This is a genomic window from Segniliparus sp. (assembly GCF_051660745.1).
Lineage (GTDB): Bacteria > Actinomycetota > Actinomycetes > Mycobacteriales > Mycobacteriaceae > Segniliparus.
Window position 1 is genome coordinate 55,713 of sequence record NZ_JBOFQF010000042.1, and the last position, 112,977, is coordinate 168,689.

Annotated in this window: 101 protein-coding genes, 2 tRNA genes, 3 rRNA genes, 1 other RNA gene and 1 pseudogene (2 of these 108 running past the window's edge); 35 read left to right on the top strand and 73 right to left on the bottom strand. The window is 68.3% G+C overall.

The annotated features are described in order from the left end of the window. Window positions 1-1,073, bottom strand: partial view of a helicase HerA-like domain-containing protein gene (locus ACRC20_RS14545; protein WP_438687105.1) — the 5' portion only. Its footprint begins 502 nt before the window's first position; 1,073 of the gene's 1,575 nt are visible here — the first part of the coding sequence; it begins with the start codon at window positions 1,071-1,073; the stop codon falls past the left edge of the window. A 50-nt stretch (window positions 1,074-1,123) separates the two neighbouring features. Between ACRC20_RS14545 and ACRC20_RS14550 the strand changes: the two genes are divergently transcribed. After that, the gene (locus tag ACRC20_RS14550; protein ID WP_438687106.1) at window positions 1,124-1,585 is read left to right on the top strand and encodes a very short patch repair endonuclease; all 462 of its coding nucleotides are present in this window, start codon (window positions 1,124-1,126) and stop codon (window positions 1,583-1,585) included. A 10-nt stretch (window positions 1,586-1,595) separates the two neighbouring features. On the opposite strand, the gene ACRC20_RS14555 is transcribed toward ACRC20_RS14550, so the two are convergent. Further along, window positions 1,596-2,465 carry an SDR family oxidoreductase gene (locus ACRC20_RS14555; RefSeq protein WP_438687107.1) on the bottom strand — a complete coding sequence of 290 codons (870 nt, stop codon included), beginning with the start codon at window positions 2,463-2,465 and terminating at the stop codon, window positions 1,596-1,598. A 165-nt stretch (window positions 2,466-2,630) separates the two neighbouring features. On the opposite strand from ACRC20_RS14555, the gene ACRC20_RS14560 reads away from it, so the two are divergent. Further along, window positions 2,631-4,034: an FAD-binding oxidoreductase gene (locus ACRC20_RS14560; RefSeq protein ID WP_438687108.1), complete on the top strand. Its 1,404-nt coding sequence runs from the start codon at window positions 2,631-2,633 to the stop codon at window positions 4,032-4,034. Here the strand turns inward: ACRC20_RS14560 and ACRC20_RS14565 are convergent. Further along, on the bottom strand, window positions 4,031-4,981 hold the full coding sequence (locus tag ACRC20_RS14565) for an alpha/beta fold hydrolase (RefSeq protein ID WP_438687109.1): 951 nt from the start codon (window positions 4,979-4,981) through the stop codon (window positions 4,031-4,033). The genes ACRC20_RS14560 and ACRC20_RS14565 overlap by 4 nt on opposite strands. Window positions 4,982-5,059: 78 nt before the next feature. Between ACRC20_RS14565 and ACRC20_RS14570 the strand changes: the two genes are divergently transcribed. Further along, the gene (locus tag ACRC20_RS14570; RefSeq protein ID WP_438687110.1) at window positions 5,060-6,427 is read left to right on the top strand and encodes an FAD-binding oxidoreductase; all 1,368 of its coding nucleotides are present in this window, start codon (window positions 5,060-5,062) and stop codon (window positions 6,425-6,427) included. Window positions 6,428-6,622: 195 nt separating this feature from the next. After that, on the top strand, window positions 6,623-10,300 hold the full coding sequence (locus ACRC20_RS14575; protein ID WP_438687426.1) for a multifunctional oxoglutarate decarboxylase/oxoglutarate dehydrogenase thiamine pyrophosphate-binding subunit/dihydrolipoyllysine-residue succinyltransferase subunit: 3,678 nt from the start codon (window positions 6,623-6,625) through the stop codon (window positions 10,298-10,300). A gap of 237 nt (window positions 10,301-10,537) precedes the next feature. Here the strand turns inward: ACRC20_RS14575 and ACRC20_RS14580 are convergent, their stop codons facing one another. Together ACRC20_RS14580 and ACRC20_RS14585 are read right to left on the bottom strand one after the other, a co-directional pair. Continuing rightward, window positions 10,538-11,194: a DJ-1/PfpI family protein gene (locus ACRC20_RS14580; protein ID WP_438687111.1), complete on the bottom strand. Its 657-nt coding sequence runs from the start codon at window positions 11,192-11,194 to the stop codon at window positions 10,538-10,540. A 521-nt stretch (window positions 11,195-11,715) separates the two neighbouring features. Further along, the gene (locus ACRC20_RS14585) at window positions 11,716-12,366 is read right to left on the bottom strand and encodes a hypothetical protein (protein WP_438687112.1); all 651 of its coding nucleotides are present in this window, start codon (window positions 12,364-12,366) and stop codon (window positions 11,716-11,718) included. Between the two features lie 79 nt (window positions 12,367-12,445). On the opposite strand from ACRC20_RS14585, the gene ACRC20_RS14590 reads away from it, so the two are divergent. Beyond that, complete coding sequence (locus tag ACRC20_RS14590; protein ID WP_438687113.1) at window positions 12,446-13,216, top strand: maleylpyruvate isomerase N-terminal domain-containing protein; 771 nt, start codon at window positions 12,446-12,448, stop codon at window positions 13,214-13,216. 21 nt (window positions 13,217-13,237) lie between these two features. After that, window positions 13,238-14,416, top strand: a complete 1,179-nt coding sequence (gene corA / locus ACRC20_RS14595; protein ID WP_438687114.1) for a magnesium/cobalt transporter CorA — start codon at window positions 13,238-13,240, stop codon at window positions 14,414-14,416. A gap of 7 nt (window positions 14,417-14,423) precedes the next feature. Here corA and nadC read toward each other — a convergent pair whose 3' ends face one another. Both nadC and nadA read right to left on the bottom strand, forming a co-directional pair. Further along, window positions 14,424-15,293 carry a carboxylating nicotinate-nucleotide diphosphorylase gene (nadC, locus tag ACRC20_RS14600; protein ID WP_438687115.1) on the bottom strand — a complete coding sequence of 290 codons (870 nt, stop codon included), beginning with the start codon at window positions 15,291-15,293 and terminating at the stop codon, window positions 14,424-14,426. Further along, a complete protein-coding gene (nadA, locus tag ACRC20_RS14605) occupies window positions 15,290-16,333 on the bottom strand; it encodes a quinolinate synthase NadA (protein ID WP_438687427.1) in 1,044 nt (347 codons plus the stop codon). Before nadA ends, nadC begins: the two co-directional genes overlap by 4 nt. Before the next feature lie 105 nt (window positions 16,334-16,438). Here nadA and ACRC20_RS14610 point away from each other — a divergent pair, with 105 nt between their 5' ends. Further along, entirely contained in the window at window positions 16,439-17,137 is a 699-nt protein-coding gene (locus tag ACRC20_RS14610; protein WP_438687116.1) for an NUDIX hydrolase, read from the top strand. Between the two features lie 488 nt (window positions 17,138-17,625). Here the strand turns inward: ACRC20_RS14610 and bsaP are convergent, their stop codons facing one another. From bsaP to ACRC20_RS14630, 4 genes are read right to left on the bottom strand one after another with little or no spacing between them, the layout of a single operon-like run. After that, entirely contained in the window at window positions 17,626-17,919 is a 294-nt protein-coding gene (bsaP, locus tag ACRC20_RS14615; RefSeq protein ID WP_438687117.1) for a biotin synthase auxiliary protein BsaP, read from the bottom strand. After that, window positions 17,916-18,980, bottom strand: a complete 1,065-nt coding sequence (gene bioB / locus ACRC20_RS14620) for a biotin synthase BioB (RefSeq protein WP_438687118.1) — start codon at window positions 18,978-18,980, stop codon at window positions 17,916-17,918. The genes bsaP and bioB overlap by 4 nt, the downstream gene beginning before the upstream one ends. A 37-nt stretch (window positions 18,981-19,017) precedes the next feature. After that, on the bottom strand, window positions 19,018-19,761 hold the full coding sequence (gene bioD, locus ACRC20_RS14625; protein ID WP_438687119.1) for a dethiobiotin synthase: 744 nt from the start codon (window positions 19,759-19,761) through the stop codon (window positions 19,018-19,020). After that, the gene (locus ACRC20_RS14630) at window positions 19,749-20,900 is read right to left on the bottom strand and encodes an 8-amino-7-oxononanoate synthase (RefSeq protein WP_438687120.1); all 1,152 of its coding nucleotides are present in this window, start codon (window positions 20,898-20,900) and stop codon (window positions 19,749-19,751) included. The genes bioD and ACRC20_RS14630 overlap by 13 nt, the downstream gene beginning before the upstream one ends. Before the next feature lie 67 nt (window positions 20,901-20,967). On the opposite strand from ACRC20_RS14630, the gene ACRC20_RS14635 reads away from it, so the two are divergent. Further along, window positions 20,968-21,525, top strand: a complete 558-nt coding sequence (locus ACRC20_RS14635; protein ID WP_438687121.1) for a pyridoxamine 5'-phosphate oxidase family protein — start codon at window positions 20,968-20,970, stop codon at window positions 21,523-21,525. Between the two features lie 87 nt (window positions 21,526-21,612). On the opposite strand, the gene rrf is transcribed toward ACRC20_RS14635, so the two are convergent. The 25 genes from rrf to lysA form a co-directional block, all read right to left on the bottom strand. Continuing rightward, window positions 21,613-21,729: ribosomal RNA gene (rrf, locus tag ACRC20_RS14640) — 5S ribosomal RNA — on the bottom strand. A 95-nt stretch (window positions 21,730-21,824) separates the two neighbouring features. Continuing rightward, window positions 21,825-24,899, bottom strand: a 23S ribosomal RNA gene (locus ACRC20_RS14645). A 355-nt stretch (window positions 24,900-25,254) separates the two neighbouring features. Beyond that, window positions 25,255-26,770, bottom strand: a 16S ribosomal RNA gene (locus ACRC20_RS14650). The 16S, 23S and 5S rRNA genes sit together here, the layout of an rRNA operon. A 529-nt stretch (window positions 26,771-27,299) precedes the next feature. Continuing rightward, entirely contained in the window at window positions 27,300-28,571 is a 1,272-nt protein-coding gene (murA, locus tag ACRC20_RS14655) for a UDP-N-acetylglucosamine 1-carboxyvinyltransferase (RefSeq protein ID WP_438687122.1), read from the bottom strand. 33 nt (window positions 28,572-28,604) lie between these two features. Next, window positions 28,605-29,000 (bottom strand): F0F1 ATP synthase subunit epsilon, encoded by a 396-nt coding sequence (locus ACRC20_RS14660; RefSeq protein WP_438687123.1) that lies wholly within the window; start codon window positions 28,998-29,000, stop codon window positions 28,605-28,607. 6 nt (window positions 29,001-29,006) lie between these two features. Beyond that, window positions 29,007-30,455: a F0F1 ATP synthase subunit beta gene (gene atpD / locus ACRC20_RS14665; protein WP_438687124.1), complete on the bottom strand. Its 1,449-nt coding sequence runs from the start codon at window positions 30,453-30,455 to the stop codon at window positions 29,007-29,009. A 5-nt stretch (window positions 30,456-30,460) separates the two neighbouring features. After that, complete coding sequence (locus ACRC20_RS14670) at window positions 30,461-31,432, bottom strand: F0F1 ATP synthase subunit gamma (RefSeq protein WP_438687125.1); 972 nt, start codon at window positions 31,430-31,432, stop codon at window positions 30,461-30,463. Between the two features lie 3 nt (window positions 31,433-31,435). Beyond that, on the bottom strand, window positions 31,436-33,067 hold the full coding sequence (atpA, locus tag ACRC20_RS14675; RefSeq protein WP_438687126.1) for a F0F1 ATP synthase subunit alpha: 1,632 nt from the start codon (window positions 33,065-33,067) through the stop codon (window positions 31,436-31,438). Between the two features lie 51 nt (window positions 33,068-33,118). Beyond that, window positions 33,119-33,967: a F0F1 ATP synthase subunit delta gene (locus tag ACRC20_RS14680; protein WP_438687127.1), complete on the bottom strand. Its 849-nt coding sequence runs from the start codon at window positions 33,965-33,967 to the stop codon at window positions 33,119-33,121. After that, on the bottom strand, window positions 33,964-34,506 hold the full coding sequence (locus ACRC20_RS14685) for a F0F1 ATP synthase subunit B family protein (protein ID WP_438687128.1): 543 nt from the start codon (window positions 34,504-34,506) through the stop codon (window positions 33,964-33,966). The genes ACRC20_RS14680 and ACRC20_RS14685 overlap by 4 nt, the downstream gene beginning before the upstream one ends. A 3-nt stretch (window positions 34,507-34,509) precedes the next feature. Continuing rightward, window positions 34,510-35,034 (bottom strand): F0F1 ATP synthase subunit B, encoded by a 525-nt coding sequence (locus tag ACRC20_RS14690; RefSeq protein WP_438687129.1) that lies wholly within the window; start codon window positions 35,032-35,034, stop codon window positions 34,510-34,512. Window positions 35,035-35,059: 25 nt separating this feature from the next. Beyond that, window positions 35,060-35,335, bottom strand: coding sequence for a F0F1 ATP synthase subunit C (locus tag ACRC20_RS14695; protein WP_438687130.1), 276 nt, complete (start codon window positions 35,333-35,335; stop codon window positions 35,060-35,062). Between the two features lie 132 nt (window positions 35,336-35,467). Next, the gene (atpB, locus tag ACRC20_RS14700; RefSeq protein ID WP_438687131.1) at window positions 35,468-36,229 is read right to left on the bottom strand and encodes a F0F1 ATP synthase subunit A; all 762 of its coding nucleotides are present in this window, start codon (window positions 36,227-36,229) and stop codon (window positions 35,468-35,470) included. Next, on the bottom strand, window positions 36,226-36,672 hold the full coding sequence (locus tag ACRC20_RS14705) for an ATP synthase subunit I (RefSeq protein WP_438687132.1): 447 nt from the start codon (window positions 36,670-36,672) through the stop codon (window positions 36,226-36,228). The genes atpB and ACRC20_RS14705 overlap by 4 nt, the downstream gene beginning before the upstream one ends. Then, the gene (locus tag ACRC20_RS14710; protein ID WP_438687133.1) at window positions 36,669-36,935 is read right to left on the bottom strand and encodes an AtpZ/AtpI family protein; all 267 of its coding nucleotides are present in this window, start codon (window positions 36,933-36,935) and stop codon (window positions 36,669-36,671) included. The genes ACRC20_RS14705 and ACRC20_RS14710 overlap by 4 nt, the downstream gene beginning before the upstream one ends. Before the next feature lie 206 nt (window positions 36,936-37,141). Beyond that, window positions 37,142-38,275: an MraY family glycosyltransferase gene (locus ACRC20_RS14715; protein WP_438687134.1), complete on the bottom strand. Its 1,134-nt coding sequence runs from the start codon at window positions 38,273-38,275 to the stop codon at window positions 37,142-37,144. 50 nt (window positions 38,276-38,325) lie between these two features. Beyond that, on the bottom strand, window positions 38,326-38,970 hold the full coding sequence (locus ACRC20_RS14720) for an L-threonylcarbamoyladenylate synthase (protein WP_438687135.1): 645 nt from the start codon (window positions 38,968-38,970) through the stop codon (window positions 38,326-38,328). A 37-nt stretch (window positions 38,971-39,007) separates the two neighbouring features. Then, entirely contained in the window at window positions 39,008-39,901 is an 894-nt protein-coding gene (gene prmC, locus ACRC20_RS14725) for a peptide chain release factor N(5)-glutamine methyltransferase (RefSeq protein ID WP_438687136.1), read from the bottom strand. Between the two features lie 11 nt (window positions 39,902-39,912). Beyond that, entirely contained in the window at window positions 39,913-40,977 is a 1,065-nt protein-coding gene (gene prfA / locus ACRC20_RS14730; RefSeq protein WP_438687137.1) for a peptide chain release factor 1, read from the bottom strand. Between the two features lie 84 nt (window positions 40,978-41,061). Then, window positions 41,062-41,274: a 50S ribosomal protein L31 gene (rpmE, locus tag ACRC20_RS14735; RefSeq protein WP_438687138.1), complete on the bottom strand. Its 213-nt coding sequence runs from the start codon at window positions 41,272-41,274 to the stop codon at window positions 41,062-41,064. A 133-nt stretch (window positions 41,275-41,407) separates the two neighbouring features. Continuing rightward, window positions 41,408-43,225 carry a transcription termination factor Rho gene (rho, locus tag ACRC20_RS14740; RefSeq protein WP_438687139.1) on the bottom strand — a complete coding sequence of 606 codons (1,818 nt, stop codon included), beginning with the start codon at window positions 43,223-43,225 and terminating at the stop codon, window positions 41,408-41,410. 355 nt (window positions 43,226-43,580) lie between these two features. Further along, window positions 43,581-44,516: a homoserine kinase gene (gene thrB, locus ACRC20_RS14745; RefSeq protein WP_438687140.1), complete on the bottom strand. Its 936-nt coding sequence runs from the start codon at window positions 44,514-44,516 to the stop codon at window positions 43,581-43,583. Further along, window positions 44,509-45,597, bottom strand: a complete 1,089-nt coding sequence (thrC, locus tag ACRC20_RS14750) for a threonine synthase (protein ID WP_438687141.1) — start codon at window positions 45,595-45,597, stop codon at window positions 44,509-44,511. Before thrC ends, thrB begins: the two co-directional genes overlap by 8 nt. Window positions 45,598-45,712: 115 nt before the next feature. Then, a complete protein-coding gene (locus ACRC20_RS14755) occupies window positions 45,713-47,068 on the bottom strand; it encodes a homoserine dehydrogenase (RefSeq protein WP_438687142.1) in 1,356 nt (451 codons plus the stop codon). Then, window positions 47,058-48,413 (bottom strand): diaminopimelate decarboxylase, encoded by a 1,356-nt coding sequence (gene lysA, locus ACRC20_RS14760; RefSeq protein ID WP_438687143.1) that lies wholly within the window; start codon window positions 48,411-48,413, stop codon window positions 47,058-47,060. The genes ACRC20_RS14755 and lysA overlap by 11 nt, the downstream gene beginning before the upstream one ends. Window positions 48,414-48,552: 139 nt before the next feature. Between lysA and ACRC20_RS14765 the strand changes: the two genes are divergently transcribed. Continuing rightward, window positions 48,553-48,628 (top strand) — tRNA-Arg (locus ACRC20_RS14765). 33 nt (window positions 48,629-48,661) lie between these two features. Here ACRC20_RS14765 and ACRC20_RS14770 read toward each other — a convergent pair. Both ACRC20_RS14770 and ACRC20_RS14775 read right to left on the bottom strand, forming a co-directional pair. Further along, on the bottom strand, window positions 48,662-48,922 hold the full coding sequence (locus ACRC20_RS14770; protein ID WP_438687144.1) for a hypothetical protein: 261 nt from the start codon (window positions 48,920-48,922) through the stop codon (window positions 48,662-48,664). A 73-nt stretch (window positions 48,923-48,995) separates the two neighbouring features. Further along, window positions 48,996-49,367 carry a DUF4345 domain-containing protein gene (locus ACRC20_RS14775; protein ID WP_438687145.1) on the bottom strand — a complete coding sequence of 124 codons (372 nt, stop codon included), beginning with the start codon at window positions 49,365-49,367 and terminating at the stop codon, window positions 48,996-48,998. 88 nt (window positions 49,368-49,455) lie between these two features. Between ACRC20_RS14775 and ACRC20_RS14780 the strand changes: the two genes are divergently transcribed. The 5 genes from ACRC20_RS14780 (at window position 49,456) to ACRC20_RS14800 (ending at window position 55,369) form a co-directional block, all read left to right on the top strand. Further along, window positions 49,456-50,259, top strand: a complete 804-nt coding sequence (locus tag ACRC20_RS14780) for an HD domain-containing protein (RefSeq protein WP_438687146.1) — start codon at window positions 49,456-49,458, stop codon at window positions 50,257-50,259. Window positions 50,260-50,413: 154 nt separating this feature from the next. Further along, window positions 50,414-50,761: a hypothetical protein gene (locus tag ACRC20_RS14785; protein WP_438687147.1), complete on the top strand. Its 348-nt coding sequence runs from the start codon at window positions 50,414-50,416 to the stop codon at window positions 50,759-50,761. Window positions 50,762-50,847: 86 nt separating this feature from the next. Continuing rightward, window positions 50,848-51,675 carry a hypothetical protein gene (locus ACRC20_RS14790; RefSeq protein WP_438687148.1) on the top strand — a complete coding sequence of 276 codons (828 nt, stop codon included), beginning with the start codon at window positions 50,848-50,850 and terminating at the stop codon, window positions 51,673-51,675. Continuing rightward, window positions 51,675-54,884, top strand: coding sequence for a hypothetical protein (locus ACRC20_RS14795; protein WP_438687149.1), 3,210 nt, complete (start codon window positions 51,675-51,677; stop codon window positions 54,882-54,884). The genes ACRC20_RS14790 and ACRC20_RS14795 overlap by 1 nt, the downstream gene beginning before the upstream one ends. Before the next feature lie 17 nt (window positions 54,885-54,901). Next, window positions 54,902-55,369 (top strand): hypothetical protein, encoded by a 468-nt coding sequence (locus ACRC20_RS14800; RefSeq protein ID WP_438687150.1) that lies wholly within the window; start codon window positions 54,902-54,904, stop codon window positions 55,367-55,369. 117 nt (window positions 55,370-55,486) lie between these two features. On the opposite strand, the gene ACRC20_RS14805 is transcribed toward ACRC20_RS14800, so the two are convergent. Both ACRC20_RS14805 and ACRC20_RS14810 read right to left on the bottom strand, forming a co-directional pair. Next, the gene (locus tag ACRC20_RS14805; protein ID WP_438687151.1) at window positions 55,487-57,895 is read right to left on the bottom strand and encodes an AAA family ATPase; all 2,409 of its coding nucleotides are present in this window, start codon (window positions 57,893-57,895) and stop codon (window positions 55,487-55,489) included. Between the two features lie 11 nt (window positions 57,896-57,906). Beyond that, window positions 57,907-59,034, bottom strand: a complete 1,128-nt coding sequence (locus tag ACRC20_RS14810; RefSeq protein ID WP_438687152.1) for a metallophosphoesterase family protein — start codon at window positions 59,032-59,034, stop codon at window positions 57,907-57,909. A 65-nt stretch (window positions 59,035-59,099) separates the two neighbouring features. On the opposite strand from ACRC20_RS14810, the gene ACRC20_RS14815 reads away from it, so the two are divergent. Genes ACRC20_RS14815 through ACRC20_RS14825 form a run of 3 tightly spaced genes read left to right on the top strand, consistent with a single transcriptional unit; the run spans window position 59,100 to window position 62,628 of the window. Continuing rightward, window positions 59,100-60,608 carry a CoA-acylating methylmalonate-semialdehyde dehydrogenase gene (locus tag ACRC20_RS14815; protein ID WP_438687153.1) on the top strand — a complete coding sequence of 503 codons (1,509 nt, stop codon included), beginning with the start codon at window positions 59,100-59,102 and terminating at the stop codon, window positions 60,606-60,608. Between the two features lie 32 nt (window positions 60,609-60,640). Further along, window positions 60,641-61,561, top strand: coding sequence for a 3-hydroxyisobutyrate dehydrogenase (gene mmsB / locus ACRC20_RS14820; RefSeq protein ID WP_438687154.1), 921 nt, complete (start codon window positions 60,641-60,643; stop codon window positions 61,559-61,561). Then, window positions 61,558-62,628 carry a CaiB/BaiF CoA transferase family protein gene (locus ACRC20_RS14825; RefSeq protein ID WP_438687155.1) on the top strand — a complete coding sequence of 357 codons (1,071 nt, stop codon included), beginning with the start codon at window positions 61,558-61,560 and terminating at the stop codon, window positions 62,626-62,628. Before mmsB ends, ACRC20_RS14825 begins: the two co-directional genes overlap by 4 nt. On the opposite strand, the gene ACRC20_RS14830 is transcribed toward ACRC20_RS14825, so the two are convergent. Next, window positions 62,612-63,229: a maleylpyruvate isomerase family mycothiol-dependent enzyme gene (locus ACRC20_RS14830; protein ID WP_438687156.1), complete on the bottom strand. Its 618-nt coding sequence runs from the start codon at window positions 63,227-63,229 to the stop codon at window positions 62,612-62,614. The genes ACRC20_RS14825 and ACRC20_RS14830 overlap by 17 nt on opposite strands. Before the next feature lie 172 nt (window positions 63,230-63,401). Here ACRC20_RS14830 and ACRC20_RS14835 point away from each other — a divergent pair, with 172 nt between their 5' ends. After that, complete coding sequence (locus tag ACRC20_RS14835) at window positions 63,402-64,001, top strand: hypothetical protein (RefSeq protein ID WP_438687157.1); 600 nt, start codon at window positions 63,402-63,404, stop codon at window positions 63,999-64,001. Window positions 64,002-64,017: 16 nt separating this feature from the next. Here the strand turns inward: ACRC20_RS14835 and uvrB are convergent, their stop codons facing one another. Both uvrB and ACRC20_RS14845 read right to left on the bottom strand, forming a co-directional pair. Then, window positions 64,018-66,147, bottom strand: a complete 2,130-nt coding sequence (gene uvrB / locus ACRC20_RS14840; RefSeq protein ID WP_438687158.1) for an excinuclease ABC subunit UvrB — start codon at window positions 66,145-66,147, stop codon at window positions 64,018-64,020. A 49-nt stretch (window positions 66,148-66,196) separates the two neighbouring features. After that, window positions 66,197-67,009: a nitrilase-related carbon-nitrogen hydrolase gene (locus tag ACRC20_RS14845; protein ID WP_438687159.1), complete on the bottom strand. Its 813-nt coding sequence runs from the start codon at window positions 67,007-67,009 to the stop codon at window positions 66,197-66,199. A gap of 91 nt (window positions 67,010-67,100) precedes the next feature. On the opposite strand from ACRC20_RS14845, the gene ACRC20_RS14850 reads away from it, so the two are divergent. The 4 genes from ACRC20_RS14850 to ACRC20_RS14865 all read left to right on the top strand — a co-directional run bounded on the left by ACRC20_RS14850 (window position 67,101) and on the right by ACRC20_RS14865 (window position 71,502). Further along, the gene (locus ACRC20_RS14850) at window positions 67,101-67,961 is read left to right on the top strand and encodes an SAM-dependent methyltransferase (protein WP_438687160.1); all 861 of its coding nucleotides are present in this window, start codon (window positions 67,101-67,103) and stop codon (window positions 67,959-67,961) included. A 150-nt stretch (window positions 67,962-68,111) separates the two neighbouring features. After that, window positions 68,112-69,368: an MFS transporter gene (locus ACRC20_RS14855; RefSeq protein ID WP_438687161.1), complete on the top strand. Its 1,257-nt coding sequence runs from the start codon at window positions 68,112-68,114 to the stop codon at window positions 69,366-69,368. A 507-nt stretch (window positions 69,369-69,875) separates the two neighbouring features. After that, on the top strand, window positions 69,876-70,427 hold the full coding sequence (locus tag ACRC20_RS14860; RefSeq protein WP_438687428.1) for a LysM peptidoglycan-binding domain-containing protein: 552 nt from the start codon (window positions 69,876-69,878) through the stop codon (window positions 70,425-70,427). A 763-nt stretch (window positions 70,428-71,190) separates the two neighbouring features. Then, window positions 71,191-71,502: a hypothetical protein gene (locus ACRC20_RS14865; protein ID WP_438687162.1), complete on the top strand. Its 312-nt coding sequence runs from the start codon at window positions 71,191-71,193 to the stop codon at window positions 71,500-71,502. Here ACRC20_RS14865 and ACRC20_RS14870 read toward each other — a convergent pair. From ACRC20_RS14870 to ACRC20_RS14890, 5 genes are all read right to left on the bottom strand, one after another. Beyond that, entirely contained in the window at window positions 71,499-72,197 is a 699-nt protein-coding gene (locus ACRC20_RS14870; RefSeq protein WP_438687163.1) for a pentapeptide repeat-containing protein, read from the bottom strand. The genes ACRC20_RS14865 and ACRC20_RS14870 overlap by 4 nt on opposite strands. Continuing rightward, a complete protein-coding gene (coaE, locus tag ACRC20_RS14875; RefSeq protein WP_438687164.1) occupies window positions 72,194-73,462 on the bottom strand; it encodes a dephospho-CoA kinase in 1,269 nt (422 codons plus the stop codon). Before coaE ends, ACRC20_RS14870 begins: the two co-directional genes overlap by 4 nt. 146 nt (window positions 73,463-73,608) lie before the next feature. After that, window positions 73,609-75,057 carry a 30S ribosomal protein S1 gene (rpsA, locus tag ACRC20_RS14880; RefSeq protein ID WP_438687165.1) on the bottom strand — a complete coding sequence of 483 codons (1,449 nt, stop codon included), beginning with the start codon at window positions 75,055-75,057 and terminating at the stop codon, window positions 73,609-73,611. 262 nt (window positions 75,058-75,319) lie between these two features. Further along, window positions 75,320-75,853: a tat pathway signal sequence gene (locus ACRC20_RS14885; RefSeq protein ID WP_438687166.1), complete on the bottom strand. Its 534-nt coding sequence runs from the start codon at window positions 75,851-75,853 to the stop codon at window positions 75,320-75,322. Window positions 75,854-75,923: 70 nt separating this feature from the next. Next, window positions 75,924-76,946, bottom strand: a complete 1,023-nt coding sequence (locus tag ACRC20_RS14890) for a hypothetical protein (RefSeq protein WP_438687167.1) — start codon at window positions 76,944-76,946, stop codon at window positions 75,924-75,926. A gap of 126 nt (window positions 76,947-77,072) precedes the next feature. On the opposite strand from ACRC20_RS14890, the gene ACRC20_RS14895 reads away from it, so the two are divergent. Further along, complete coding sequence (locus ACRC20_RS14895; RefSeq protein ID WP_438687168.1) at window positions 77,073-77,873, top strand: alpha/beta fold hydrolase; 801 nt, start codon at window positions 77,073-77,075, stop codon at window positions 77,871-77,873. Here the strand turns inward: ACRC20_RS14895 and ACRC20_RS14900 are convergent. After that, window positions 77,847-78,617 (bottom strand): hypothetical protein, encoded by a 771-nt coding sequence (locus tag ACRC20_RS14900; protein WP_438687169.1) that lies wholly within the window; start codon window positions 78,615-78,617, stop codon window positions 77,847-77,849. The genes ACRC20_RS14895 and ACRC20_RS14900 overlap by 27 nt on opposite strands. Before the next feature lie 25 nt (window positions 78,618-78,642). Between ACRC20_RS14900 and ACRC20_RS14905 the strand changes: the two genes are divergently transcribed. Further along, the gene (locus ACRC20_RS14905; protein WP_438687170.1) at window positions 78,643-79,317 is read left to right on the top strand and encodes a hypothetical protein; all 675 of its coding nucleotides are present in this window, start codon (window positions 78,643-78,645) and stop codon (window positions 79,315-79,317) included. 232 nt (window positions 79,318-79,549) lie between these two features. Continuing rightward, window positions 79,550-80,515 carry an acyl-ACP desaturase gene (locus ACRC20_RS14910; RefSeq protein WP_438687171.1) on the top strand — a complete coding sequence of 322 codons (966 nt, stop codon included), beginning with the start codon at window positions 79,550-79,552 and terminating at the stop codon, window positions 80,513-80,515. Here ACRC20_RS14910 and ACRC20_RS14915 read toward each other — a convergent pair. Together ACRC20_RS14915 and ACRC20_RS14920 are read right to left on the bottom strand one after the other, a co-directional pair. Then, the gene (locus ACRC20_RS14915; protein ID WP_438687172.1) at window positions 80,512-80,991 is read right to left on the bottom strand and encodes a DUF4383 domain-containing protein; all 480 of its coding nucleotides are present in this window, start codon (window positions 80,989-80,991) and stop codon (window positions 80,512-80,514) included. The genes ACRC20_RS14910 and ACRC20_RS14915 overlap by 4 nt on opposite strands. A 27-nt stretch (window positions 80,992-81,018) precedes the next feature. Next, window positions 81,019-82,143: a zinc-dependent alcohol dehydrogenase gene (locus ACRC20_RS14920; protein WP_438687173.1), complete on the bottom strand. Its 1,125-nt coding sequence runs from the start codon at window positions 82,141-82,143 to the stop codon at window positions 81,019-81,021. Between the two features lie 112 nt (window positions 82,144-82,255). On the opposite strand from ACRC20_RS14920, the gene ACRC20_RS14925 reads away from it, so the two are divergent. Beyond that, window positions 82,256-82,816 carry a TetR/AcrR family transcriptional regulator gene (locus ACRC20_RS14925; RefSeq protein ID WP_438687174.1) on the top strand — a complete coding sequence of 187 codons (561 nt, stop codon included), beginning with the start codon at window positions 82,256-82,258 and terminating at the stop codon, window positions 82,814-82,816. Between the two features lie 17 nt (window positions 82,817-82,833). Here the strand turns inward: ACRC20_RS14925 and ACRC20_RS14930 are convergent. The 3 genes from ACRC20_RS14930 to ACRC20_RS14940 all read right to left on the bottom strand — a co-directional run bounded on the left by ACRC20_RS14930 (window position 82,834) and on the right by ACRC20_RS14940 (window position 84,755). Next, window positions 82,834-82,907 (bottom strand) — tRNA-Val (locus ACRC20_RS14930). Between the two features lie 132 nt (window positions 82,908-83,039). Continuing rightward, window positions 83,040-83,381: a hypothetical protein gene (locus ACRC20_RS14935; protein ID WP_438687175.1), complete on the bottom strand. Its 342-nt coding sequence runs from the start codon at window positions 83,379-83,381 to the stop codon at window positions 83,040-83,042. Window positions 83,382-83,522: 141 nt separating this feature from the next. After that, window positions 83,523-84,755 carry a serine hydrolase domain-containing protein gene (locus tag ACRC20_RS14940; RefSeq protein ID WP_438687176.1) on the bottom strand — a complete coding sequence of 411 codons (1,233 nt, stop codon included), beginning with the start codon at window positions 84,753-84,755 and terminating at the stop codon, window positions 83,523-83,525. Window positions 84,756-84,888: 133 nt separating this feature from the next. Here ACRC20_RS14940 and ACRC20_RS14945 point away from each other — a divergent pair, with 133 nt between their 5' ends. Then, window positions 84,889-85,902, top strand: a complete 1,014-nt coding sequence (locus ACRC20_RS14945) for an alpha/beta fold hydrolase (RefSeq protein WP_438687429.1) — start codon at window positions 84,889-84,891, stop codon at window positions 85,900-85,902. Here ACRC20_RS14945 and ACRC20_RS14950 read toward each other — a convergent pair. From ACRC20_RS14950 to nucS, 3 genes are read right to left on the bottom strand one after another with little or no spacing between them, the layout of a single operon-like run. Beyond that, the gene (locus ACRC20_RS14950) at window positions 85,883-86,545 is read right to left on the bottom strand and encodes an O-methyltransferase (protein ID WP_438687177.1); all 663 of its coding nucleotides are present in this window, start codon (window positions 86,543-86,545) and stop codon (window positions 85,883-85,885) included. The two genes, ACRC20_RS14945 and ACRC20_RS14950, sit on opposite strands and share 20 nt — an antisense overlap. Before the next feature lie 40 nt (window positions 86,546-86,585). After that, window positions 86,586-89,369: a glycosyl hydrolase family 65 protein gene (locus ACRC20_RS14955; RefSeq protein ID WP_438687178.1), complete on the bottom strand. Its 2,784-nt coding sequence runs from the start codon at window positions 89,367-89,369 to the stop codon at window positions 86,586-86,588. A 56-nt stretch (window positions 89,370-89,425) separates the two neighbouring features. Next, window positions 89,426-90,085: an endonuclease NucS gene (gene nucS, locus ACRC20_RS14960; RefSeq protein ID WP_438687179.1), complete on the bottom strand. Its 660-nt coding sequence runs from the start codon at window positions 90,083-90,085 to the stop codon at window positions 89,426-89,428. A 46-nt stretch (window positions 90,086-90,131) separates the two neighbouring features. Here nucS and ACRC20_RS14965 point away from each other — a divergent pair, with 46 nt between their 5' ends. The 4 genes from ACRC20_RS14965 to ACRC20_RS14980 all read left to right on the top strand — a co-directional run bounded on the left by ACRC20_RS14965 (window position 90,132) and on the right by ACRC20_RS14980 (window position 94,501). Continuing rightward, on the top strand, window positions 90,132-91,706 hold the full coding sequence (locus tag ACRC20_RS14965; protein WP_438687180.1) for an adenylate/guanylate cyclase domain-containing protein: 1,575 nt from the start codon (window positions 90,132-90,134) through the stop codon (window positions 91,704-91,706). A gap of 11 nt (window positions 91,707-91,717) precedes the next feature. Next, window positions 91,718-92,434, top strand: a complete 717-nt coding sequence (locus ACRC20_RS14970) for a sensor domain-containing protein (RefSeq protein WP_438687181.1) — start codon at window positions 91,718-91,720, stop codon at window positions 92,432-92,434. A gap of 31 nt (window positions 92,435-92,465) precedes the next feature. After that, complete coding sequence (locus tag ACRC20_RS14975) at window positions 92,466-93,131, top strand: sensor domain-containing protein (protein ID WP_438687182.1); 666 nt, start codon at window positions 92,466-92,468, stop codon at window positions 93,129-93,131. A 335-nt stretch (window positions 93,132-93,466) separates the two neighbouring features. After that, window positions 93,467-94,501, top strand: a complete 1,035-nt coding sequence (locus tag ACRC20_RS14980; RefSeq protein WP_438687183.1) for a DUF222 domain-containing protein — start codon at window positions 93,467-93,469, stop codon at window positions 94,499-94,501. A gap of 4 nt (window positions 94,502-94,505) precedes the next feature. Here the strand turns inward: ACRC20_RS14980 and speG are convergent, their stop codons facing one another. The 6 genes from speG to ACRC20_RS15010 form a co-directional block, all read right to left on the bottom strand. Next, on the bottom strand, window positions 94,506-95,027 hold the full coding sequence (gene speG / locus ACRC20_RS14985; protein WP_438687184.1) for a spermidine N1-acetyltransferase: 522 nt from the start codon (window positions 95,025-95,027) through the stop codon (window positions 94,506-94,508). A 9-nt stretch (window positions 95,028-95,036) separates the two neighbouring features. Then, on the bottom strand, window positions 95,037-95,951 hold the full coding sequence (locus tag ACRC20_RS14990) for a cation diffusion facilitator family transporter (RefSeq protein WP_438687185.1): 915 nt from the start codon (window positions 95,949-95,951) through the stop codon (window positions 95,037-95,039). Further along, the gene (gene manA / locus ACRC20_RS14995) at window positions 95,941-97,131 is read right to left on the bottom strand and encodes a mannose-6-phosphate isomerase, class I (RefSeq protein WP_438687186.1); all 1,191 of its coding nucleotides are present in this window, start codon (window positions 97,129-97,131) and stop codon (window positions 95,941-95,943) included. The genes ACRC20_RS14990 and manA overlap by 11 nt, the downstream gene beginning before the upstream one ends. After that, window positions 97,131-98,213: a tobH protein gene (locus ACRC20_RS15000; RefSeq protein WP_438687187.1), complete on the bottom strand. Its 1,083-nt coding sequence runs from the start codon at window positions 98,211-98,213 to the stop codon at window positions 97,131-97,133. Before ACRC20_RS15000 ends, manA begins: the two co-directional genes overlap by 1 nt. 88 nt (window positions 98,214-98,301) lie before the next feature. Further along, the gene (locus tag ACRC20_RS15005; RefSeq protein WP_438687188.1) at window positions 98,302-99,696 is read right to left on the bottom strand and encodes a phosphomannomutase/phosphoglucomutase; all 1,395 of its coding nucleotides are present in this window, start codon (window positions 99,694-99,696) and stop codon (window positions 98,302-98,304) included. Further along, window positions 99,693-100,070: a DUF3499 domain-containing protein gene (locus tag ACRC20_RS15010; protein ID WP_438687189.1), complete on the bottom strand. Its 378-nt coding sequence runs from the start codon at window positions 100,068-100,070 to the stop codon at window positions 99,693-99,695. The genes ACRC20_RS15005 and ACRC20_RS15010 overlap by 4 nt, the downstream gene beginning before the upstream one ends. Window positions 100,071-100,182: 112 nt before the next feature. Between ACRC20_RS15010 and ACRC20_RS15015 the strand changes: the two genes are divergently transcribed. Continuing rightward, window positions 100,183-100,755: a metallopeptidase family protein gene (locus tag ACRC20_RS15015; RefSeq protein ID WP_438687190.1), complete on the top strand. Its 573-nt coding sequence runs from the start codon at window positions 100,183-100,185 to the stop codon at window positions 100,753-100,755. Between the two features lie 46 nt (window positions 100,756-100,801). Here the strand turns inward: ACRC20_RS15015 and ACRC20_RS15020 are convergent, their stop codons facing one another. Next, window positions 100,802-101,080 (bottom strand): WhiB family transcriptional regulator, encoded by a 279-nt coding sequence (locus ACRC20_RS15020; protein WP_007467164.1) that lies wholly within the window; start codon window positions 101,078-101,080, stop codon window positions 100,802-100,804. A gap of 347 nt (window positions 101,081-101,427) precedes the next feature. Between ACRC20_RS15020 and ACRC20_RS15025 the strand changes: the two genes are divergently transcribed. Together ACRC20_RS15025 and ACRC20_RS15030 are read left to right on the top strand one after the other, a co-directional pair. Continuing rightward, a complete protein-coding gene (locus ACRC20_RS15025) occupies window positions 101,428-102,183 on the top strand; it encodes a S1 family peptidase (protein ID WP_438687191.1) in 756 nt (251 codons plus the stop codon). A 2-nt stretch (window positions 102,184-102,185) separates the two neighbouring features. After that, window positions 102,186-102,833 carry a class I SAM-dependent DNA methyltransferase gene (locus ACRC20_RS15030; protein ID WP_438687192.1) on the top strand — a complete coding sequence of 216 codons (648 nt, stop codon included), beginning with the start codon at window positions 102,186-102,188 and terminating at the stop codon, window positions 102,831-102,833. On the opposite strand, the gene ACRC20_RS15035 is transcribed toward ACRC20_RS15030, so the two are convergent. The 8 genes and pseudogenes from ACRC20_RS15035 to secG all read right to left on the bottom strand — a co-directional run. Continuing rightward, a complete protein-coding gene (locus ACRC20_RS15035; protein ID WP_438687193.1) occupies window positions 102,830-104,521 on the bottom strand; it encodes a GMC oxidoreductase in 1,692 nt (563 codons plus the stop codon). The genes ACRC20_RS15030 and ACRC20_RS15035 overlap by 4 nt on opposite strands. A gap of 80 nt (window positions 104,522-104,601) precedes the next feature. Beyond that, window positions 104,602-105,007: RNase P RNA component class A (gene rnpB / locus ACRC20_RS15040), an RNA gene on the bottom strand. A 46-nt stretch (window positions 105,008-105,053) separates the two neighbouring features. After that, entirely contained in the window at window positions 105,054-106,202 is a 1,149-nt protein-coding gene (locus ACRC20_RS15045) for a bifunctional RNase H/acid phosphatase (RefSeq protein ID WP_438687194.1), read from the bottom strand. Then, window positions 106,202-106,942: a zinc ribbon domain-containing protein gene (locus tag ACRC20_RS15050; RefSeq protein WP_438687195.1), complete on the bottom strand. Its 741-nt coding sequence runs from the start codon at window positions 106,940-106,942 to the stop codon at window positions 106,202-106,204. The genes ACRC20_RS15045 and ACRC20_RS15050 overlap by 1 nt, the downstream gene beginning before the upstream one ends. Before the next feature lie 30 nt (window positions 106,943-106,972). Beyond that, complete coding sequence (locus ACRC20_RS15055) at window positions 106,973-107,266, bottom strand: type VII secretion target (protein WP_438687196.1); 294 nt, start codon at window positions 107,264-107,266, stop codon at window positions 106,973-106,975. A gap of 96 nt (window positions 107,267-107,362) precedes the next feature. Then, entirely contained in the window at window positions 107,363-107,842 is a 480-nt protein-coding gene (locus ACRC20_RS15060) for a YbaB/EbfC family nucleoid-associated protein (protein WP_438687197.1), read from the bottom strand. 99 nt (window positions 107,843-107,941) lie between these two features. Beyond that, on the bottom strand, window positions 107,942-110,767 hold the full coding sequence (ppc, locus tag ACRC20_RS15065; protein ID WP_438687198.1) for a phosphoenolpyruvate carboxylase: 2,826 nt from the start codon (window positions 110,765-110,767) through the stop codon (window positions 107,942-107,944). A gap of 258 nt (window positions 110,768-111,025) precedes the next feature. Further along, a pseudogene (gene secG, locus ACRC20_RS15070) lies at window positions 111,026-111,250 on the bottom strand (preprotein translocase subunit SecG); the annotation flags it as partial. Window positions 111,251-111,369: 119 nt separating this feature from the next. Between secG and ACRC20_RS15075 the strand changes: the two are divergent. Beyond that, complete coding sequence (locus ACRC20_RS15075) at window positions 111,370-112,176, top strand: tyrosine-protein phosphatase (RefSeq protein ID WP_438687199.1); 807 nt, start codon at window positions 111,370-111,372, stop codon at window positions 112,174-112,176. A gap of 13 nt (window positions 112,177-112,189) precedes the next feature. On the opposite strand, the gene tpiA is transcribed toward ACRC20_RS15075, so the two are convergent. Further along, window positions 112,190-112,977, bottom strand: the 3' portion of a protein-coding gene (gene tpiA, locus ACRC20_RS15080) for a triose-phosphate isomerase (protein WP_438687200.1). 10 nt of this gene lie beyond the right edge of the window; 788 of the gene's 798 nt are visible here — the last part of the coding sequence; its start codon lies off the right edge, out of view — the gene reads right to left on this strand; the stop codon is at window positions 112,190-112,192.

Below are 112,977 nucleotides of genomic sequence, written 5' to 3' on the forward strand. Positions count from 1 at the left end.
CGCAGCGCGTGCTGGACTCGCGCGCCGAGCTGGGAGAGGATCTCGTTGGGGATGTCCGTCGGCAGCTGGGTGCAGAGGATCACCGAGACGCCCTTCGAGCGGATGAGCTTCACCGTCTGCTCGATCTGCGCGACGAACGCCTTCGAGGCGTCCTTGAAGAGCAGGTGCGCCTCGTCCAGGATGAACACGAGCTTCGGCTTGTCGATGTCCCCGATCTCCGGCAAGGTCTGGAAGAGCCGGGAGAGCACCCACATCAAGAAGGTGGAGAAGAGCACCGGGCGGGTCGACTGGTCCCCGAGCTCGAAGAGCGTGACCACGCCTCGCCCGTCCGGGGTGATCCGGAGCAGGTCGTTCACGTCGACCTCCGGCTCTCCGAAGAACACGTCGCCGCCGTCGCCCTCAAGGTTCGCCACGGCGCGCAGGATGACGCCCGCGCTCGCCGGGGACACCCCGCCGAGCGCCTTCAGCTCGGGCTTGCCCTCGTCGCTGGTGAGGTGGCCGATCACCGCTTTGAGGTCTTTGAGGTCGATGAGGTCGAGGCCTTTGTCTTTCGCCCACCGGAAGATGAGCCCGAGCGTGGACTCCTGGGTGTCGTTGAGCCCGAGGATCTTCGAGAGCAGGATCGGGCCGAAGCTCGCGATCGTGCCCCGGATCGGCACGCCGATCCCCTCCGTGCCGAGCGAGACGAATTCTGTCGGGTAGGCGGTCGGCGCCCAGTCGTCCTGCAGCTGCTGCGACCGCTCGGCGATCTTCTCGCCCGGCTGGCCGGGCACTGCGAGGCCGGAAAGGTCGCCCTTCACATCGGCCATCACGACCGGCACCCCGTTCGCCGAGAGCTGCTCCGCGATGAGCTGCAGCGTCTTCGTCTTGCCCGAGCCGGTGGCCCCGGCGACGAGCCCGTGCCGGTTGAGCGTGGCGAGCGGCAGGTTCACGGCGGCCGTGGAGTCCGCTTTCCCATCGACGAGGACGACGCCGAGCTGCAAGGAGAGGCCCTCCGTCTTGTAGCCCTCGGCAATCTCTTGGGCAGCGGGGACCTGCGCGGCTGGGATCTGCTCAGTTCCGGCTTCGCTCATCGGAGAGTCCTTTCGTTCTAAGGCGTGCGGACAACATTATGCTGTATTTCATGGCGCGCCGTGGTACGTCCGACGAAACGGTGCCCGAGAACAGCTGGGCCACCAGCGCCGCGACGCGCAAATCCATGCTGGGCAACCGGAGCCGCGACACCTCTCCGGAGCTCAAACTCCGCAAGCTGCTGTGGGCGCAGGGGCTTCGCTACCGGGTGGCGGCGAAACCGCTGGCCGACCGCAGGCGCACCGTCGACATCGTCTTCGGGCCCGCGAAGGTCGCCGTCGAGATCCATGGCTGCTTCTGGCATGGCTGCCCGGAGCATTACCGGCCGCCCGGCAGCAACGTCGAGTACTGGTCCGCGAAGGTCGCCCGCAACCGGGCCAGGGACGCGGCCAAGCTCGCCGCGCTCGAAGCCGACGGATGGGAAGTGGTCGTCGCGTGGGAGCACGAGCAGGCCGAGGACGTGGCGCTCAGAGTCGCCGAGGCCGTCGCCCGCCGCAGGCCGAAACGGAGTTAGAGGACGGACGCTACTTGGCTTGGCCGGTCGTGCGCTCGATGTACTTTTTGCGGGCGTTCGGGTCGACGCCGCCGCCGGTCATCACGCTGCTCAAACCCAGCAGCTTCGTGACGAACACGGTGAGCCTCGGAGACCAGCGCGCCAGGGCGAGGAGCGGGTCGAACACCGTGACAAAGCCCGGCACCCAGCGGTTGCGGCCCCGCCCGGCGGCGGAGACCACGATGGCCTCGGCGACCTTCTCCGGCGGCTGCGGCCGGACGATCTTGAGGATCAGCGCCTCCTCCACGTTGATGCCGTCGATGAGCCCCGTCTTGATGAACGAGGGCATGATCGTGGTCACCTCGACGTTGTGCTGCGCGAGCTCGAAGCGCAACGCCTCGGAGAAGCCGACGACGCCGAACTTCGCCGCGTTGTAGCTGGAGAGGCCCGCGACGCCGATCTTCCCGGCGATCGAGGCGATGTTGACGATGTGGCCGGTGCGCCGGGGGATCATCCGTTTCGCGGCTTCCCGGCTGCCGAAGATCACCGAGTTCAGGTCGATCGACAGCTGCTTGTCCGTGACGCGCTGGGGCTCGTCGACGATGTCGCCGACGATCATCACGCCCGCGTTGTTGACCAGCACGTCGATCGGCCCGAGCGCCTTCTCGGCCTCGTCGATGAAGGCCGAGAACTGGTCGTAGTCGGTCACATCGAGGGGAAGGGCGATGATGTCCCCGCCGATCTCGTCGGCGGCTTTCTTCGCGAGGTCGACGTCGAGGTCGCCGATCGCCACCTTCGCGCCCTGGGCGATGAACGCCTCAGCGGTCTTGCGACCGATGCCTTGGGCTCCGCCGGTGATCAAAACCACCTTGCCCCGCAATGTGCTCAGGTTGCGACCCATGCTGCTCGTCCTTCCTTCTTCGCGGCCGCGAGACCGCGTCATATGACCTCCGCGCCAACGACTATAACAATGTTCCGTGCCGTTCGTCACAGGCAGGTCGCGCAATGGCGGCGCGGGCAGGGCCGCCGGGCACGACGCGGAGGGAAAAGGTGTAGGAAAAGACGTATGGCATCCTCCCCCGATTCCGCCAGCCACGAGCACGAAGCCGAACTCGCCTTCGCCGAGCTCGCCGCACAGCTCCCCGAGGGGGTCCTGGTCGACGACCCCGACATTGTGGAAGGCTACCGGCGCGACCGCGCCGAGGACCCGGCGGCGGGGCGGCCGCGCGCCGTGGCCCGGCCCTCCTCCACCGACGAGGTGAGCCGCATCCTGCGGTGGGCGAACACGAACGGCGTCGCGATCGTGCCGAGAGGCGCGGGCTCCAGCCTGTCCGGCGGCTCCACTGCCGTCGACGGCTGCCTCGTCCTGTCCACCGAGCGGATGCGCGACATCGCGGTCGACCCGGTCAGCCGCGTGGCCGTCGTCGGGCCCGGCCTGATGAACGCCGAAGTCAAAGCGGCGGCGGCGGCGCACGGCCTGTGGTACCCGCCCGACCCCTCCTCGTTCGAGTTCTGCAGCATCGGGGGGAACATCGCCACGAACGCGGGCGGGCTGTGCTGCGTGAAGTACGGCGTGACCACCGATTACGTCCTCGGGCTCGAAGTGGTGCTCGCGGACGGGGAGGTCATGCGGCTCGGCGGGCCGAGGATCAAAGACACCGCAGGGCTGTCGCTGCTCAAACTCTTCGTCGGCAGCGAGGGGACCTTGGGAGTCTTCACCGAGGCGACGCTGCGCCTGTTGCCCGCCCCGCCCAAGCCCAGCACTTTGGTCGCCACCTTCGGCGAGGTCCGCAAGGCGAGCGAGGCGGTCATCGCGATCTGCGGCAAACTGCGCCCCGCCATGCTCGAATTCATGGACGGCCCCACGATCAACGCGGTCGAGGACATGCTCCGGATGGGCCTGGACCGCACGGCCGCCGCCATGCTCGTGGTCCAGTCCGACGCCCCTGGCGAAGCCGCCGGGGCCGAGACAGGCCTCATCGCCGACATCGTCCGCGCGGCGGGGGCGGCCGAGGTCTTCGTCACCACCGACCCGCAGGAGGGCGAGGCGTTCGTCGTCGCCCGCCGCGCCGCGATCCCCGCTGTGGAGCGGCTCGGCCACCTCTTGCTCGAAGACGTCGGGGTGCCGATCCCGAAGCTGCCCGACCTGATCGACGGAGTCCGCGCCATCGGGGAGGCGAACCAGGTCGCCATCGCCGTCATCGCGCACGCCGGGGACGGGAACACCCATCCGCTCATCGTCCACGACCCTGCGGACGAGGACGAGACCATGCGCGCCGAGCGGGCCTTCGGCGAGATCATGGACCTCGCCATCCGCCTCGACGGCACCATCACCGGGGAGCACGGAGTCGGACGGCTCAAAAAAGCCTGGCTGCCCGCCCAGATCGGGCCTCGGGCGATGGACGTGGCCAGCCGGATCAAAACCGCGCTCGACCCGAAGGGCGTCTTGAATCCCGGCGCGGTCTTCTAGGGCTCCGCCGCCGCCCAGAACGCTCCTGCCAGGCTCGCGATCCGCTCGGGGAACTCCCCGTTGATCGCGTGGGAGGCTTCCGGCCAAAGCTCGACCTGCCCGTTCGGGAGCGCCGAACGGGCTCGGGCCGCCGCCCGGCACGGATCGTGGACGATGCTTCGGCCTGCCAACAGCACGAGCGTCGGGACGGCCAGCTGTCCCAAGCGCTCCTCCGAGAAGGGCTTCGGCGCCGGAAGGCGCATCTGGAAGTCTCGCATCCCCGAGGCGACCAGCGCCGCCTCCGGCAAGGACTCGTCCACCTCTGCCCCGCCGGAGACCCATCGCAGCAGGCGCATCCGAACCCGCTGCGGCATGGGCGCCACAGAGCCGAGGGAGACGACGAGCATTTTCCACGTCACCGGCGCGAACGTCATCGCCGGATCGAGCAGGACGAGCGAGGCGACACGCGCTGGGAAGCGCAGCGCGTGGTTCACCGCCGCCCAACCGCCGATCGACACGCCTAAAACGTGCGCCTTGGCGAATCCCGGGCCGTATGGAGCCGCATCCGCCGCGCCGAGCCCCGCGAGCGCCTGCTCCAGCCACAACGCCTGATCGTGGTCCGAGCGCACTGGGGCCTCCTGTGCCGACAGCCCCGCCTCGCCGAGCAGGTCCAGCGCGTACACGCGCCGCCCCAGGGCGCGCAGCGGAGCCAGGTTCGCCCGCCACAGCGGCGTGGAGGCGTTCCGGCCGGGGATCAGCACCACCGGCACGCCGCTGTCGTCCCCGAAGCGGTAGACCCGCACCGAGCCGTATGCCGTGGAAAGGTCGAACGTCCGCGCCGGGGCTTCCATCGCCGCCAGGCCTCTCCGGTACGCGGCGACGAACCGCTCGAACCCGGCCAGGCTGGCGAACCGGCCGACCTCCAACGAGGCCTCGCCGATCCGGATATTGGCTGGAATATCCACCATTCGACCACATTAGTCCCACCTTTCCCAGACGTAAAGTTGCCCTTTTCTCCCCATGCGCCAGCGCGTACTATCTGCGAGATGTCCACGCTGGAGTCCAAACTCGAAGCCATCGTCGGCGCAGCGCATGTCCTGACCGATCCGGATGTGCTCGTCGGCTGGTCGACCGACTGGACCGGCCGGGACCGGGGCTCGGCCCGCGCCGTGGTGCGCCCGGGGGACGCCGAGCAAGTCGCCGAGGTGCTGAACGTGTGCCGCGCGTCCGGCGTTCCCGTCACCATCCACGGCGGCGGCACCTCGCTGGTGTCCGGCGCCGTGCCCCGCAACGCCGACGTGCTCCTGTCCACCAGCAGGCTCGTCGAGGTCGGCGAGGTCGACCGCACGCACAAATGCGTCCGGGTCGGGGCGGGGACCAAGCTCCAGACGTTGCGGGCGCTGGCGGCCGAGCACGGGCTGCTCTTCGGCGTGGACCTCTCGGCGCGCGACAGCGCGACCATCGGCGGGATGGTCGCGACGAACGCGGGCGGCCTGCACACCGTCCGCTACGGACGGACCAGCGCCCAGGTGCGCGGGCTTGAGGCGGTGCTCCCGGACGGCTCGATCATCAAGCGGTTCCCCAAAGTCCCCGACGACCGCAGCGGCCTCGACCTCGTCTCCTTGTTCGCGGGCAGCGAAGGCGTGCTCGGCGTCGTCACCGCCGTCGAGGTGGTGCTGCGGCCCCGCCCCCGGCACCGGGTCACCGCGCTCGCGGGATTCTCGACCCTCGAAGAGCTCGTGGCGGCGGCGATCAGCCTGCGCGGGGCCGAAGGGGTGGACGCGCTCGAACTGCTCGACGGCGTGGGCGTGAGCCTCGCGGTGGAGCGCCTTGGCCTCTCCTGCCCGGTGAAGGCCGAATGGCTCCTCCTCGTCGAGCTCGCGAGCGACCGGGAACAGCTGGTCGAGCTCGCCGAATTGCTCGCCTCCGCCGACGTGGCCGAGGAGCCCGCGATCAGCCAGGACTCCGTCGGGCGGGGCAAGCTCTGGCAAGTCCGCGAGTCCTTCGCCGAGGTGACGCGCCTGTTCGGCCCTCCGGCCAAATTCGACCTCTCGCTGAACTTCGAATCCGTCGCGCCGTTCGCGGAGGACGCCGTGGCGTTGCTCGCGGCGGAGGCTCCGGACGCGATCCCCGTTCTCTTCGGGCATATCGGCGACGGCAACCTGCATCTGAACGTGCTGCGCTGCCCGGACACGAGCCGCGTCTTCGCGCCGATGCTCGCCCTGATCGCCAAGCACGGTGGCAACATCAGCTCCGAGCACGGCCTCGGCAGCCTCAAACGCGACTACCTCTCCCTCGCGCGCAGCCCCGAGGAAATCGCCGCGATGCGCTCGATCAAACGGGCCTTCGACCCCGAGGGGTACTTGAACTCGGCAGTGCTCTTCCCCACAGTCGCCGAGCGATCCGCGCCATAGCGCACAGCAGTCTTACCGACTTCTCAGAAAGGCGAGTATTCTGAATGGCGCCTCGGCCAAAAGCCGAGGATAAGGACCAGGCGAAGCAGCCACGGTCACGTACACCGCGAAAGTGGGCAAGAGGGAAAGTGGGCGAGAGCTCCTGTGAGTGACACCACCGTCGATTTCGGACAGAACTCGTGGCTTGTGGAAGAGATGTACCACCGGTTCAAGGAGAACCCGAACTCGGTGGACCCGAGTTGGCACGAATTCCTGACGGACTACCACTCCACGCTGGAGTCGATCGCGGGCTCCGGCGACAACGGCAGCCGCGCCAGGGCCGCCGCCGAGACCGCTCCTCCCCCGCCTGTGCAGGCCGAGCCGCCCGCGAACGGCAATGGCGCGCAGGCGCCCGCCCCGCAGCAGAGCGCGCCCGCCCCTGCCCCCGCCGCCCCCAAGCTTCCTGTTCCTCCGGCGCCGCAGGCGTCCGCCCCGGCGGCTCAGGCCGCCGCGCCGTCCGCTCCCGCGAGCGACGAGTCCGTCCCCCTCAAGGGCATCGCAGCGGCGGTCGCGAAGAACATGACCGCCTCGCTCGGCGTGCCCACCGCCACCAGCGTGCGGGCCATCCCGGCCAAGGCGATGATCGACAACCGCATCGTCATCAACAACCACATGAACCGCACCCGGGGCGGCAAGATCTCCTTCACCCACCTCATCGGCTACGCCGTGGTGCAGGCGGTGAAGAAGTTCCCTGGGATGAACCGGCACTTCGCCGAGGCGGACGGCAAACCGCAGCTGGTCACCCCCGCGCACATCAACCTCGGCATCGCCATCGACACCGTCGGCAAAGACGGCAAGCGGACCCTGGTGGTCCCGGCGATCAAGCACTGCGAGGAGTTCGGCTTCGGCCAGTTCATCGCCGCGTACGAGGACGTGGTGCGCCGAGGCCGCGAGGGCAAGCTCGGCACCGAGGACTACGCGGGCGTCACCATCTCGCTGACCAACCCCGGCACCATCGGCACCGTCCACTCCGTGCCCCGGCTCATGGCGGGCCAAGGCGCCATCATCGGCGTCGGGGCCATGGAGTACCCGGCCGAGTTCCAGGGCGCGAGCGAGGAGCGCATCTCCGACCTCGGAGTCGGCAAGCTCATCACCCTCACCTCGACCTACGACCACCGGATCATCCAGGGCGCCGAGTCCGGCGACTTCCTGCGCACGGTCCACCAGCTGCTCATCTCGGACGAGTTCTACGACGAGCTGTACGCCGCGCTGCGCATCCCCTACGAGCCGATCCGTTGGCGCTCGGACATCGTCGAGCACGGCGTGGACAAGTCCACCAGGGTCCTCGAGATCATCTCCGCGTACCGCTCGCGCGGGCACCTCATGGCCGACACCGACCCGCTGCTCTTCAACCAGCAGCGCCGCACCGGCCACCCCGACCTCGACGTCCTCAACCACAACCTGACCCTGTGGGACCTCGACCGCGTCTTCAACGTCGGCGGCTTCCAGGGCAAGGAGCGGATGAAGCTGCGCGACGTGCTCGCGGTGCTCCGCGACTCGTACTGCCGCCACGTCGGCGTGGAGTACTCCCACATCCTCGAGCCCGAGCAGCGCGAATGGCTCCAGGAGCAGGTGGAGGTCCGCCACCAGAAGCCGAGCGTCAACCTGCAGAAGTACATCCTCTCCAAGCTCAACGCGGCTGAGTCCTTCGAAAACTTCCTGCACACCAAGTACATCGGGCAGAAGCGCTTCTCGCTCGAAGGCGCCGAGACGGTGATCCCGATGATGGACGCCATCATCGACCGCGCCGCCGAGCACGCCCTCGACGAAGTGGTCATCGGCATGCCCCACCGGGGCAGGCTCAACGTGCTGGCCAACATCGTCGGCAAGCCGTACAAGCTGATCTTCAACGAGTTCGAGGGCAACCTCGACCCGAGCCTGTACCACGGCTCCGGCGACGTGAAGTACCACCTCGGGGCCGAGGGCACCTATTTCCAGATGTTCGGCGAGAACGAGATCAAGGTCTCCCTCACCGCCAACCCCAGCCACCTCGAAGCCGTGGACCCGGTGCTCGCGGGCATCGTCCGGGGCAAGCAGGAGCAGGTCGAGGGCGGCGGCGAGCGGTTCCCCATCATGGCCCTCGCCCTGCACGGCGACGGCGCGTTCGCCGGCCAGGGCGTGGTCGCCGAGACCCTCAACATGTCCGCGCTCACCGGCTACAACATCGGCGGCACCGTCCACATCGTGGTGAACAACCAGATCGCCTTCACCACCTCGCCGGACGAGGGCCGCTCCAGCGTGTACTGCACCGACGTCGCCAAGACGATCGGCGCGCCGGTCTTCCACGTGAACGGGGACGACCCCGAGGCCGCCGCCTGGGTCGCCCAGCTCGCCGTGGACTACCGCGAGCGGTTCCACCGGGACGTCGTGATCGACCTCGTCTGCTACCGCCAACGCGGCCACAACGAGGGCGACGACCCCTCGATGACGCAGCCGACGATGTACGACGTGATCGAGAACAAGCGCTCGGTCCGCAAGAGCTACACCGAAGCCCTGATCGGCCGAGGCGACATCACCATCAAAGAGGCCGACGACGCCCTGCGCGACTACCAGGGCCAGCTGGAGCGGGTGTTCAACGAGGTCAAAGAGCTCGAACGGATCCCGCCAGCCCCGAGCCACTCGGTGGAGGCCGACCAGCAGCTGCCGCTCTCCCTGGTCACCGCCGTGTCGAAGACGGTGCTCGAACAGGTCGGCGACGCGTTCGTGGACGTCCCCGAGGGCTTCACCCCGCACCCGAAGGTGTTCCCGGTCAACCAGCGCAGGCACGACATGTCCCGCGCCGGGAACGTCGACTGGGCGACCGCCGAGCTCTTCGCCTTCGGCTCGCTCCTCCTCGAAGGGCACGGCGTGCGCCTGTCCGGCCAGGACTGCCGCCGGGGCACGTTCAGCCAGCGCCACGCGCTGCTCATCGACCGGCACAACGGCGACGTGTTCAGCCCGCTCGCCCAGCTCGCCGCGAAAGCCGGGAGCGCGGCCCAGTTCGAGGTGTTCGACTCGCCGCTGTCCGAGTACGCGGTCATGGGCTTCGAGTACGGCTACTCGCTCGCCAACCCGACCACGCTCACGCTGTGGGAGGCCCAGTTCGGCGACTTCGCCAACGGAGCCCAGTCCATCATCGACGAGTACATCTCCTCCGGCGAGGCGAAATGGGGGCAGCGCTCCGACGTGGTGCTCCTGCTCCCCCACGGCCAGGAGGGCCAAGGCCCCGACCACAGCTCGGGCCGGATCGAGCGCTACCTGTCGCTGTGCGCGGAGAGCTCGATGACCGTGGCGCACCCGTCCACCCCGGCGAGCTACTTCCACCTGCTCCGGCGGCACGCCCTCGACGGCATCCACCGGCCGCTCATCGTCTTCACGCCGAAGTCGATGCTGCGCAACAAGCACGCCGTGAGCAGCGTCGAGGACTTCACCGAGGGCAAGTTCCTCTCCGTGCTCGACGACCCGACGACCGCGACGGAAGCGGCGGCGGAGAAGGTGCGCACGGTGATCCTCACCAGCGGCAAGCTCTACTGGCAGCTGGCCGAGCGCAAGGCCGCGGATCACCGCGAGGACATCGCGATCGTCCGGATCGAGCAGCTCTACCCGGAGCCGTTCAAGCGTCTGCGGGCGGCCTTGGAGCGCTACCCGAACGCCAAGGACTTCCGCTGGGCGCAGGAAGAGCCCGCGAACCAGGGCCCGTGGCCGCATCTCGGCCTCGCGCTGCCGGAGCTCTTGCCGGACCTGCTGCCGAAGCTCACCCGTGTCTCGCGGCGCGCGATGAGCGCCCCGTCCTCGGGCTCGGCGAAGGTGCACGAGGTGGAGCAGCAGGAGCTGCTCCGCCAGGCCTTCGCCTGACCAGCTCCCCTCAAACTCGACACGGTTGGCTCCGCCAGCCGTGTCGGGGGGCGGGCGCCTGCCCGTCAGCCTCCCTGCTCATCGCGGGCCTGATCGTTTGCGGCTGCGATTCTGGCGGCCGCGTCCTCTGCTGACTGATCCGTCCCGAGGCTGGTTTCTTAAATTGTTTTGCGAGGGCAGAGGAGCCGGGTTGCTCGTGGTCTTGTGGTGCGCTGGCCGATAGCCCCTGTTCGGCGTTTATCTCCGCGTGTCGAACGCAGCGGCAACATCCGCGACGAATTCGGCGCTGGCCGCGCGTGTTCGAGCCGTGATCGATGGCGGCGCGCTCTCCGGAGTCCCCGCGTTGAACGGCGGATTCGGCGCGTACTCTATGACCAATTGCGTCTGCTCGGCATGCGTCCGGTCGCGCATGACCGAGACGAGGGCCAGCGCGAAATCCAGCCCCGACGTCACGCCGCCCCCGGTGGCGCGGTTGCCGTCGATCACCACGCGCGAGTTCACCGGAATCGCCCCGGCTTTCGCTAGCAAGTGCCGAACGGACCAGTGGCTGGTGGCCGAGTATCCCTCCAGCAGGCCCGCCATGCCGAGAACCATGGAGCCTGTGCACACACTCGTCACCCAAGAGGCGCGAGAACCAAGATCGGCCACGAAGCCGACCAAATGCTCGTCGCGCATCGCCGCAACGACGGGGTCCCTCGCGCCGGGGATGAACAGGACGTCCACATCGCGGGGACAGTCCTCCATGGTTGTGGTCGGCGTGATGACCAGTCCCGTGTCGCTGACGACCGGCTCTGCCGTGGCCGCGACATGATGCACCTGCGCGCCCTCCAAATACGAGAAGACGAGCTGCGGAGCGACAAAATCCAACGCGGTGAACCCCGGGTACATCAGCATCGCGATCACCTCGCCCTCGCTTTTGGGACTCGGCTGTGGAATTTTCGGCGCCGCTCCCGCGACAGGGCCGCGCGAAAACGCCGCCGCGCCAACAGTCGCCGCAGTCGCGGCCAAAAACTCTCGACGACCACTCAATGCTTTGCTCCTCGCTAAACTCTGCCCAGATCAGCACGCCTGAAGTATCTGAAGTGTACGGGTGGCCCGGACTGAATACGCCGACTCGAACCAGATCATGAGCAGCCCGTCCCCGTAGAACAGCTAGGCAGCGCGTCTCTGAGACAACCCCAAACCAGTACAAGAATGCCGTGCGGCGAGCGCAACCGAGCTCAAGGCGTTGAAAGCGCGGTCGTGGTGGTTGCAGCACATAGTTGGGAACTCGAGGATACAAGTGATCGTGGAGACGGCCAGCTCACAAAAGTTTCGAGGCAAGAGTCCATGCTGCTGCCCCGCTACAGCTGGTCTTCCAGCTTCTCCCGGTCGGTCTTGTTCCTGTGCTCGTCCGACTCCAACAAGACACCCCGCTAGAGCTGGTCTTCCAACTTCTCCCGGTCGGTCTTGTTGAAGTTGTGCGCCACCAGCCAGCGGGCCGTAATCGCGTCGATGTCCCCGCCGCGCCGCACGGCCTGGACGAGCGCGGCGAGCTCGGCGGCGTTGAGCTGGTCCGCCAGAACGCCCAACCCCTTGCTGTGCTTGTAGGTGAGCGAGCCGATCCGGTAGACCGCGATGCTCCCGTTCGGGGTGATATCGCTGATGTCGAGCCCTTCGGGCAGTTGGCCCGCGAGCTGCCCGGAGAGGCCGAAAACGTTCTTCTCCGGGCGCAGGCGCGGGTTGAGCGCGCCGAGCAAGCCCGGCGCGTCTTCCGCTGTCACCGCCCAGTCCCCCGCGTCGACGGCGGCGAGGCGCTCCTGCCAAGTGGCTTTGCCCGAGGCTGCGAGGACTGCGGGCACCGCTGCCGAGTTGAGCGTGCCCACATAGAGCCTGGCGAGGATCTGCGACGCGATTTCCGTCCCGCCGCCGACCACCACGCGCGGCGCGGGCTGGCGCACATCGATCCACAGGATCGCCGCGCCAACGAGCGAGCAGGCCACGAGCACCCGCTGGGGCCAATGCAGCGCGGCCCGCGCGGACAGCGCGGCGGCCCGCAGCCGCGCCGCGATCACGGTCGTGTTCATATTCGAACAGCATAACCCCAGTCCTGACCGTTCAGTGCTAGTTTGGACGGTGGCCATGACATATCGTAAGGAGCTCGCTATGACTTCAACAGCGCCTCTGATCAGCGCAGAGCAGTCGCTTCGCCTCCTTGCCGAACAAGGGGGGCTGCTCGCGGCGACGCCTGAGTCCGCGCTGGGCGAGCCGGTTCCCGCCGTGCCTGGCTGGACGGCCGAGGACGTGGTGCGCCACACCGCCAAAGTGCACCGGTGGGCCGCGTTGGTGCTGCGGTCGGGGCCGCAGGCGGATCTCGGCGGGCTCGTGCAGGCGGTCGCCTCCTCGCCGAAAGGCCCAGCTGCGATCGCCGACTACCGCACGAGCCTCGACCAGCTGCTCGCGGAGTTCGGCCGCCACGATTTCGCCGAAGCCGCCGCCACATTCGTCGGCCCGGGCGACGTGGGCTGGTGGGCCCGCCGTCAAGCCCATGAGGTGCTCGTCCATCGCCACGACGCACAATCCGCGTCCGTGCCGAATCCGGACCTGGTGGAGCCGCTCGTCGCCGCCGACGGCGTCGACGAATGGGCAGTGGTCTTCGTCCCCCGCGTCGCGATCCGGGATAAAAAACCCGTCCCCGACCTGCTCTCCGGCAAACGGGTCGCCATCGAGGCGACCGACGTGCCAGGGGCGCGCTGGGTCGTCCGCACGGACGGCAACCTCGTCGGAGAGCGCTCCGACGGGCCTGCGGACGCGGCGGTGGCCCTGCCCGCATGGGAGCTGCTGCTGACCGTGTGGCGGCGAAAACCCCTCGAAGCGGCCGCTGTGACCGGCGACAGCCTGGTCGCCCGAGGCCTCTACGATCACATCCGAATCTAGAACAGACATTCAGGAGGGGCTATGCCCGCATTACCGCCAAAGGGAGCCTCTCGCTTGCGCGGCACACCGGAGTCCCAGCCCTCTGCGCTCGCGACCCCGCTTTCCGTCCTGGGGTTCTCCTCTGCCGCGCAGACCGCTGCGGCGAAAAAACCCGCGCCGAGGGTCGCCAAGCCCGTCGTGGACTGCGCCGTGTATGTCGACGGAGTACGCCAGCCCGGCAGGCCCTCGCCCGCCGAGGCGATCACGCAGGTCCGCGAGGCGCAGCCGCAGAGCTGCGACGAGAGGCCCCTGTCGCGGTTCGTCTGGGTCGGCCTCTTCGAGCCGGACGAGGAGCAGATGCGGGCGGTCGGCGCCGTCTTCGGCCTGCACGAGCTCATGATGGAGGACGCGGTCCACGCCCATCAACGCCCGAAGCTGGAGCAGTACGACGACATGTTCGAGCTCGTGCTCAAGACGGTGAAATACGTCGCGCACGAGTCCATCTCACAGGCGAAAGAGATCGTGGAGTCCGGCGAGATCATCCTCTTCGTCGGCCGCGACTTCATCGTGACCGTCCGCCACGGCGGGCATGGCGAGCTCGCGGGCGTGCGCAAGCATTTGGAGGAGCAGTCCGCGAAACTCGCCATCGGCCCGCTCGTGGTCATGCACAGCATCGCCGACCACATCGTGGACGGGTACATGCAAGTCACCGAAGCCGTCGAGCTCGACATCGACGCCATGGAAGAGTCGATCTTCACCCCAGGCGCAGGGACCGAGATCGAGCTCATCTACCTGCTCAAGCGCGAGGTCATGGAGATGAAACGGGCGGTGAACCCGCTCTCCTTGGCGCTCAGCCGCCTGGCCCATCCCGATCCGACGCTCACCATCGCGGTCCCGAAAGAAGTCCGCCGCTACTTCCGCGACGTCCTCGACCACCACACGGTCGTCGCGGAGCAGGTGTCGAGCTTCGACGAGGTGCTCAGCTCGCTCGTCCAGGCCGCCCTCGGCAAGATCAGCGTCCAGCAGAACACCGACATGCGCCAGATCACCGCGTGGGCGGCGATTTTCGCCGTCTCGACGCTAGTCGCGGGCATCTACGGGATGAACTTCGACAACATGCCGGAGCTGCACTGGCACTACGGGTATTTCATCGCCCTCGGGGTCATGGCGGGGATCAGCTTGAGCCTCTTCATCGGATTCCGCCGCAGCAAGTGGCTCTGACCAGCCGTTACGCCAGGTCGAGGCCCAGGTCCAGCGCCTGCGTCGAATGGGTGAGCGCGCCGACGGCGAGGTAGTCCACCCCGGTCTCGGCGTAGGCCCGCGCGGTGGCGAGCGTGAGCCCGCCGGAGGATTCGAGCAGCGTGCTCGGGGAGCGCTCGTCGCGCAGCGCCACCGCCTTCGCCGTGGTCTCGACGTCGAAATTGTCGAGGAGGACGAGTTCTGCGCCCTCGGCCAGGATCTCCTCGAGCTGGGCGAGCGTGTCGACTTCGACCTCCACCGCGAGCTGCGGGGCGAAGGCCCGCACCCGGCGCAGCGCCTCGGCCGCCGAGCCCGCCGCCGCGACATGGTTGTCTTTGATCAACGCCGCGTCGCCGAGGCCCATGCGGTGGTTCGCCCCGCCGCCGCAGACCACGGCGTGCTTCTGCAACAGGCGCAGGCCCGGCAACGTCTTGCGGGTGTCGCGCACTGTCGCCCTCGTGCCCGCGAGCTGGTCGGCCCAGCGCGCTGTGGCGGTGGCGATCCCCGACAAGTGGCACAGCAGGTTCAAGAGCGTCCGCTCCGCCGTGAGCAGTCCGCGCAGCGGCGCGGTCACCGAGAGCGCCACGCCCCCTGGGACGACCCGGTCGCCGTCCGCCTTCGCCGCGCGCAGGGTGTATCCGCCCGCGCCGAGCACCTCGTCCAAGACGAGGACGGCCGCCTGGACCCCGGCGAGCACGCCGGGCTCGCGCGCGACCACCTCGGCCGTGCCGACCTGCGCCGCGTCCACGGTCGCGAGCGTCGTCGCGTCCGGGCCGTAGGCGAGGTCTTCGGCGAGCGCGGTCCGCACCACAGCGAGGGCGGACTCCCGCTGCGCCGCGGTGAACGACAGGCCCGTCATTCGCCCGAACCGGGGTTGCCGATCTCGATCATCCGCCTGACGCTCGCCCGAGCCCTCGTTGCGATGTCGGGGTCCACGAGCACTTCGTCAAGGCCGTCGGCAAGGCAGCGGATGAGCGCCGCCGGGGTGATCCGTTTCATGTACTGGCAGCTGGCCCGCTCGTTCACCGGCTGGAAGTCCACACCGGGGGCGGCATTGCGCAGCTGGTGGAGCATCCCGATCTCCGTCGCCACCAGCACCGAGCGGGCTTTGGTGGCCCGCGCCGCGTCGAGCATGCCGCCGGTGGAGAGGATCTTGACCCGCTCCTTCGGCACCGCGCCTTCTCCGGCGAGATAGAGCGCGGAGGTCGCGCAGCCGCACTCGGGGTGGACGAAGAGCTCGGCCTCCGGGCTCCGCTGGGCCTGCGCGGCGAGCTCGTCGCCATTGATGCCCGCGTGCACGTGGCACTCCCCCGCCCACACGTGGAGGTTCGCGCGGCCCGTCTCACGGCGCACATGCGCGCCGAGGAACTGGTCCGGCAGGAACAGGACGGTCCGGTCCTCGGGGATGGAGGCCACGACTTCGACCGCGTTCGACGACGTGCAGCAGATATCGGTCAGCGCCTTGACCTCTGCGGTGGTGTTCACGTACGAGACGACGACCGCGTCCGGGTGCTCCTCCCGCCAGGCCCGCAGGTCGTCGGCGGTGATCGAGTCGGCGAGCGAGCAGCCCGCGCGCTCGTCCGGGATGAGGACGGTTTTCTCCGGGCTCAAGATCTTCGCCGTCTCGGCCATGAAGTGCACGCCGCCGAACACAATGACGCCCTCGGGCGCGGAAGCCGCGATCCGCGAGAGCGCGAGCGAGTCCCCGACGTGGTCGGCGATGTCCTGGATCTCCGGAAGCTGGTAGTTGTGCGCGAGGAGGACCGCGCCCCGCAGGGCGAGGAGCCTGCGCACCTCTTCGGCCCAATGCGCGTCGGGCGCGACGCCCGTGTAGCCGCCAGGGCTGTCGACGACCGCGGCCCTGAGCGGGGAGTCGATCTGTTCGAGCCGGGGGCTCAGCGTAGTGGTCACACATGCTCCTTCATACTTCGCGTCCACGTCCTGCTTCTTCGGAAGATCGCGGCGCCGTTGTCAGGCTCCGACTTTTCGACCTACAATCGAAAAGTGCGGAGATTCCATCATAGCACTCGACACGAGGCGCTGGTCACAGTCTTGCAATATCGGCACGGCGAAATGCATGTGCTGCTGTGGGAACGGGCCATCGAACCCGAGCAAGGCACCTGGTCCCTGCCCGGCGGAACGCTCGGCGACCAGGAGGACGTCGAGGCCAGCGCGCGCCGCCATCTCGCGGAGAAAGTCGACGTGCGCGAAGTCGCGCATATCGAGCAGCTCGGCGTGTTCTCCGCCCCAGGCCGAGTCCCTGGCGAACGGGTCGTCGCGACCGCGTTCCTCGGCCTCATCCCCACCACGGCCGATCCCGCCCTCCCCGAGGACACCGCCTGGTTCCGGGCCCGCGATCTCCCCGAGCTCAGCTTCGACCACGCGGACGTCGTTGCCGCCGCGCGCTCCAGGCTCGCCGCGAAGCTCTCCTACACGAACATCGCGTTCGCGCTCGCTCCCCCGGCGTTCGCCCTCTCGGCGCTGCGCCAGATCTACAGCGCGGCGCTAGACCGTCCGGTGGACGCCACCAACCTCGCCCGCGTACTCGGGCGCCGGGGCGTGCTCGTCCCCACCGGCCGCAGCGTCAAATCGGGCGGACGCCCTGCCGCCGAGCACTGTTTCGCCGACCGCGAGCTTCGGGTCACCGACGAGTTCGCGGTCCTCAAGCCGCAGGCCCCTCGTCCGCCCAGAGCCGAGAGCTGAGCCGAACGTCGGGGTGGCGGAGGCTGCGAGGAAAAGCGCGACGGCAGCGCCGAGCGCGCACGCCACCGCGACCGTGTGGGCCTCCGCGTCGGAAAGCCGGGCAGCGGCCTCGCCGACCGCGCCGGGCCCTTGTCCTGGTCCGGGGTACATCAACGACCGGACCGCGCCGCCGACTTCGACCGAGAGGAAGCCCCCGACGAACGAGCCCGCGAACACCGCCCCGATCAGCCACACGCCCCGGACCGGCCTGCTCATGGCCCAGACGACGAGCGCCGCGACCGCCCCTGCGACCAGCTCCACCCCCACCAGCAGGGCGAACGCCTCGAATAAATGCCGCACCTCGCCGGGCCCGGCGGGCACGACGTCGCCGCCGCGCACTCGTCTCGCCCCGACCGTCGGCGCGTACACCGCCCAGAGCAACCCCGCCACGACAACGACAACGATCTGGACGCCGAAACCCCGCCCCAAGAGCCACAGCGTCTTCGCGCTCATCCGGCGCTCTCTCCCAGCCTCTGCCGCAGCACAATCCGCTCCCACGCCTCGGAGTCGATCGTCCCGTGGCGGGAACACGTCGCGTCCCAACCGCGCGGATGCACCTGGACCACCATGCGCCTGCCGCACTGCCCGCAGAACCTCGGCGGCTCTCCGCCCGCTCGGGCGTTCGGGGAGAGCGCCGGAGCCTCGGCTTCGGACAACAGCGCCCCGGTGTAGACGCAATACTGCCTCGGCTCGGCGAGCGGGCCGAGGCCCGTTGCTTCCGTCGGGGTCACAGACGAGCTCATAGTGTCTGGTTGAGCGCTTTGATCGGCATCTTCAAGTTCTCAAGCATGTCGAGGTCGTCGTCCACCGGCCTGCCGAGGTTCGTCAGGTAGTTCCCGACGATGATCGCGTTGATCCCGCCCAGCATGCCCTGCTCGGCCCCGAGGTCGCCCAGCGTGAGCTCCCGGCCGCCCGCGAAGCGCAGGATCGTCCTCGGCAGCGCCAGCCGGAACGCGGCGACCGCTTTGAGGGCCTCCTCCGCAGGCACGACGGGCAGGTCGGCGAACGGCGTGCCCGGCTGCGGGATCAAGAAGTTCAACGGCACCTCGTCCGGCTCCAGCTCGGCGAGCTGGGCGGCGAACTCGGCGCGCTGCGCGAGGGTCTCCCCCATGCCGAGCAGGCCGCCGCAGCAGACCTCCATGCCAGCCTCGCGCACCATGCTGAGCGTCTCCCAACGCTCCTCCCAGGTGTGCGTGGTGACAACCTTGTCGAAGAAGGAGCGCGACGTCTCGAGGTTGTGGTTGTAACGGTGCACGCCCATCTCCGCGAGCTCGTCCACCTGCTCTTGGGTGAGCATGCCGAGCGAACACGCGACATTGATCTCCACCTCGGAGCGGATGGCCTCGATCCCGGCCTTGACCTGGGACATAAGCCGCTTGTCTGGTCCGCGCACCGCAGCGACGATGCAGAACTCGGTCGCACCGGACTTCGCGGTGGCTTTCGCCGCCTCGACGAGGGAGGGGATGTTCAGCCACGCGGAGCGCACCGGGGAGGCGAACAAGCCCGACTGCGAGCAGAAATGGCAGTCTTCCGGGCAACCGCCGGTCTTGAGGCTGATGATGCTCTCGACCTCGACCTCGGGCCCGCACCAGCGCATCCGCACTTCGTGCGCGAGCTGCAGCAGGTCCCCAAGCCGCTCGTCGGGGAGCTGCAACGCATCGAGCACCTGCCCCTCGGACAGCCCGACGCCGCGTTCGAGCACTTGCTCGCGCCATTCGGCGAGAAGGGAGTCCGGACTCCGCTCCGCAGAGGACGTCGGCACAGTCCCATCCGAGTCCGTCGACCGTGTTGGTGCCTGCGTCATAGTGTGCGCTCCTTCAGCCCCCGGCGGGTATCTGTCTTCAGTAGAACGAGTTCTGTTCTTCAGCAGCCCTATTTTGCCATAGTTTTTGCCAGAGGTCGGCGAGCTCGCCCTTGTCGAACCACCCGAGGGCTTGGGATTGGAACTCTTCGGGGCGCAGCCCGCCCGCTCCCTCCGGGATTTTTCCCAGCACTCGCGCCCCGGTGTGCTCGTAGAAAGCTTCGAGATTCGTGCGGTGCGCGAGCTGCGGACGCGCGGGCCAGCTGCCGACGACCAGCCCAGCGACCTCGACTCCAGCGGCACGGATAGCGTTCACGGTGAGCTCGGCGTGGTTGAGCGCCCCGAGCTCCGCGCCCGTCACCACGAGCATCGGCGCGCGCAAACGCGCGGCGAGGTCGACCAGGGTCGCCTTCTGCGCGGCGAGGCGCACCAGCACGCCGCCCGCTCCCTCGACGAGGACCAGCCTGTTCCGGGCCGATCCGTCGTCGGCGAGCCGCTCGATCTCGTCCGCGAGCTCGCCGGTGGACCAGAGCCTTGCGCCGCTTCGCCGAGCCGCGATCAGCGGGGAGAGCGGCTCGGGGTAGCGGACGACCTCCACCGCCCGCGCGCCGGAGAGCCGGGCGGCCTCGTCCGCGTCGCCGGGCTCGCCCTCGCGCAGTCCCGTTTGCACCGGTTTGCAGATCCAGGGGTCCAGACCGGCTCGCGCCGCCGACGCGGCGAGCGCGGCCGTGACGACGGTCTTCCCCACGTCTGTCGAGGTCCCGGTGATCGCTACAGCAGGCACGCGCGTCTCGACTCGTGCAATGTCTCGGCGGCCCGGCGCACATCGGCGGACGTGTGGGTCGCCTTGACCGCGAAGCGCACCCGGCTCGTGCCCTCGGGCACCGAAGGCGGGCGGAAACAGCCGACCAGCACGCCGTGCTCCTTGCACGCCGCCGCGACCGCGACCGCGAGATTCGGGTCGCCGACGACCACCGAGAGGACGCTCGACAGCGGACGGTCCCGGAGCCCGAGCGCCTCGGCGAGCTCGCCCGCCCGGTCGAGCACTGTCCGCGCCAGAGCAGGCTCTGCGGCCAACACCGCCAGAGCGGCCGAGGCCGCTCCCATGCTCGCGGGGGCAGGCGCGGTGTCGAAAATAAAACTGCGCGCCGTGTTCAGCAGGTGCTCGCGCACCGCTCCGCTGGCGAGGACTGCCCCGCCCTGGCTGCCGAGCGACTTCGACAACGTCGCCGTCAGCACCACGTCGGGCTCGCCCGCCAGGCCGCAGTCATAGGCATGCCCCCGCCCGCCCGGGCCGACAACGCCGAGCGCGTGCGCCTCGTCCGCGACGAGCACGGCCCCGAACGCCCGGCACACCCCGTGCAGCTCCGCAAGCGGCGCGAGGCTCCCGTCGACGCTCGACACCGAGTCCACGACCACCAACGCCCGCGGCTCCGCGCGATCGGCCAGCGCCGCGCGCACCGCCTCCACAGAGTTCGACGGCGTGACCACCACCCGAGAGCGCGAGAGCCTGCAAGCGTCGATGAGGGAGGCGTGCACGCCCGCGTCCGAGACGACAAGCGCGTCAGGCCCGCCGAGCGCGGAGACCGCCGCGAGATTCGCGAGGTACCCGCTGGAGAAGACGAGCGCGGCCGCTGTGCCGACGAACGCCGCGAGCTGGCGCTCGAGCGCTTCGTGCAGCTCTGTGGTGCCGGTGACGAGGCGCGAGCCCGTCGAGCCCGCGCCGAACTCTCTCAGCGCCAGCACGGCGCCTTCGAGGACGCGAGGATCTTGGGCGAGGCCGAGATAGTCGTTGGACGCGAAGTCGAGAAGGTCCGGACGCGTCGGTTTGGGAGCCGGAGTTCGGCGCAGCCCCAGCTCCGCACGGCGCAGCGCGGCCGATTCGAGCCATGCCTCGAACGAGGCGCGCACAGCTTCAGGCATTGATCCAGTCTATTCCACAAGGCGAAATCGGTTGAACGCCAGATACCCGGCGAGGCACTATGGAGTCATGGGCAAGGTGTATGAGCAGATCGACGGCAAACTCGCGGCATGGCTCCTCGCGCAGCCAGTGTTCTTCGTCGGCACCGCACCGCTCGCCTCTAGCGGGATGGTGAACGTGTCGCCGAAAGGCATGCTCGGTTGTTTTGCCGTGCTCGACGAGCACCGTGTGGCATATCTGGATTACACCGGATCCGGCGCGGAGACCATCGCCCATCTGCGAGAGAACGGGCGCATCGTCATCATGTTCTGCGCCTTCGACGGCAAACCGGCCATTGTGCGGTTGCACGGCACAGGGCGGCACATCACAGTGGACGACGCGGAGTTCCAGACACTGCGCCCATGCTTCCCGAAACCGGAGACGGACGGGCAGCGCGCGATTATCGTCGTGGACGTGGCAAGGGTCTCGGACTCTTGCGGATGGTCGATCCCGCTCATGGACTATCGCGCCGATCGCGACATTCTCGACAAAGCCTTCGCCCGCAAGGAAGAAGAGGGCACGACCCGCGAATACTGGACGAATCGGAACGCCCACAGCATCGACGGCCTCCCCGCGTTGGAGCTGTGACGACCCAGAAAGCACACTGGGCCGATAAAACACACCGAGCCCAGAAAACACAAAAAGACCCGCCGAAGCGGGTCTTTTTGTGTATTTGTACGGCGATGTCCTACTCTCCCACACACTCCCGCATGCAGTACCATCGGCGCTGAAGAGCTTAGCTTCCGGGTTCGGAATGGGACCGGGCGTTTCCTCTTCGCTATTGTCACCGTAACTCTATGAGGTTATCTGGCCGAGCCTCCCAAGTCAAGGGAGTCTCAGGCGTGCTGCCTCAGAACCGCACAGTGGACGCATAATATCTTGTTAGATGTAGTAAGCCCTCGGCCTATTAGTACCGGTCACCTGCACGTATTACTACGCTTCCAGTTCCGGCCTATCAACCCGATGATCTGTCGGGGGCCTTACCCACTCTAGGTGGTGAGAAACCTCATCTTGAAACGAGCTTCCCGCTTAGATGCTTTCAGCGGTTATCCCTTCCGAACGTAGCTAATCAGCGGTGCTCTTGGCAGAACAACTGACACACCAGAGGTTCGTCCGTCCCGGTCCTCTCGTACTAGGGACAGCCTTTCTCAAGTTTCTAACGCGCGCGGCGGATAGAGACCGAACTGTCTCACGACGTTCTAAACCCAGCTCGCGTGCCGCTTTAATGGGCGAACAGCCCAACCCTTGGGAACTACTACGACCCCAGGATGCGACGAGCCGACATCGAGGTGCCAAACCATCCCGTCGATATGGACTCTTGGGGAAGATCAGCCTGTTATCCCCGGGGTACCTTTTATCCGTTGAGCGACACCGCTTCCACTTGCCGGTGCCGGATCACTAGTCCCGACTTTCGTCCCTGCTCGAGCTGTCACTCTCACAGTCAAGCTCCCTTGTGCACTTACACTCAACACCTGATTGCCAACCAGGCTGAGGGAACCTTTGGGCGCCTCCGTTACATTTTAGGAGGCAACCGCCCCAGTTAAACTACCCACCAGGCACTGTTCCTGAACCGGATTCACGGTCCGAGGTTAGATGTTCAATACGATCAGAGTGGTATTTCAACGTTGACTCCACAAGAACTGGCGTCCCTGCTTCAAAGTCTCCCACCTATCCTACACAAATCGAACCAAACACCAATACCAAGCTATAGTGAAGGTCCCGGGGTCTATTCGTCCTGCCGCGCGTAACGAGCATCTTTACTCGTAGTGCAATTTCGCCGAGTCCGTGGTTGAGACAGTAGAGAAGTCGTTACGCCATTCGTGCAGGTCGGAACTTACCCGACAAGGAATTTCGCTACCTTAGGATGGTTAGAGTTACCACCGCCGTTTACTGGGGCTTCAATTCTCAGCTTCGCCTTGCGGCTAACCGGTCCTATTAACCTTCCAGCACCGGGCAGGCGTCAGTCCGTATACATCGTCTTACGACTTCGCACGGACCTGTGTTTTTAGTAAACAGTCGCTTCTCCCTGGTCTCTGCGGCCACATCCAGCTCGCCAAGCAAGTTGGGTCACCAAACATGGCCCCCCTTCTCCCGAAGTTACGGGGGTATTTTGCCGAGTTCCTTAACCACGGTTATCTCGATCACCTTGGTATGCTCTACCTGACTACCTGTGTCGGTTTGGGGTACGGGCAACGTGAAACCTCGCTAGAGGCTTTTCTCGGCAGCATAGAATCACGGAATTCGCCTCATCGGCTATGCATCACCTCTCACCCTTGTGCGGTACGGATTTGCCTATACCACGGGCCACGGGCTTACACCAGTACTACCATTCACTGGATCCGCTATCTTCCTGCGTCACCCCATCGCTTGACTACTACCAGTTTGGGTTCTATGCCTCCACGCTTGTTCCCGAAGGAACGCACGCTTTGGGATAGTTAGCATCCCTGATTCATCATGGGCGGTTTCACGTCGGTACGGGAATATCTACCCGTTGTCCATCGACTACGCCTGTCGGCCTCGCCTTAGGTCCCGACTAACCCTGGGCGGATTAACCTGGCCCAGGAACCCTTAGTCATACGGTGGCAATGTTTCTCACATTGCTTTCGCTACTCATGCCTGCATTCTCACTCGAATAGCCTCCACCACTGGATTACTCCGCAGCTTCAAAGGCTATTCGACGCTCCCCTACCCATCCATACTTAAGTATGAATGCCGCGACTTCGGCGGTGTGCTTGAGCCCCGCTACATTGTCGGCGCGGAATCACTTGACCAGTGAGCTATTACGCACTCTTTGAAGGGTGGCTGCTTCCAAGCCAACCTCCTGGTTGTCTATGCGAATCCACATCCTTTTCCACTTAGCACACTCTTAGGGGCCTTAGTCGGCGATCTGGGCTGTTTCCCTCTCGACTAACGAACCTTATCGCCCGTAGTCTCACTGCCGCGCTCTAACTCACCGGCATTCGGAGTTTGGCTGATTTCGGTAAGCTTGTGGGCCCCCTAGACCATCCAGTAGCTCTACCTCCGGTGAGAAACACGCGACGCTGCACCTATATGCATTTCGGGGAGAACCAGCTATCACGGAGTTTGATTGGCCTTTCACCCCTACCCACAGGTCATCCCCTCCATTTTCAACTGAAGTGGGTTCGGGCCTCCACGAGGTCTTACCCTCGCTTCACCCTGCCCATGGGTAGATCACTCCGCTTCGGGTCTAGAACATGCGACTCAACGCCCTATTCGGACTCGCTTTCGCTACGGCTACCCCTCTCCGGGTTAACCTTGCCACATGCCGCTAACTCGCAGGCTCATTCTTCAAAAGGCACGCCATCACCTTGCGGCTCTGACGGATTGTAGGCACACGGTTTCAGGTCTATTTCACTCCCCTCTCGGGGTACTTTTCACCTTTCCCTCACGGTACTTGTCCGCTATCGGTGACCAAGGAGTATTTAGGCTTACCGGGTGGTCCCGGCAGATTCACAGCAGATTTCACGGGCCCGCTGCTACTTGGGTGCCTCACACAACAGACATAGAGTTTTCGTGTACGGGATTCTCACCCTCTGTGATGGAGCGTTCCAACTCTCTTCCACTAACACTATGTTTTCTGACTGTTGGCCATTGAGGTAACAATGACAAGTGAGGTCCCACAACCCCCTGCACGCAACGCTTACCTGCTATCACGCGTACAAGGTTTGGCCTGTTCCGATTTCGCTCGCCACTACTCTCGGAATCACGGTTGTTTTCTCTTCCTGTGGGTACTGAGATGTTTCACTTCCCCACGTTTCCTCCCTCTGCCCTATATATTCAGGCAGCGGTGACCACGACTTTCATCGTGGCCGGGTTTCCCCATTCGGAAATCCTCGAATCTTAGCTTGGTTGACAGCTCCTCGAGGCTTATCGCAGTCTCCTACGTCCTTCATCGGCTCTTGGTCCCAAGGCATCCACCGTATGCCCTTGCATACTTACTACAAAATTACACTTGTAATTACAAGATGCTCGCGTCCACTGTGCAGTTCTCAAACAACACGCCACACAATCACTAGCGGGATTTGGCTCCCTCGGCTTCCCTGTCCGGGAGGCCGGTGATTGTATGCCCTGAGAGTCGGCGCTCAAAAGCGCCTGCGTGTTCTCTCAGGACCCAACAGTGTGTCGATATAGTCGCCAGGAGGAATTCCCCAGGTACGAGGGGGTTTTCAACCTATCGGCGACGAAGTCAGCGTTCCATCCATGAGCTTCCGCCTCTTATACATTCGATAAGAGCGCGGTCTCTGCCTCTTTCCCGACCTGCCTTTGCAGAGGTACTCAAGGAGATGTGCTCCTTAGAAAGGAGGTGATCCAGCCGCACCTTCCGGTACGGCTACCTTGTTTCGACTTAGTCCCAATCGCCAATCCCACCTTCGACGGCTCCCTCCTAAAAGGTTGGGCCACCGGCTTCGGGTGTTACCGACTTTCGTGACTTGACGGGCGGTGTGTACAAGGCCCGGGAACGTATTCACCGCAGCGTTGCTGATCTGCGATTACTAGCGACTCCGACTTCATGGGGTCGAGTTGCAGACCCCAATCCGAACTGAGACGCGCTTTAAGGGATTCGCTCCACCTCGCGGTATCGCTGCCCTCTGTACGCGCCATTGTAGCATGTGTGAAGCCCTGGACATAAGGGGCATGATGACTTGACGTCGTCCCCACCTTCCTCCGAGTTGACCCCGGCAGTTTCCTGAGAGTCCCCGCCATTACGCGCTGGCAACACAGGACAAGGGTTGCGCTCGTTGCGGGACTTAACCCAACATCTCACGACACGAGCTGACGACAGCCATGCACCACCTGTGAACCGACCACAAGGGGGGCCGTATCTCTACGGCTTTCCAGTCCATGTCAAACCCAGGTAAGGTTCTTCGCGTTGCATCGAATTAATCCACATGCTCCGCCGCTTGTGCGGGCCCCCGTCAATTTCTTTGAGTTTTAGCCTTGCGGCCGTACTCCCCAGGCGGGGCGCTTAATGCGTTAGCTACGGCACGGATTTCATGGAAGGAAACCCACACCTAGCGCCCACCGTTTACAGCGTGGACTACCAGGGTATCTAATCCTGTTCGCTCCCCACGCTTTCGCTCCTCAGCGTCAGTTACTGCCCAGAGACCCGCCTTCGCCACCGGTGTTCCTCCTGATATCTGCGCATTCCACCGCTACACCAGGAATTCCAGTCTCCCCTGCAGTACTCTAGTCTGCCCGTATCGCCTGCAGACCCGTGGTTGAGCCACGGGCTTTCACAGGCGACGTGACAGTCCGCCTACGAGCTCTTTACGCCCAGTAATTCCGAACAACGCTCGCACCCTACGTATTACCGCGGCTGCTGGCACGTAGTTAGCCGGTGCTTCTTTTGCAGGTACCGTCACTTGCGCTTCGTCCCTGCTGAAAGCGGTTTACAACCCGAAGGCCGTCATCCCGCACGCGGCGTCGCTGCATCAGGCTTTCGCCCATTGTGCAATATTCCCCACTGCTGCCTCCCGTAGGAGTCTGGGCCGTGTCTCAGTCCCAGTGTGGCCGATCACCCTCTCAGGCCGGCTACCCGTCGTCGTCTTGGTAGGCCATTACCCCACCAACTAACTGATAGGCCGCGGGCTCATCCTGCACCGAAAAACTTTCCAATCTCCACCATGCGGTAGAGACTCATATCCGGTATTAGACCCAGTTTCCCGGGCTTATCCCAGAGTGCAGGGCAGATTGCCCACGTGTTACTCACCCGTTCGCCACTAATCCACCCCGAAGGGCTTCATCGTTCGACTTGCATGTGTTAGGCACGCCGCCAGCGTTCGTCCTGAGCCAGAATCAAACTCTCCGTGAAAGATTTAGCTCGACTGTCGTGCCGATAGAATCGGCAACTGTCGTCGAAAACTTTTTTCTGTTCTCACAGATCGCTAGCGTGAAACAAATGTTACTAGCTATAAAAAATTGACGTGAACCCACTCCCGAATTATAATTTCGAGAATGGCTTGTCACTACACACATGAACCTCTATTACTAGAGACTTATGTATGCGTACCAAATATTTGGCACTGACATTCGTCGACACACTGTTGAGTTCTCAAAGAACACGCGCCGCCCTTGCTTCTAATCTCAGTGAGATTGTCGCGAAGGCAACTTGTCCAGCTTACACCATCTGGTTGAGCTTGTCAACCCGCTCCGTAATCTTGCGTTTTTGGCCTGTTTAGATCTTAGTCGATCTGTTCAGATCCGGTTCGCTTGATCCGGGGCCCAAGTCGGTGTCCGCTTGGTTTGCTCAGCGTTTCCGCTTCGCTTGCTCGGCGCTTCCGCACCGGCCTGATGAATGTACACCGGTCATTTCGCGGATGTCAACTCCGCAGGTCAGAGCGTTAAAGGCCTGTTTTGACCCGTTCGATGGACGCGCCGAGCCGGTTCAGGTTCTCCACGAAAAGGGGGTAGCCCCGATCGACGTGGTGGACTTCGTGAACTTCGGTGACCCCATCCGCGACGAGACCGGCGAGCACCAAACCCGCCGCCGCTCGAATGTCGGAAGCCCACACCGGCGCGCTCGACAATTGGGGCACGCCCCGCACAACCGCGTGATGGCCATCCGTGTGCGCGTCCGCGCCAAGCCGGATCATCTCTTCAACAAACCGGAACCGCGCTTCGAACACGTTTTCGGTGATGATCGAGACCCCTTGCGAGACAGCTGCCAACGCGATCGCGATGGGCTGCAGGTCGGTCGGGAATCCGGGGAACGGCAAAGTCGCGTAGTTCACCCCGTTCGGGCGTTCGATCTGGTTGACCCGGAAGCCGTCCTTCTCCTCGGTCACCTCCGCGCCGACATCGCGCAATTTGCCGAGCACAACCCGCAGATGCTCGGGATCGACCCCGTTCACATGCACGTCTCCCCCGGTCAACGCGGCCGCCATGCCCCAGGTCGCCCCGACGATCCGGTCCCCGATCACGCTGTGCTCCACGGGTTCGAGCCGTTCGACGCCTTCGACTTTGATGACCGAGGTCCCCGCGCCCTCGATCTTCGCCCCCATTTTTGTCAACATGTCGCAGAGATCGACGATCTCCGGCTCGCGCGCGACGTTCTCGATCACCGTGCGGCCCTTCGCCAGCACGGCCGCCATCAAAATGTTTTCCGTCGCGCCGACCGAGGGGAATTCCAAAAGAATCTCCGCCCCATGCAGGTCGTCCGCCTCGGCGATCACTTGGCCGTGCTCGATGGAGCAATGCGCCCCAAGTTTTCGAAGGCCTGCTTGGTGCATGTCGAGCGGGCGGGAGCCGATGGCGTCGCCGCCGGGAAGCGCGACAACGGCTTTCTTGCATCGCGCGATGAGCGGCCCGAGCACGCAGACCGACGCGCGGAACTGCCTGACCGCAGGAAAATCCGCTTGATATTTGGGCTCTGCGGGAGTGTCGATGTGGACGACGTCGCCTTCGAGCTCGACCGAGCAGCCCAGTCCGCGGAGGACTTCCGCCATGAACGGGACGTCCAGAATGTCCGGGCAGTTCGCGATGGTCGTGGTCCCCTCCGCGAGGAGGGCCGCCGCCATCAGCTTGAGCACGCTGTTTTTCGCCCCGCTCACGTGGACGTCTCCTACGAGACGCGCTCCGCCAGTCACCCGGAAATATTCGGTGTGCTCGCTCACAGGCTCAGCGTACCCCTTGCGCAGGTAATGGTCTTAATGGCTTGTGCCAACTCGGCTGGTCTCGGAGAGAAGCGAGGCGTTGAGCCTGGCCTGGGCCTTCAAGTACTCCGCCGTGCCTTCCGTCGCGCCGGCGAGAATCGCCTCCTGCTCGGCGGCGTTGACGTCTTTCGCCCATTGGGCGTCTTCGGCGAGGATCGTGACCAGCGTCGGAGTGATCGAGATGAACCCACCGTCGACCGCCGCGACATGCCGTCCGCCCTCGGGGTCGACGATGGTCACGGTGTAACCCTCGGCGAGCTGCCCGAACACCGGAATGTGCCCGGGCAGGACGCCGATCTCCCCGACCGTGGTGCGCGCGAGCACTTCCACGGCGGGGCCGTTCCAGAACTTCTCCTCGACGGAGATCAGCTCGACAGTGAACTCAGACATCTGCTCCTACTTCTTGGAGAGCTTCTTCGCGGCGGCCTCGACGTCGTCCAGCCCGCCGAGGCTGTTGAAGGCCTGCTCCGGGTAGTGGTCGAACTCGCCCTTGCAGACCCGGTCGAAGGCTTCGATGGTGTCGCGCAGCGGCACGACCGAGCCCGGCTGGCCGGTGAACTTCTCGGCCACGATGAAGTTCTGGCCGAGGAATTTCTGGAGCCTGCGGGCGCGGCCGACGAGGACCTTGTCCTCCTCGGAGAGCTCGTCCATGCCGAGGATGGCGATGATGTCCTGCAGCTCTTTGTACTTCTGCAGGATCCGCTTGACCTCGTTGGCGACCCGGAAGTGCTCGTCGCCGACGATCGAGGCCTCAAGAATACGAGAGGTCGAGGTCAGCGGGTCCACAGCGGGGTAGATGCCGAGCTGGGAGATCGGCCGGGAGAGCTCGGTCGTCGCGTCGAGGTGCGCGAAGGTCGTCGCCGGAGCCGGGTCGGTGTAGTCGTCGGCAGGCACGTAGATGGCCTGCAGCGAGGTGATCGAACGGCCTCGGGTCGAGGTGATGCGCTCCTGGAGCTGGCCCATCTCGTCGGCGAGGGTCGGCTGGTAGCCCACGGCCGAAGGCATACGGCCGAGCAGCGTGGACACCTCGGAGCCCGCCTGGGTGAACCGGAAGATGTTGTCGATGAAGAGCAGCACGTCCTGGCCCTGCACGTCGCGGAAGTACTCCGCCATCGTCAGCGCGGAGAGCGCGACCCGCATACGGGTGCCGGGCGGCTCGTCCATCTGGCCGAAGACGAGGGCGGTGTCTTGGAGCACGCCCATCTCTTCCATCTCGAGCTTGAGGTCGGTGCCCTCACGGGTGCGCTCCCCCACGCCTGCGAACACCGAGGTGCCGGAGAACTCGCGGGCGATACGGGTGATCATCTCCTGGATGAGCACCGTCTTGCCGACACCAGCGCCGCCGAAGAGGCCGATCTTGCCGCCCTTCACGTACGGGGTCAGCAGGTCGATGACCTTGATGCCGGTCTCGAGGATCTCGGTCTTGCCCTCGAGCTGGTCGAAGGTCGGGGGCTTGCGGTGGATGCCCCACTGCTCGCCGTCGCGGCCCGTGCCCGGGGTGTCGAGGCAGTCGCCGAGGGTGTTGAAGACGTGGCCCTTGACGACGTCGCCGACCGGGACGGAGATGGGCTTGCCGGTGTCGATCACCGGAACGCCCCGGACCAGGCCGTCGGTCTGCTGCATCGAGATGGTGCGCACGATGTTGTCGCCGAGGTGCTGGGCGACCTCGAGGGTCAGGGTCTTGGCGACCGAGGGCAGGGTCACTTCGACATGCAGCGCGTTGAAGAGCTCGGGGACGGAGTCGCGGGGGAACTCGACGTCCACGACGGCGCCGATGACGCGGACGACGCGCCCGGCTCCGCGCTTCGCGGACTCAGCGGTGCTGGATTGCAGTGTTGCGGTCACTTTTCTTAGCCTCTTCCTGCGCTAGACGACAACGCGCCAGCGCCACCGACGATTTCACTGATTTCTTGGGTGATCTGGGCCTGGCGGAGTTGGTTCGCCTGGCGGGTCAAAGTCTTGGCCAATTCGCTCGCGTTGTCCGTCGCCGCCTTCATCGCGGTGCGCCGGGCAGCGGACTCCGCGGCGGCCGCGTCGAGCAGCGACGCGTACACCCGGGAGCTCAAATACTTCGGCAGAAGCGCGCCGAGCAGATCGTCGGCCTCGGGCTCGAACTCGTACTCGGTCGTGTCGCCCTCCTCGGCCGACGAGCTCTTCTCGGCCGGAGTCGCGAGCTCGTCCTCGTCGGAGTACTCGATGTCGAGCGGCGCAAGGCGGCGGGCCTTGGGCCGCTGGGTGAGCATCGAGACGAACTGCGTGTAGACGATGTGCAGCTCGTCGACGCCTTCCGTGGTCCCCGAGCCGTCGTACGAGTCGATCTCGGACCCCGAGCCTGCGAGGAACAGCTCGACGAGGTGCTTGCTCGCCTGCGCGGCGTCGCTGTAGTCCGGCTGCTGGGAGAAACCGGTCCAGGAGCCGACGACCTTGCGGTGGCGGAAGCCGTAGTAGCTGACGCCCTTCTGGCCGAGCACGAAGACCACCGGCTCCTTGCCCTCTTGGCGCAGCTTCGCGTACAAAGCCTCAGCCTCTTTGAAGACGTTGGAGTTGTAGCCGCCGCACATGCCTCGGTCGCTCGTCACAACGAGCACGCCCGCGCGCTTCGGCTCGGTCCGAGCCGTCAGCAGCGGGTGGTCCAGCGACGTCGACGCGTTGGCCAACGAGGTGAGGACCTCAGTGATCTTCTCCGCGTACGGGCGCGACGCGGCAACCCGCGCCTGCGCCTTCGTGATGCGCGAGGTTGCGATCAGCTCCTGCGCCTTGGTGATCTTCTTGGTGGAGTTGACCGACCGGATGCGCGAGCGGAGCTCACGGATGCTGGCCATGGATCAACCCTTCTTCTTAATGGTCACCGTCTCGGCTTCCTCATGCTCCAGGGCCTCGGCCTCGGACTTGTCCACGACGCTGCTGCCGTCCGTGGCGACGAAGCCGCGCTTGAACTTGACCGTCGCCTCGACAAGCGAGTGCGCCTGGTCGCCGTCGATGGCGGCCTTGCCGCCCGCGATCGCCGAGTAGACGCCCTGCGCGTGCTGGTGCAGGTATTCGAGCAGCTCGGCGTTGAAGCGGCGGACATCGCCGACCGGCACCGAGTCGTAGTGGCCTTCGCCCGCGAGGTAGATGGACACGATCTGGTCTTCCACCGCCACCGGGGAGTACTGGTCCTGCTTGAGCAGCTCCACCCAGCGGGCGCCGCGCTCGAGCTGGGCCTTCGAAGCCGCGTCGAGGTCGGAGGCGAAGGCCGCGAAGGCTTCGAGCTCGCGGTACTGGGCGAGTTCGAGGCGCAGCGAGCCGGACACCTTCTTGAGGCCCTTCGTCTGGGCGGCGCCGCCGACTCGGGAGACCGAGATGCCGACGTTGATCGCCGGGCGCACGCCCTTGTTGAACAGGTCGGACTCGAGGAAGACCTGGCCGTCGGTGATGGAGATGACGTTGGTCGGGATGAAGGCGGACACGTCGTTCGCCTTCGTCTCGATGATCGGCAGGCCGGTCATCGAACCGCCGCCAAGCTCGTCCGAGAGCTTCGCGCAACGCTCCAGGAGGCGGGAGTGCAAGTAGAAGACGTCGCCGGGGTATGCCTCGCGGCCCGGCGGGCGGCGCAGCAGCAGGGAGATGGCGCGGTACGCCTCGGCCTGCTTGGTGAGGTCGTCGAAGACGATGAGCACGTGCTTGCCCGCGTACATCCAGTGCTGGCCGATAGCCGAGCCGGTGTAGGGGGCGAGCCACTTGAAGCCTGCGGAGTCGGACGCGGGGGCGGCGACGATGGTGGTGTACTCCATCGCGCCCGCAGCCTCGAGAGCGGTCTTGACGCCCGCGATGGTGGAGCCCTTCTGGCCGATCGCCACGTAGATGCAGCGCACCTGCTTGGTGGGGTCGCCGGTCTCCCAGTTCGCCTTCTGGTTGAGGATCGCGTCGATGCAGACCGCGGTCTTGCCGGTCTTGCGGTCGCCGATGACCAGCTGGCGCTGGCCCCGGCCGATCGCGGTCATCGAGTCGATGGCGATGATGCCCGTCGCGAGGGACTCTTCGACCGGCTGGCGCTGGAGCACCGAGGCGGCCTGGAGCTCGAGCACGCGGTTCGAGTCGGAGGCGATGTCGCCGAGGCCGTCGATCGGCTGGCCGAGCGGGTTGACGACCCGGCCGAGGAACGCGTCGCCGACCGGGACGGAGAGCACGTCGCCGGTGCGCTTGACCTGCTGGCCCGCCTCGATGTGCTCGAAGTCGCCGAGGATGACCACACCGACGTTGTCCTCTTCGAGGTTCAACGCCACCCCGAGCACCCCGCCGGGGAACTCCAGCAGCTCGTTGGTCATGACCGAGGGCAGGCCGCTCACGTGCGCGATGCCGTCGCTGGTGTCGATGACCTCGCCGATCTCCTCACGAGCCGACTCGGGGGTGAAAGAGGCGACGTACTGCTCGATCGCGCTCTGGATCTCTGCGGGGGAGATGGTCAGTTCTGCCATGTCTTCGCGTTCCTTACTTCCTGTTTTACGTTCGTCTAAGTTCGGGGTGGTCTAGTTCGGCAATTCGGTGGCAGCGGTGGCGAGCTTCGCAGCGATCGTCCCGTCGATCACCTCGTCGGCCACCGTGACCCGCAAACCGCCGATCACCTCGGGGTCCACGTCGATCTGCACCGAGATCGGCCTGCCGTAGATCTTGCCGAGCGCTGCCTGCAGACGCGAGATCTGCGCGTCGTTGAGCGCGATCGCGGCCACCACATGCGCCACCGACTCTCCTCGGCGGCTCGCCGCGAGCTCGGCGAGCAACGACACCGTCCGGTCCAGGCTGTGGTCTTGGTCGAAGGTGTGGAAAACCACCGCGCGACGCAGCAGCTTCGCGGTCACGCCGGTCGTCTTCCCGGAGATCACCCGGTCCAAGAGCTGGAGACGGCCCTCGATCGGCGCCACTCGGTCGCTCAGGTGCCCGTTCAGCTCGGCGTTCGCCTCCAAAAGGCGGCCGAAGCGGAACAGCTCGTCCTCGACTTCTTCCAGCTGGCCTGCCCGCTCCGCGTCGATGAGCAGGCTCAGATTGCCGAGCTGCCCCAACGCGAGGGTCAGATCCCAGCCGCTCGACCATTCCTCGCGGGCCGCCGCTCGGACCACGTCCAGAGCCGGGGCCCCGATTTTGCCGGACAAGACGGAGTCGACAAGGCCCGCCTTGCGCTCGCTGCCCTCGCCGGAGTCCGCGAGCGCCTGCCGAAGGGCGTGGTTCTGACGGAGCAGCCTCGCGACCTGGCTCAAGTCCTCGAAGAGCTCGCCGAGCTCGGCGGAGCTCAGCCCGGCCGCGCGGGCGTCGAACTGCTGCTTGACCGATTGGAAAGCGTTGCGGCTCGTCGCGCGGATAGTGCTGGTCGTGTGGATCATGCCGCACCTCCCGAAGACGCCGCGTTGTTCGCGAGCGCCTCAAGCTCGTCGATGAAGCTGTCGATGCTGCTCGAACGGGCCTCGTCAGTCGAAAGACGCTGCTGCACGATCGCAGCCGCGCCGCCGTGGACCGCGTTGCCGAGTTCGACACGCAGCTCGCGGGTCAGCTGCTGGCGGTGCAGGAGCGCCTGCTCCTGCCCGTGCTGCTTGACGCGGGCGACTTCGACCTGCGTCTGCTCGCGCAACGCGGCAAGGATCTTCACCGAGTCCTCTTTCGCCTCGGCGCGCAGCTGCTCGCCCTCGGCGCGCGCCTTCGCGACCGCGTCGGCGTACTCCTGCTCGGCCTTCTTCCGCGCGCCCGCGGCCTGCTCGGCCTCGGCGATCTGGTGGCGGACCTGGTCCTGCTGCTTCGCCATGACTGCCTTGAGCGGCGGAGCGACGTATTTGACGATGACAAAGACGATCGCGGCGAAGCCGAGGAGCTGACCGCCGAAGACGGCCCAGTCCAATGTCACATGAAACGGTTCCACGTGCAGCACGGGTCAGCTCCTTCCCGCGAGGTCGTGCTCAAGCCCGTCGGCGATTGAGACCCCGGCTCCGTTGTTCAACACCTTGCCCGCGAGCTCTTCGGACAGCGGTCCGACCGAGCCTTTGAGCTCGGCGCTGATCCGGTCCGCCTGCGCCCGCAGCTCGCCGTCGACCTGCGCTTGCGCCTGGTCGGCCTCGGCCTGCGCGGCGGCGCGGGCTTCGCCGAGCGCCTTCTGCCCTTCAGCTCGCGCCTGGTCCCTGATCGAGGTGGCCTCGGTCCGCGCCCCGGACAGCTCCTCGGAGTATTTCCGCTGGGCGTTCCGGAGGGCTTCTGCGGCCTTCTGGTTGTCCTCGTTCGTCTTCACAGCCTGCGCCTCGCGGGCTTGAAGCACCGATTGGATCGGCGGAACGACAAACTTCCAGATGACTGCGAGCACGATCAAGAAGATGACGAGCTCCACAAGGAAGGTGCCGTTGGGGATGAGGAAGTTGTCCTTCTTCTCCCCTTCGGCGAGCACGGAGACGGTCGTCAGAGTCATGGGTTTTCGCGTCCTATTTCGCTACTTACTGAGTCGGGAGCAGGCCAGGGGTGGCGAAGGCGAAGAACGCCATGAACGCGAGGTTGATGAAGTACATAGCCTCACAAAGGCCGACCGTGATGAAGAACGGGGTGAAAAGCCGTCCCTGCGCCTCCGGCTGCCGAGCGACGCCAGCGATCAGCTGGCCGCCGGCCAGACCGTCGCCGATCGCAGCGCCCATGGCGCCGCCGCCGAGCATGATACCGCCGCCGACGAGAGCGCCAGCAGTGATGAGCGCGTTCGCGCCTTGCACATCAGCCATGAGTGTTCCTTTTCCTCATACTTCTCCGCGCGTGCTGCGCGGGTGTGTTTTCATTTTTGGGGTTTTACGCTGTGCCAGGGCGGCGAGTTCCCCGCCGCCAGTTGTCAGGATGTCCTGCTCAGAGCTTTCTGCTCAGTGGTGCTCGTCCTCCAGCTCCATGGATTGGCTGAAGTACAAGACGGTGAGCAAGGCGAAGATGAACGCCTGGATCAAGCCGACGAAGAGGTCGAAGAGCTTCCAGATCGCGTTCGGCCCCCACTGGATGTACCAGGGGAACATCGCGATGAGCGCCACCATGATGCCGCCCGCGAACATGTTGCCGAAAAGACGGAGGGAGAGCGAGATGGGCTTCGCGAGCTCTTCGATGATGTTGATGATGAAGAGGATCGGCGAGTGGCCCTTGACGACCTGCTTGAGGTGCTGGCCGACGCCGCCGCGCCTGCGGACGCCCGCCACGTGGTAGAAGACGAACACGAACAGCGCCAAGGCCAGCGTGAAGTTGATGTCGGAGGCAGGCGGCTTGATCAGCTCCTCGTCGCCGATCTGCAAGGGCACCACAGAGAGCCAGTTGGAGATCAGGATGAAGACGAAGATGGTGACCGCGAGCGGCAGCACGAAGGGCGCGACTTTCAAACCGATGGCGCTCTCGATCTGCCCCCGCATCTGCACTGTGATCGCCTCGAAGAAGAGCTGCACCCCGCCCGGCACGCCGGAGGTGACTTTCGCGCGCAAGTAGAACGCGAGGCCGAGGACGATGGCGGCGGAGACGACCGTCGCCAAGATCGTGTCGAGGTTGAACGACAAGCCGAACAACTCGGCCTTCCAGTGCTCGCCGACCTTGATGGAGGATTCGGCGAGAAGGCGGGTTTGAGCCAAAGGAACCTGGTCAGTCATGAGTGCTGGCGAAGTCCTTTCAGAACGGGCACGGAAGTGTTGACCAGGAAAATAACCTGGAAGACCGCGAGGCCGAGGAAAACTCCCAGTCCATCTGGCCGGTCGAGGAACCCTACCACAAGCGCTAAGAGCGAAATGACGCCCAGTCGCTTGAAGGAGGAGACTGCCAAAAGCGCCTTGCTCGGATTGGCTTCAGCGGTCACTTTCGCCACCGCGCGCTGGACCATCCAGAGGTTGGCGAGGCCGAGCACAAGCCCGAAACAGGCGTACACGCCCATGAACGGGTGGCGCAGGGCGCTGCACGCCGCGATGAAGACCATGCCGAACACCACCGAGACGATGATGGGCCATTGCAGGCTCAGGGACGCGACCGGCATGACGAACCCGTCATGCTCCTCGGGAGCCCCTTCCGAGCCCTGCGGAGCGGGAGTCTGCTCGCTCAACCCAGTGCCTCCTTGCAACTCGGGCCCTCCTCGGGGTGGTGCTTCTCAGCTTCGGAGTCCGCTTTCGCGAACCGGCGCACTTGGAGCGCGATCATCGTGGCCGCGCCGACGACGCCAATCGCGAGACCGGCGAACAGAAGGGCGGGAGACGTGTCCCAGAGCCCGTCGAGCAGATACCCGACGACCAAGCCCAGGACCACCGACCCGGCGACAGAAGCGCCAAGGCCGATCAATTCCCGCGAGCTCGGGCCAGAAGCGGCCATCTCTGTGCTCCAGCTCCTTCCGGTTCAGCAGTCTGTGGGGCGGCAGGGCGACTGCCGGGGTCCGACGCGGCCCCCTTCTCGCCCTCAACCGATATCGGGTCCCGATAGCGGTTGAACTGCAATAACCTCGTCGCGCAGCAGATTACCACAGCGGAAAACCACCTGTCCACTACGGGTCGTAGTAGCTCTTGTCCCGAGCGGCCCCGTCACTTGCCGCGCGAGCGTTTGAGCTTCGGCCACACCGTGACCAGTCCGGCGGCCAAGAGCCCTGCGACGGTCAGCGCGAGAACGGCCAGCCTCGGGAACCGGGTGCTCGCCACCACGCCGAAGGTGAGCACCCAGACCCACAAGTAGAAGACCAGCACCGCGCGCGGATGGCTGTGCCCGAGCGCGATCATCCGATGGTGCAGATGCAGCTTGTCCGTCGTGCCGAACGGGCTCTGCCCCGCCCGCACCCGCCTGACCACGGCCAAAAGCACGTCGAGGAACGGCACGAACAGCGTCGCCACCACCAAGAGCAGCGGGGCGAGCAGGGCGTATCCGTCGGTCGTGCCGAACGCGGCCTGGGTGATCCGCCCCGAGGCCGACGTGGCCCCTGCCGAGAGCATGAGCCCGATGAGCATCGCCCCCGAGTCCCCCATGAAGATTTTGGCGGGGTGGAAATTGTGCGGCAAGAATCCGAAGCAGGTCCCCGCGAGCGCGGCCGAGATCAGCGCGGGCGGATAGCTCCCGACGTCCCCGCCCTGCTTCTGCAAGAGACCGATGGAGAAGAGGCAGATCCCCGCGCTGACGATGAACCCCAATCCGGCGGCGAGGCCGTCGAGCCCGTCGATGAAATTCATCGCGTTGATCGCGAGCACGGTGACGCCCGCCGTGATGAGCCCCCCTTGGAGCCGGTCGAGCACAACGACGCCGACATCGCTGAACGGCACATAGAGGTACTCCCAGGACAGGCCGAGGAGCACGAGCACCGCCGCAGACGTCAACTGGCCGACCAATTTGGTCGCCCAGTCCAGCTCGAACTGGTCGTCAATGGCGCCGACCAGGACGATGATCCCGCCCGCGACCATCACCGCCGCCATGTCCGTCGAATACGAGAAGCCTCGTTTGAGCGCGGGGAGCTGGGACGCGAGCAAGAGCGCCGCCACCACGGCGGTGTACATCGCGACCCCGCCCATCCGGGGGGTCGGGATATGGTGCATGTCCCGTTCCCTCGGCACATGCACCGCCCCCGCCTTGACCGCCGCCGCGCCGACCGCCCCGGTCAAGAAATACGTGACCACGGCCGCCGTGAGAAAGACCAGGGCGAGCTCGCGATACGGGACGCCCAGTAAGTACACCCTCAGGAGATTACCTTTCCCGACCTGAGAGACGACTGAGGCGCGATGGCTCAGAGCGCAGAAACGCCCAAGACCTCGGCGATCCGGGCGGAGGACAACGCCCCCTCGCGGAGCACTCTCGGCTGCCCGCCGGAGGACAGGTCGAGGATGGTGGACGGCTCGCCGAGCGGAGCGGCCCCGGATTCGAGGTACACGGCCACCGAGTCGCCGAGCTGCTCCTTTGCCTCGGCCGCCGTCTTCGCGGGCGCCTGCCCGGAACGGTTCGCGCTGGACACCGCCATCGGCCCGACTTTGCCGAGCACCTGCAGCGCGACCGGGTGCAGCGGCATGCGCACCATCACCGTGCCCCTGGTCTCCCCCAGGTCCCAGGCCAGCGACGGCGCGACAGGCAGCACCAACGAGAGCGGGCCCGGCCAGAACGCGTGGACGAGCTGCCAGGCTTGGTCGGTGACCGTCGACGCGAGGCCCTCGATCGTCGCCCAGGAGCCGACCAGCACCGGGGTCGGCATATCCCTGCCCCGCCCTTTGGCGGCCAGCAGCGCGGCCACCGCGCCCTGGTCGAAGGCATCGCAGCCGAGCCCGTACACCGTGTCGGTCGGGATCACCACGAGATGCCCGCCCTGCGCGGCGGCGGTCGCCGCGCCGACGCCGCTCTCCCTGCCGTGCTCGGTCGAACAGTCGTACACAATGCTCATCGGGCCGCGCTCCTCGCCTGCTCGTCGCGCTCGATGCTCATGCGCGCTTCCCGGTCACGAATCTCGGCCGCCCCGACAGATCGTTCATCGTCTTGACATCGCGGAATCTTCCGTCTTGGGCGAAAAGCTCCCGGACCCGGTCCGCGTGCCCCTCGTCGTGCTCCACGCCGAACGCGCCGCCCGGCTTGAGCCATCGCGCGATATTGCCGACCAGGCCGGTGATGACGTCGAGCCCGTCCGGGCCCGCGAACACGGCTTGCGGCGGGTCGAAATCGGCGACCTCGGGGGGCGTCGGGGTGCCCGATGGCACATACGGCGGATTGGCGACGACCAGGTCCACCTCGGCGTCCGTCTCCGACAGGAGCGCCTGGTCGGTCACATCGCCCTCGACGACGCGGGCGGGCGGGCGGGAGCCGGATGCGTCCGCTTGCACGTTCTTGCGCGCCCACACCAGCGCCTCCGGGTCGTTCTCCACGAGCGTCACCCGCGCCTCCGGCACGCTGCGCGCGACGGAGAGGCCGAGCGAGCCGGAGCCCGCGCACAAGTCGAACACCACCGGCTCCGGAATCTCCCACAGCCTGGCGCGCAACGCCGCCAGCGCCCAGACGTGCAGCTGCTCGGTCTCGGGCCGAGGGATGAACACGCCGGGGCCGACGAGGACTTCGACCGACGCGAAAAAGACTTTGCCGAGCAGATGTTGCAGCGGCACCCGCCGGGAGCGCTCGCGGACCAGCCAGCCGAACCGTTCCCGTTGCTCTTCGGACAGCGAGTCGACCTGCCACACGAATCCCGGCTTCACCCCGAGGACATGGGCTGCCAGCACTCGCGCGTCATGCTCGGGACTGGGCACCCCGGCGGCGCGGAACGTCTGCTCCGCGCTGCGGAGCTCCTCCCTGAGGCTGGGAAGCTTGGCTCGCGGCGAATTCGTCACGAGGAGGGATTCTACTCGCCTGGCTTGAGCTTCAGGCGCAGCTCGGAGAGCATCGGCTCCAGATCTCCTTCGAGCACCATGTCGAGATTGCTCGCCTTGTAGCCGATCCGGTGGTCGGCGATGCGGTTCTCGGGGAAGTTGTAGGTGCGGATCCGCTCGGAGCGGTCCACCGTGCGGATCTGCTCTTTGCGACCCGAAGCCGCGTCGGCGGCGGCCTTCTCCTCGGCGAGCGTCTGCAGCCGCGCCGCCAGCACGACCATCGCCCGCGCCTTGTTCTGGATCTGGGAGCGCTCGTTCTGGCAGGTCACCACGAGCCCGGTGGGCAGGTGGGTGAGTCGGACGGCCGAGTCCGTGGTGTTCACGCCCTGGCCGCCCTTGCCGGAGGAGCGGTACACGTCGACGCGCAGCTCGGACTCGTCGATGACGATCTCCGGCGCGTCTTCGGGCTCCGGGTACGCGAGCACTCCGGCTGCCGAGGTGTGGATGCGGCCCTGCGACTCGGTCGCGGGCACCCGCTGCACCCGGTGCACCCCGCCTTCGTGCTTCAGCCACGCCCACACGCCCTGCGCGGGCGTCTGGTCGCCCCCGGTGCGTTTGATCGAGATGGTCGCGTCCTTGACGCCGCCGAGGTCCGACTCGGCCATGCTCAGCACTTCGATGCGCCAACGACGGCGCTCGGCGAATTTCGTGTACATACGGATGAGATCGCCCGCGAACAGGGCGGACTCCTCGCCGCCAGCGCCAGCCTTCACCTCGAGGACGATGTCCTCGCCGTCGTGCGGGTCGCGGGGCGCGAGCAGCTCGGCCAATTCGGCTTCGAGCTCCGCGATGCGGCCGGTGAGGCGCTCGACTTCTTCACGGGCGAATTCGGGGTCGAGCTCCGCGAGCTCGTGCGCCGCGTCGAGGTCCGCCTTGGCGGCCTCGCGAAGGGCGTGCGCCTCGTAGATCGGCGCGAGCGCGGCGACGCGCTTGCCGACCTTTTTCGCGGCGGCGACATCCTCCTGCAGCGATGGGTCGGCCCAGCGCTGTTGCAGGCTCTCGTACTCGGCGATGAGCTCGTCTAATGAATTCGTCATAGCTATGCGCTCAAGGCGGTCTCTCAAAAAGAGAAGGTCGGCGCGCGCAATGCGTGCGCCGACCTAAGCCTCGTCAGCTGAGCCTTACTTCTTCCGCTTGCCGTAGCGAGCCTCGAAGCGGGCGACACGGCCGCCGGAGTCGAGGATCTTCTGCTTGCCGGTGTAGAACGGGTGGCACGCCGAGCAGACTTCGACCGTGATCGAACCCTTCGTCTCGGTGCTCCGGGTCTGGAACGTGTTGCCACAACCGCAGTTCACGGTCGTCAGCACGTAGTCGGGGTGAATCCCAGTCTTCATGGTTCAGCCTATCGTTGTGGCCCTGGTCTTGGTCAGGGCCGGCTAGTTGGTCGTGTGTGTAACGCGCGGAGCGCGGCCAGTATTCCAGTCTAAGCGGCGACGGGCGGAAACACCAATCGCCGCTGAGCCCGGTTTAGTTGTCCTGGTCGAGCTGGCCGGGAGCAGTCTTGGAAACCTGCACCAGGAACTCGACGTTGGACTTGGTCTTGCGCAACTGCGAGATGAGCAGGTCGATGGCCTGGTGCGTGTCGAGGCCTGAGAGCAGTCTGCGCAGCTTGTGCACGACCTGGAACTCGTCCGAGCCGAGCAGCAGCTCGTCCTTGCGGGTGTTGGACGGGTTCACATCCACGGCGGGGAAGACCCGGCGCTCGGCGACCTTGCGGTCGAGCTTGAGCTCGGCGTTGCCGGTGCCCTTGAACTCCTCGTAGATGACGGTGTCGCCGGTCGAGCCGGTCTCGACCAGCGCGGAGGCGATGATCGTGAGGGACCCGCCGTTCTCGATGTTGCGGGCGGCGCCGAGGAACCGCTTCGGCGGGTAGAGCGCCGTGGCGTCCACACCGCCGGAGAGGATCCGGCCCGAAGCCGGGGAGGCGTTGTTGTACGCCCGGCCCAGACGGGTGATCGAGTCGAGCAGCACCACGACGTCCCTGCCGAGCTCGACGAGGCGCTTCGCCCGCTCGATGGCGAGTTCGGCGACCATGGTGTGGTCGCTCGGCGGCCGGTCGAAGGTCGAGGCGATGACCTCGCCCTTCACCGAGCGCTGCATGTCGGTGACTTCTTCCGGGCGCTCGTCCACGAGCACCACCATCAGGTAGCACTCCGGGTTGTTCTGCGCGATCGCGTTCGCGATGTCCTGCAAAATCGTGGTCTTGCCCGCCTTCGGCGGCGACACGATGAGCGCGCGCTGGCCCTTGCCGATCGGCATGATCAGGTCGATCACACGCGTGGAGAGCCGGTCGGGCGTGGTCTCCAGCCGCAGCCGCTGGTTCGGGTAGAGCGGGGTGAGCTTGGAGAACTCCGGGCGGCGCAGCGCGCGCTCGGGCTCGATGCCGCTCACCGAGTCGATCCGCACCAGCGGGTTGAACTTCTGGCGCTGGTTGCCGCCGTCACCCTGGCCGCCGCTGTCCTTCGGCGCCTTCACGGCGCCGATGATCGCGTCGCCGCGACGAAGGCCGTACTTGCGGATCATGTTCATCGAGACGTACACGTCGCCCTGCCCCGGCACGTAGCCGGAGGTGCGCAGGAACGCGTAGTTGTCCATGAGGTCCAGAATCCCGGCGACGGGCTGGAGCACGTCGTCCTCGCGCGGCGCGGAGACGACGTCGTTCTCGCCGCGCTCGCCGCGTCCGCGACGGCGGTCGCGGTCGCGGAACCGCCTGCCCCGACGGCCACGGCCGCCTTCGTCGTCGTCATCGAAGTCCGCAGCGGCAGAGCGCGGCGCGTTCTGGGCCGTGGAGCCGTTGTCCGAAGCCGCGTGCCCGTTCTCGGCGGGCTGGGCCTCGCCCCGCTCGCCGCGCTCCGCGCCTGCGCCCTCGGCCGAAGGGGCGTTGTCCTGGTCCTGGTCCCGGCGCGAGCCCGAGCGGCGCCTGCGCGAGCTGCGGGAGGAGCGGCGCTCGTCGGACTGGTCGCCGTCGTGCTCTCCCCCGTCCGAGGCCGCCGACGCGGGCTCGGACGACGGCGCGGGCTCGGACGACGGCGCCGCCAGCGTCTGCTGCTCGGCGGGCTGCTCCGCCGGGGCCTTCGCCTCGGCAGGCGCGGAGGCGCGCTTGGCCTGCTTTCCCCCACCGCTGCCCTTCTGCTTGCTCTCGATCGCCTCGATGAGGTCGCTCTTGCGCATGCCGGAAATGCCCGTCAGGCCAAGGCCGGAGGCGATCGACCGGAGCTCGGTGAGGACCATGGTGTTCAACCTGGGGCCAGAGGCCGGAGCGGTCAACAAATCCGTATTGGTCACGGATGATCCTTTCTTGATTTCTTCTCTGAGTCTGAAGTTTTCATCGCGCAGGTTTTCACGGCGCACGACACTCCCGTGGAGCAGAGGCCGTCGGCCCGTCCTCGGGGCATGCGACAACGGCCCACGACCACGTCGCCAACCTTCGCGTGCTGATGCTTCCCTGCGTTCACTGTCTATATCCAGCGGGGACTGCGGCATAAAACCGTTGATCGAAATTGTCGACGAAACGGCAAACGGACTCGAGCGCAACTGCAAAATTGATGATTGCTGCCTCAGCGCAGAATGTCCCTGCTGGACAGCGGCAATTATAGCGACTTTCTTTCGCCCCTCGCAACAGCCCCCCGGCGTGGCGCGCTCACCAGGCCTGAGCGGCCTGGGCGAACGAGACCTCCCGGCGTTCCCAGCCGTCTCCGGCGACCACCTCGGCGCAACTGGCCCGCTCGGCCTCTTGCGAGGTCAGAGCCAGGACAGAAGGGCCGGCGCCGGAGACCATGGCCGCGACGCCCCGAGCGCGCAGCTCCCGCACAAGCTCGGCGGTCGCGGGCTGCTCCGCCGCTCTGTGCGGCTGGTGGAGCCGGTCGTCCGACGCGGGGAAGAGCAACGCGGGGTCGGAGCTGAGGGCCAGCACCATGAGCGCGCTCCGGGACAGGTTCGCGACTGCGTCCTCGCGGGACACGAGCGCGGGCAGCACGCCCCGCGAGACATGCGTCAGCCCCCGCGACTGCGGGATGAAAACCACTGGCGCCACCTGCGACGACACCTGCACCGGCGCGGCCCGGTACCGCGCCGCGCCGGTCGCGGCTTCGATGTCGGTCCACGACACCACCGCGCCGCCGAACACGCTCGCGGCGGCGTTGTCGGGATGTCCTTCGAATTCCCCGCCCAGCTGCACAAGCTCCGTTTGGTCCAGCAGGCTTTCCGAGCCCTCCGCCTTCGCGACGAGGGCCTGGGCGACGGCGAGGCCCGCGATGATGGCAGTCGCGGAGGAGCCGAGCCCCCTGGCGTGCGGGACGGCGTTGCGGCATTGGACCAGCAGGCCCGGAGCGGCCTTGCCCCGCGCCGCGAGCCCCCGCCGGACGGCGCGCACGACGAGATGGGCTTCGTCATGCGCCACGACGTCCGCGTCCTCGCCGACGACTTCGACGCGCAGGCCGCCCTCCGTCACCGTCGCGGTCACTTCGTCGTAGATGGCGAGCGCCACCGCGAGGGAGTCGAAGCCTGCGCCGAGGTTGGCGCTGGAGGCGGGCACCCTCGCCGTCGCGGACAGCCCAAGGGGCAGCTGGTCAGCCAAGGCCGAGCTCGCTGAGGCCGATCCCGACAAGTACCTGCGCGGGGTCCACGTCGATCGCGTTGAGCTCCGGCATGGACTTGAGCGCGGTGTCGGGGTCTTTGAGGCCGTTGCCGGTCACTGTCGCGACCACGAGGCTGCCCTCGGGCACCCAGCCCTCGGCGTGGGCCGCGAGCAGGCCCGCGACGGACGTCGCGGACGCGGGCTCGACGAAAACGCCTTCTTTGCTGGCCAGAAGCCGGTACGCCTCCAGCAGAACCTCGTCCGTGACGGCGCGGAACTGGCCGCCGGACTGCTCTTTCGCGGCGACGGCGGAATCCCAGGACGCGGGGGCTCCGATCCGGATCGCCGTCGCGATCGTCTCGGGGTCCTTGACCGGGGCGCCGAGCACAAGCGGGGCCGCTCCGGCGGCTTGGACGCCGAGCATCTTCGGCGTGGACGACACCACGCCTGCCTCGTGCCATTGTTTGTAGCCGCGCCAGTACGCGGTGATGTTCCCCGCGTTGCCGACCGGCAGCGCGTGGATGTCCGGGGCGCGCCCGAGCGCGTCCATGATCTCGAAGGCAGCCGTCTTCTGCCCCTCGATGCGCACCGGGTTCACCGAGTTCACGAGCGCCACCTGCGGGAACGAGGCCGCCGTTTTGCGCGCGAGCTCCAAGCAGTCGTCGAAATTGCCGCGCACCTGGATGATTTTCGCGCCGTACACCACGGCCTGGGCCAGCTTGCCCGCCGCGATCTTGCCCTCGGGGATGAGGACGGCGCAGGCGAGGCCCGCCCGCGCGGCGTACGCCGCGGCCGAAGCGGAGGTGTTGCCCGTCGAGGCGCACAACAGCACCTTCTGGCCGCGCGCCACGGCGTCGGTCACCGCCGCAGTCATCCCGCGGTCCTTGAAGGAGCCGGTCGGGTTCGCCCCCTCCACTTTCAGCCAGACCTCGCACCCGACGAGCTCGCCGATCCGAGGCGCGGGGACCAGCGGGGTGTTCCCCTCAAGGAGCGTCACCGGCGCGGCCTCGGAGCCTTGGGCGGCGCCGAGGTCCAACCACTCCCGGTACGCCTCGATCAATCCGGGCCACGCCTTAGTCATTCTCGAACTCCAATCGCAAAACGCTCTCCACCTCGATCACCGCTCGCCCCGGCCCGAGGTCCAACACAGAGCCGACCCCACACGCCGGTACGCCTCGATCAATCCGGGCCACGCCTTAGTCATTCTCGAACTCCAATCGCAAAACGCTCTCCACCTCGATCACCGCAGGGAGCTTCTCCACGTCGCGCACCGTTTCGGCGAGCGCGCGGCCCAGCGCGGAGTGGGTGATGATGATGATCTCTGCCCCTCCGCCTGGCCCTCCGTCATGATCCGTCACGCCTTTCTGGAAAACCGTGGCGATGCTGACATCCCGCTTGGCGAACATGTCGGCGACCGAGGCGAGCACGCCGGGGCGGTCGTCCACCCGCATGCGCACGAAATACCGCGCGGCCACGTCCCCGATCGGGGCGATGGGCAGCTTCGCGTAGGTGGACTCGCTGGCCACGGCGCGGCCGAGGACCACGTTGCGGGCCGCGGCGACGAGGTCGCCCGCGACCGAGGACGCGGTGGGCGCCCCGCCTGCGCCCTGGCCGTAGAACATGAGCCTGCCCGCGTTCACCGCCTCGACCACGACCGCGTTGTACGCGCCGTTGACGCTCGCGAGCGGGTGCGAGCGCGGCACCAGCGCCGGGTACACCCTGGCCGAGACCCGTTCCTTGTCGTCCTCGCCCACCACACGCTCGGAGAGCGAGAGCAGCTTGATCGCGTAGCCCAGCTGCTTGGCGGACTCGATGTCGGCCGCGGAGATCTCGGTGATCCCCTCGACGTGCACGTCGTCGGCGGTCACCCGGGTGTGGAAGGCGATGGAGGCCATGATCGCCGTCTTCGCCGCGGCGTCGTGGCCGCCGACGTCCGCAGTCGGGTCCGCCTCCGCGTAGCCGAGCGCCTGCGCCTGTTTGAGCACGTCGGCGTAGTCCTTGCCCTCCGAGTCCATGGCGGAGAGGATGAAGTTCGTGGTGCCGTTGACGATCCCGGCGACGGCGGTGATCCGATCGCCTGCCAACGACTGCTTGAGCGGACGGATGACCGGGATAGCCCCCGCGACCGCCGCTTCGAAGAACAGGTCGACCTTGGCCTTCTGCGCCGCCTCGAACAGTTTCGCGGAATGCGCGGCGAACAACGCTTTATTGGCCGAGACCACAGACTTGCCCGCGCGCAGCGCCTGCCGGATGAGGTCCTTCGCGGGGTTGATCCCGCCGATGAGCTCGACCACCACGTCCACGTCGGGCCTGGCCACGAGCGCCTGCGCGTCCGTGGTGAGGAGCGCGGGGTCCACCAGACGGCTCGCCGCAGGGCGCTCCGCGTCGAGCTTGCGCACCGCGACGCCCCGGAGCACGAGCCTCGCGCCGACCCTGGCGGCCAGCTCCTCGGCGTCCTCGATCAGGATCCGGGCGACCTCGCTGCCCACGACGCCGAGGCCGAGCAGTCCGACCCCTATCTCCCGTGTCTCTCGGTCCTCGTTATTCGCCATCTGGCACCTCCAGGCTCAACAGGTCGGCTTCGGTCTCTCTGCGCAGCATGAGCCACGAGCGCCCGTCCTCCACGACGGCGACGGCGGGGCGCAGCAGCGCGTTGTAGCGGCTCGAAAGCGAGTAGCAGTACGCGCCCGTGCTCGCGACGGCGAGGATGTCGCCCGCCGCGATGTCCTCCGGCAGCAGGCAGTCGCGCACCAGGATGTCCCCTGTCTCGCAATGCTTGCCGACCACGCGCGATTGCGCGGGCACGGACGAGCCTGCCCGGGAGACGAGCCGGACGTCGTACTCCGCGCCGTACAGGGCCGGGCGGATATTGTCGCTCATGCCGCCGTCCACGCTCACGTATTTGCGCGTCTTCCCCTCCGGAAGCGTCACGTCCTTCACCGTGCCGACGGTGTAGAGCGTGACCGTGCCCGACGCGACGACCGAGCGGCCGGGCTCGACGGCGATGGCGAGGGGCGCGGCGGCCGCGTACTGGTCGACCTCCTTGCGGACGGCTTCGGCCAGGTCTGCCTGCGAGGGGGGGCGCTCGCCCGGCTGGTAGGCGACGCCGAGGCCGCCGCCGAGGTCGAGCACGTGCAGCGTCGGGATCGGCCCGAGGGCGCGGACCGTCTCGTCGACGAACGCGGCGACCCGTTGCGCCGCGAGCCGGAACCCGTCGAGGTCCAAGATCTGCGAGCCGATGTGGCTGTGGAAGCCCGCCAGGCGCAGCCGGGGACGGGCGAGGACCCTGCGCGCAGCCTCCAACGCGACCCCCGAGGCGACCGAGAAGCCGAACTTCTGGTCCTCGTGCGCCGTGGCGATGGCCTCGTGGGTGTGCGCTTCGACACCGACTGTGAGCCGGATGAGGACGTCTTGGTCTCGGCCCAATTCGGCGCAGACCGCGTCCAGCCGCTCGATCTCCTCGAACGAGTCGAGCACGACCGCCTCGACCCCGACGTCCACCGCCCGCCGGAGCTCTGGGACCGACTTGTTGTTGCCGTGCAACGTGATCCGGGCGGGCGGGAACCCGCCGCGCAGCGCGATGGCCAGCTCCCCGCCGGAGCAGACGTCCAGAGAGAGGCCCTCTTCGTTGAGCCAATGCGCCAACTGCCCGCTGAGGAACGCCTTCGACGCGTAATGCACGTTCCGGGCACCGAACGCGTCGGCCCACTGGCGGCATCTGGAGCTGAAGTCGTCTTTGTCCACCACGAAAAGAGGGCTGCCGTAACGCTCGATCAGCTCGTCCGCCCGCAGACCTGCGATGCGGACGACCCCGTCCCCGCCGCGGGCCGCGTGTTTCGGCCAAACCTCAGGGGCGAGCGCGGCGAGCGTCGCCGCCGCTTGGTCCACCGGAGTCACGAGGTGTCATCTTAGGGCGTGCGCCCGACGGAGGACACGTCGGACCGCGCTAAGCCGCGCGAGCTTCGAACAGCGCGTTCAACCGTTTTTGCGCACGAGCCCCCGTGGGGTAGGATGAACCGTCCCAACTGCTGCACACGCCTCCGTAGCTCAGGGGATAGAGCGTTCGCCTCCGGAGCGAAAGGTCGTAGGTTCGAATCCTACCGGAGGCACCACCATTTCAGACCGATCTGACGCTGGGGCTCCGCTCAGATCCCGTAGCCGGTGCCGTAGTAGGCGGGGCATTCGAAGCCGTCGCCGAACACGCCCAATGGGCCGGGACCGCCGCAAGCCCCGTGCCACGGCGATCTCCATTCCCCCCGTTCGGGCCACTGGGCGTTCTCGTTGCGCTTGCCCGCCATGTCTTTGTCGCACAGCATCCCCAACGCCTGGGCCGCCGAGCCTTCCTCGTGGAGGTCCACGGCCATCTCACGGCCCCGGACGCTCAGCCTGACCACCCGTTCCGCCATGTCCGTGGTCCTCCTCTCGGCTCCCTTGGATGCTAGCAGGAATCGGGATCCGGCGCGAGAGTGACGCGAGCCGTCACGACGCGGCGAGCGAAGTCTCCGAAGCCGCCAAAAGCAGCACCGCCGAAGCCACCTCCGTGGCCAGCGCCACACGCAGGACCCCCTTGGGCTTCCCATGCTCCGGCACTCCCGCCAGCCGCGCCACGGCGATCGAGGCCATCACGCCCGACAGCAGCCGCAACACAGCTGGCGAAGGCCGCTGGGCGGCCCAGATCTGGACCACGCCGAGCCACACCACGATCGCGCCTGCCGCGCGGGCTTGGCTGTCGACCACCGGACCCGAAGGCCCGCCATCCGGCATCCCCTTCGTGCCCGATGCGATCTGCTTGAGCCCGACTGCCGCCAGCCACACTCCGAGGATCGCGCACGCGCGCCGTAACGAAGCCATGCGCAACCCTAACAGCGCGGCCGAAACGCGCCCACAGACCCGCAAGCCTCTGCGTCTAGGATGAAAGCCGACCGACAAGGAGGCCGTCTTGACCGATAGCACTTTCACCTCCCCCGGCTGGTTGTCGGACCCCTCCTTCGGGAAGTTGGGCCTGCGCGAGCAATTGCGCGAGGCCAGGCGGATCCTCGCGGACCAGCTCTTGGGCGCTCCGCACGCGGTCAAAGCGATCCTGCAGGACAGGCGCCCGGCCACGGCACTGTCCCGGCTCGCCCCCGCCCCCGACACCGACCTCTGCAAGAACGCCGAGCTCGTCGCCGTCTCCACCTACAGCTCGGCGGTCCTCGGCCATGTGTACCGTTGTTGGAGCTGGGCGACGCTCATCGCCGAGCACGAGGGCCTGCCGTACGACCCCGAAGCGCTCTACTGCGCCGCGCTTTTGCACGACGTCGGCCTCACCTCGGCGCACGCCCCCGACAGCGGCTGCGGTTGTTTCGCGGTGAGCGGCGCGCGGACTTCGGCGAGCCTGCTCGCCGCCTGGGGCGCGCCCGGGCGAACCGTCGAGCTCGTGGCCAAGGCGATCGCGCTGCATATGGACGCCCGCCCCGCGAAAGGCGCGGCCAGCGAAATCGCGCTGCTGCACGACGCGGCGTTCCTCGACGTGGTCGGGTCCGGCGTGCGCCGCACCACGCAGGCGGACCGCGCGACGGTCCTCGCCGCACACCCTCGGACCGGGTTCGCCTCGGAGTTCACGCAGGCGTTGCGCAAGGAGGCGACGAGCAGGCCCCGGTCGCGGGCGGCGCTGTCCTATCGGCTCGGCGCGCCCCTCGCCGTTCGGCTCAACCCGCTGGAGCACCACCCGCTGGCCCGCTCGGCCCCGCACGGCCTTCCGTGACCCGTGCGGCGAAAATACTTCTCCGTCTCAGATGACGCCCCGGCGCGGCAAGTGCCACAATGGACGAGACAGGCGCTCCGAAATCGGGGGGAACCAAAACCGGGGCCGGCGCGTCTAACATGAATAGAGCGACAGACAGGAAGGGGCGCGGAGCATGACTATCCCGCTCGGCAAAGGGGCCGGGGGCGAGGATTTCGCCTTCGACAGCGACCAAGCGACCGTCGCCGGAGGCAAGATCTCCGCGCTCGCGGACAGCATCCGAAGCCTGCCGCAGCAGGCAGGGGCGCAGAACGGGGCGCCCAGCCTCGGCTCCGACCGCGTGAGCAAAGCAGTCGCCGAGATCATCGCCGCGCAGAACGAGGTCATTTCCGCAGGCTCGGCGCATCTCTCCGGCAGGCTCGAAGCGGCGGCAGGCCACTTCACGTCCTCCGCCACAGAGGTCCACGAAACCGAGGCGGCCAACTCGATCTCGCTGACGGCGCATCTGACCACGGGAGCTTAGTGCTCACTTCGACGAGAACGGCGAGCACGAGTGTGACCGAACCCGACGGGACCCAGTCGAATCAAGACACGCCGTCGAACAGGGACGTGCCTGAATGGATGGCCCAGCTCAGCCCGGCCACGTTGGAGCTGGCGTACGAGCTGTTGGAACGCCAGAACCGTCGCCGCGAATTCCTCGACAGCGTCCATCGTCGCCGTGTCGTGCTGGCCACGCCGTCGGAATCGGTGCGGCTCGAGACCAACTACCTGCTGCTCCCCCAGAAGGTCCTCCTGCGCGAGCATGTCTCCTTCTCGCCGTATCTGACCCACGCGTTGCGGCTCACCGCGAAACGGGCGAGGGAGATCGTCGTGGAGGAGGAAGAGGCCTGCGGGGGCGGCCTCGGCGAAGCCGCTCCGTTCTTCCCGACCGTGTCCGAGGAGGACGCGCTCCTCGATCCCGGCGAATTCCCGTCGGAGATGGCCGAGAACTCGGCGAACCCTGAGCTCGCCGAAGAGTTCCGGGCCTTCGTCCGGGCAGGCTTCGCCGCCGAGCTTTCCGGGGAGCAGCCGACCCGGCCGGTCGGCCGTTCCACACTGTCGTTGAACTTCGAGACGCCGCGCGGCGAGCTCGGAGCCTCGGTGGACCGGCTCGGCCTGCCGGTGCATATTTTTTCGAGGCTCCCGCGCCAGCACTCGGAGAGCGTCGTGTGGATGGCGCACGAGGGCGCGCGCCGAATGCGCGAGCAGCTCCGGAGCGAGACCCACGAGCTGCGCAGGGGGACCTTCGAGCTCGCCGACCTCGCCGAGGGGGCTCCGAAATTCGCAGACCTCGATCAACAACCCGAGCTGACCGGCCCGTACTTCCCAGACGAGTACGAGCAGGAACGCTACGACAGGTTTGTCTTATCACTACGGGAATTGAAGGAGGCAGAATAATGGCCGCAGTGAACGCGGGCGTGTCGGCGGGAGTGAGCTCGTCGGGCTCGGGCGTGGAGTTCGACCAGATGGCGACCCTCATCATCGGGGACAACAAGATCGAGCTGGACGTGAGCTTCTTCGCGCAGCTCCAGCAGAGCCGGGACCCGCTGTCGCAGCTGCTGGGCCAGGCCGTCGAGGGGGTCAACTCCATCAACAGCGCGGCCAGTGGGTGGTGGCACGGCAAGTCCTACGGGACCGCGTCGGACCTGCTCTCCGGCATCGCCAGCGGGGACGAGGCCTCGCTCTCCAAGTTCGCCGACCAGCTCGGCCTGCAAAACTCGCAGAACCAACAGCTCAGCCAGCTCATCGGCCAGGCGAAGGACGACATGCACCGGATCGTCCTCAACGCCTACGACCAGATCGGGCAGCTCGGGGTCAGCGGCACATCGAGCACGGGCGGCCTCGGCCCGAAGGCGATGTCGGTCGTCAACAACGGCCGCAAGGCGGTGGACGACCTGATCATCCAGCTGCTCGGGCAGATCCGGAACATGCACGACTCCAACCAGGACGCGGCGAGCCGCTTCCAGAGCGGCAAGAAAGACGCCAAGGCGGACGGGGAGGCCAACGCTTCGCCAGGGGGCCAGGGCCAGGGGGTCCAGATCGACCAGACCCAGACCAAGCACAACGCAGACGGCTCCACCACCGTCACCGGCAAGGACAAAGACGGCAACGTCACGTACACGACCACGCACAAGGACGGGTCGGTCGACACCACGGTCACGTCCAAGGACAAAGACGGCAACGTCACGTACACGACCACGCACAAGGACGGGTCGGTCGACACCACGGTCACGTCCAAGGACAAAGACGGCAACCCTGTCGCCACGACCACGCATCAGAACGGCTCGTCCGACACGCTGGTCGCGACGAAGGACAAAGACGGCAACGTCACCTCCAAGACCACGCAGGCCAACGGGGGCAAGACCGAGAACGTCTACGGCGCCAAGGACAAAAAGGACACGACCACACAGGCGGACGGCGGGAAGACCACAACGCAGACCAAGCCGGACGGCACGCAGGAGAGCAAGCACGAGCCGCCGCAGGACGCTCAGGACGCGGGCGCGGGCAGGGGCAACGGCGACACCCCGGCTCCTGGACGGGCAGACGGGCACGAGCAGCCGGGCGATGGCGGATCGCCGTCGCAGTCCGGCCTGATCAGCACCCCGAGCGGCCCGAGCGACGGCGGCTTCCACGGCGGGGGCAACGGGGGCTTCCACGGCGGCGGAGGCGACGGCGGCTTCCACGGCGGCGGCGGAGGCAACCAGGGCGGCAACCCTGGCAACCAGGGCAACAACGGGGCGTGGGGCGGCGGCCATGAGCCCTCGCAACAACAGAACCCCCAGCAGCAGGACAACCGCAACAATCCCGTCTCCTCCCCCACCCCGAGCAACTCGGAGCACACCGCGAATCCCACCGGGGCGATCGGGGACACCCGCACGGGCCCCGTGGGACCGATGGCGACCACCGGGCTGCAGGGCGGCGCGCCCGCGACCAGCCCGCAGAGCAGCTCCCCGGCGACGAGCACGTCGGGCGGGCCGAGCAACGCCGAATCCCGCCAGACCTCCAGCCCGTCGCAGAGCGGCGGCGCGCAGGGCGGCGCGCCCGCGTCCCCACAAGGCCCGCTCGGCCAAGGAGCCAACCCAGCAGGCCCGCTCGGCAACCTCGCCAACGCGGCGGCGCAAGCCGCCTCCCCCCTCGGCAACCTCGCCAACGCGGCGACAGGGGTCGGGAGCAACATCGCGAACCTCGCGGGCGCGCCGGGATCGCTGAGCCAGCCCCCCACGCCGACCGCGCCATCGGCGGCGGGGACGGGGACGGGCTCCGGTTTCTCGGGCTCCGATTACAAGCCCGCGCCCGGCAACGCCACCCCGGCGAGCTTTGGCGGCGGCTCTGGCGGTTCCGGCGGAGCCGCGCCGCCGCACCAACCGCCGCTGCAGCAAGCGCCGCCCACAGGCGTGCCGACACCGCCGCCGCCGCCGAACACCGGGCAAACGCCCCCCGCCGAGGGGCCCGCAGGCCAGGGCGGCGCTCCCACCTCGCCAATGGGCGGGGCCTACCCCATGTCCCCCTACGCAGGCGGCCCTGCCGCCGCTGCGGGCGGGCGGCATTCCCGGGGAGGCCTCGGCCCGTGGCAGGCCGACCCGAACTACACCGGGCCCAATGTGATCGACCCGCTGGGGAACAGCCACCCCAACCAAGACGCGATCGACACGATCGTCCGGCTGCTGCGGCTCGTGTTGGATTCGGACCGGGTCGCGCGCGAGAACTACCCGCCGGGCGTCCGCCCCGCGTACGCCATCGCCGCGCACGCCGACCCCGACGAGATCGTGCACTATTTCTTCTTCACGAACCAGGGCCGAGGATGGACGCCGCCCGGCGTCGTCGTGCCGCGCGCCACGCAGCTCGGCTGGGAGACGGTGCCGCCCGCGGGCCGCGGCGGGATCCTCGGCAGGAGCGACCCCGGCCTGCAGGCGCTGCGCCACTTCGAGGCCGTCTCGCAGGAGTACATCGCCAGCGGGAAGCGCTACCGGCTGATCGCCGTCGCCACGAGCATGGAGGTCCGGGACGAGCTGAACACGGCGATCTTGCAGGCGAACGACAAGATCGTCGGCGATGTCGCGATCGCGGCGGAGCCTCGGTTCGTCGACCCTGCGACCAGCTCGGGCGGCCAGGCCGCCGAGAGCGCCACGGTCCTGCTCCACCGTTTGGAGGCCGTCGCCCCGGACGCGCACCGGCGCATCTCCGCTTTGCTCGCCGAGAAGGCGGATGTCTCCTCGCTCGCCATGGAGTTGGCCGTCGACACGGTCGAAGCCTCGTTCGCGTACGACCGGCCCGCGTTCTTGGAAGTGGTCGGCGCGCTCAAACGCGGCGAGCCGATCACCGAGAACATGGTCGAGGCGCTGCGCGAGGACATCGTGGCCGCGGTCGGCAGCGCGGAGATCGAGCGGAGCCAGCAGGAGGCCAAACCGCCCGCGGACCAGAAGATGGTGAAGTACGCGAGCGACCACACGAGGATCTCCGCGGGCGTCGCCCTGCTCGCCCTCCTCGAAGGCGACGACGACTCGGTGCTCGACATCGCGTACGAGCACTACGCCACGAATGCGCGGCCGGACAAGATCAGCGGGCTCATCGACCAGCTCGCCCCGAGCCAGAAGCCCGCGCTCTAGGCAGTATGCTGTCGCCTATGACACATATCCTCACGAAGGCGGCGGTCATCGCCTCGCTCGCCGTCGGCGGCGTGGTCGCGCCCGCCAACGCGGACCCCGGCGCGCCGACGGGCCCGTGTCAGGTCATGCTCAAGGCCGTGGACGACGTCGCCGCCGCGCTCAAACCGTTCCGCCAACGGATCGACGCCGACGGCTGGAGCTACAACGACCCCGGCATGGAGTATCTCGCGGACGACGTGTGGAACAAGATCCGCAAAGCGCGCCTCACGGTGACGCTCATGCCGGACAACGGCTTCCCGCAGTGGTGGACGAACATCGCCCACCGCTATGTGAGCCGGGCAAGCAACCTGGCCGAGACGATCCGCATCCGCGCGATGCCAGAGCTCGACCGCGAGGACATCCACCTCTACCTGGCGCGCTACGACGACGTGGCGACCGACGTGGTCGGCGTGTGCACCAGCCCCGACCCCGAGGCCAACTTCTAGCCCCTGCCGCGCAGGCGGCGATCTGCGGCGTTATCGGAGCCTCGCGTACCCATACCGCCTCCGTACGCGTCGACTCCTGCTGCCTTGCCTCTCATCCGCCTGAGCGGCAAGGTCGCATTACAGACGTATGGTTTTTCCGATGTTGGCAAACCGCTCGGGGAAACAGGTCAGCACGATCACCTGCCCGGTCGTGGCGGCAAGCGCGTCGCGCATCTTCGCCAAGCGCTGCGGATCGCTGTGGCCGAGAGCGTCGTCGATGACCACTGGCGCGCCTTCGAGCGGGTCGACCAGCTTCGCGCACGCGAGCCGCACCAGCATGCTCACCTGCTCCTTCGCCCCTTCGGAGAGCGAGTCGAAGTCGACCGTCGTCCCGCGCAGCGTCCTGGTGTCGACGCGCAGCTGCCCGTCGAGCTGCACCGCGAAAGAGTCGCCGAACACCGCCGCGCCGAGCTCGTTGACCGCCCGCTCCAGCGGAGCGGCGTAACGGCTCTGCGCCGCGTCGCGCCGCGCGTTCACCGTCTCCCAAAGCAATTGGGCCGCTCGGGCGCGCTCCGCGACCCGGTCCAGCTCCTCCTGCGCGTGCGCCAGCTCGGCCCCGGTCGCGTCGAAGGTTTCCTGATGCCCCGCCCGCGCCCCGACCGAGAGCCGTCCCGCCGTCTGCGCGGCCTCGTCGCGGACCGAGTCGAAGCGCTTGGCGAGCGCCTCGTCGCGCTGCTCGGCTGTCGCGACTTCGGTCCGCGCGGCGCCAAGATCCGCTTCGGCGACCCGGGCGCGGAGCTCGGCGAGCGCGCCCCGCGACTGATCGGCCGCCGCCTCAAACTGCCGCGCCCGCTCCCGCAGCGGCTCGTCGGCCTCCTGCGCGCGGGCCTGCGCGAGCCGGTCCGCGATCCGCTCCAACTCGGCCTTTGCCGCAGACTCCCGTTCCTGGACCTCGCGAGTTTTCGCCTGCAGCCATTCCGCCGGCTGCGCCCCCGGATCGGCGGCGCTGTCGATCTCCGCGCCCAGCGCCCGGACCTGGCCGTCAAGGTCTTCTTGCGTCCGTGAGCCGAGCAGCGCCGTGAGCGCAAGCGTCCGCCGCTCCAGCTCCTCGGCCAGCAGCGCCCGCTCCTCAAGGCGGCGCTCCGCCTCTTCCGCCGACTGCGCCCCCGCCCGGCCCAAGGCTTCAGCCAGCGCTTCCTGCGCCTGCCGGAGCCGGGCCTCGATCCCCTCCCCTTGCTCGCCGGGGGTGATCCGCACCGTGAGCAGGCCCGGCACGACGATGTCGAGCGGGCGCAGCACGGCGCGGCGCACCGACGCGCCCGCGTCGGCTTCGAGCGGTTCGCCGTCGACCTCGATCCGCTGCGCCGCGTGGAAACCAATGTCGACAGCAGCGGACACGGCGAGCGCCTGCGCCTGCGCCACCTCCGCTTTCCGGGCCGCTTCCTGCGCCCTCTTGGCGAGTTGCGGGTCGATCGCGCCCGACAGCGCCGCCCTCGCCCGCCGCTGCGCCTCCACGGCCTCGGCCGATTGGCCGGACAACGCCCGCAGCTGGGACAGTTCGGCCCGTTTGCGCTCCAGCCGGGCGGTCTGCTCGACCACCATCTCCTCGGCGGTTGCGACGAAGCCCGCCATGAGGCGTCCGCCCTGCGCCACCAGCCCCTCGACGGCCTTCGCGCGCTCGTCGTGCTCGGCGGCGAGACGCTGCCGGTCGGCCTGTTCCTTCGCGGCGGCCTGCGCTTGCGCCTGGGCCAGCGCGGCGCGCTCCTTCGCGAGGTCGAGATGCCCGTCGAGGCCGCGCACCGACTCCCACCTCTCCCTCGCCCGCCCGAGCGCCCCGGCTGCCTCCTCCCGCTCCACCCGCAACGCTGCGAGCTGGGCGGCAAGCTCGTCGTGCCGCTGGGAGTCCGTTTCCACAGACTCCAGCGCCTCGCGGGCCGCCGTATGCCGCGTCTGCGCGCCAGCCGCGCGCTCCTGCGCCGCGCGCAATTCGCCGGTCGGCCGTCCGCCTGGCGTGTGGTAACGCCGCACCTCGGCCTCGATCCTCGCCAAGAGCGTGGTCTCCGTGCCGCTGAGCGTCACCGGCCCCGCCGCCGCGTCGAGCGCCTTGAGCAGCGCGGGGCAGCCGTCGACATCCGCCTGGCCCCGCGCGGTCTGCAGCATGCGCAGGGCCTTCCACAGCTCGAGGTCCACCGTCGCGGCGAGCATCGACTGCACCCGCTCGTGCGCGGCCTCCCCCGTGAGCTGCTCGCGTTTCGGCGCGAGGACGTCCAGCGTGGTCGCCGGGCGCTTGAGCCATTGCTTCGCGTAGACGAACCGATACGGGCCGCTCTCCACCTCGGCCTCGACGAAGGGGGCCGAGTCGGAGCCCTTCGGCGCGACCGCGCGCACTTGTTTGGTCTTCGAGGAGTCCTTCACTTCGAGGAGAAGGTCCAACGCCTCGATCATCGAGGACTTCCCCGCCTCGTTCGGGCCCTCGACCACAGTCGTCCCCTCTGGGGCGAAGACGACCTCGCGCCCGGCCACGCCTCGGTAGTTGACCAACTTCAACCGGTGCAGCCTCACGCTCCGTCCCCCTGCCCCGAGCTGAGCCGCAGGAGCAGGCCCAACGCCCGTTGCGCGTCGCCGCTGCCCGACCGAGCCTGCCCCGAGAGCTCGGCGACGGCCTCCCCGACGAACCCGGTGAAGCCCGCGAACTCCCCGTCCGCAGGCATCGTCGCCAGCTCGGTGTGCCGCTGCCACAGCTTCACGCTGGCGAACAACCTGCCGTGCCGTTCGAGGACTTCGTCGAGGGAGGCGCGCTCGGCGACGGACAGCGCGCCGCGCAACGCCAGCCGCAACACTGCGGCGTCTTTGTCGGGGATCTTGGCCAGCGCCGCTTCGAGGATCGCGACGTCCGCGCCCGAGCTCATATCGTGGCGCAGCGTCGAGAACCGCCATCGGCCCACCCGTCTCGGCTCCACATGGGCGCGGTCGCCGTCCAGCTCGACCACAAGGACGGCCCCGGAATCCGTCTCGACGTCGTCGAAGTTCGTGGCCTCCGGGCTCCCCGAGTACCAGACCCGGTCCGCGACCTTGGTCGTGGAGTGCCGGTCGCCGAGCGCCACGTAATGGACCGGAGCCCGCTCCAGGTCGGCCAGCCGCATCATGCCCGGCATGGACGCGTCCGGGACGAGCACGTCCACCCCGCCATGGGCAACGAGCACCCGCAGCTCGCCCTCGGATCCGGCGCCCGCCTCGGCGAGCGCTTCCGCGACGAGCGAGGAGCCGGGGCGCTTGACGCGCCACGGCGCGGCGACGAGGACGACTCCCGGCCGCACCTCGCGCGTGGAGTCGAGCACCGTCACGTTCGGCGGGCGCTCGGCCAAGAACTGCGCGCTCGTGTAGATCGAGCCCGCCGAGAGCGGGTCGTGGTTGCCTGGCAGCAGGTAGAAGTCGGCCCCGGCCTGGCGCATCGCCTCCAACGCCCGGCTCACCGTCGCCGGGGCGAGCTGGTTGCTCTCGAACACGTCGCCGCACACCACGACGAACTCGCAGCCCTCCCGCGCCGCCAGCGCGCCGATCGAGCCGATCGCGGCGAGCCGCGCCGCCGTGTAGCGGGATTGCGCGTCCTCGTCGAGGAAATGCCGCGTCATGCCCAGCTGCCAGTCGGCAGTGTGCAGGAATTTGACGCTGCGCGGGGAACTCACAGCGCCCATGCTAGGGCAGAGCGCCGACAAAAACATGGAACAGCGTGAGGCGTAGGATCGCAGCTATGACCGTGCGCGAACTCACACATTTCATCGACGGCAAGCCAGTCCCGGGGACCTCCGGGAATTTCGGCCAGGTCTACGACCCCAACACCGGCCAGGTCCAGTCCCTCGCCCCGCTGGCGAGCGCCGAGGAGACCCAGGCCGCCATCGCCTCCGCGCATGCCGCGCAACCCGCGTGGGGGAAGGTGAACCCGCAGCGGCGGGCCCGCGTCCTGATGAAGTTCCTCGAGCTCGTGGAGGCCGAGCGCGACTCGCTCGCCCGGCTGCTCTCCTCCGAGCACGGCAAGACCCTCGCCGACGCGCACGGCGACATCCAGCGCGGCCTCGAGGTGGTGGAGTTCGCCACCGGCATCCCCCACCTGCTCAAAGGCGAGCACACCAACTCGGCGGGGACCGGGATCGACGTGCACTCGCTGCGCCAGCCGCTCGGCGTGGTCGCCGGGATCAGCCCGTTCAACTTCCCCGCGATGGTCCCGCTGTGGATGGCCGCCCCGTCGATCGCCTGCGGCAACGCGTTCGTGCTCAAACCATCCGAGCGCGACCCTTCGGTGCCGCTTCGCCTCGCGGAGCTGTTCCTCGAGGCGGGCCTGCCGCCCGGCGTGTTCAACGTGGTCAACGGGGCGCACGACGCGGTGAACACCCTGCTCGCCGACCCAAAGGTGTCCGCGATCGGCTTCGTCGGCTCCACCCCGGTCGCCGAGCATGTGTACCGGACTGCGGCGCAGGGCGGCAAGCGCGCCCAATGCTTCGGCGGGGCGAAGAACCACATGGTGATCATGCCTGACGCGGACCTGGACGCGGCGGTCGACGCCCTCCTCGGCGCCGGGTACGGCAGCGCGGGCGAGCGCTGTATGGCGATCTCCGTCGCGGTGCCCGTCGGCGAGGCGACGGCGGACGCGCTGGTCGCCAAACTCGCCGAGCGCGCGCGGCAGCTCAAAGTCGGCCACAGCCTCGACGACGGGGCGGACTTCGGCCCGCTCATCGGCCCGGACGCGCTGGCACGGGTGCGCGGCTACATCGATATCGGCGTCGAGGAGGGCGCGGAGCTCGTGGTCGACGGCCGGGGCTTCTCGCTTCCCGGGCACGAGGACGGGTTCTTCCTCGGAGCCTGCCTGTTCGACCACGTCACCCCGCAGATGCGGATCTACCGCGAGGAGATCTTCGGCCCGGTGCTCTCCGTCGTGCGGGCGAAGGACTACGAGGAGGCCCTGCGCCTGCCGAGCGAGCACGAGTACGGCAACGGTGTCGCGATCTTCACCCGCAGCGGCGACGCGGCGCGGGACTTCGTCGACCGGGTGCAGGTCGGCATGGTCGGGGTGAACGTCGCGATCCCGGTCCCGGTCGCCTACCACGTGTTCGGCGGTTGGAAGCGCTCCGGATTCGGCGACCTCGGCCAGCACGGCCCGGACTCGATCCGGTTCAACACCAAGACCAAGACCGTCACCTCGCGTTGGGCGGACGGCGGAGCCTCGGCAGCGGGCGGACATTTTGTGATTCCCACCATGCAGTAGATGTGACCCTAGCCATGCAGTAGGGTGGTCTCATGAGCACCATCACATTCCTCGGCCTGGGGCAGATGGGCGGGCCGATGGCCGCGAACCTGGTCAAAGCCGGGCACCAGGTCGTCGGCTACGACCTCGCCCCGCAGGCGCGGGAGCACGCAGAGGCGGCCGGGGTGCGCGTCGCGGACCGCCCGAGCGCGGGCGCGGACGAGGCCGATTTCGTCATCACCATGCTCCCGACCGGGCAGCACGTCCTCGACGTGTACGCCGACCCTGCGGGACCGCTCGCCGCGTCCAGGCCGGACACCGTGTTCATCGACAGCTCGACCATCTCCGTCGGACAGGCAAAGGCCGCCGCGCAGCTCGCCGCCGAGGCGGGCAGGCGGGCGGTGGACGCCCCGGTCTCGGGCGGGGTCTTCGGCGCCCAAGCCGCCACGCTCACCTTCATGGTGGGCGGCGACGAGGCCGAAGTCGCCCAGGTGAAGGGCGTGCTGGAGTCCATGGGCAAGCGCATCGTGCATTGCGGGCCGCACGGAGCCGGGCAGGCCGCGAAGATCTGCAACAACATGGTGCTCGGCGTCTCCATGGCGGCCATCTCGGAGGCGTTCGTCCTCGGCGAGAAGCTCGGGCTCGACCCGCAGGTGTTCTACGACGTGGCCTCGACCTCCTCCGCCCAATGCTGGGCGCTGACCACGAACTGCCCCATCCCAGGACCGGTGCCCGCGAGCCCCGCGAACCGGGACTACCAGGGCGGGTTCGCCACGGCGCTCATCGCCAAGGACCTCGCCCTCGCCGCAGAGGCCGCCGACGGGGCAGGGACGGCGACCGAGTTCGGCAGGCTCGCGGCGAAGCTCTTCCGGGAGCACGCCGACAGCGGAGCCGCGCGGCTCGACTTCTCATCCATCCTCGTGGCCCTTCGCGAACAGGCGGGCGGCCCGGACAATCAGGAGCAACACCTATGACGACAGGACCGCTCGCAGGCGTCCGAGTGCTGGAATTCGCCGGGATCGGCCCAGGGCCGCATGCCGCCGTGCTGCTCGCCAACCTGGGTGCCGACGTGGTCCGGGTGCAGCGGCCCACCGAGCCGCTGACCCCGGACCAGCAGCTGCGCGGACGGCGCACAGTGATCGCCAATCTGCGCGATCCCGAGCAGCTCGCACAGGTCAAGTCCCTGGTCGAGCGCGCCGACGTGCTGATCGAGGGCTTCCGCCCCGGCGTGATGGAGCGCAACGGGCTCGGCCCCGACGACTGCGCCGCGCTCAACCCCAAGCTGGTCTACGGGCGGATCACCGGCTGGGGCCAAGAGGGGCCGTTCGCCCCGCGCGCCGGGCACGACCTCAACTACGTGGGGCTGACCGGGATCCTGCACGCCATCGGCCCGGCGGACTCCCCTCCCCCGCCGCCGCTCAACATGGTCGCCGACTTCGGCGGCGGCTCGATGTTCCTCGTGCTCGGTGTCCTCGCCGCGCTGGTGGAGCGGGAGCGCTCCGGGCTCGGCCAGACTGTCGACGCGGCGATGGTGGACGGCGTCGGCGCGCTCTCGCACTTCATCTGGTCGTTCCGCGACGCGGGGCTGTGGACCGACGAGCGGGAGGACAACCTCCTCGACGGCGCGGCTCCGTTCTACCGGACCTACGAGACCTCGGACGGCAAATACATCGCGGTCGGGGCCATCGAGCCGCAGTTCTACGCCCAGCTGCTCGCCGGGCTCGGACTGCAGGCCGACGACCTGCCGTTCCAGCTCGACAAGAGCAGCTGGCCGGAGCTGTCCAAAACGTTCGCGGGAATCTTCCAGACCAAGACCAGGGACGAGTGGGCCGCGATCTTCGAGAACACGGACGCCTGCACGACGCCGGTGCTGTCGTTCGCCGAGGCCCCGAAGCATCCGCACATGGCCGCACGCGCGAACCTGCTCGACGTGGACGGGACCACCCTGCCCGCCCCCGCCCCCCGGTTCTCCCGGACTCCGGGCGAGCTGGCCGGGCCGCCGCCGTCGCAGCCGAGCGACCCCGCTACGCTCTGGCGCTGAGCTTCGCCACACCCGGCCCGGAGAGGTCTTCGAGCGCCGACGGACGCCCGGCGAACGCCATGGCCAAGGCCTCTCCCGGCCCCTTGACCTCAAGGCCCTTGCCCCAGGACCAGTCCAGGTCCGTCGCGACGAGCCGGGTCCCACGGGCCCGCAACCCGCCGCGCAGGATCGGGTGCGTCGGCAGGAAGTCGAGCACCGCGCGCAACCGGTCCTGCGGGATCTCCCGCGCAAGCCCGAACGGGCGGCGGATGTCTTGGTGGTGGACCAGACAGTCCGTCAACCCCGCCCTCCCGCCGAACAATGCCATCAGGCCGCGCGGGCGCAGGTTCGCCTGCAGCCGCCCGAGCAGCTCCTCCGTGCTCTGCCCCGCGGCCCGCGCGACCTCGGCCTCGTTCACCCGGTCCGGGGTCAGCCCGCCCGAGACGAAGCGTTTCGCCAGCTCGACGGGCCCGAGGCTGTCGTAGCTGATCACGTGCGCCACAACGTCGCGCACCCGCCATTTCGCGCAGAGCGTCGGGGCGTCCCACTGCTCGGGGGAGAGCGATTGCAGCAGCGACACGAGGTCGGCGCGTTCGGCTTCGAGGAGATGTATGGCAGTCATGGCGATGAGCCTACTCATGGCTGCCACCGGATCGACAAGCTGATCGATCATGGGAATCTGCCGTTCCTCTCCGCGAGGCGTCCGACAAGAGATATCCGACACTATTCAGTATGTGACGCCCTACAATGGCCGCATAGCCCGCCCGAGCGCCGCCGTGAGTATCAGGAGTCCCATGCGCAGAAACTACCTCGCTTCAGCGGTCGCGATCCTTGTTGTCGCGCTTGCGCCTGCCAGCGCCGCCGACACCACGCCCTTCCCGTCGAGCGAGATCGACAGCCTCCTCCCGGCCCGCGACGAGCTCCTCTCGCTCGCACCGCCGAAGGCCTTGGAAGTCAAAGCTTCGCGGATGGCCAAAGATCAGGTCACTGGCAGCTGGCTCAAATGCCCCGGGGCGAGAGGGGTCGAGGACGAGCTGGCGTTCGACAGCACTGTCGCCGACACCCGGCGCTGGTCGGTGGACGGGGGATATTCCGGCGAGATCGCCGTCGGCGTGTACCCCGACCCGCAAACCGCGAGCGCATCATTCGCCTGCGACACCGGGGAGATGCGCAAACGCCACGCGGCCGAGACGACCGCAGACACGATCCAGTGGCACGGGTCCAAGACATGCCAGCCCCTCGGGACAGATCCTCTGACCCCCTGCATACCCATTCCCCTGACAGGGGAGGCCCGCCTGGTCGGCAACGTCATCGTGGAGGTCGAAACGAGTCGCGACGCAGGCGTGACCGCCGCCGTCGCGAACCTCATCGCGCAACGCGCCAGGCGGAGATAGCGCTCACTTCACCGGCTCACTTCACCCCGGCCGCGTCCATTCCCTTGAGCTCTTTCTTGTACTCGGCCAGCTCGTCGCGCAACCGAGCCGCGAGCTCGAAGCGCAGATCGCGGGCGGCGGAGAGCATCTGCTCGTTCAGCTCGTCGATGAGCGCGACCAGATCCGACCTCGGCGTGCCGCCGGAGCCTGCCTTCTTCTTCGCGGTCCGCTTCTCCGTCTTGCCGTTCTTCGCGTCCACCTCTGCGGTGTCGGCGGACTCCTCGTAGACCCGGTCGAGGATGTCGGCGATCTTCTTGCGCAGCGGCTGGGGGTCGATCCCGCGCTCGGTGTTGTAGGCGACCTGCTTCTCGCGGCGGCGCTCGGTCTCGTCGATGGCGTTGCGCATCGAGTCGGTGATCTTGTCCGCGTACATGTGCACCTCGCCGCTCACGTTGCGCGCGGCGCGGCCGATGGTCTGGATGAGGCTCGTGGTCGAGCGCAGGAAGCCTTCCTTGTCCGCGTCGAGGATGGACACGAGCGACACCTCCGGCAGGTCGAGGCCCTCGCGGAGGAGGTTGATGCCGACGAGCACGTCGTACTCCCCGCGCCGCAGCTCCCGAAGGAGCTCGACCCGGCGGAGGGTGTCGATGTCCGAGTGCAGGTAGCGGACCCGGATCCCGAGCTCCAAGAGGTAGTCGGTGAGGTCTTCGGCCATCTTCTTGGTGAGCGTGGTGACCAGCACGCGCTCGTCCCGCTCGGCCCGCAGCCGGATCTCGTGCACCAGGTCGTCGATCTGCCCCTGCGTCGGCTTGACGACGACCTGCGGGTCCACCAGGCCGGTCGGGCGGATCACCTGCTCCACGAACTCGCCGCCCGCCTGGCCCAGCTCGTATTTGCCGGGGGTCGCGGACAGGTACACGGTCTGCCCCACCCGCTCGGAGAACTCCTCCCAGGTGAGCGGCCTGTTGTCCACGGCGGACGGCAGCCGGAAGCCGTATTCGACGAGGTTGCGCTTGCGCGCCATGTCGCCCTCGAACATCGCCCCGATCTGCGGCACCGTGACGTGGGACTCGTCGATGACGGTGAGGAAGTCCTCGGGGAAGTAGTCGAGGAGGGTCGCGGGCGCGGTGCCGGGGCCGCGCCCGTCCATATGCCGCGAGTAGTTCTCGATGCCGGAGCAGAACCCGACCTGCTGGATCATCTCCAGGTCGTACTCGGTGCGCATGCGCAGCCGCTGCGCCTCCAAGAGCTTGCCCTGCGCCTCCAAGGCCTCCAGGCGTTCCGCGAGCTCTTGGCGGATCGCCTCCATGACGTGGCCCATCCGGTTCTCGCCGGTGATGTAGTGGGTCGCGGGGAAGATCCGCACCTGGTCCACCTCGGCGACCACGTCGCCGGTGAGCTTGTTCAGGTAGCTGAGCCCGTCGATCTCGTCGCCGAAGAACTCGACCCGGATCGCGAACTCCTCGTACGCGGGGATGATCTCCAACGTGTCGCCCCGGACGCGGAACGTCCCACGGGTGAACGCGACGTCGTTGCGGGCGTACTGCATGTCGACCAGGAGCCGCAGGAGCTGGTCGCGGGCCACCTCCTGGCCTTTGACGAGGAGCACCGAGCGGTCCAGGTAGGACTGCGGCGAGCCGAGGCCGTAGATGCAGCTCACCGACGCGACCACGACCACGTCCCGCCGGGACAGCAGGCTCCGGGTGGCCGAGTGGCGCAGCCGCTCGACGTCGTCGTTGATCGAGGAGTCCTTCTCGATGTAGGTGTCGCTCTGGGCGATGTACGCCTCGGGCTGGTAGTAGTCGTAGTAGGAGACGAAGTACTCGACGGCGTTCTTGGGCAGCATCTCGCGCAGCTCGTTCGCCAACTGCGCCGCGAGCGTCTTGTTCGGGGCCATCACCAAAGCGGGCCGCTGCAGGCGCTCGATGAGCCAGGCCGTGGTCGCCGACTTGCCCGTGCCGGTGGCGCCGAGGAGGACCACGTCGCGCTCCCCCGCCTCGACCCGGCGCTGCAGCTCCGCGATGGCGCTCGGCTGGTCCCCGGCGGGCTGGTGCTCGCTCACCACCTCGAAGGGCTGCTCCAGCCTGCGGACCTCGGCGAGCATGCCCGGCGGAACCGCGCCGAGCGGGTAGTCATGCTCGTGGTCCATCTCGCTTGCGAACGCCATGGCTCCAGAGTACCCAGGGGCGCCGACAGGTTCGGCGGCGAAGAAGCCGCTAGGGGGCGTAGAGCTCCGACCGCATGTCGTCGAAGGCGTGGTTGTGCGGGGTGACGGTCTTGTCCCGCGCCCTGGCGACGTCGATCTCGGCGAAGAGGATCCCGTCCTCGTCCGCTTCGATCGGCCCGGCGACCGGGAAACCCTCCGGATTCACAATGACGCTGCCGCCGATCCACGTCACGCCGCGCTCGACCGCGTGCCGGTCCGCCGCCGCGACGAAGATGCGGTTGTAGGCGGCGGAAGCCTGCACTTTGACCACTTCGATCGACCGCTCTCCCGCCGGGGCCCCGGTCACCGGCCAGTTCGTCGGCACCACGAGCACGTCGGCCCCGGCGAGGGCCGCCGCGCGGGGCCATTCCGGGAACTCCAAGTCGTAGCAGATCATCATCGACACGCGGGCATGCTCGGTGTCCACAACGGGCGGGCGGGCGGAGCCAGCGGCGAAGACCAGCTTCTCCCGGTCCCAGAGGTGCGCCTTGCGGTAGACCGCCCGCACCTCGCCCCGGTCGACCAGGGCCGCGCTGTTGTAGAGCCGCCCGTCCTGGCCCGACTCGCAGAACCCGGCGACGAGGACCAGGCCGAGCCGCGCCGTCAAGGCCTGCCATTCCCGCAGCGAGGGGCCGTCCGCCTGCTCGGCGCAGGACCGGGCCTCGGCCTCGTCCGCGAAGACGTAGCCGCTCGTCGCCAGCTCCGGCAGGACGACGAGATCCGCCCCGCCGTCCGCCGCCAATCGCACTGTTTCCGCAGCGAGCGCGCGGTTCTCCGCGAGCTCGCCCACTCGAGGGGCGATCTGGCAGACGGCGAGGATCACAGCGCAACAGTATCGGAGCGCCGCGCCGCCCGCGCGGCGAATAGAGCCGCCGGGGCTTCTGCGAGGGCCGCCCCGGTCCTAGGATGCGTCCATGGGCAACGAGGCAGCCATGCGCACCGCGTCCGGGCCGATGCTGGTCGTCGCGGCGGACCAGTACGAGGCGCATCCGATCGTCCGCGACGCGACCGCGCCGCTGATGTTGCCGAAGGCCGTGCGCCGAGCGCTCTCGTTTCGACTGGTCCGCATGCTGGTCCGCTCGGCGACCGACCGCCAGATCCCCGGGATCTGGGGCTGGATGCTCTGCCGCAAGCGATACGCCGACGACGCGGCGGAGCGCGCGCTCGCAAACGGCGCAGAGGCGGTGGTGGTGCTCGGCGCGGGGTTGGACACCCTCGCCCACCGCGTTCCCGCCCTCGCGAAGACGCGGGTCTACGAGGTGGACCTCCCCGGCAACATCGCGGCCAAACGGACCGCGCTGGTCCGCGCCTTCGGCGAAGTGCCCCGGCACGTCGTCCTGGCTCCGGTCGACTTCGAGGCTGACAGCCTCGGGCGGGAGCTGATCGAGGCGGATTGGAGCCCGCACACGAAGACCTTGTTCGTGTGGGAGGGCGTCACGCAGTACCTGCCCCGCGCGGCGGTCGAGCAGACGCTCGGCTTCTTGCGCTGCGCGAGCCCGGGGAGCCTCGTGGCGCTCACCTACGTGCGAGGCGGCTTCATGTCGGGCCGCGAGTTCTACGGGGCAGAGTCCGTCTACCGCAAGTTCGTCGCGGGGCAGCGGCTCTGGAAGACGGGGTTCGAGCCCGACGAGCTCGCCGGGCTGCTCGCGGAGCACGGTTGGCGGGTGGTCGAGGACGTGGGCGCGGCGGAGCTCGCCGAGCGGTACGTCGAGCCGAGCGGGCGGGCCTTGCCGCTCACCGGCATGGAGCGCTGGGCGCTGGCCGAAAAGTCCTGATCCGCATATGACAGTGCTCACTCCCTCCTGACCTGCGGCGCATCGGGCGCGCAGCCGACCCCGGTTTATTCCGCAGCGGCATCGGTTTCCGCTCCCCGGCGCATTTCCCTCCTGCTCCCCGGCGGCAGAGGATGAGGGACAGGAGGCGCCATGACCACGTACCGGGAACCAACCGCGCACATCGCGAGCGGCGAGCCGCACGCGCACGGCTCCGCCGGGTATCGCGGCGTCACGCTCGCCCTGTTCGCGGCGGGCCTCACCACCTTCATGTCGATGTACTCCGCGCAGGCGCTGCTCCCGGCGTTCTCCGAGCACTTCGGGGTCGCGCCCGCCACCTCGGCGCTGTCGGTCTCTCTCACGACCGGTTTCCTCGCGCTGGCCATGATCCCCGCAGGCGTCCTCTCCGAGCGCTACGGGCGCACCCGAGTGATGCTGGCTTCCGCCGCCCTTGCCTCGGCCATCGGCCTGTTTCTCCCGTTCAGCCCGACCATCGACGCGCTGCTCGTCGGCCGGGCGCTGCAAGGAGTCGCACTCGCGGGCGTGCCCGCCGTGGCGATGGCCTACCTCGCCGAAGAAGTCCACGGCAACTCGCTCGGCCGCGCCATGGGCCGCTACGTCGCGGGCACCAGCATCGGCGGCCTGCTCGGCCGGGTCATCCCGTCGTTCGCCCTCGACTTCGTCCCGTGGCGGTACGCGATGGAGACCGCGAGCGTCGTCTCGCTGGCGTTCACCGTCGTGTTCATCCGCTCCCTGCCGAAGTCGCGGTTCTTCCGCCCCGAGCGGGCCGGGTTGGGGGCCGTCGTCCGGGGGATGCTCGGCCACCTGCGCAATCCGGCGCTGGTGTGCTTGTTCGTCTTGGGCTTCATCCTCATGGGCGGATTCGTCACCGTCTACAACTATCTCGGCTACCGGTTGGCCGCCGCGCCCTTCTCGCTGCCCCAGAGCGTCGTCGGCCTGGTGTTCCTGCTGTATCTCGCGGGCACGCTCTCCTCGGCGCAGGCGGGCAAGCTCTCGGACCGGATCGGCCGGGCGAGAGTCCTCGCCTGTTCGGCGGCAGTGATGGCCGCGGGGCTGCTGGTCACCGTTGCGGACTCGATCTGGGCGGTGCTGCCGGGCATGCTGCTGTTCACCGGGGGGTTCTTCGCGGCGCATTCGACGGCCAGCGGGTGGGTGAGCCAGATCGCGGCCAAGAACCGGGCAGGCGCCTCGTCGCTCTACCTCTTCGGCTACTACCTCGGCAGCGCTGTCCTCGGCGAATTCGGCGGCTTCGCCTACGGACGAGGGGGCTGGACCGCGCTCGCCGCGTACGCGGGAGCGCCGCTGCTCGTCGGGCTCGTGCTGGTCGGCTGCCTGGTGCGGCTGAGCCGCCCGAGGCCCCAGCTGCAGAAGCCCCAGTTTCCGGCATGAGTTGCGCGCAATGTGAAAACTTGTCCCCCGTCTGCGCCCGAGGCTTCAGATCATTCGCCGTCGCCCGGCCCGTGGCAGGGCGGAAACGATTTCCGCGCGGAGCCCTGCGGCGGAACTGTTGCGCCGCCGCACCGCCCCTGGCAGCACCTCCTCGCCAACACGAGGCCCCCGACCGGGCGCGCCCGGCACCGCGAACATCGGCATAGCTCCTCCTCCTCGGCCTCCTCGGCCACAATCCACCACCGTCCCTCCGCTTCCCTCGCCGAGGAGGCACGCGCCGCGCCCCTCCTCCTCTTGAATAAGACGTAATCCATGTCTCACCGGTTCCATGACGAAGATCGCGGACGAGCACTTCTATGAATCCGAGTTGAACAAACAGCGTTACTCCCCAGGACCCCTTCAAGCGCCCAGAAAGCTCTGGTAGCTTGACTTCGCCGCGCCCGACAGACCGGACATTTTGCCGGATGGCGAGCGCAGCGCCCTTATTTCAACCAATCGAAAGGTGGCATCGTGGCATCTCTGCACGCCGGCCAGTCCCTCACCAAGGGGCAGAGCCTCTCCTCCGACAACGGCGCCTTCACCCTGACCCTTCAGGACGACGGCAACCTCGTCCTCAACCCTGGCGCGGTCTGGTCCACCAAGACCAACGGCACGGGCGCTTCCCGGCTCGAAGTGCAGACTGACGGCAACGTCGTGCTGTACACCGACTCGAACGAGTCGAAGTGGGCGACCAGCACCTCCGGCGAGGTTCGGCTCGAGCTCCAGAACGACCGCAACCTCGTCGTCTACGGCGCGGGCAACACCGCCCTGTGGACTTCGGGCACCGTGACCGACATCCCCGCCACCCCTGCCGCCGCAGAGGTCGAGGAGCCGGCCGCCGAGGAAGAGCCCGCCCCCGAGGCGCAGACCTACGTGGTCGAGGGCGGCGACACCCTCTCCGCCATCGCTGAGCGCTTCTACGGCGACGCGAACCTCTACGGCAAGATCGCCGAGGCCAACGGCATCGCGAACCCCGACCTGATCAACGTCGGGCAGGAGCTTGTGATCCCGGCGCTCTGATCTGAAGCCGCACGCGAAAGGCCCTGCCGGACATGTCCGGCAGGGCCTTTCGCGCAGCCAAGGGAACCACATCTCTGTGACCCTGCTAACGTTCCCCCGGACTGCCCGGCGACAAGCCGGGCCGTCTCACCGCTTCCTACTTGAAAGGCGTGTCATGACCAACCCCGAACACGAGCTCGCGAACCCCCTCGGCCTCGGCGACGAGCCCGAGCAGCAAGACATCTCCGACCCGGACACCCCGGAGTGGCAGAAGCACACCAAGCACTGATCCGTGCTTCTCGGATGGGCCCCGCAGGCATGCCTGCGGGGCCCATCCTCGTTCCGGGAACTCCGCGCGCCCCCAGTTCGTTCCACAAGAGAACCGGCGCATTGGCGCCGAGCCCAAGGAAAGCCGATCTCCCGGAAAGAGAGCCCAGATGGACACCAGCGCGGTGGCGAAGGCGCGAGCCGAGCTCCAGCAGAGCAGCAGGAACACCACGAGCCTTCTCGACGGCCTGGCGGCCAAGCTCAAGGCGGCCGCCGACTCGGGCGACCAGCCCGCCAGGGAATGGCAGCTGGACCTGCGCGAGGCCGGGCTGTCCCTCAGGGAGGAGTCCAGCCTCGCCGAGAGCCTGGTCAACATCGCGAGCCTCGGCAACCCCGACGTGCTCGCCAAGGCCCAAGCCGCCCTCGCCGACCGCCAGGCCCAGTCTTCGACCCTGCTCACCAGGCTGAGCGACAAGTTGAAGGCTTCCGCCGACCTCGGGGACCTCAACGCCCGGGAGTGGCAGCTGGACCTGCGCCGAATTTCGGCGCGTCCCCGTACGCCGCGCAGCAGCCGTATGCCGTGCAGCAGCACTACCCCGAGTCTCCCTACGCCCAGCCATCGGCTCCTTACGGGCAGCCCTACGCCCAGCAGCCCGCCGCCGCGTACTACTCCCCCGCAAGCGGGAGGTACCCCCAAGACCAGCCCCGCCAAGGCGGCGGGTTCTTGGGCCGCCTCATGGGCAGCGGCTTCGGGCAGGCGATGGCCATGGGGGCCGGATTCGCAGTCGGCGAGGAAGTCGTCGACGAGATCTTCGACGACATCTTCTAGGAGCTCATGCCATGACCGCCGCGAAAATCTTCGACTTCGATCCCGGTCTCCGCGAGGAGCAGATTGCCGAGCACTACCGCCTGGTCTGGGGCCACCCGGGCTCCGCGCAGGGATCCGACCCCGGCAATGTCGTCCAGTTTCGAGCCGCGCAGCGAAACGTCCTGCAGTTTCGCCCGCTGAAAGCTCGCGCCACGTAGATCGGAATGCACGAGCCGCGACCGCGCGAGTTCGGCCTCTTGGAAATCGGCAGCGCGCAACATCGAGGACTCCACATGGAGCCGCTTGGCTTTGGTCATGCGGATATTCATCAGCTCGGCTCCGCAGTCTTCGATCCGCACGTCCGTGAGCTTGGCCCCGCTCAGCGTCAGACCCGTCATCCGGCAGTCGCGGAACACCACCCGGTCAAGGCGGGCTCCGTCCCAAATCCCGCCGGAGAGATCACAGCGCACCAGCTCGACGTCGAGCAGGCTGAACTGCGTGAGCGTCATACCAGCGAGATCCACCTCGGTGAGGCGGGATGCGTGAAAAGAAAGCCACAGCAGCTCGTCCCCCAATGGCGGCAATTGGCCGCCCCGCACGTCCAGCGAGGCAAACTGGTTGTCGTGCCAGTCGACGAGCTCCCCCTGCGCTGGGTACGAGTCCAATCGCGCGGGAATCTTCGGCGGCCTGGTCGCAGACTTGTCCTCGGCGGTCACGCTCCCCCACTCGCAGGGCCCGTGGGAGGCGCCCCCAGCCAATCAGCCCGCTCGGCCCAGGCCAGCGCGCGCGGGTACGCGGCGGCGAACCAGGGCTCTTTCACCTCGTAGTACCCGTCCGCAGGATTCTCCGTCTCTCTCGCGCGCTCTTCGGCGAGGTGCTTGACGCGCGTGTACTCGTCCGCGACGGCGGTGTCCGCCCGCAGCCAGTCGCGGAAGAGCAGGGCGAACCGCTGGTTCGGCCAGCCGTCCACGCGGACGTGCAGATTCGCGGGCCGGTCCGGATCGGCCGAGACGTAGAGCCGTTTGCGCCAACGGCCCGTGTCCTGGTCCGGGCCCGCAGCGGCTCCTTCGCCGAGACGCCCAGTGTCCATATGCTCGTCATCGTGGTCGATGTTGACGACCCGGATGAAACCCGCTCCGGCGAGCGCGCCCGCAAGATCGTCCGCCGTCTCCAACGAGTCCACGGTCAGCTGGAGGTCGACCACGTCTTTCGCCGCCAGGCCCGGCACCGCCGTCGAGCCGATGTGGTCGACGCGGAGCGCCTTTGCCCCTGCGGCGGCCTTGATCCGGTTGGCGAGCCGCTCCGCATCGGCAGGCCAGGCCGGATCGGGCTTGGCGAGCACATAGCCCCCGTGCAGCGGCGAATACGTCCCGTCGAACACGTTCTCGTTGAACGGCTCGATCCGCTCGGTCCACAGCCTGCGCACCCGCGCGCGGAGCTCTTCGGGCGAGCCGCTGTTGTCGAGCCAGATGTCGGCGGCGGCGCGGCGCTGCCCGTCGGAGGCCTGCGCGCCGATCCTGGCGAGCGCGTCCTCCCGGCTCATGCCCCGCACCTCGGTCAACCGGCGCAGCCGCTCGTCGAGCGGCGCGTCCACGATGATCGCGAGATGGAAGAACGGCGCGAGGCCCAGCTCGACCAGGAGCGGGATGTCGCGGACCACGACCTGCTCGGCGGGGGCTGCCGCCATCAGCTCGTGGCTGCGGGCTGCCACGAGCGGGTGCGTGATCGCGTTGAGCTTCGCTCGTGCCTCCTCGTCGCCGAACACCCGCGCCGCGAGGTTCGGGCGGTCGAGCGTCCCATCTGCCGCGAGGACGCCGTCCCCGAACGCGTCGACCAGCGCGGCGAGCCCTGGCGTGCCGGGCTCGACCACTTCTCTGGCGATTTTGTCCGAGTCGACGACGAGCGCCCCGAGCTCCTCGAACGCCGCCGCGACGGTGGATTTGCCAGAGCCGATGCCGCCCGAGAGCCCGATCTTCAACATGAGGCGAGTCTATGCCACAGAGCGCACGCCACTGATTTCATCCCACAGGCTTCATGCTAAGAAATGCCGATGGCCGCCTGTCGGAACAGGCGGCCATCGGCATTTCTTAGCGGGCGAGCCGCTCAGCGATAAAGCTGTGCGAAGGACTAGGCCTTCGAGGCCAGCTTCTCGCGAAGAGCCTCAAGCTGCTCCTCGCTGGCGATCCGGCTGCCGGACTCCGGCTCGCCGGAGTCCTGGCGGCCACGGCCGTTGCCGCCGCTGCGGGCCGGGGCGGCCTTGACGGCCGCCGCGAAACGCTCGATCTGCTCGCCGTGCAGCTTCCACAGCCGCTCGGACTCGGCGTAGCGGGCTTCCCACTCGTTGCGCTGGGTGTCGAAGCCTTCGAGCCATTCGTTGGTCTCGGGGTCGAAGCCCTCCGGGAAGATGTAGTTGCCGTCGTCGTCGTACGAGTCGGCCATGCCGTAACGCGCCGGGTCGAACTCCTCCGGGTAGTCCTCGTTGGCCTGCTTGATGGACAGCGAGATGCGGCGGCGCTCCAGGTCGATGTCGATGACCTTCACCAGCACGGCGTCGTCAACCGCGACCACGGACTCGGGCTGCTCGATGTGGCGCTCGGAGAGCTCCGAGATGTGCACCAGGCCCTCGATGCCCTCGCCGACGCGGACGAACGCGCCGAACGGGACGAGCTTGGTGACCTTGCCCTGCACGATCTGGCCGATGGCGTGGGTCCGGGCGAAGTGCCGCCACGGGTCTTCCTGGGTCGCCTTGAGGGACAGGGAGACGCGCTCGCGGCTGAAGTCCACGTCGAGCACCTCGACGGTGACCTCGTCACCGACCTTGACGACCTCGGAGGGGTGGTCGATGTGCTTCCAGGACAGCTCGGAGACGTGCACGAGGCCGTCCACGCCGCCAAGGTCCACGAAGGCGCCGAAGTTGACGATCGAGGAGATGACGCCCTTCTTGATGTTGCCCTTCTGCAGGCGGTTCAAGAACTCGGTGCGCACCTCGGACTGGGTCTGCTCCAGCCAAGCCCGGCGCGACAGGACCACGTTGTTGCGGTTCTTGTCGAGCTCGATGATCTTGGTCTCGATCTCCTTGCCGATGTACGGCTGCAGGTCGCGCACCCGGCGCATGTCCACGAGGGAGGCCGGGAGGAAGCCGCGCAGGCCGATGTCGACGATCAGGCCGCCCTTGACGACCTCGATGACGGTTCCCTTGACGGACTCGTCCTTCTCCTTGTGGGCCTCGACCTCGCCCCAGGCGCGCTCGTACTGGGCGCGCTTCTTGGAGAGGATGAGACGGCCTTCTTTGTCCTCTTTGGTGAGGACGAGGGCCTCCACGGTGTCACCGACGGAAACGACCTCGTTCGGGTCGACATCGTGCTTGATGGACAGCTCGCGGGAGGGGATGACGCCTTCGGTCTTGTAACCGATGTCGAGCAGGACCTCGTCTCGCTCGACTTTCACGATCGTGCCTGACACGATGTCCCCGTCGTTGAAGTACTTGATCGTGGCGTCGATGGCCTTGAGAAGGTCCTCGCTGCTCCCGACATCGTTGACGGCAACAGAGGGGGAGGTGGTCGTAGGGGATGGCATAAGGTTCGGGGACTCCGGAATTTTCTTTTGCTTGTAGGGTCAGGCTTCCACGCGCGCCGCAGGCCAGGCATGTTTTTGATGCATTCCAAGACCTACAGCGACATTTTGCGGCCGACACGCGGCCTGCACGCAAAACATACGTGTGATAGATCAGACTACCCGCTCTGCCGCGCAAGAGCAAATGCGGTTGATCACCGCAAAGAGCCCTCTTTCCAGGGAAACCGGCGCGGATGAGACGCCGGGCGCGCGGATCCCGGAAACGTCAGTTGAAGGGCGGGTTGGGGTGGATCGGCCCCGCGTCGGGCGGCACCGGGGCGCCGTCGCAGTTCGCGGCGAGCTCGCGGGTCTTGGACTCGACGGCTTCGACGTTCGCCTTGAGCGTCCCCGCGTCGGCCCGGTCGTCGATCGAGCCGTCCAGCTCGCGGAGCAGGTCGGCGTATTCGCCGTACTCGCCGTCCCACGGGTTCGGGTCGTTCACCCAGATATTCCCCTGGGCGGCCCCGCCCGTCACGCGGTCGAGCCTGCCGATCGTCGTCGACAGGTCCGTGCCGATCCACGCCACCGCCTCTTGCACGACGGGATCGTCCCAGCTCCAGCCCGGCTTCGCCGTCGCGGCGGCCAGGTGGTCGAGGTCGCGCTGCACGACGCCCGTCACGCCCCGGTTCATCTGGCACCAGTTCGGCCGGGCCTCGGCCTGCGGCAGGGCGGCGAGCGCCGTGGGCACGGCCAGCAGGCAGGCCGCGGCGAGCGTCCGCCGACGAGAGAGCGCCCACTGGCAAGAACGAGAGATCCGCATAGTGTCCAACATAACAGCGCCCAGCGCGGCCCAGGCGGCGACCGCCCTGTCCGGCCTCTTCGCCGGAGCCCTACTCGCCGCTATCGTCCGGCCCGGCGTTGTCGTCAGGGCCTTCCCCCGGGCAGTACGGGTACTGCCCCCAACCGCCCGCGCGGTAGTCGTAGCGCTCGCAGCCCTGGTGCGCGAGCGGAGCGGGGTGGGGGTCGGCGGGCGGCGGAGCGGGCCGGTGCGGCACATTCGGGTCGTCCGGGTCGGGCACGTCAACGTCGACCCAGCCGGGGGTGTGCGGCCACGCGCTGTTCTCGATCCCCGGCGGACGGGCCGTGTCGGGACTCGTGCCTGCGGGCCATTCCGGCTGCCCCGGCGGCGCCACGCCGGGCACGGCGGTCTCGCCCCAGCCGACGCAGAGGTTCTTGACGACGTCGAACTGCTCTTCCAGCGAGGTCCAGTCCTTCGTCAGGTCTTGGGCGGAGACCTGGTCGCGCTCGTCGCCGACGATCTCGCCGAACCTCGCGCTCAGCGCGCCCCCGGCGTCCTGCAGCTCCGCCCACCAGGTCTCGGCGACCAGGGTGTTGATCCGGCGGAACAGCAGCGGGGCCTTGTCCTCGAACTGCTCCACCGCGTCCTGCACCTCGGGGTCGTTCCACGTCCACTGCTTCGCGGGCGCGGGGCCCGTCGGAGCGGCGGGCGGCGGCGCGGCTTGGTCCGCAGGCTGCTGCGGCGCGGGCTGCTGCGGGACGGGAGGGCTGGTGTGGCGGGGCTGCAGCGGGTTGCCGTCGGCGGTGTGGGGCGGCTGGTCCGAGCTGGAGCCCTGGCTGTTGGCGCTCTGGGCCGCCTGCGGCGCGCCCTGCTTGGGCCCGCTCGCCTGCCGTCGCGCTTTCGCGACGTCCAGATCGTGGGCGACCGTGGCCGCGCGCAGCGGGTCCAACGCCTCACGCAGCTGGATGTAGTACGTCGTTGCCTGCGGGCACCAGATCGGATGGAAGTCCTGCTCGGCGGTGGCCTGCCCCGCGAGCCCAGTGCCTCCCATGAACACAGCGCCCGCCGCCCCGGCGACGGAGAACAGCTTGCTGGTGGCAGCGGTCAATCTCATAGCCGACGATCATCCCGCGCGACCTGCGGGCTGGCCACGGCGCGAATCCGCCCCGCAGGCCTCGAATCCCTCGTCAGACCCGGCGGCGCGCTTGTGCTCCAATTGAGCGGAATAGACCGCGCGATCATGGAGTTTCCGTCTGGTATGCCCTCGCTGAACACTCATCTTTTCGGCCCCGAGCACGGCCAGCCGATCTTCGCCGTCCACGGGGTCACCGGTTACGGCGGCCGTTTCCGCAGCTGGGCTGCCGCAGAAGTGCCGCAGGCGCGGGTCATCGCCCCCGATTTGCTCGGCCACGGCCACTCCTCGTGGACCGCTCCGTGGGGCATCGAGGCCCAAGTGGACGCGCTGGAGGCGGCGCTGCGCGAGCACGCGAGCGGACCGGCGGTGCTCATCGGCCACTCCTACGGCGGCCTGTTGTCCGTGCACCTCGCGAACCGGGCCCCGGATCTGGTGAAATCCCTGCTCTTGCTGGACCCCGCCATCGGCGCGGGCCGAGAGCGGCTCACGGAGTACGCCGACTGGTTCGTCGACCACCACTCCTACGCGGACCGGGACGAGGCGTTCGCCGACAAAAAGGGCGAAGCCTGGGCCGACGTGCCGGACGAGGTGCTCGACAGGGAGCTCGACGAGCACTTCGTCGAGCTGCCCGGCGGGCGGTTCTTCTGGCGGTTCTCCCCCGCCGCCCTGATCGCCAGCTGGAGCGAGCTCGCCCGGCCCTGGGCGCTGCCGCCTGCGGGGATCCCGACCACCGTGCTCGTGGCGGAGAAAGTGCAGCCGCCGCTCTTCAACCCCGAGTACGAGAAAGAGCTCCGGGGGCTGCTCGGCGATTCGCTGGTCGTCACGCGACTCGACGTCGACCACATGGTCCTCGAAGAGCGGCCCGCTGTTGTGGGCGAACTAGCCCGCCTTCACCTTGGCCACTAATTTCTGGAACATCGCGCGGAGCGTCGCCTGGTCGAGCGGCTTCTCGCCGCCTTCGGCGCTCGCCGTGCGGCTGATCGAGCCGAGGACCGTGCTCTGCCCGACCGGCGCCGCGACGAGCACCCTGGAGAACGCGTACGCGATGCCGGACGGGGATTGGAGCTTCGCCTCCAGCGCGTAGGCGAAGCCGCCGTCCGGCGCGTCCACCGGCGACATCGCAGCCTGCCCCTGGCCGATCTTCTCGGACGCGGCCGTCAGCTGCCCGCAGCCCGCGAGCGCCTGCCGGTACTGGTCGAGCGGGAGGGGGATGCGGGTGACGACGAACGTGAGCGTCGTCGAGGACCGCCGGTCGAGCCCGAGCGAGCTGCGCGCGTCGGCGGAAGTCGGGGCCAGCGGCCCCGCCGCCACGTGGTACGCGGGCCTTCGCCCCAGCTCCGACAATCCCTCGCAGGCCTGCTGGTCGATCGAGAGATGGTCGAGGGTGAGCTTCGAGTAGTCGGCGAGCCGGGGATCCGCGCCCTGCCGCTCTTTCCCCTGAGCTTCCTTGCCTTTCGGGCCGAGCTCGAGCATGTCGAGGCCGCGAAGATCGCGGTCGTCGTGGAATTCGTAGCCGTCGGGGAAATCCTCCTTCGCCAGCGCGAACGAGGCCGGGATCCGCGACGGGTCCGGCGGCGGGGCCGCGGACGAGCATCCGCCCAGCGCGGCGGCCGAGGCGACGAGGGGTGGCACGAGCCGATTCCAACGCATCTCGTGAAGCCTAGAATAGGCAGCTGTGCGTCCGCCCGGTGTCCCCTGTCTCGGTCCCTTGCTCCGTCTCGGCCCGGTCCGGCTCGTGGCCGGGCTCGCCCCGCTCGTGCTGAGCGCGGGCTGCGGGTTCATCACCGGGAACGACCGCGTCACCATCGCGACCGCCACGGTCACCGTGACGCCGGAGAGCAGCAGCCAACCGCCGACCGCCGCGAGCACGAGCCCCGTCGCCGCGCCTGCGGCCCCGAACGAGCCCGCCGAGCTGCACGACCTCCAGCTCGGCGACCCCTCGGCGTTCACGAACGGGCCGGGGCGTTGGTCGTTCTCGACCGCGTCGGGAACCGCTGTCTGCAAATTCGTCGCGGGAGAGAACGGCTTCTGCCACGTCACAGACGACTCCGGGCCCGCGTGGAGCCCCAGCTCGGTCTGCGACCTGCATCGCGACCAGGACCCCGACGGCGCCCAGTCCAGCCTGGTCGGCTGGGACGGGGACTACCGGCAAAAGGCGTGCCACACCCTGCTCGGCGGCGACTGGCCCGACTCGGCCCCCGCACTTGCAGACGGGAAGAAACTGATCCTCCAAGTGGACCCCGACCATGGGGCCACGGTCACATGCGGCCAGCGAGGCGAAGGCCTCACCTGCGCGAACAGCGCAGGCCACGGCTTCACGATCAGCAAAGGCTCCGTGAAGCTCTGGTAGCGGAGCGGCCTCGTTCCGCACTCCTTCGAGCCGTCTTCGAGCCGCCCTTTCCCGAGCCGGCCCTCCCCCGGCCACCGTCTCAAATCCTCACGAAATCGTGATGTGGAAAAAGTGATTCAGGCAATACCATAAGAACCGAGCAAGAGCGACACACGGCTTAGCTTGCACCGAAGAACAATGTGGTTCGCCGGGAATCTCCCCGAAGTGGTCCATATTTCGAGAGGAGAGAAGCTTGGCCGAACATCTGACCCAAATCGGGATATTGCGAGAGCTCGAACCCGTCGCCGAGCAGGAGGTGAACCGTCACCTCTCGCTGGCGAAGCCTTGGCACCCGCATGACTACGTGCCATGGGACGAGGGCCGCAACTTCGCCGCCATGGGCGGGACGGACTGGGACCCCGAACAGTCCCGGCTCTCCGAGCTGGCGAAAGCCGCGCTGGTCGTCAACCTCCTCACCGAGGACAACCTGCCCGCCTACCATCGCGACATCGCCGCCGCGTTCACCCGCGAGAGCGCCTGGGGCACATGGGTCGGCCGGTGGACCGCCGAGGAGAACCGGCACGGCATCGTCATCCGCGACTATCTCGTGGTCACCCGAGGCGTCGACCCGGTGGCGCTGGAGAACGACCGGATGACGCACATGACCAACGGGTTCGAGCCGATCCTGTCGATCCCCCCAGGCACCCCCGAGCTCTTCCTGCACACCCTCGCGTACGTGACGTTCCAGGAGCTGGCCACCCGGATCAGCCACCGCAACACCGGACAAGTGTGCGCGGACCCGGTCGCCGAGCGGATGCTGCAACGGATCGCCACCGACGAGAACCTGCACATGGTCTTCTACCGCAACGTCTTCGAGGCTGCCTTCGAAGCCGTCCCCGATCTGGCGATGGAGGCGGTCACCGCGATCGTGACGCATTTCCAGATGCCGGGGACCGGGATGCCGAACTTCCGCCGCAACGGCGTGCTCATGGCCAAGCACGGCATCTACGACCTGAGCCAACACCTCGGCGAGGTGGTCAAACCGGTCCTGCGGCGCTGGCGCGTCTTCGAGCGGGCCGACCTCGGCGGCCGAGGCGAGAAGGCCCGCGACGAGCTCGCCGCGTACCTCGAAGACATGGAGACCGTGAAAGTCCCGCGATTCGAGGAACAACGCGACCGATCCCTCGCCCGCGACCGCGAGCGCGGCGTTTTCGTCTAACCCCGCGACCGCCTGGGGCCTCCCCAGATCGAGCCGCCCACAGCCAAGACCGTCACCGGGGCGAGCACCAGCAGCCCTTCGACGACGTGTACCCAGTTCCCGAAGGCGTCGACGGCCATGAAGCCGAGGACGTTCGTGCCGCCCGCGAGGCCGAGCGCCCCCACCACCAGATACACCTGGCCGCAGACGAGGCCGTAGACCAACGCGGCGCGAGGTCCCTTGCGGACCTGGGCCAAACCCACGACGCCGGTGACGAAATGGAACAGAGCATGCCATCCGTTCACTGTGACCGGGATGAACCCGAGCAGCATGATGGTGCACGACTGCATCGAATGCCCGAACGAGAAGCTCGGGCACATCGCATACGCCACCGGCCCGTTGCTAGTGAACCACACCGCCATGGCGAGGAGGAACAGCTGCTCGGGCGAGCGTCGGATGCCAGCAATGCGCCGGCTGAGGGCGGGAAGGACTGCCACGTGCGGTTTCTCCTTGTTCGAGACGGGTCAGGACAGGGGCGGACGGTGCAGGACGAGTTTGGTCGTGCGTGCGGCGTAGGCGCTCGGGGCCTCGTCGAAGTCGGCGAGCTCCGTGGTGACCTTCTCCGCGGGGAAATCGTTGTCGCGCACCCAGTCGAGCAATTCGGGCAGCACGGCGCGGGGGTGGGACACCCCGAGACGCAAGGTGACGTCGTTCGCGTACATGTGCATCAATGGGATTCCCGTATTGGCGGCGACGTAGTAGCCGACCGCTGTGCACACCCCGCCGGGCGCAGTGGAGCGGATAGCGGCGCGGATGCCCGCCGTGCTGCTCGAAGCCTCCACGACCACGTCGTAGGCGCCCTCGGGCCGGGTGGAGCGGCGTGAGCGCTCACGTGCGGTCGCGCCGAGCGATTCGGCGATCGCCATCCTGCGGGAGCTGGAGTCGACGTAGTCGACCGACGCGCCGTGCGCGGCAGCGAGCCCTGCCGCGTAAAGGCCGATCGACTGCGCTCCGCCGCCGACCACCAGCACCGTCGCCCCTGGCCGCGACCTCAGATACGGCACGACGGCGCGCCATCCGTCGGCGAGGTTGTCCGAGGCCGCCGCGACCCGCAGCGGGTCGAGCCCGTCAGGGACGCGGACCAGCATGTGGTCGGCGTGCGGGACCCGGAGGAGATCGCTCGCCATGCCGCCATACGGCCCGCTCGCCCGGCCGAAGCCGTACGCCGAGAGCACACGCTCCGCCCCGTCCTCGCGCCGGGCGGCCGAGCACTTCGAAGTCAGGCCCCGACGACAGTTGCCGCACCGGCCGCAGGACACCGCCCACGGGACGACGACCTTGTCGCCCGCGCGCACCCCGGTGACAGCGGTCCCGACCTCCACGACCTCCGCGACGCACTCATGCCCGATCGGGAACGGCCCGGCGAACGGCACGGGCCCGCAGATGCCGCCGACGGCGGGGTCCAACAGCCCCGCGCGCAGCCCCGCCTGCATGACGCGGGAGACGTTGCGGTGGATCGGCAGGCAGTCGCCGTCGCAGCGGCTCACGACGAATGGCCGGACGATCGCGTCCTCGTCGCCAGACAGCGCGGGCTCTGGCCGGTCGAACCACGCCAGCTTGCCCGCGGCGACCAAATTGAGCTCGCGCATCGTTTCTCCTCGTGCATCAGATGAATCAAAATATGATAGTAGTCATATCATAATTTTCTTCGTCCGCCACATCGTGAGAACATGCACGTCGCGAGAAAGGAGCCACAGCGCCATGAGCAGAGACACCCGGAGCAAGATGGTCCGCAGCGCCGCCGTCATGCTGCGGCGGCACGGGATCCACGGCACGTCCTTCGGGAAAGTGCTGGAGCACTCCGGCGCCCCACGGGGCTCCATCAGCCACCACTTCCCCGGCGGCAAGACGGAAATGATCGTGGCGGCGGTCGAAGCCGCGGGCGAAGAGGTCGCCGCCCAATTGCGCGGCCTCGTGGCGGCGGGGGCCAGCGCGAGCGACCTGGTCGCGGGAGTCTGCGGCTATTTCGAGCACGGGCTGGCGCAGACCGACTTCCGCGCGGGCTGCCCGGTGGCCGCCGCGGCCTACGAAGGGTACGACATCCCCGAGCTGCGGGAGAGCGCCCGGGCCGCGATCGAGAAATGGACGACAGCACTGGCCGGGTCGCTTCGCGCCGAGGGCCGCCCCGAGACGGAGGCCGAAGCGCTCGCCCAGGTGTGCGTGGCCGCGATCGAAGGCGCGGTCATGATGGCGAGGGTCCAGCGCTCCACACGGCCCATCGACACGGTCCGCGCGCAACTCGTCGCGCTGACCACGCCATGACCATCCCTGGCCGCGGGTGCGCGTGGAGGGATTCGAACCCCCGACAACTGGTGTGTAAAACCAGTGCTCTAACCACCTGAGCTACACGCGCTGGGACGCAAGCATCATAGCGGACATCGCCTCTAGCTGCGAGTTTGACGAGCCCGCCCTTCCCCTGTTTGCCCGAGGACGTGGCCTGCCCCGGTTTCCGCCGCGCGTGGCGGCAGCTGCGCGCGAGCGCGGGCTACGAGAGCGCGACTTCCTTTCCGGCGACCGCCGCGCGCTTGAGCTCTGCCATTTCGTCGAGCACCTCGTCGAGAAGGGCCAGATCCCCGAAGAACGGGCTCGACCTCGCGTCCTCCCCCCCGGCAAGGGCGATGTCGACCTCGTCGATGACCGCGTTCCACACCTGCACCGATTCCGTCATCGTCAACGACTTGCGCCCAGACTCCAGCGAGTCCGCGAACGCCGGGTCATAACGGCGCACTGCGGTCAGCACCGCAGCGCGCGCCCTCTCTCCCAACGAAACCGAAACATCTTCGACCTGCGCCATCACGACCGCCTTCTTCTTTGGCCCGAACAACACGTGTCACAGAATAATAACGAACCAATAAAGACGGGCAGCTCAGGAGCCGCCGATTCGGACAGGTCTCACAACGAGCGCCCAATATGGGTCACGGCACGTTCCGCCCCGGGCGCCCCAGTCGGGCCGCGAGCAGCCCGTGGCCTATCCGGGAAACGAGCCCGCCCGCCGCACGGCGCGCAACGCGAGCGGCACCACCCACGTGAACACCCCGAGGTCGCGCACGAACGTCGACGGCAGGCGGTTGTGCACGAGCGCGACGGAGAGCCCCCGCGCGGGGTCGGCCCAGCCGAAGCAACCGCCCGCGCCGACATGGCCGAAGCCTTTGACGAGCCCCGGCAGCGGCGCCGAGTGGAAGCCCATATGCCACATCATCGGGACGCCGAGCACCCGGTCGAAGCGGAAACTCCGTTTGCGCGGGAACCGCGCGACCGCCGCCGGGGAGAGCAGCCGCGCCCCGCCCACGCTGCCGTCCCCCGCGATAGCGGCGTAGATCGTCGCCAGCGCCCGCGCGGTCGCCACAGCGTTGGCCGCGGGCATCTGCGCGTCGACGCCCGCCAGATGGATCTCGTTGAGGATCCGGGCGCTGCCGGAGCCCGCGTACACGCTCTCGGCCAAAGGCCGCGTCGCGCGGCGGCGGGCCAAGGCGTCGAGCATTTGATCGCTGCACAGGCGGGAGAACCTGGCATACGGGTCGACCAATGGCGCCAGCCGTGTCGAGCTGTCCGAGGCCGGGCGGCCCAAATGCACCCCGTCGATCCCGAGCGGGGCGGCGAGCTCGGCCTGGTACAGCTCGCGCATGTCCTTCCCCGTCACCGCGCGGGCGAGGCCCGAAAGCAGCCAGCCCAATGTCAGCGCGTGATACGCGGGCCGCCCCGCGAAACGGTCGAGCGGCGCGGCCGCAAGCCGCTCCTCCATGAGCCGGTGGTCGAGCAGCTCGTTCGCGTTGTTCGCGACGCCGGGCAGCTGCGACAGCCCCGCCGTGTGGTTGAGGACGTCGCGCACCCGGACGGCGGCTTTGCCGTTCGCCGCGAACTCGGGCCAATACTCCGCGACCGGGGCTTCGTAGTCGACGAGCCCGCGATCTGCGAGACGGTGCGCCACGATGGAGGACAGGCCCTTGGACGCGGAGAAGACGACCGGAGCCGAGTTCCGCTCCCACTGCTCGGCCCCCGCCGCGTCCGTCGTGCCCGCCCACACGTCCACGACCGGTTCCCCGCGCAGCCACACCGCCAACGCCCCGCCGCCGGGGCGGAGGTCGGCGAACACCTTTCCGAACGCCCGGACGAGGGGTTGGAACCGCAGGTCGGCGGTCCCATGCACCGCTTGCGGCTCGTCCTCGCGCGAAACCTGGCTTTCACTGAGAGCTTGCGACATTTCCCCATGATGTCACATTCCTGAAACCTATGTCACAATCACCGCGCAGTGTGTGTCGCATCGCCCTTCCCGACGGCCTGCTCGCATGACGGGCGGACGACCTGTTCTGCCGAGTCTAGAATCCGAGACTGTGATGGAACATGGCACGCGAGCAGCATCCGGGGCCGAGACGGTCCCCGCCCCGAAGGTGACCGGGTCCGGGGTCGAGCCGCCGGTGGCCGCCGAGGTGCAGCAGGCGTTCGGGCATCTGGAGCAGGCCGCGCCCGCGTTCGGGGCGAGATGGGCCGCCGAGCTGTGGTGCACGCCCCCGGTCATGGAGTCGGACCTGCGCATGCCGCCCGGCGTCGCCGCGGGCGAACCGCTCGAAGCCAGTTGGGAGGGGCACCGCATCGCGGGCGAGTCCTGGGGCGAGGGGCCGACGGTGTACCTGGTGCACGGCTGGGGCGGCCGCCGCCCGCACATGGGCATGTTCGTCAAACCGCTCGTCGAAGCGGGACATCGGGTCGTCGCGTTCGATTTGCCGAGCCACAACGAGTCCGAGTCCGGCGCGCTCAAGCCCGGCCGCACGACAATCGTCGAGTGCGGCAAGGCTGTGGAGGCGGTCATCCGCGAGCACGGGCCCGCCCGCGCGGTCGTGGCGCATTCCCTCGGCGCCAAGGCCGCCGTCCTCGCGGCGGGCCGGGGCGCGGCGGTCGAGCGTTTCGTCTTCCTCGCCCCGATGGGCGACTTCTCGCTCTACCTCGACCTGTTCGCCCACCGCCACGGCTTCGGCCCTCGCATCCGGGACCGGCTGCGCCGCCGCCTCGACCAGCGGCTCGGCGTCCCGCTGTTCGACACCGACATCCCGAGGGCCGCGTCCGCGACCGGCTATCCGCCGCTGCTGCTCATCCACGACCCCGACGACCTCGACAGCCTCTACGAGACGAGCGAGGAGATCGCCGAGGCCTGGCCGGGGGCGCGCCTGCTGCCCACCAAAGGGCTCGGCAGGCTGGCGCACTACCGGATCCTCCGGCACCGCCCGGGCATTCTCGCGGGGGTCGCCTTTATTAACGAGCACGGTATTCATGAGCGCAGTGTCAATGAGCACAGCGTCAACGAGCACCGCGTCGGAGCGCCCGGGGCCTCGGTCACCCCGCTCGGCAGCTGATCTCGATCCCGTCCTCGCCCCGGACCACGAAGTTCGAGCTCACATAGCCGTTGGCAGAGTCCCGGACATGCTCCAAATACGGCTCCAGCCCAGGAAGCCCCGTGTTGTCGGCGACGACCAACGCGCCGGGGGCGAGCAGGGGCTCCAGCAGCTGCAGCACTGGGAGGTAGAGGTCCTTCCAGCCGTCGAGCAGCACGAAGTCGACCGGCCCCGCGAGATCGGCCAGGGTCTGCGTCGCGTCGCCCTCGAGGATGGCGATGAGGTCGTCCAGGCCCGTCTCGGCGAACACGGCGCGCGAGGCCTCGATCTTCTTCTCCGAAAGCTCCGTGGTGACAACGCGGCCGAAGCCGTTGTCCCGCGCGGCTGCGGCAAGATGCAGCGCGGAGATCCCGAACGACATGCCGAACTCGACGACGACAGCGGGCCGTGCCGCCCGGACGAGCGAGTACAGCAGCCGCCCGGTCGCGGGCGTGACCGCCATGTATATCTCGTCGAACACGTCGGCGGCCTCCTGGGCGCTCGCCGACGGGGCCAGCTTCGCCTGCAGCGCGCCCGAGCGCAGGAACGGGATCTGCGACTCAGCCTTCGCGTAGAGCCGGTCGAGGACGGTGGCGACTTTGGGGTCGAGCAAGGTGTTGGCCATGCCTTCACCCTAATGAAAATCGGCGATCCGGGTCCGTGGACTATTTCACAGAGAGCTCCGCGAGGGACAGGGTCGGCTTCGAGCCTTTGCCGATGCCGGTGGGGCCGTCTGCCAGGGGCGCGCCGCGCAGCGTCACCCGCACCAGCCGAGCCCGCGACCCGGCCGGGGGACGCTTGCCCACAGCGGTCCAACCGTCCCCGCCGGAGTAAATCGCCAGGTCGTACTCCTTCGGCGGCGTCGGCCCGAAGTCGAGCGAGATCTCGCGGACCGGGCGTTCCTCCCCCAGGTCCACGGTGAGCAAAGCCTCCTCGCCCGCAGCGCGCCACACAGTGGCGGCGCTGCCGTCCACAGCGGCGGCGGGCGAGGAGTCGTACGCGCTGGCGGTCGCGGAGACCGGGCTGCACAGCGCGAGGTCGTCGCTCTGTTCTGGATCATGGTTCTGCGCGAGGTCCGGGCGGCGCGTCGGGAGCGTCACCGGCTCGCCGGGGGCCACCAGCTTCTTCTCGCTCTGCCCCGCCGTGTCCTGGACCTCGATCTGCGCCGAGCCCCCGGACGCGAGGCGCACCGTGGTGTCCTTCGGCCCGATCTCGATGTCGAGCACGGCTCCCCGATAGGCGAAGCCGGTCATCCGCAGGCCCTGCGAGAACCGCTTGGGCAGCATCGGGCTCAGCCGCAGCGCGTCCTCGGCGAAACGCGCCCCGGTCGGCGCGACCAGCAGCGCCTGCAAGAAGCTCGCCTGACCGGTCACGAAGATCCACGCGGCCTCGTTGCGGCCCCAGACGGGGTCGAGCTTGCCGCCCGCGGTGTCCGGCGCGACTTCGGCGGACATGTCGAACGGGCCTTTGATGTAGGGCCCCGCGGCCTGGTCGAGGAAGGTGTCCGTGGCGCAGCCGGGCTGGCCGAGCTGCGCTTCGAGGATCGCGCCCATGCCGTTGGTCATGTTCGGCCCGGTCGGGTCGGTCCGGGGGAAGTAGTAGTCCACCGTGGCCTGCTCGCTATAGCCCTGGTCGTGGTCCTCGAAGGGGTAGCTCAAGAGCACCGTGTCCGCCTGCTTGATCTGCTTGCCCGCGTAGCCGTCGTATTCGGCGGGGACGCCGGGCGCGATGTCGGCGGGCATCGCGAGGCTGTCCGCTGTCTGAGCCCATTGCGGGTCGCCCTGTTGGCCGAGGATGTCGCGGGCGCGCTGCGCCAGTCGCAGCGTGTTCTTGGCGCCGACCACGGTGAGCGCGTGGTCGTCGATCTGCTCGACGTACTCGTCCGCGCCCGCCGCGTTGCGGTAGTGGTACTGGCCGTCGTCGCCGGGCGGGCCGATCCGCGAGACCAGGTAGTCGGCGATCGCGGCGATCACCGGGGCGCCTTTCTGCGCGAGCCAGTCCCGGTCCCCGGTGGCGAGGTAGTACTGCCATTGCGCGAGGGCGACCTCGTTCTGCAAGTGATCCTCGTACCAGTCGCATTTGTAGCGGTTCGGCGGGCAGCGCATCGCGGGCCCGGTGTTCCACGGATAGACCGCGCCTTGGTGGCCGAAGGCTTTCGCGTTCGCCTTCGCCTGGTCCAGCGCGTCCGCCCGCATGTCGACCACCGCCCTCGCGAGCTCGGGATGCGTGGCGAGCAGAGTCGGGAAGATCCAGGTGTCCGCGTCCCAGAAGAGCCATCCCGCGTAGTCGTCGGAAGAGAGGCCCGCAGGCGGCACCGACCAGCGGGCGCCTGCGCGGACGCTGGAGTACAGGGCGTAGAACGAGCTGTGGATCCAGGACTGGAAATCCTTGTCGCCAGGCGTGACGATGTCTGCGGACCACAAGTCCGCCCATTCCCGCTCATGCGCCGCGAGGACCTTGTCCCATCCCTCGCCCGCGCCATGCGCCGCCGCCCGGCGGGCGAAGCCTTCGGGGTCCGGGCTGTCGTCCTCGGTCGCGATCCCGACGTATTTCGTGAACGTGTAGGCCTGGCCGCGCTCGACCCGCTCGTCGACGACCAGCTCTGCGGAGCCGGGTCCCGCCTGCGCCCCAGGCGCGGATTGCGACCCAGGGGCCGGTTGGAACACCGACGACACGGCGGCGAGCCTGCCGCCCTCGCCGTCGGCCCGGACGACGACGGCGCTTGTGAGCGCGGCCTGGTCCGTCGTCTCGCGCTCGGGCTTCGCCCGCCGCACAGCCCGCCCGTCGATCCGGTCGGCGACGGTGATCTGCCCCGTGAAGCGGGGTTTCACCTCGACCGAGATCACCGCGAGATTCGGCTCGGCGCGCGAGACGAGCGCCCGGTAGGCGAGGTCGAGGACGTGGTCCGGGTCCGGAGTCCAGACGACCTGCGTCGTGGCGACCGCGTTCTTCTCGTCGAGTGTCTGCCGGAAGCCCGACAGCGTCGCCGGGTCCACGCCGGGCGTGTACTCGTGGCCGTCGACCGTCACCGACAGCCCGGACCAGGCCGGGAGCGCCACAATGTCCTCGTCGCCGCCGAACTGCGCGACCTCGTCCGTGACGACGAGGCGGTTGTAGTAGCCCGCGACGAACGTGCCCGTGTACCGCTCGGCAAGCAGCGGGTAGGAGCCGAAGCGGCCGGGGAAGGACTCGTACCCCTGCCCCGCCCCGGCGAGCGTCGTGCCGATCCGCCCGTTGCCCAGGTAGACGCGGGCATAAGGGTCGTCTGTGTACCGGTCGGCGGTGTGGATCCAGGACTCGGGGGCGGCGGTTTCGGGCACATGGCCCTGCTCTGCGCCGGGGGCCGGGTCCGTGCCGCGCAACTGCCACACATACCCGGACGTGGCCAGCAGCGCGACAGCGGCGAGCACCAGGACGATCCGCATCGGAGAGGCCAGGAAGGTGCGCATGTGGGAAGAACTCTACCCGCCGGGCCGGACTGCCGCTCGGCTGAACGGCGCTCGGCTCAGAAAAGCTTGCCCTCGGCGTCGTCCTGGCCCTGCAGCCAGCCGTAGTCCACGACGACGCACCGAATGCCCCGGTCCTCGGCGAGGACGCGGGCTTGGGGCTTGATCTTCTGCGCGGCGAACACGCCCGCGACCGGAGCGAGTTTCGGGTCGCGGTTGAGCAGTTCGAGATAGCGGGTCAGCTGCTCCACCCCGTCGATCTCGCCGACGCGTTTGACCTCGACCGCCACCACTTGGTTCGCCGAGTCCCGGCAGAGCAGGTCCACTGGCCCGATGGCGGTGGGGAACTCCCTTCGGATCAGGGTGAGGCCAGGTCCGAGCGCTTCGAGGCGCTCGGCGAGCAGCGCCTGGAGCTGCGCCTCCACGCCGTCTTTGACCAGTCCGGGGTCCACGCCCAGCTCGTGGTCGGAGTCGTGCTCGACGTCGAGGAAGGTGATCCGCAGCTCCTCGCCCGCTTTGTTCACCACCGTCCAGCCCGCGTCGCCCTCGGTTCGCCAGCACGGCGGGGACATCCAGTTGAGCGGCTTGTACGAGCCTCCGTCGGAGTGCACGAGCACAGACCCGTCGGCCTTCACGACGATGAGCCGTTTCGCCGCGGGCAGGCGCGCCGAAAGGCGGCCCGCATACTCGACCTCGCAAGTCGCAATCACCAAACGCACGCAGCGTATGGTACCGGGCCGAGGCTCCCCCGGTAGTCTCATCCCTATGAGCAAAGATCGAGCGAGCGCGGCGCCACTCGGCTCGCGCCTGCTCGGCAAGCCGGACGAGAACGCCCGGATCCGCCGAATCCGCGTGCAGGCGCTGCTGACCTTCTCGATCATCATCTCGAACCTCGGCGGCGTGTTCTTGGACTCGGTGCTGATCGGCGCGGTGCTGCCGGGGCCGAGCATCTTCGGCCACGACTTCTTCCTCATCGACTTCGTCGCCTTGCCGCTGTTCGTCGCGTTCGCCGTCGTGATCGGGGCGATCGTCGGCACGATCGAGAGCCTGAAAGTGATGGACTGGGCCACCGCGGAGGAGACGCCCACCGAGGACGAGGTCCAACGGGTGTTCCAGATCCCCTGGCGGCTCACCCGGATGCAGGGCGTCCTGTGGGCGGCTGGCGCGGGGCTCTTCACGCTCCTGTTCGGGCTGATCGAGCCCGCGCTCATCGGGAAGGTGCTGCTCGGCACGACGCTCTCCGCCATCCTCGTCTGCACGGTGGCGTACCTGCTCACCGAGTTCTCGCTGCGCCCGATCGCCGCGCTCGCGCTCCAGTCCGTCCAGCTGCGCCAACGCACCGGGGTCGCCCGCCGGAGCATCGTGTACTGGGCGCTGTCCACGGCGGTGCCGATCCTTGTCCTCATGATCCTCGCCATCGAGGCGATGGCGGTGGACACCCTGTCGAAGCAGCGCCTCGCCGTCGTGGTGCTCTCGCTCGGCCTTGTCGCCCTCATCGCGGGCCTCTACGTCACATACCTCACGATCCGGGCGATCACTGTGCCGATCAGCGGGCTGCGCAACGCGATGAAGCGCATCGGACAGGGCGATTTCGCCGCGCAGGTCGTCGTCTACGACGGCACGGAGATCGGCGAGCTGCAGAGCGGCTTCAACAGCATGGCCAGGGGCCTGCAGGAGCGCGAGGAGATCCGCGACATCTTCGGCAGGCACGTCGGGAAAGAGGTGGCGCGCGCGGCGCTCGCGCAGGCCCCCGCGCTCGGCGGCGAAGACCGCAACGTCGCGGTGCTGTTCGTCGACATCATCGGGTCGACGACGATCGCGGCCACGCGGCCCCCGATCGAAGTGGTCGGCCTCTTGAACCGGTTCTTCAAGGTGGTCGTCGCCGAGGTGGACAAACGCGGCGGCTTCATCAACAAGTTCGAGGGCGACGGGGCGCTGGCGGTCTTCGGCGCGCCCTCCCATTTGGACGACCCCTCGGGCAGCGCGTTGCAGGCGGCGCGGGCGATCAGCCGCCGCCTCGGGAAGGAAGTGCCCGAGATCCAGGCGGGCGTCGGCGTCTCGTACGGGGTCGCGGTCGCCGGAAACATCGGCTCGGACCAGCGGTTCGAATACACGGTGATCGGCGATCCGGTGAACGAGGCCTCGCGTTTGTGCGAGCTCGCGAAGACCAAGCCCGGCAGGGTGCTCGCCTCCCGCGCGGCCGTCGTGGCGACGGAAGCGGCGGGCACGTCCCCGTCCGAGGCGACGAAATGGGAGCTCTGCGAGGAAATCGTGCTGCGCGGGCGGACCAAGCCGACCCAGTTGGCGCAGCCCCTGGTCCCGAGCGCCGAGCAGGGCTAGCATCAGAGGGCATGACGCTGCCCCGCCTCCGAAAGTCCTGCGCTCACCTGACGTGCGCGACTGTCCTCGGCCTCGCCGGGACGCTCTCCGTTCTGCCGCAGGCCTCCGCTGCGCCCGAGAACAGCGCAAGCCAGATCGTGCTGCCGCTCGCCGAAGCCGCCACGTTGCTCGCCATCCCGCTCACCGCCGAGAGCCCGTTCGGCCAGCCACGTCGCGATTTCCAGGCGGACCTCCCCGCCTGCGCCGACGCGGCGGACATCGGGACGCCTCAGACTTTCGGGCGCCCCGACCTCGCGAGCTTCCACGGCTCGCTGCTCCGCGACGACTCGGCGGAGGGGCGCTACATCGTGAAACAGGCGGCAGGCGTCTTCGGCAGCTTGGCCGCGGCCGCCGCAGCGCAAGGCGAGCTCGTCACGCACGTCGCGGCATGCTTGAAGGCCCAGGGCCTCGACCGCGCCGATAACGCGGACTCCCCTGGCAGCACAGGCAGGAATTGGATGTTCACCAGCATGAACGCCGCTACCGAGCGACTCTCGTGGCGCAAGGTCGAGAACCAAGAGAACGGCTGGCAATGCGGCCTCGTCAGCCAAGCGCAGGGCAACACGCTGCTCCAAGCGCTTGTCTGCGAGCGGAACCCGCCGCCGAAGGGGCCTGCGACCGAGCTGTTGAACGCCATGGCCGCACGGATCCCGCCGACGGCTCCCGAGGCGCAGGCGCCGGGCAACTAGCGCCCAGCAACGCCCGCTACCATCTGCGGGCATGATCGTGTTTCCGGTTCGTGGGATTGCCGCTCTGCTGGTTTCGGCCTGCGCGGTCGCGCCGAGCGCCGCAGCCGCGCCCGCGACCCCGGACGACATCCCCCGGATCCTGCTCTCCGTCGACGAGGTCAGGACGGCTGTCGGAGCCCCGGTCGCCATGGACAACCCTTCCGCCGAGCCGTACCAGGACTTCGAGACCGACACGCCCGGCTGCGTGGCGGCGGCGGATATCGGACTGCCCTCGGAGTTCGGCGGCGACGGCCTCTCGGGCTTCCGGATCTCGCTGATGCGGGACAAGCCGGAGAAGGGCGGCTATTTCGTCAAACAGGTCGTCGGGGTCTTCGACAGCGCCGCCGAAGCCGCCGCAGTCCAAAGCAAGGCCGTCTCCGCCGTGCAGCAGTGCTTCAAGCTCGGCACGCCCATCGAGATGACTTTCCCCGCAGGCGGCAGCGATCCCGAGCACTGGGCGTTCAAGGGCCTCGTGGCCGGCCCGCAGACCACGTGGCACAAGGACGAGACGCAAGAGGCGAACTGGCAATGCGACTTCGCGAGCGAAGCCCACGGCAACCTCGTCCTGCAGGCGAAGGTCTGCGAGTACGCCCCGACCGGGGCGCCGCTCGGCAAACTCATCGGCGCAATGCAGTCGCGGGCCGCAGCGCTCTCCTGAGCAATATTTTTCATAATTTTCCTTGCCCTGCCTGGTGTTTTCGATTATAATCGAACGTATGGACAGTGTGGCGGGAACCGGTTCGGCGGTGAAGGATCTGCTTGCCGCGCTTGCGGATGTGGAGCGCGAGGAGTCCCTGCTGCTCTCGCGAAGGCCGTGCTGGTGGCGAGGATCGCCGAGGAGGTGGCGCAGCGCCAGATCGTGGAGGAGCGCCAAGCTGGAAAAGGCATCTTCTCCTTCGCGACTCGTGAGGCAGTGTTGTTGGAGCTGGGCCCGGCGTTGGGGTCTCCTCGCGCGGGGCAGAAGCCATGTTGTCGTTCGCGGAGGATATGACGGTGAACTACCCGAAGCTCGGGGCGAAGCTGGCGGCGGCCGAGGTCACTGCGAAAGCCGCCCGGTACATCGGGGAGAACTTGGGTTTCGCTCCTTCGGGTTGTCGGGAGGAGCTGGACGCGTGGCTCGCCGTGCAGGCACCGCGCTGGCGGATGTGCTCGTACGGGAAGATCTCGCAATTGATGGAGGCCCAGTACTTGCGGCTCGACCCGGACTGGTGCAAGCGGCGGCGGGAAAGAGCGAGGAAACAACGCTCCTTCACCATCACCCCCGTCTGGGGGCACCTCCCACGAGCTCTGCGAGTGGGGGACGACGGCATGGCGGATTTGCGTGGCACCATGCCGCTCGAAGCGGCAGCAGAGTTGCGCGAACGCCTCGATGCCATCGCGCGCACGGTGTGCCCCGACGATCCGCGTCCCCTCTTCGCCCGGCACAGCGACGCATTAGCCGCACTCGCACGCGGCGAGCACCAACTCGTCTGCGAATGCGGACGAGACACCTGCCAAACAGCCGCACGGCCAGCCCGCCACCCCAAGAACATCGAACTCGTCGTGCAACTGCCGGCGCTGGTCAAACACGAAGAACTCCCCGCGCTCCTGGACGGAGCCCCGATTGACGCGGACCTCGCGCACATGTTGGCGAAAGCCGCCAAACGCATCCGCTTCACCACTGATCCCGCACAATACAAGCCAACTTCAGCAGTCGAAACCCACGTCAACACCAGAGACCAGCACTGCCGATTCCCCGGCTGCCACCGAAGAGCCCGCACCGAGTTAGACCCTCCCCCACGGCCCCGAGGGGGCCGCGGGCGGTACCCCCACATCCCATTCGACCATGAGGATCCACAAAAAGGCGGACAAACCACACCAGACAATCTCAAGAGACTCTGCCGACACCACCCTCCCCCACTCGCAGAACTCGTGGGAGGTGCCCCCAGAGCAAAAACACACGGCCACTGGCGAGACCGACAATCACCCGACGGAACCGTCCACTGGACCAGCCCAACCGGCCAGCACTACCTCACCAGCCCAGGCTGAGCCGCTACGCCTGCGCCCAGTAGTCCCGCTGGAAAATCGCCATCCGGACCGCGTCCCGGTATCCGCCGGAGGCGAAATACTCCTCGCGAAGCACCCCTTCCGCGACGAAACCGACCTTCTCGTAGATGTGGACCGCCTTGACGTTCTCCACATCGACGATCAAATACACCTTGTGCAGATTGAGGATGTCGAACGCGTGGCGTATCCCTGCCCGCGTCGCCTCGTACGCGAGCCCCCGGCCCTGGAATTCCGGCACGATGGCAATGGCGAACTCGCAGTTGCGGTGGATGTAGTCGATCTCGACCAGCTCCACGATGCCCGCCTGCTGGCCGTCGTGCTCGATGACGAAACGACGCTCCCGCACATCGTGGATGTGCCGCTCGTAGATGTCCACAAGCTCCGCCAGCGACTCGTACGGCTCCTCGAACCAATACGACATCGCCTGCGAGTCGTTCGCCACACGATGCACGAACGGCAGGTCGGGGCGCTCCAGCGGACGCAGCCGCAGGACAGGTTCGGCATCCATGCCGAAAGCCTACCGGCGCCGGTCCACATCCGGCTCGATGTAGATGAGATCGACCTCGGGCACCCGCTCGCGCAGCCGCGCCTCGACCGTGTCCACCGCCTTCGCGATCGTCGTGAGGTCCGTGTTCCCCGGCACTGCGACCTTCGCCGCGACGAGCAGCTCGTCCGGGCCGAGGTAGAGGGTCCGACAGTGGATGACGCGCTCGATCTCGGGCCCCTCCTGCAACGCGAGCAGGATCTGGCGCTGCTGGTCGGGGGTGGCGCCCTCGCCGATCAGCAGGCTCCCCATCTCCACGATCAACACCAAGGCGATGGTCGCGAGCAGCACGCCGATGCAGAGCGTCGCGATCCCGTCCCACACCGGGTCGCCCGTGACCAGCGACAACCCGACCCCGCCGAGCGCCAGGACCAGGCCGATGAGCGCGCCGGCGTCCTCCAAGAGGACCACCGGCAGCTCCGGGTTGCGCGTGTGCCGGACGAATTGGAAGAGCGACTGGCCGTCCATGCTCTTGCGGGACTCGCCCCACGCTGTGGCGAAGCTATAGCCTTCGAGCAGGACCGCGACGCCGAGGATCGCCACGGCGATCCACGGGTTCTCCAGCTTGTGCGGCTCGTGGATCTTCTCGATCCCCTCGAAGATCGCGAACACCGCGCCGAGCAGGAAGATGACCAGCGCCACGATGAACGCGTAGAAGTACCGCGAGCGGCCGTACCCGAACGGATGCTCGGGGTCGGGCGAGCGCCGCGCGGCGGCCTGCCCGCGGAGGAGCAACGCCTGGTTCGAGGTGTCCGCGACGGAGTGCACGCCCTCGGCGAGCATCGAAGAAGATCCCGTCAACGCGAATCCGACGAACTTCGCCACGGCGATGCCGAGATTTGCGGACAACGCCGCGATAATCGCCTTACGGCTGCCCTCAGCTGACATGGGTGAAAAGCTTATCGGGCACCCCGGCCCGGAACACGACCGTGTCGTCGGTTCGAGCGGTGATGATGGTTTCTTTCTCGCCCGCAGGCCGCCACACCGCCTCGCCCGGCCTGATGCGCTCGCACGCCCCTCCGGCCTCGATCTGCGCCTCGCCCGCGACGCAGAGAAGGACCTCCGGCCCGGAGCCGCCGACCGCGCGGCGGGCCTCGCCCCCGTCGAGGCGGGTCGTCGCCAGGCCGAACTCCTCCGCCAAAACGGGGTATTGGAATGTCTTGGGGCCTTCGTCGCCGCGCACCACGAGGCATTCGGGCGGAGTCGGGTCGAAGTCCGTGACGTCGAGCAGCTCGTCCACGTCGATATGCTTCGTGGTGAGCCCGCCGCGCAGGACGTTGTCGGAGTTCGCCATGATCTCGACTCCGAGGCCCCCGACATGCGCGTGCAGCACCCCTGCGGGGATGAACAGGCCTTCGCCGGGATCGAGGACGATATGGTTGAGCAGCAGCGCGATGAGCACGCCGGGGTCCTGCGGATAGCGCTCCGCCAGCGCGGACGCGGGGGTCTCGCCCCGCTCGCGCACGGCCGCCACACGGCGCGCGACTCCGTCCACCGGCATGGCGAGCCACTGCTGCACGAGGCCGCGCAGGTTCTCGTCGCGCAGCAGCACCGTCTCCGGCGCATGCCGGTCGAGCCCGACGCGCCGCACTTGCTCCAGCGCCTGCTTCGGCTCGAGGAACCCGGCGAGCGCCTCGAACCGGGTGAGGGCCACGAGAAGCTCCGGCTTGTGCCGGGGGTCTTTGTAGTTGCGTTTCGGGTCGTCCAGTGCCAAGCCCAACGCGTTCTCCCGCGCGAAGCCCTCCCGCGCCTGCCTCGCGGAAGGATGGGCCTGCAAGGACAGGGGCTCGCCTGCGGCGAGAAGCTTGAGCAGGAACGGCAGCTCCGGGCCGAACTGATCGACCACGCGGTCGCCGAGCTGGCCAGCCGGGTCCGCGCCGATCGCCTCCGCGAGCGACCGGCCTTCCTCGTCGCCGCCCGCGCCGAGCAGGCACGGCTCCGCCGGATGCGCCCCGTACCAGATCTCGGCCTCCGGCTCGGCGCTCGGAGCCGGCCGACCGGTGAGCTCGGCGAGATGCGTGCGCGAACCCCATGGGTAATGCCGCATTTGTCCGTGCAGCCTGCGCATTAGTGTTCCTCGTCCAACCGCACATAGACCGAGGCGAGCGCGAGGCGCTGCGCGAGGACGGCGAGCTGGGGCACGTCCGCGAACTCCTCCTGCCGGGGGAACCGTCGCGTCGGCTGCTCCGCCTCGGACTCCTCCGCGACGAGGACCTCCGCGTCCGGCAGTCGTCTGATCTGCGCCGCGACATCCCCTTTGCTCCGGGCCGAGGAAAGCGCGAACACTCTCGACGCTGCGGGCAACGGGCCGTCGAGCTCTGGGTCGTGGAAGAGCGCCGCGTCGGCGGAGAGCCCGCCCGAAGCGAGCCGCTCGCCCGCAACGAGGACCGTCGCGAGGTCTGCCGCCTGCGCGGGCTCGCCCGCCACGCGCAGGAGCACGTCGGCCCCGTATCGCGCCACGGCGACGGCGGCGGGGCCGTCCCCGGCGAGCACGACGCGCCGTCCCCGCATCCGCTCCGCGAGCGCCCTGGCCGGGTTCTCGAAAATCGGGCGGGACGGGTGGGCCAAAAAGATCTCCCCGTCGATCAAGTCGGCCAATGCGGCGACGTCGACGAGCGAGCCGCCGCGCGACGAGCGGACCGCACGGGCGACGGCGATGTGCGCCGCGAGAGATTGGACGAAGCCGAAGGACTCGCCGCCCGCGAGACGGGGCGCGAGATCGACCACCCGGCTGTCGGCGGCGGCTCGCAGCGGGCCTTCCAGCGGCGCGGAGACCACCGTGGCCACGCCGCGCCGGGAAGCAGTTGCCACGGCTTCGACGAGCAACGGGTCCCCCGCGTCCGCCCCGACGACCAACAGCACGTCGAGCGGGCCCGCCCAGGAGGGCAGCCGGGGAGAGCGGACCACGGGGATGTCCCAGTCGGCGCCCGCGACCGCGGCGAACACGTCGGCCCCATGGCCCACGTCGCCTGATCCGGAAAGAGAGATGAGCGCCCTCGGCCGCACGGATTCGAGCTCCCCGAGCGCGCCGCCGGAGGCCGCCGCGCCGATGGCGCGGGCCTGCGCTCCGCCGTGGGCTGCGACCTCGAACAACACCATCGCCGCGCGGTCCGCGGCGGGGGCGTTCGTCAGGCCAACCATCCCTGTCATGCTGGCAGGATAGCAGAAAAACCTTGGATTACTCATAGAAAAAGCTGCTCAGCGAGGGAATTTCGCCAAGGGCTGAGCGAACCGGACGCTACTCTCCCCGAATCACGCTGAGCACTTCTTGCGTGACCGTGTCGACCTCCGCGCGGCCCTGGGCCTCGGCGTTCAACCGCAAGAGCGGCTCGGTGTTCGAGGCGCGCAAGTTGAACCACGCGCCGTCGCCGAGGTCCACCGTCACGCCGTCGAGCTCGTCGACGGACTTGGCCCGCCCGGCGAAGCGCTCGAGCACCCGCGCGATGGCGGCTTTCGCGTCGCTGACGGTCGAGTTGATCTCGCCGGAGGCCGCGTAGCGCTCGTAGCCGCCCATGAGCTCCGAAGCCGTCCCCGCCGAGCCGCCGAGGGCCGCGAGCACGTGCAACGCTGCGAGCATGCCGGAGTCCGCGCCCCAGAAATCGCTGAAGTAGTAGTGCGCGGAGTGCTCCCCGCCGAAGACCGCGCCGGTCTCCGCCATCCGCTGCTTGATGAACGAGTGCCCGACTTTGGTCCGCTCGGGGACGCCGCCGCGTTCGAGCACCAGCTCGGGGACCGCGCGGGACACGATGGCGTTGTGGATGACGACCGAGCCGGGGCTCTTCTCAAGGGAGCGCTCGGCGACCAGCGCCGTGATCGCCGACGGCGAGATCGCCTCGCCGCGCTCGTCCACCACGAAACAGCGGTCCGCGTCGCCGTCGAAGGCGAGGCCGAGGTCCGCGCCGGTCTCGCGGACCTTCGCCTGCAAGTCGACGATGTTCTTCGGGTCGAGCGGGTTCGCCTCGTGGTTCGGGAAATTGCCGTCGAGCTCGAAGAACAGCGGGATGATCGTGAGGCCTTCGATCGGTTCGAGCACTGCGGGCGCGGTGTGCCCGGCCATGCCGTTCCCCGCGTCCACCACGACGGTCAGCGGGCGGATGGCGGAAAGGCCGACGAGGTCGCGCAAGTACTGCGCGTACTCGACGAGCACGTCTTTAGCCGAGCACTCGCCGGGGGCGACACCGCCTCCGTCCGGCACGCCCGCGATCAGCGCCTTGGAGATCTGGTCGAGGCCCGTCTCTTTGCCGACCGGCTTCGCGCCCGCCCGACAGAGCTTCACACCGTTGTATTTCGCCGGGTTGTGGCTCGCGGTGAACATCGCGCCGGGCCGGTCCAAAATCCCCGAGGCGAAGTACAGCTCGTCGGTGGAGGCGAGGCCGATGCTGGTCACGTCGAGGCCCTGCTCGACGGCTCCGCGCGCGAACGCGTCCGAGAGCGGGAGGGAGGAGTCGCGCATGTCGTAGCCGATCACGAGGCTCGTCGCGCCTTCGGCCCGCATGAGCTGGGCGAAGGCAGCCCCGAGGTCCGAGATCAGAGTCTCGTCGATTTGCTCCCCGACGAGACCCCGCACGTCGTAGGCCTTGATCACAGCGGCAATAGCTTCTGGGGAGTGCGCTCCCCGCTGTCCGCCGCTCACTCCGACTCAACCGGGTCCGGCACGACGCGGAGATGCCCCCGCCTGCCCGTCGCGACCGTGGCCACTGGCTCCGGTTTGGCTTTCGCCTTGGACTTCCGCTCGCCCCGGCCCGCCTCGCGGACCGCCTCGGCGAGCGCCGTCAAATCGTCGTCCTCCGCGTGCACCGCGGTGAAAGAGCCCTCGCAGCGCATCATCGCCCAGCCCTTCGGCGCGGTGATCCGCTGCGCGTGGTTCTCGCAGAGATCCCACGCGTGCGGCTCGGTGTTCGTGGCGAGCGGGCCCACCACCGCCGTGGACTCGGCGTACACGTAAGTCAATGTCGCGACGGCAGGCATCTTGCAACCGGGCCTGGAGCAGCGGCGTGGAATCCTCACGGGTGGTTAGCCTAGCGGGCGCCGCGCTGAAACGCGAGTCGTCGAGAGCGCGACGCGACGCGACTGTGACAGTGTCGGTATCAATCCGCTCGGAAGGGATTACAATAAAGCGATGACGGCTCGACCTTCGCACAGCCCTCAAGCGCCTAAGAACCAGCGTCGCCAGCGGCCACGCCAGACCGGTCCGGGCCAAGCGGTCCAGAACACGGGGCTCTCGGGGCGCCTCACCCGACGGGCCAACCGGCGAGGACGCGACTTGCGCGGCGACCTGGTGCCGCAGCAGCTTCCGGCATGGCGCAGCAAACGGGAGAAATTCGACTCGCTCGTGCTTGAGGCCCTCTCCCCCATCGACCAACGCTGGCACGACCACCTCGTGGGGCTGGACGTCGCGGTGGACGAAGTCCCCCGGATGCACCCGCTGAACCAGCAGTTCGTGCAGTGGCCCCCCGAAGTGACGGCGGACGGCCCGGTGCCGCTCGCCCGGCTCATTCCGGCCGGGGTGGATCTCGCAGGCAGGCACACCCGCGCTCGCGTCGTGCTGTTCCGCAGGCCGCTCGAAGACCGGGCCGAGGACACCGACGAGCTCGTCGACCTGCTGCACCACGTCCTGGTCCGCCAGATCGCGACCTACCTCGGGCTCACCGAAGAGGCGATCGACCCCGAGGGCACGACGTACGACTATTAAAGGGGTTGGCCCTCAGGCGGAAGCGCCTTGTCGGTTGTTGGCGAAATCAGGCGAGACGACGCCGCAGGCGCCTCCGCTCGCGCTCCGACAGTCCGCCCCAGATCCCGAAGCGCTCGTCGTTCTGCAGCGCGAACTCCAGGCACTCGTCCTTGACGTCGCAGTTCAAGCAGATGCGCTTCGCCTCCCGGGTCGAGCCGCCCTTCTCCGGGAAGAAGACCTCGGGGTCGGTCTGGGCGCACAGCGCGTTCTCCTGCCACTGCCCTGTGCCTTCTTCCTCTGCTATGGCGAGGAAGATCTGTTGTGTGATGTCAAGCGAGTCTTTCATGTGGTCCCTCGGCTAGTCTCTCGTCAGCGTTACCGAGCCGTCGCCGCAGCGGCGCGCCTGGTTGACATGGTCTCGAACGGATGATCTACTGCTGTTTGTCTGTGTGCGTGTCCCATTGAGAGCCGCGACGTTCATTCCGTCGGCTTTACTTCCAAATGACACATGTGTGATTACACATGGTGTCCGACGTCTGGTCAAGTCCGAAGATTCTTCTTTATGCTTCTGTCATGTTCACGTCGGCGTGTCGCGTCAACCGTAACGCCGGTGTCACATTCCGACAGAAGCTCGATGAACGGGTAGCCTTGGCGCAGCCCATCGTCGTGCAACCGCAAGGAACGGAGACCCCCATGGCCCGCCGTCTCGCAGCTGCGGCTTCCGTATTGTCCCTCGTCGGAGCCTTGGCCCTGCCCGTCCCATCCTCGTTCGCGGAGCCGAGCCAGATCATGCTCGGCCCGGGATCGGCGCTCGCGCTCGTCGCGACTCCGCCCGCCCCCGGCCGCCAGGTCAACGCGGAGCTGTGCACGCTCACCGCCATCGGCCACGACAACACGGGACGGCTCGTCGGCATCACCGCAGGGCACTGCTCCGTCACCGGCAAGATCGTGTACCCCGAGAACGTCTCCGAGCTCGGCCCGGTCGGACGGATCGTCAAAGTCGAGCACGACATGAGCCTGCCCATGACCGGGGACACCGCGCACCCGTGGGTCGAGGACCTCGACTTCGCGGTCATCGAGTTCGACCCGGACAAAGTCGTGCCGAGCGCCAAGATCCGCGCCAAGGGCCACGAGGCCGATGTCACGGACGCGAGCGGCAGGCCGCAGGTCGGAGACAAGGTGTGCAAGGCGGGCCGCACGACCGGCCTCAGCTGCGGGACCGTCACCTCCGCGCAAGGCGCGGAGCATGCCGCGTCACTCTGCGCGGACGAGGGCGACTCCGGAGCCCCGGTGTTCAAGGACGGCCGCATCGTCGGCCTCGTCACAGTCGTGATGAAGGACCCGCAGAGCAACGACTGCGCCACGGAGCGCGGCACCAATATCGACGCCGTCCTCGCCGCCATCGGGTCGGGCGAGCCCGGCGCAGGGTTCCAAGCGTTCACGGGGTAGCCATGGATCTGGCGGATTACGATCTCATCGCACGCGACTACGCGGACGCGTGCGCGGACGAGCTGGAAAGAAAGCCGTTCGACCGGGCAGTGCTGACCGGCTTCGCCCGACTCGTCGCCGCCTCGGGCGGCAGCACGGCGCTCGACGCCGGCTGCGGCCCAGGGCATGCCGCCGTGGTGCTTGCCGAGGCGGGCCTCGCCGTCGAAGGGGTCGACGCGTCGCCCGCGATGGCGGCGCTCGCCGAGGAGCGGCTCCCCGGACGGCGTTTCGCCGTCGGGGACATGACGGCGTTGCCGCACGGGGACGCGGCGTTCCACGCCGTGTGCGCCTGGTACTCCATCATCCACACCCCCGCCGCCGGGCTGGGCGCCTTGTTCGCGGAGCTGGGCCGCGTCCTCGCCCCTGGCGGCTGGCTGCTCCTCGCGTTCCAGACCGAGGCCCCGACGCTCGACCTCGACGAGGCCTTCGGGCGCCGGATTTCGCTCCGGTTCCTCCGGCACGAGGTCGCGGCGGTCCACGCCGCGCTGCGCGGCGCCGGATTCGACGTCTTCGCCACCGCCAAGCGCGAACGCGATATCGCGCAGCGCGAGACCGCCGCCCAGGCGTTCGTGATCGCCAAGAAGCCCCGGCCCACGGCGGCCGCCGACTAGATCGGGGTCAGCGGCAATCGGAGCGCGCCTGGGGCCGTGCCGGGCACGGCCGGCAGGCCCGGGCGAACCGGCGCGATGCGCTGGTACGGCTCGCCGAGCCCAGGGCGCGGGTCGTCCTCTCCCTTGTTGGTCCAGAACGCCATCGCGCGCTCGGCTTGCGCCGTGATGGTGAACGACGGGTTCACCCCGAGGTTCGCCGAGATCGCCGAGCCGTCGGACACATGCAGGCCAGGATGGCCGTAGACACGCTGGTACGGGTCGATGACGCCGGTCTGCGGCGAGTCGCCGATCGGGCAGCCGCCGATGAAATGCGCGGTGAGCGGGATGTTCAGCGCGTCGAAATAGGTGCTGTTGGTGTATCCGTCGACCTTCTCCGCCATGCGGCGCGCGATGTCGTGCGCGACGGGGATCCAGTCCGGGTTCGGCTCCCCGGAGCCTTGCTTGGTGGTCATCCGTGCCCCGAACAGCCCGCGCTTGCGGTACGTGGTCAACGAGTTGTCCTTCGACTGCATCACCAGCACGATGATCGAGCGCTCGGAGGAGCCCCGTGGGAACACCGCGCGCAGCACCCGGTCCGGGCGGCGCAGCATCGCGAGCGCCGTCCGCGCGAGCCGCCACGGCCCGCCGTCGACCATGTCCGTCCGCATCAGGCTCATGAAGTTGGAGCCCTTGCCGTATCGGCACACCTCGACGTGCGTGTCGGGCTCGGGATGGATCGACGACGTGATGGCCACCCCTTGGGCGAAGTCGTCGCGCCCGGGGGCGTAGACGACCGGCACCTCTTCGGAGTTGGTGCGCGTCTGCTCGCCGAGCCTCGGCGACAAGTTCGGCAGCGAGCCGGTGTCCCTCAGCTTGTGCAGCAGCCGCTGGGTCCCCAACGAAGCCGCCGAGAACACCACGTGGCGCGCGGTGAAGTCGCGCTCCTGCCGACGGACCCAGCGGCCCGTCCGTTTCGTGCGCACCGTGTACCCCTCGGCGCCGTCCAGCGGCCGCACGTCCGTGACCATCGTCAACGGGTGGATCTCGGCGCCTGCGCGCTCCGCGAGATACAGGTAGTTGGTCTCGGTGGTGTTCTTCGCGTTGTGCGGGCAGCCCGTGAAGCACTGCGCGCAGCCGACGCAGCCGGTCCGGGCCGGGCCCGCGCCGCCGAAGAAGGGGTCGTCGACCGTCTTGCCCGGCTCGTCGCCGAAGAACACGCCGACGTTGGTGGCGTGGTAGGTGTCCTCGACGCCGAGGTCCCGCGCCACGGACAGCAGGACCTCGTCGGGCGGGGTGGTGTGCGGGGTCGTGACCACGCCGAGCATCCGTCTCGCCTGGTCGTAGTACGGCGCGAGCTCGGCCTTCCAGTCGAAGATATGCGACCACTGCTTGTCCGCGTAGAACCCCGCCAACGGCTCGTACAGCGTGTTGCCGTAGATGAGGGACCCGCCGCCGACCCCGACCGCGCTCGCGATGAACGTCTTCCCCAGCACCGTGAGCCGCTGCGGCCCGAAACAGCCGAGGCCAGGCGCCCACATCGCCTTGCGCACGTGCCAGTTGTTCGGCGGGAAGTCCGAGGGCTTCCAGCGCCGCCCCATGTCCAACACGGCGACCCGGTAGCCCTTCTCGGTGAGCCGCAGCGCGGCGACGCTCCCGCCGAAGCCGGATCCGACGACAACGACATCGTAATCGTAATCGTAATCACTCATGCCAGACACTGTAACGGACACAACTGTCGATAAGGGCGGTGGACGGACCGCCGGGCGCGGCGGCACGAGAAGGGGAAGTGCGGGCGAGCTGGCCGATAAGCCGGATTCTGTCGTGGGCGGCCATCCATCTGCGACGCCCGTCGCCGGACGCCTGATGCGGTCTACCCGCAAGCTCGGGCGAGCAGCCCTCGAACGCCTGCGCACCCGCACCGCGAGGGTGCGGGCATTTGACCTTGCTCCAGGTGGGGTTTACCGAGCCGCCCCGGTCACCCGGGGCGCTGGTGCGCTCTTACCGCACCGTTTCACCCTCACCGGCTCCATGGCAAGCCATGTGCCGGCAGTCTGTTCTCTGTGGCACTTTCCCGCGAGTCGCCTCGGGTTGCCGTTAGCAACCACCATGCTCTGTGGAGTCCGGACTTTCCTCGACCTCGGACTGGGCACGACCGGCGCGCCTGTCTCCGAAGCCGCGACCGCCTAGCCAGCTCGCCGCACAGGAAAGAATACGCCACATAACTCCCTGGCTCTCCCAGACTCAGCGTTGCCAGTGCGAGATGTCGTTGACCAATCGGACCGAGCTGCGGCCGGAGGCGGCGAACTCGACGACCGACAACGAGGCCACGTCTAAGAACAGCCTCGTCAAAAGCTCCCAGCCGGTTCCGAGCGCGGACTTGAGCGTGAGCTTGATCGGGGTCACGTGGGAGACCAGGACGATGTTCTCGCCGGGATGCTTCTCGACCACCTCGTCGACGAACGCGCCCACACGCGCCGCCACCTGGGCGAAGCTCTCCCCGCCCGGCGCCGTCGTCGTGGGGTCGGAGAGCCATTGGTCGCGCAGCTCGGGATCGCGGGCCTGGATCTCCTGGCCGGTGAGCCCCTCCCACTCGCCGAAGTCCATCTCGATGAGCCGCTCGTCCGTGCGCACGGGCAGGCCGAGCGCGTCGGCCACCGCCGTCGCGGTCTGCATAGTCCGAAGCAGCGGCGAGGAGTAGACCTGCGCGACGGCGTCGCGCGATCCGATCCGGCGGGCGACGGCGCGCGCTTGCGACATCCCCGTGGCGGTGAGCGGGAGGTCCGACCGCCCGCATTGGCGGAACACCCGGGAGGCCTCGGTCTCCCCGTGCCGGACCAGGATCAGCCGGGTCGACGAGGACTTCGGCGGCTCCCAGCTGGCGGCAGGCTGCGCCGCGACGGCCTCCAGCGTCTGCTGCACCGCTTGCTGTTGCGGGGCTTGCCGCTGCCTCGGGGCCTCGTCGATCCGTTTTCCAATATCCAACACCGCGCCGTCGAGCACCGTGTTGAGCAATGCGTCCGCCCGCTTGTTCTGCTCCCGGGGCACCCAGGTGTAGCTCACCGCGTCGAAAACACGGCTCACGGCCGCCGCCTGGCTCGCCAGCTCCCGCATATCCGCGTGCTTGACCTTCCACCGGCCCGACATCTGTTCCACGACCAGCTTCGAGTCCATCCGCACCGCGACGTGGCGCGCGCCGATCTCTTTGGCGGCTTCGAGGCCGGCGATCAGCCCCCTGTACTCGGCGACGTTGTTCGTGGCGTGCCCGATGCGCTCGGCCCGCTGCGCGAGCACCTGCGCCGCCGGGCCCTCGGAGTCGAGCACCACAGCGCCATATGCGGCAGGGCCGGGGTTGCCCCGAGACCCGCCGTCCGCCTCGACGACCACCCTCATTACGACCCCGTCCTGACCAGGATCGCCTCGCACTCCGGGCACCGCGCCACGTCGTCGGGCGCGGAGGAGGAGATCTGCGACATCTCCACCGCTGTGAGCTCGAGCCTGCATGCGCCGCACCGCCGCCCGTCCAGCCTGCCCGCAGCGGCCCCGCGCGCCCGCAACCGCTCGTACAGCCCCAGCAGATCGTCCCCCCCGGGCTGCTCCTTCACTCGGGACACGTGCTCCTCCCGCGAAGCCGCGGCCTCGTGGAGCTGCTCCTTCAGCCGCGCCTCGGCCTCCGCGAGCGCCGTGCTCGCGGAAGCCGCCCCCTCGTCCGCCGCAGACCGGCGCGTTTGGGCATCGGCGAGCGCGGCGAACTCCTGTTCCCGCTGTTCCATGAGCACGAGCAGCTCGTCCTCGAACACGGCCTGGCGCTTGCGCAGGCTGCCGAGCTCGTGCTGGACGTCGTTCTGCACCCTGGAGTCCAACGCGCCGGATTTGAGCAGCTGCTCGTCGCGCTCCTCGCGCTTGCGGACCGCGTCGACATCCCCCTCGCGTTTGGCGATCTCCCGGTCCACGTCCTCGATCCGCATCGCGACGACGGCCGCCTCGTCGGCTGCCGTCCTCGCGGCGGCTTTGGCGTTCGCGAGCCGCTCCGCTTCGGGAATGGCGTGCAAACGGTGGTTCAGCTGGCGCACCTGCGTGTCGAGCGCAACGACGTCGAGCAGCTCGCGCTGGGCCTTCGGATCGGCTTTCATGCCACCAACGTTATCCCAGCGCGCCGAGCATCACTGCGCCAAGTAGTCCGCAGCCTCTTCGTCGCGCCGGTCGATCTGCTCCGCAGCCTTGTCCAACTGCTCGGCGGTGTGACCGATGATCTTGCCGTACGACTCGATGCCGCTGCCCGCGGCCTTGGTCACCAGGCGAAGCACCGCCGCGAACGGCTGCCCGAGGACGCCGAACACATTCATGCCGAGGTCGGTGTTCTTGCCCGACTCGCCGATCGTCCCGAACCCGTCGCTGATGTCCCGAAGGCTCTGCGCGTTGTCGCGAATGGCGTCCGGGTCAACACTGAAGCCCATCGCTCTCCCTTTCTGTTTGGATCTGTCCTGTCTGGATCTGCCCTGTCTGGATCTGCCCTGTCTCGATCTGCCCTGTCTCGATCGATCCTGGGCAGGTCACCACCGTTTGTGGTCGTCGTCCTTGCGCACCCACGCCGAGCTCGACCGGCCCTCCGGGTCGTCGTCCGAAGCCGCCGGGGCGCCCGCCCCGGCCTGCGGGCCGGAGTCCTCTTCGTCTTCGTCCGGCAGCCGGTAGCGGTCGAGAAGCTCATGCGACTTCTCTTCCCCGACCAGGCCGGACACCGCTTCCCGAGCCGAGTCGATCGCGCTGTTCTGCGCCTTGCGCAGCGCCGTGAGGATCGCCTGCGAGAGCTTTGTCGGGCCAAGCTGGAGCGCCTTGTCGGTGAGGTTCAACGACTGCACTTGGCCGCCCTGCCCGACGACCACAGTCACCTCGCCGTTCGCCGCGACCCCGGTGCCGTGGGACTGCTGCAGGGCCTCTTTCGCCTGCTGGCCCTTCTCCTGCAGCGTCGAGAACTCTTTTTTCAAGTCCGCGAGCCAGGTCTCCGGATCGCTGTAGCTATCAAGCGGCTTCATGCTGCCCTGGTCCTCCCTCGGGAATTATTATGTTGTCATCAAGCTTAGACGCGCGGGGCAGCCCGGCGGTTCCATGGGGCTGGAACTCGGCTTTGCCCGCTATCCGCTATTTCTCAGCGCCGTGGCCAAGCCGTTCATCGTCAGATGGATGCCGAGGCGGACTTGGTCCGACTCGTCGCCAGCGCGATAGCGGCGCAGGAACTCCACCTGCAGGTGGTTGAGCGGCTCGAGGTAGGGGAACCGGTTGTACACCGAGCGCTTGAGCGCCGCGTTGTCCGACAAAAGGTCGTCCGTGCCAGTGATCGCGGCATGCATCTTGAGCGTGCGGGCGTGCTCCTCGCAGATCGCGCCGAACACCTTCTCGCGCACCTCGGCGTCGGGCACCAGCTCCGCGTAGCGGGCGGCGAGGCCGAGGTCCGACTTCGCGAGCACCTGCGCGAGGTTCGAGAGGACCGCGCGGAAGAACGGCCACCGCTGGTCGAGCTCGCGCAACTTGCCGAGCTTCGCCGGGTCGTCCCCCGCCCACTGCTCGAACGCCGTGCCGACGCCGTACCAGCCCGGCAGCATCACCCTGGACTGCGACCACGCCAGCACCCACGGGATCGCCCGGAGGTCCCGGATCGACGCGGTGGGCTTGCGCGAGGCGGGGCGCGAGCCGATGTTGAGCGAGGCGATCTCGGACACCGGGGTGGACGCGAGGAAGTACTCCACGAACCCAGGGGTCTCGTGGACGAGCGCGCTGTACGCCACCCGTGCCCGCTCGGCGAGGTCGTCGAAGAGCGCGTACACCTCCTCGGCTTCTTCGCCGAGGCCCTCGGTGTCCAAGAGCGAGGCCTCCAGCGTGGCCGCGACCAGGATCTCAAGGTTCCGGTAGGCGCGGCGCGGCTCCGCGTATTTCGCGGCGATGATCTCGCCCTGCTCCGTCAGCCTGAGCGACCCCGCCACCGCGCCGGGCGGCTGGGCGAGGATCGCGCTGTAGCTCGGGCCGCCGCCCCGCCCGACGGTGCCGCCCCTGCCGTGGAAGAGCCGCAGCCGGACCCCGGTCAGCTTCGCCGCCTCCACGAGGTCGAGCTCCGCCCGGTACAGTGCCCAGTTCGCGGCGAGATAGCCGCCGTCCTTGTTCGAGTCCGAGTAGCCGAGCATCACCTCTTGGAGCATGCCCTTGCCCGCCACCAGCTCGCGGTACAACGGCACGTCGAGCGTCGCGACGAGCGTGGGCGCGGACTGGCGGAGGTCCTCGATGGTCTCGAAGAGCGGCACCACGTTGAGCGGGCAGGCAGGCGGCTCGTCGGCGGACCCCGGATCGTAGATCCCGGCCTCTTTGAGCAGCAGCAGCACTTCGAGCATGTCGCTCACCGACGTGCACATGCTGATGATGTAGTTCGGGATCGCCGCCGGGCCCAGCTCGCGGATGATCTTCGCTGCGGCGGCGTTGATCCCGAGCTCTTTCGTGGCGAGCTCGCTGAATCTCGCGTTGTCCCGCCCGCCTCCGGCCGAAGCGCAGGGGCCGTGGCCGACAAGAGGCCTCCGTGTGGAGAGCTCGGCGACGAGGAGCCGCACTTTCTCGTCCTCGGCGAGCGAGGCGTAGTCCCGGCAAGCGCCCGCCCAGGCCAAAAGCTCCGCCACCACCTGCTCGTGCACTTCGGAGTTCTGCCGCAGGTCGAGGCTCTGCAAATGGAACCCGAACGTCGACACCGCCTCGCGGAGCACCGCGAGGCGGCCTTCCGCGAGCGCCGTCCCGTGGTGCTCGCGCAGCGACGCGTCGATCACGTCGAGATCGGCGAGGAAAGCCTCCGGGCTCTGGTACGCGGGCGCCCCCTCCGGGTCCGAGGCGCCCTCGACCGGGTCGGGGACCAAGGCTCGCGCCGTCGCCGAGAGCCTCGCCAGCAGCACGTACAGGGCCTGCCGGTAGGGCTCGTCCGCCCGCCACGCCGCCGCAGGCCCGGCCTGGGCGGCGATCTGCGCCACCGCGTCCCCCACCTCGACCAGGCGGCGCGACATCGACAGCTCGTCCTGCAGCAGGACGAGCTCGGCGAGGTAATGCTCAAGGACCACCGCCGTGGCGCGACAGCTCGCCCGCGCCACCACCGACGCGTCGACGTTCGGATTCCCGTCCCGGTCGCCGCCGATCCACGAGCCCGGCCGGACGACCGGCTCCGCCGACTCGGGCCGCGCGGCGGGCCAGCGCTCCCGCAGCTGCCGGTCCACCTCCAGGTTGAGCTTCGGGATCATCTCCAACAGCGAGGCCTGGTAGTACCGCAGGCCCATCTCGATCTCGTCTTGGATCCGCACCCGCGACAGCCTCGTGATGGCGGTCTGCCACAACGCGGTCACCTGCCGCCGCAGCTCGCCGACCACCTCGTCGCGCTCGGCCTCGTCCAGCGCGGTCCGGTCGAGGTAGCGGATGAGCTCCGTGATCCGGCCTTGCGCCTCGAAGACGCTGCGCCTTCGGGTCTCCGTGGGGTGCGCGGTGATCACGGGGGCGACCAGCGCGCCGACCAACGCCGAGGCCACGCGCTCCTCGTCCGGCGCGGCGGCTTCGAGTTTGCGCCAGGTGGCGGCGAGGGTGCTGTCGGGCGACTGCTCGCCCGCCTGGACGTGGACCCGCCTGCGCCGTTCGGTGTGGATGTCCTCGGCGAGATTCGCGAGCAGCAAGAACTGGCAGAACGCCCGGACGACCGGGATCGCCTCGTCGACGCCGACATTCGCGAAAAAGTCCGCCAACTCCGCGCGGTCGATCTCCGAGCGGCGCACCCGGAACGACTCCTTGCGGGCATGTTCGACCAGGTCGAAGACGTGCTGGCCGGATTGCTCGCAGATGATGTCGCCGAGGACGCGGCCGAGCAGCCGGATGTCCTCGCGCAACGGCTCGGTGGCGATTCGTTCCGGATCGTTCGGGTCGAACAGAGATACCGCGTCAGTCACACAGCCCAGTATCCTCGGCTGGCGCCCGGCTCGCCACCGGAACGATCAGTGCCCGGCGGGAGCCTGCGGCGCGGGCGGGGCCTGCTGCGGGGCCGGAGCGGCCGGAGCAGGGGCGGCAGGCGCTCCAGGCGCGGGCGCTTGGTCCTGCGGGGCGGGCGGGATCTGGGGAATCTGCGGGGCTCCGCCGGAGCCCGCGCCCCGGCTGACTCCGGAGTAGCCCGGATCGGCCGTCCTGCGCTCGTCCTGCTCGGTCTTGAGCTTGATCTGGTAGCTGACCCCCACAATGGCGACGAGCCAGACCAGGCCGACGAAGATCGTGATGCGGTTCAGGTTGCGCTCCGCCTGCGTCGAGCCGGAGAGGCTCGACTGCACGCCGCCGCCGAACAGGGACGACAGGCCCCCGCCTTTCCCCCGGTGCAGCAACACCAAGAGGACCAGCAGCAAGCTGCTCACCATAATGGTGATCTCAAGCGTAAGTCTCACGGCGGGGTAGTCTACCCCATCCGCCCGCCCCAGATGACGAGCTGCTGCCCTCGGACGACTTCCCCGCCCCGCGTTGCGGCGCGACCCACGCGCAATCTTCATCCGCTATCGTGACCAACATGACACTCGAAGCGTTGGACTGCCCGACGGCCCGGCTGAGCCTGTCGAGCGTGGTGAACTTCCGGGACGCGGTCGGGCACCCCCGTCCGCTCGCCGGACACGGCGGCGCAGCGCTGCGCCCCGGCCAGTTCTACCGGTCGGGCACGCTCGACCCCGACGAGGCCGACAGCTCGCTGCTCTCTGGCCTGCCGGTCTCGCTGGTCGTGGACCTGCGCACGCCATGGGAGGTGGAGCGCAGGCCCGACCGGGTGCCGCCGGGGGCCCGGTACGCGCACATCAGCGTCCTCGGGTCCGGGACGCAGGCCGAACAAGCGGTCTACGGGCATATTCCGGACCCCGACGAGGCCCGCGAGTCGCTGCGCAAGCTCAACCGGGGCTTCGTGACCGACCCTGAGCAGCGCGACCAGTTCCGCGCGGTGTTCCACGCGTTCGCCGAGGCCGACGGAGCCGGGCCCAATGGCGCTGTGGTCTTCCACTGCTCGTACGGCAAGGACCGCAGCGGCTGGACCGCCGCCATGCTGCTCTTCATCGCGGGGGTGAGCGACTCCGACGTCCTCGCCGACTACTTGCTCAGCAACGCGTTCCTCGCCGAGGTCAACCGCACGCGTTTGGAGCAGGCCCAGGCGCAGGACGGGCCGGAGGCCGCGAACGCGCGGGCGCCCATCTTCGAGGTGCACCCGGACTATCTGGGCACCGGCCTCGCCCAGGTCGAGCGCGACTACGGGACGGTGGACGAGTACCTCCGGCGCGGACTTGGCCTCGACGAGCAGGTGCTCGGCCGGTTGCGCGAGAAGCTCCTGCGCTGAGCGGCCTGCTGCGCTAGTTGGCCTTGGCGGCCAGCGACGCGAAGGCGATGATGGCCGCGAACTCCTCGACCTTGAGCGAAGCGCCGCCGACCAGCGCGCCGTCCACATCGGGCTCCGCGAGGAGCTCGGCGGCGTTGCCCTTGCCCACCGAGCCGCCATAGAGGATCCGGACCGTGCGGGCGACTTCGTCCCCGCCGACCTCCGCGAGGATCTTGCGCAGCGCCCCGCAGACCTCCTGGGCATCCTTCGGGCTTGCGACCTTGCCCGTCCCGATGGCCCAGATCGGCTCGTACGCGACGACGACCTTGAGCAGCTGCTCCTCGGACAGGCCTGCGAGGGCGGCGCGGAGCTGCTGGTCGCAGTGCGAGATATGGCCGCCCGAGTCGCGGACGTCCTCGCCCTCCCCGACGCAGAGGATCGGGGTCAGCTCGTGGCGCAGCGCGGCCTTGACCTTCGCCGCCACCAGCTCGTCGGTCTCGTGGTGGTACACCCGCCGTTCCGAGTGGCCGACGGCGACCTGCGTGCAGCCGAGCTTCGCGAGGAAGCCGCCAGGAATCTCGCCGGTGTACGCGCCCGCGTCATGCTGCGAGATGTCCTGCGCGCCGTATTTCACCGGCAGGCCGTCCGACTCCACCACGGCCTGGACGCTCCTGATGTCCGTGAACGGGACGAGCACCGAGGCGTCCACCGTCGTGAAGTGCTCCGGTTTGAGCGCATGGCTGAGCTTTTGCACCAAGGCGATGGCCTCGAAATGGTTGAGGTTCATCTTCCAGTTGCCCGCGATGAGGGGCTTGCGCGCCG

Bases quoted from the DNA above. Each gene is read 5' to 3' on its own strand.
- ACRC20_RS14755 (WP_438687142.1), bottom strand. From the start codon at position 47,068: ATGGCGAATAACGAGGACCGAGAGACACGGGAGATAGGGGTCGGACTG.
- manA (WP_438687186.1), bottom strand. From the start codon at position 97,131: ATGCGCAGGCTGCACGGACAAATGCGGCATTACCCATGGGGTTCGCGC.
- ACRC20_RS14835 (WP_438687157.1), top strand. From the start codon at position 63,402: ATGCGCAGAAACTACCTCGCTTCAGCGGTCGCGATCCTTGTTGTCGCG.
- ACRC20_RS14900 (WP_438687169.1), bottom strand. From the start codon at position 78,617: ATGCGTTGGAATCGGCTCGTGCCACCCCTCGTCGCCTCGGCCGCCGCG.
- ACRC20_RS14575 (WP_438687426.1), top strand. From the start codon at position 6,623: ATGTACCACCGGTTCAAGGAGAACCCGAACTCGGTGGACCCGAGTTGG.
- ACRC20_RS15045 (WP_438687194.1), bottom strand. From the start codon at position 106,202: ATGAGGGTGGTCGTCGAGGCGGACGGCGGGTCTCGGGGCAACCCCGGC.
- ACRC20_RS14990 (WP_438687185.1), bottom strand. From the start codon at position 95,951: ATGTCAGCTGAGGGCAGCCGTAAGGCGATTATCGCGGCGTTGTCCGCA.
- ACRC20_RS14890 (WP_438687167.1), bottom strand. From the start codon at position 76,946: ATGAGATTGACCGCTGCCACCAGCAAGCTGTTCTCCGTCGCCGGGGCG.
- ACRC20_RS14720 (WP_438687135.1), bottom strand. From the start codon at position 38,970: ATGAGCATTGTGTACGACTGTTCGACCGAGCACGGCAGGGAGAGCGGC.
- ACRC20_RS14975 (WP_438687182.1), top strand. From the start codon at position 92,466: ATGATCGTGTTTCCGGTTCGTGGGATTGCCGCTCTGCTGGTTTCGGCC.
- ACRC20_RS15075 (WP_438687199.1), top strand. From the start codon at position 111,370: ATGACACTCGAAGCGTTGGACTGCCCGACGGCCCGGCTGAGCCTGTCG.
- ACRC20_RS14815 (WP_438687153.1), top strand. From the start codon at position 59,100: ATGACCGTGCGCGAACTCACACATTTCATCGACGGCAAGCCAGTCCCG.
- ACRC20_RS14660 (WP_438687123.1), bottom strand. From the start codon at position 29,000: ATGTCTGAGTTCACTGTCGAGCTGATCTCCGTCGAGGAGAAGTTCTGG.
- nadC (WP_438687115.1), bottom strand. From the start codon at position 15,293: ATGACGGGCCTGTCGTTCACCGCGGCGCAGCGGGAGTCCGCCCTCGCT.
- ACRC20_RS14555 (WP_438687107.1), bottom strand. From the start codon at position 2,465: ATGGGTCGCAACCTGAGCACATTGCGGGGCAAGGTGGTTTTGATCACC.
- corA (WP_438687114.1), top strand. From the start codon at position 13,238: ATGCCCGCATTACCGCCAAAGGGAGCCTCTCGCTTGCGCGGCACACCG.
- uvrB (WP_438687158.1), bottom strand. From the start codon at position 66,147: ATGGCGTTCGCAAGCGAGATGGACCACGAGCATGACTACCCGCTCGGC.
- ACRC20_RS14670 (WP_438687125.1), bottom strand. From the start codon at position 31,432: ATGGCCAGCATCCGTGAGCTCCGCTCGCGCATCCGGTCGGTCAACTCC.
- ACRC20_RS14590 (WP_438687113.1), top strand. From the start codon at position 12,446: ATGACTTCAACAGCGCCTCTGATCAGCGCAGAGCAGTCGCTTCGCCTC.
- speG (WP_438687184.1), bottom strand. From the start codon at position 95,027: ATGGATGCCGAACCTGTCCTGCGGCTGCGTCCGCTGGAGCGCCCCGAC.
- rpmE (WP_438687138.1), bottom strand. From the start codon at position 41,274: ATGAAGACTGGGATTCACCCCGACTACGTGCTGACGACCGTGAACTGC.
- bioB (WP_438687118.1), bottom strand. From the start codon at position 18,980: ATGACGCAGGCACCAACACGGTCGACGGACTCGGATGGGACTGTGCCG.
- thrC (WP_438687141.1), bottom strand. From the start codon at position 45,597: ATGACTAAGGCGTGGCCCGGATTGATCGAGGCGTACCGGGAGTGGTTG.
- ACRC20_RS14855 (WP_438687161.1), top strand. From the start codon at position 68,112: ATGACCACGTACCGGGAACCAACCGCGCACATCGCGAGCGGCGAGCCG.
- ACRC20_RS15030 (WP_438687192.1), top strand. From the start codon at position 102,186: ATGGATCTGGCGGATTACGATCTCATCGCACGCGACTACGCGGACGCG.
- atpA (WP_438687126.1), bottom strand. From the start codon at position 33,067: ATGGCAGAACTGACCATCTCCCCCGCAGAGATCCAGAGCGCGATCGAG.
- ACRC20_RS14965 (WP_438687180.1), top strand. From the start codon at position 90,132: ATGAGCAAAGATCGAGCGAGCGCGGCGCCACTCGGCTCGCGCCTGCTC.
- ACRC20_RS14850 (WP_438687160.1), top strand. From the start codon at position 67,101: ATGGGCAACGAGGCAGCCATGCGCACCGCGTCCGGGCCGATGCTGGTC.
- ACRC20_RS14955 (WP_438687178.1), bottom strand. From the start codon at position 89,369: ATGCGCACCTTCCTGGCCTCTCCGATGCGGATCGTCCTGGTGCTCGCC.
- ACRC20_RS15055 (WP_438687196.1), bottom strand. From the start codon at position 107,266: ATGGGCTTCAGTGTTGACCCGGACGCCATTCGCGACAACGCGCAGAGC.
- ACRC20_RS14775 (WP_438687145.1), bottom strand. From the start codon at position 49,367: ATGGCTTCGTTACGGCGCGCGTGCGCGATCCTCGGAGTGTGGCTGGCG.
- ACRC20_RS14580 (WP_438687111.1), bottom strand. From the start codon at position 11,194: ATGCTGATGTACCCGGGGTTCACCGCGTTGGATTTTGTCGCTCCGCAG.
- ACRC20_RS14585 (WP_438687112.1), bottom strand. From the start codon at position 12,366: ATGAACACGACCGTGATCGCGGCGCGGCTGCGGGCCGCCGCGCTGTCC.
- ACRC20_RS14635 (WP_438687121.1), top strand. From the start codon at position 20,968: ATGGGCAAGGTGTATGAGCAGATCGACGGCAAACTCGCGGCATGGCTC.
- ACRC20_RS14570 (WP_438687110.1), top strand. From the start codon at position 5,060: ATGTCCACGCTGGAGTCCAAACTCGAAGCCATCGTCGGCGCAGCGCAT.
- ACRC20_RS14785 (WP_438687147.1), top strand. From the start codon at position 50,414: ATGACTATCCCGCTCGGCAAAGGGGCCGGGGGCGAGGATTTCGCCTTC.
- coaE (WP_438687164.1), bottom strand. From the start codon at position 73,462: ATGTTGAAGATCGGGCTCTCGGGCGGCATCGGCTCTGGCAAATCCACC.
- ACRC20_RS15020 (WP_007467164.1), bottom strand. From the start codon at position 101,080: ATGAAAGACTCGCTTGACATCACACAACAGATCTTCCTCGCCATAGCA.
- ACRC20_RS14950 (WP_438687177.1), bottom strand. From the start codon at position 86,545: ATGGCCAACACCTTGCTCGACCCCAAAGTCGCCACCGTCCTCGACCGG.
- ACRC20_RS14885 (WP_438687166.1), bottom strand. From the start codon at position 75,853: ATGCGGATCTCTCGTTCTTGCCAGTGGGCGCTCTCTCGTCGGCGGACG.
- ACRC20_RS14825 (WP_438687155.1), top strand. From the start codon at position 61,558: ATGACGACAGGACCGCTCGCAGGCGTCCGAGTGCTGGAATTCGCCGGG.
- ACRC20_RS14945 (WP_438687429.1), top strand. From the start codon at position 84,889: ATGGAACATGGCACGCGAGCAGCATCCGGGGCCGAGACGGTCCCCGCC.
- ACRC20_RS14970 (WP_438687181.1), top strand. From the start codon at position 91,718: ATGACGCTGCCCCGCCTCCGAAAGTCCTGCGCTCACCTGACGTGCGCG.
- ACRC20_RS14770 (WP_438687144.1), bottom strand. From the start codon at position 48,922: ATGGCGGAACGGGTGGTCAGGCTGAGCGTCCGGGGCCGTGAGATGGCC.
- ACRC20_RS14795 (WP_438687149.1), top strand. From the start codon at position 51,675: ATGGCCGCAGTGAACGCGGGCGTGTCGGCGGGAGTGAGCTCGTCGGGC.
- ACRC20_RS14630 (WP_438687120.1), bottom strand. From the start codon at position 20,900: ATGCCTGAAGCTGTGCGCGCCTCGTTCGAGGCATGGCTCGAATCGGCC.
- ACRC20_RS14560 (WP_438687108.1), top strand. From the start codon at position 2,631: ATGGCATCCTCCCCCGATTCCGCCAGCCACGAGCACGAAGCCGAACTC.
- mmsB (WP_438687154.1), top strand. From the start codon at position 60,641: ATGAGCACCATCACATTCCTCGGCCTGGGGCAGATGGGCGGGCCGATG.
- ACRC20_RS14695 (WP_438687130.1), bottom strand. From the start codon at position 35,335: ATGGCTGATGTGCAAGGCGCGAACGCGCTCATCACTGCTGGCGCTCTC.
- ACRC20_RS14565 (WP_438687109.1), bottom strand. From the start codon at position 4,981: ATGGTGGATATTCCAGCCAATATCCGGATCGGCGAGGCCTCGTTGGAG.
- ACRC20_RS15000 (WP_438687187.1), bottom strand. From the start codon at position 98,213: ATGACAGGGATGGTTGGCCTGACGAACGCCCCCGCCGCGGACCGCGCG.
- ACRC20_RS14690 (WP_438687129.1), bottom strand. From the start codon at position 35,034: ATGACTCTGACGACCGTCTCCGTGCTCGCCGAAGGGGAGAAGAAGGAC.
- rpsA (WP_438687165.1), bottom strand. From the start codon at position 75,057: ATGCCATCCCCTACGACCACCTCCCCCTCTGTTGCCGTCAACGATGTC.
- ACRC20_RS15050 (WP_438687195.1), bottom strand. From the start codon at position 106,942: ATGAAAGCCGATCCGAAGGCCCAGCGCGAGCTGCTCGACGTCGTTGCG.
- ACRC20_RS14830 (WP_438687156.1), bottom strand. From the start codon at position 63,229: ATGACTGCCATACATCTCCTCGAAGCCGAACGCGCCGACCTCGTGTCG.
- ACRC20_RS14710 (WP_438687133.1), bottom strand. From the start codon at position 36,935: ATGGCCGCTTCTGGCCCGAGCTCGCGGGAATTGATCGGCCTTGGCGCT.
- ACRC20_RS14680 (WP_438687127.1), bottom strand. From the start codon at position 33,967: ATGATCCACACGACCAGCACTATCCGCGCGACGAGCCGCAACGCTTTC.
- ACRC20_RS15025 (WP_438687191.1), top strand. From the start codon at position 101,428: ATGGCCCGCCGTCTCGCAGCTGCGGCTTCCGTATTGTCCCTCGTCGGA.
- prfA (WP_438687137.1), bottom strand. From the start codon at position 40,977: ATGACGAATTCATTAGACGAGCTCATCGCCGAGTACGAGAGCCTGCAA.
- ACRC20_RS15015 (WP_438687190.1), top strand. From the start codon at position 100,183: ATGACGGCTCGACCTTCGCACAGCCCTCAAGCGCCTAAGAACCAGCGT.
- ACRC20_RS14925 (WP_438687174.1), top strand. From the start codon at position 82,256: ATGAGCAGAGACACCCGGAGCAAGATGGTCCGCAGCGCCGCCGTCATG.
- ACRC20_RS14920 (WP_438687173.1), bottom strand. From the start codon at position 82,143: ATGCGCGAGCTCAATTTGGTCGCCGCGGGCAAGCTGGCGTGGTTCGAC.
- ACRC20_RS14940 (WP_438687176.1), bottom strand. From the start codon at position 84,755: ATGTCGCAAGCTCTCAGTGAAAGCCAGGTTTCGCGCGAGGACGAGCCG.
- ACRC20_RS15035 (WP_438687193.1), bottom strand. From the start codon at position 104,521: ATGAGTGATTACGATTACGATTACGATGTCGTTGTCGTCGGATCCGGC.
- ACRC20_RS14895 (WP_438687168.1), top strand. From the start codon at position 77,073: ATGGAGTTTCCGTCTGGTATGCCCTCGCTGAACACTCATCTTTTCGGC.
- ACRC20_RS14800 (WP_438687150.1), top strand. From the start codon at position 54,902: ATGACACATATCCTCACGAAGGCGGCGGTCATCGCCTCGCTCGCCGTC.
- ACRC20_RS15060 (WP_438687197.1), bottom strand. From the start codon at position 107,842: ATGAAGCCGCTTGATAGCTACAGCGATCCGGAGACCTGGCTCGCGGAC.
- atpB (WP_438687131.1), bottom strand. From the start codon at position 36,229: ATGACTGACCAGGTTCCTTTGGCTCAAACCCGCCTTCTCGCCGAATCC.
- ACRC20_RS14550 (WP_438687106.1), top strand. From the start codon at position 1,124: ATGGCGCGCCGTGGTACGTCCGACGAAACGGTGCCCGAGAACAGCTGG.
- bsaP (WP_438687117.1), bottom strand. From the start codon at position 17,919: ATGAGCTCGTCTGTGACCCCGACGGAAGCAACGGGCCTCGGCCCGCTC.